96 protein-coding genes and 16 pseudogenes (2 of these 112 cut by a window edge) are annotated in these 113,646 nt (G+C 71.1%); 59 read left to right on the top strand and 53 right to left on the bottom strand.

What is annotated here, in order from left to right:
• The 11 genes from RV986_RS06225 to RV986_RS06175 all read right to left on the bottom strand — a co-directional run.
• Window positions 1-183 carry the start of a TRAFAC clade GTPase domain-containing protein gene (locus RV986_RS06225; protein WP_475916415.1) on the bottom strand. Its footprint begins 1,380 nt before the window's first position, so 183 of the gene's 1,563 nt are visible here — the first part of the coding sequence; it begins with the start codon at window positions 181-183; its stop codon lies beyond the left edge, outside the window.
• A gap of 4 nt (window positions 184-187) precedes the next feature.
• Window positions 188-2,635 carry a GTPase-associated protein 1-related protein gene (locus RV986_RS06220; protein WP_475916414.1) on the bottom strand — a complete coding sequence of 816 codons (2,448 nt, stop codon included), beginning with the start codon at window positions 2,633-2,635 and terminating at the stop codon, window positions 188-190.
• A gap of 1 nt (window position 2,636) precedes the next feature.
• A complete protein-coding gene (locus RV986_RS06215) occupies window positions 2,637-3,818 on the bottom strand; it encodes a TRAFAC clade GTPase domain-containing protein (protein WP_475916413.1) in 1,182 nt (393 codons plus the stop codon).
• Window positions 3,819-5,906 carry an Hsp70 family protein gene (locus RV986_RS06210; RefSeq protein WP_475916412.1) on the bottom strand — a complete coding sequence of 696 codons (2,088 nt, stop codon included), beginning with the start codon at window positions 5,904-5,906 and terminating at the stop codon, window positions 3,819-3,821.
• A gap of 2 nt (window positions 5,907-5,908) precedes the next feature.
• Window positions 5,909-8,080, bottom strand: coding sequence for an AAA family ATPase (locus RV986_RS06205; protein ID WP_475916411.1), 2,172 nt, complete (start codon window positions 8,078-8,080; stop codon window positions 5,909-5,911).
• Window positions 8,077-9,480, bottom strand: a complete 1,404-nt coding sequence (locus tag RV986_RS06200) for a hypothetical protein (RefSeq protein WP_475916410.1) — start codon at window positions 9,478-9,480, stop codon at window positions 8,077-8,079. Before RV986_RS06200 ends, RV986_RS06205 begins: the two co-directional genes overlap by 4 nt.
• The gene (locus RV986_RS06195; protein WP_475916409.1) at window positions 9,392-10,165 is read right to left on the bottom strand and encodes a 4Fe-4S single cluster domain-containing protein; all 774 of its coding nucleotides are present in this window, start codon (window positions 10,163-10,165) and stop codon (window positions 9,392-9,394) included. Before RV986_RS06195 ends, RV986_RS06200 begins: the two co-directional genes overlap by 89 nt.
• 154 nt (window positions 10,166-10,319) lie before the next feature.
• Window positions 10,320-11,375, bottom strand: a complete 1,056-nt coding sequence (locus tag RV986_RS06190) for a protein kinase domain-containing protein (RefSeq protein WP_475916408.1) — start codon at window positions 11,373-11,375, stop codon at window positions 10,320-10,322.
• A 2-nt stretch (window positions 11,376-11,377) separates the two neighbouring features.
• Window positions 11,378-12,259 carry a protein phosphatase 2C domain-containing protein gene (locus RV986_RS06185; RefSeq protein WP_475916407.1) on the bottom strand — a complete coding sequence of 294 codons (882 nt, stop codon included), beginning with the start codon at window positions 12,257-12,259 and terminating at the stop codon, window positions 11,378-11,380.
• Window positions 12,256-13,038 (bottom strand): vWA domain-containing protein, encoded by a 783-nt coding sequence (locus tag RV986_RS06180; RefSeq protein WP_475916406.1) that lies wholly within the window; start codon window positions 13,036-13,038, stop codon window positions 12,256-12,258. Before RV986_RS06180 ends, RV986_RS06185 begins: the two co-directional genes overlap by 4 nt.
• Window positions 13,035-13,244 (bottom strand): hypothetical protein, encoded by a 210-nt coding sequence (locus tag RV986_RS06175; protein ID WP_475916405.1) that lies wholly within the window; start codon window positions 13,242-13,244, stop codon window positions 13,035-13,037. Before RV986_RS06175 ends, RV986_RS06180 begins: the two co-directional genes overlap by 4 nt.
• A 146-nt stretch (window positions 13,245-13,390) precedes the next feature.
• Between RV986_RS06175 and RV986_RS06170 the strand changes: the two genes are divergently transcribed.
• Window positions 13,391-13,810, top strand: a complete 420-nt coding sequence (locus RV986_RS06170) for a GtrA family protein (RefSeq protein ID WP_475916404.1) — start codon at window positions 13,391-13,393, stop codon at window positions 13,808-13,810.
• Window positions 13,807-14,820, top strand: a complete 1,014-nt coding sequence (locus RV986_RS06165; RefSeq protein WP_475916403.1) for an NAD(P)H-dependent glycerol-3-phosphate dehydrogenase — start codon at window positions 13,807-13,809, stop codon at window positions 14,818-14,820. Before RV986_RS06170 ends, RV986_RS06165 begins: the two co-directional genes overlap by 4 nt.
• A gap of 96 nt (window positions 14,821-14,916) precedes the next feature.
• Here the strand turns inward: RV986_RS06165 and RV986_RS06160 are convergent, their stop codons facing one another.
• Window positions 14,917-16,179 (bottom strand): alpha-L-fucosidase, encoded by a 1,263-nt coding sequence (locus RV986_RS06160; protein WP_475916402.1) that lies wholly within the window; start codon window positions 16,177-16,179, stop codon window positions 14,917-14,919.
• A gap of 204 nt (window positions 16,180-16,383) precedes the next feature.
• Between RV986_RS06160 and RV986_RS06155 the strand changes: the two genes are divergently transcribed.
• On the top strand, window positions 16,384-16,815 hold the full coding sequence (locus RV986_RS06155) for an SseB family protein (protein WP_475916401.1): 432 nt from the start codon (window positions 16,384-16,386) through the stop codon (window positions 16,813-16,815).
• A gap of 75 nt (window positions 16,816-16,890) precedes the next feature.
• Here the strand turns inward: RV986_RS06155 and RV986_RS06150 are convergent, their stop codons facing one another.
• From RV986_RS06150 to RV986_RS06135, 4 genes and pseudogenes are all read right to left on the bottom strand, one after another.
• Entirely contained in the window at window positions 16,891-17,358 is a 468-nt protein-coding gene (locus RV986_RS06150) for an FAD-linked oxidase C-terminal domain-containing protein (RefSeq protein WP_475924189.1), read from the bottom strand.
• Window positions 17,359-17,722: 364 nt separating this feature from the next.
• Window positions 17,723-18,823, bottom strand: coding sequence for an LLM class flavin-dependent oxidoreductase (locus RV986_RS06145; RefSeq protein ID WP_475916400.1), 1,101 nt, complete (start codon window positions 18,821-18,823; stop codon window positions 17,723-17,725).
• Between the two features lie 23 nt (window positions 18,824-18,846).
• Window positions 18,847-19,815 (bottom strand): ABC transporter substrate-binding protein, encoded by a 969-nt coding sequence (locus RV986_RS06140; RefSeq protein ID WP_475916399.1) that lies wholly within the window; start codon window positions 19,813-19,815, stop codon window positions 18,847-18,849.
• A pseudogene (locus RV986_RS06135) lies at window positions 19,812-20,072 on the bottom strand (sulfonate ABC transporter ATP-binding protein); the annotation flags it as partial. The gene RV986_RS06140 and the pseudogene RV986_RS06135, both read right to left, overlap by 4 nt.
• Window positions 20,073-20,112: 40 nt before the next feature.
• On the opposite strand from RV986_RS06135, the gene RV986_RS06130 reads away from it, so the two are divergent.
• From RV986_RS06130 to pqqB, 3 genes are all read left to right on the top strand, one after another.
• Complete coding sequence (locus RV986_RS06130; RefSeq protein WP_475916398.1) at window positions 20,113-20,550, top strand: type 2 periplasmic-binding domain-containing protein; 438 nt, start codon at window positions 20,113-20,115, stop codon at window positions 20,548-20,550.
• 85 nt (window positions 20,551-20,635) lie between these two features.
• A complete protein-coding gene (locus RV986_RS06125) occupies window positions 20,636-21,748 on the top strand; it encodes a hypothetical protein (RefSeq protein ID WP_475916397.1) in 1,113 nt (370 codons plus the stop codon).
• 61 nt (window positions 21,749-21,809) lie between these two features.
• Complete coding sequence (gene pqqB / locus RV986_RS06120; RefSeq protein ID WP_475916396.1) at window positions 21,810-22,697, top strand: pyrroloquinoline quinone biosynthesis protein PqqB; 888 nt, start codon at window positions 21,810-21,812, stop codon at window positions 22,695-22,697.
• A 29-nt stretch (window positions 22,698-22,726) separates the two neighbouring features.
• On the opposite strand, the gene RV986_RS06115 is transcribed toward pqqB, so the two are convergent.
• The 6 genes from RV986_RS06115 to RV986_RS06090 form a co-directional block, all read right to left on the bottom strand.
• Window positions 22,727-23,122 carry a MarR family winged helix-turn-helix transcriptional regulator gene (locus tag RV986_RS06115; RefSeq protein ID WP_475916395.1) on the bottom strand — a complete coding sequence of 132 codons (396 nt, stop codon included), beginning with the start codon at window positions 23,120-23,122 and terminating at the stop codon, window positions 22,727-22,729.
• Window positions 23,123-23,193: 71 nt separating this feature from the next.
• A complete protein-coding gene (locus RV986_RS06110; protein ID WP_475916394.1) occupies window positions 23,194-23,547 on the bottom strand; it encodes a VOC family protein in 354 nt (117 codons plus the stop codon).
• Between the two features lie 121 nt (window positions 23,548-23,668).
• Window positions 23,669-24,700 carry a LacI family DNA-binding transcriptional regulator gene (locus RV986_RS06105; protein WP_475916393.1) on the bottom strand — a complete coding sequence of 344 codons (1,032 nt, stop codon included), beginning with the start codon at window positions 24,698-24,700 and terminating at the stop codon, window positions 23,669-23,671.
• Window positions 24,697-25,602 carry a carbohydrate ABC transporter permease gene (locus RV986_RS06100; RefSeq protein WP_475916392.1) on the bottom strand — a complete coding sequence of 302 codons (906 nt, stop codon included), beginning with the start codon at window positions 25,600-25,602 and terminating at the stop codon, window positions 24,697-24,699. The genes RV986_RS06105 and RV986_RS06100 overlap by 4 nt, the downstream gene beginning before the upstream one ends.
• Window positions 25,599-26,522, bottom strand: coding sequence for a carbohydrate ABC transporter permease (locus RV986_RS06095; protein WP_475916391.1), 924 nt, complete (start codon window positions 26,520-26,522; stop codon window positions 25,599-25,601). Before RV986_RS06095 ends, RV986_RS06100 begins: the two co-directional genes overlap by 4 nt.
• Window positions 26,519-27,838 carry an extracellular solute-binding protein gene (locus tag RV986_RS06090; RefSeq protein WP_475916390.1) on the bottom strand — a complete coding sequence of 440 codons (1,320 nt, stop codon included), beginning with the start codon at window positions 27,836-27,838 and terminating at the stop codon, window positions 26,519-26,521. The genes RV986_RS06095 and RV986_RS06090 overlap by 4 nt, the downstream gene beginning before the upstream one ends.
• 186 nt (window positions 27,839-28,024) lie before the next feature.
• Between RV986_RS06090 and RV986_RS06085 the strand changes: the two genes are divergently transcribed.
• From RV986_RS06085 to RV986_RS06030, 12 genes and pseudogenes are all read left to right on the top strand, one after another.
• Window positions 28,025-30,046 (top strand): beta-galactosidase, encoded by a 2,022-nt coding sequence (locus RV986_RS06085; protein ID WP_475916389.1) that lies wholly within the window; start codon window positions 28,025-28,027, stop codon window positions 30,044-30,046.
• Window positions 30,047-30,195: 149 nt separating this feature from the next.
• Window positions 30,196-31,755 carry a glycosyl hydrolase 53 family protein gene (locus RV986_RS06080; protein WP_475916388.1) on the top strand — a complete coding sequence of 520 codons (1,560 nt, stop codon included), beginning with the start codon at window positions 30,196-30,198 and terminating at the stop codon, window positions 31,753-31,755.
• Between the two features lie 304 nt (window positions 31,756-32,059).
• On the top strand, window positions 32,060-32,347 hold the full coding sequence (locus RV986_RS06075) for an ArsR/SmtB family transcription factor (RefSeq protein WP_475916387.1): 288 nt from the start codon (window positions 32,060-32,062) through the stop codon (window positions 32,345-32,347).
• Window positions 32,348-32,549: 202 nt separating this feature from the next.
• Window positions 32,550-33,011 carry a fluoride efflux transporter CrcB gene (crcB, locus tag RV986_RS06070; RefSeq protein ID WP_475916386.1) on the top strand — a complete coding sequence of 154 codons (462 nt, stop codon included), beginning with the start codon at window positions 32,550-32,552 and terminating at the stop codon, window positions 33,009-33,011.
• A gap of 2 nt (window positions 33,012-33,013) precedes the next feature.
• Window positions 33,014-33,388 carry a fluoride efflux transporter CrcB gene (crcB, locus tag RV986_RS06065; RefSeq protein ID WP_475916385.1) on the top strand — a complete coding sequence of 125 codons (375 nt, stop codon included), beginning with the start codon at window positions 33,014-33,016 and terminating at the stop codon, window positions 33,386-33,388.
• A 117-nt stretch (window positions 33,389-33,505) separates the two neighbouring features.
• Entirely contained in the window at window positions 33,506-34,342 is an 837-nt protein-coding gene (locus RV986_RS06060; RefSeq protein ID WP_475916384.1) for an undecaprenyl-diphosphate phosphatase, read from the top strand.
• Between the two features lie 170 nt (window positions 34,343-34,512).
• A complete protein-coding gene (locus RV986_RS06055) occupies window positions 34,513-35,190 on the top strand; it encodes a FadR/GntR family transcriptional regulator (RefSeq protein WP_475924188.1) in 678 nt (225 codons plus the stop codon).
• Window positions 35,187-36,422, top strand: a pseudogene (locus tag RV986_RS06050) (amino acid permease); the annotation flags it as partial. The gene RV986_RS06055 and the pseudogene RV986_RS06050, both read left to right, overlap by 4 nt.
• Window positions 36,420-37,802: an aspartate ammonia-lyase gene (aspA, locus tag RV986_RS06045; protein ID WP_475924187.1), complete on the top strand. Its 1,383-nt coding sequence runs from the start codon at window positions 36,420-36,422 to the stop codon at window positions 37,800-37,802. The pseudogene RV986_RS06050 and the gene aspA, both read left to right, overlap by 3 nt.
• Before the next feature lie 33 nt (window positions 37,803-37,835).
• Complete coding sequence (locus RV986_RS06040; RefSeq protein ID WP_475916383.1) at window positions 37,836-38,795, top strand: glutaminase; 960 nt, start codon at window positions 37,836-37,838, stop codon at window positions 38,793-38,795.
• Between the two features lie 156 nt (window positions 38,796-38,951).
• On the top strand, window positions 38,952-40,358 hold the full coding sequence (mptB, locus tag RV986_RS06035; RefSeq protein WP_475916382.1) for a polyprenol phosphomannose-dependent alpha 1,6 mannosyltransferase MptB: 1,407 nt from the start codon (window positions 38,952-38,954) through the stop codon (window positions 40,356-40,358).
• Window positions 40,355-41,752 carry a glycosyltransferase 87 family protein gene (locus RV986_RS06030; protein ID WP_475916381.1) on the top strand — a complete coding sequence of 466 codons (1,398 nt, stop codon included), beginning with the start codon at window positions 40,355-40,357 and terminating at the stop codon, window positions 41,750-41,752. The genes mptB and RV986_RS06030 overlap by 4 nt, the downstream gene beginning before the upstream one ends.
• 59 nt (window positions 41,753-41,811) lie before the next feature.
• Here the strand turns inward: RV986_RS06030 and RV986_RS06025 are convergent.
• The 3 genes and pseudogenes from RV986_RS06025 to RV986_RS06015 form a co-directional block, all read right to left on the bottom strand.
• Window positions 41,812-42,684 (bottom strand): annotated as a pseudogene (locus RV986_RS06025) (D-alanyl-D-alanine carboxypeptidase family protein); the annotation flags it as partial.
• 122 nt (window positions 42,685-42,806) lie between these two features.
• Entirely contained in the window at window positions 42,807-43,952 is a 1,146-nt protein-coding gene (rho, locus tag RV986_RS06020; protein ID WP_475916380.1) for a transcription termination factor Rho, read from the bottom strand.
• A gap of 286 nt (window positions 43,953-44,238) precedes the next feature.
• Window positions 44,239-45,069, bottom strand: a complete 831-nt coding sequence (locus tag RV986_RS06015) for a class I SAM-dependent methyltransferase (RefSeq protein WP_475916379.1) — start codon at window positions 45,067-45,069, stop codon at window positions 44,239-44,241.
• A 238-nt stretch (window positions 45,070-45,307) separates the two neighbouring features.
• Between RV986_RS06015 and RV986_RS06010 the strand changes: the two are divergent.
• From RV986_RS06010 to RV986_RS05970, 9 genes and pseudogenes are all read left to right on the top strand, one after another.
• Window positions 45,308-45,472, top strand: a pseudogene (locus RV986_RS06010) (cytochrome P450); the annotation flags it as partial.
• A gap of 170 nt (window positions 45,473-45,642) precedes the next feature.
• Complete coding sequence (locus RV986_RS06005; RefSeq protein ID WP_475916378.1) at window positions 45,643-46,422, top strand: SDR family NAD(P)-dependent oxidoreductase; 780 nt, start codon at window positions 45,643-45,645, stop codon at window positions 46,420-46,422.
• A 6-nt stretch (window positions 46,423-46,428) separates the two neighbouring features.
• Window positions 46,429-46,842, top strand: a complete 414-nt coding sequence (locus RV986_RS06000) for a VOC family protein (protein ID WP_475916377.1) — start codon at window positions 46,429-46,431, stop codon at window positions 46,840-46,842.
• Window positions 46,843-46,853: 11 nt separating this feature from the next.
• Window positions 46,854-48,398, top strand: a complete 1,545-nt coding sequence (locus RV986_RS05995) for an MFS transporter (protein WP_475916376.1) — start codon at window positions 46,854-46,856, stop codon at window positions 48,396-48,398.
• A 122-nt stretch (window positions 48,399-48,520) separates the two neighbouring features.
• Window positions 48,521-49,258, top strand: coding sequence for a YciI family protein (locus tag RV986_RS05990; RefSeq protein WP_475916375.1), 738 nt, complete (start codon window positions 48,521-48,523; stop codon window positions 49,256-49,258).
• Window positions 49,255-49,596 (top strand): YciI family protein, encoded by a 342-nt coding sequence (locus tag RV986_RS05985; protein ID WP_475916374.1) that lies wholly within the window; start codon window positions 49,255-49,257, stop codon window positions 49,594-49,596. The genes RV986_RS05990 and RV986_RS05985 overlap by 4 nt, the downstream gene beginning before the upstream one ends.
• Window positions 49,593-49,781, top strand: a pseudogene (locus tag RV986_RS05980) (hypothetical protein); the annotation flags it as partial. The gene RV986_RS05985 and the pseudogene RV986_RS05980, both read left to right, overlap by 4 nt.
• 113 nt (window positions 49,782-49,894) lie before the next feature.
• Window positions 49,895-50,665 carry an SDR family NAD(P)-dependent oxidoreductase gene (locus RV986_RS05975; RefSeq protein ID WP_475916373.1) on the top strand — a complete coding sequence of 257 codons (771 nt, stop codon included), beginning with the start codon at window positions 49,895-49,897 and terminating at the stop codon, window positions 50,663-50,665.
• Between the two features lie 297 nt (window positions 50,666-50,962).
• The gene (locus RV986_RS05970; protein ID WP_475916372.1) at window positions 50,963-52,876 is read left to right on the top strand and encodes a hypothetical protein; all 1,914 of its coding nucleotides are present in this window, start codon (window positions 50,963-50,965) and stop codon (window positions 52,874-52,876) included.
• Here the strand turns inward: RV986_RS05970 and RV986_RS05965 are convergent.
• The gene (locus RV986_RS05965) at window positions 52,863-54,515 is read right to left on the bottom strand and encodes an alpha-amylase family glycosyl hydrolase (RefSeq protein WP_475916371.1); all 1,653 of its coding nucleotides are present in this window, start codon (window positions 54,513-54,515) and stop codon (window positions 52,863-52,865) included. The two genes, RV986_RS05970 and RV986_RS05965, sit on opposite strands and share 14 nt — an antisense overlap.
• Before the next feature lie 51 nt (window positions 54,516-54,566).
• Between RV986_RS05965 and RV986_RS05960 the strand changes: the two genes are divergently transcribed.
• On the top strand, window positions 54,567-55,601 hold the full coding sequence (locus RV986_RS05960; RefSeq protein WP_475916370.1) for a class I SAM-dependent methyltransferase: 1,035 nt from the start codon (window positions 54,567-54,569) through the stop codon (window positions 55,599-55,601).
• Window positions 55,602-55,685: 84 nt separating this feature from the next.
• On the opposite strand, the gene RV986_RS05955 is transcribed toward RV986_RS05960, so the two are convergent.
• From RV986_RS05955 to RV986_RS05945, 3 genes are all read right to left on the bottom strand, one after another.
• A complete protein-coding gene (locus RV986_RS05955) occupies window positions 55,686-56,519 on the bottom strand; it encodes an alpha/beta hydrolase (protein WP_475916369.1) in 834 nt (277 codons plus the stop codon).
• A gap of 171 nt (window positions 56,520-56,690) precedes the next feature.
• Window positions 56,691-57,428, bottom strand: coding sequence for a GntR family transcriptional regulator (locus RV986_RS05950; RefSeq protein WP_475916368.1), 738 nt, complete (start codon window positions 57,426-57,428; stop codon window positions 56,691-56,693).
• Between the two features lie 154 nt (window positions 57,429-57,582).
• On the bottom strand, window positions 57,583-58,749 hold the full coding sequence (locus RV986_RS05945) for a serine hydrolase domain-containing protein (protein ID WP_475916367.1): 1,167 nt from the start codon (window positions 58,747-58,749) through the stop codon (window positions 57,583-57,585).
• A 264-nt stretch (window positions 58,750-59,013) separates the two neighbouring features.
• Between RV986_RS05945 and RV986_RS05940 the strand changes: the two genes are divergently transcribed.
• Entirely contained in the window at window positions 59,014-60,063 is a 1,050-nt protein-coding gene (locus RV986_RS05940) for a phosphatidylinositol-specific phospholipase C domain-containing protein (protein WP_475916366.1), read from the top strand.
• 84 nt (window positions 60,064-60,147) lie between these two features.
• Here RV986_RS05940 and RV986_RS05935 read toward each other — a convergent pair whose 3' ends face one another.
• Both RV986_RS05935 and RV986_RS05930 read right to left on the bottom strand, forming a co-directional pair.
• The gene (locus RV986_RS05935; protein ID WP_475916365.1) at window positions 60,148-61,113 is read right to left on the bottom strand and encodes an acetylxylan esterase; all 966 of its coding nucleotides are present in this window, start codon (window positions 61,111-61,113) and stop codon (window positions 60,148-60,150) included.
• Window positions 61,114-61,222: 109 nt separating this feature from the next.
• The gene (locus tag RV986_RS05930) at window positions 61,223-61,807 is read right to left on the bottom strand and encodes an Rv1733c family protein (RefSeq protein WP_475916364.1); all 585 of its coding nucleotides are present in this window, start codon (window positions 61,805-61,807) and stop codon (window positions 61,223-61,225) included.
• Between the two features lie 297 nt (window positions 61,808-62,104).
• Between RV986_RS05930 and RV986_RS05925 the strand changes: the two genes are divergently transcribed.
• A complete protein-coding gene (locus RV986_RS05925) occupies window positions 62,105-62,980 on the top strand; it encodes a universal stress protein (protein WP_475916363.1) in 876 nt (291 codons plus the stop codon).
• 28 nt (window positions 62,981-63,008) lie between these two features.
• On the opposite strand, the gene RV986_RS05920 is transcribed toward RV986_RS05925, so the two are convergent.
• Both RV986_RS05920 and RV986_RS05915 read right to left on the bottom strand, forming a co-directional pair.
• Window positions 63,009-63,764: a ferredoxin reductase gene (locus tag RV986_RS05920; RefSeq protein ID WP_475916362.1), complete on the bottom strand. Its 756-nt coding sequence runs from the start codon at window positions 63,762-63,764 to the stop codon at window positions 63,009-63,011.
• Window positions 63,765-63,816: 52 nt separating this feature from the next.
• On the bottom strand, window positions 63,817-64,422 hold the full coding sequence (locus RV986_RS05915; protein WP_475916361.1) for a sulfite oxidase-like oxidoreductase: 606 nt from the start codon (window positions 64,420-64,422) through the stop codon (window positions 63,817-63,819).
• 222 nt (window positions 64,423-64,644) lie between these two features.
• Here RV986_RS05915 and RV986_RS05910 point away from each other — a divergent pair, with 222 nt between their 5' ends.
• Window positions 64,645-65,565 (top strand): NADP-dependent oxidoreductase, encoded by a 921-nt coding sequence (locus RV986_RS05910; protein WP_475916360.1) that lies wholly within the window; start codon window positions 64,645-64,647, stop codon window positions 65,563-65,565.
• On the top strand, window positions 65,562-66,314 hold the full coding sequence (locus RV986_RS05905) for a GNAT family N-acetyltransferase (protein WP_475916359.1): 753 nt from the start codon (window positions 65,562-65,564) through the stop codon (window positions 66,312-66,314). Before RV986_RS05910 ends, RV986_RS05905 begins: the two co-directional genes overlap by 4 nt.
• 86 nt (window positions 66,315-66,400) lie before the next feature.
• Here RV986_RS05905 and RV986_RS05900 read toward each other — a convergent pair whose 3' ends face one another.
• Window positions 66,401-66,877 carry a MarR family winged helix-turn-helix transcriptional regulator gene (locus tag RV986_RS05900; RefSeq protein ID WP_475916358.1) on the bottom strand — a complete coding sequence of 159 codons (477 nt, stop codon included), beginning with the start codon at window positions 66,875-66,877 and terminating at the stop codon, window positions 66,401-66,403.
• A 244-nt stretch (window positions 66,878-67,121) separates the two neighbouring features.
• On the opposite strand from RV986_RS05900, the gene RV986_RS05895 reads away from it, so the two are divergent.
• The 3 genes and pseudogenes from RV986_RS05895 to RV986_RS05885 all read left to right on the top strand — a co-directional run.
• On the top strand, window positions 67,122-67,913 hold the full coding sequence (locus RV986_RS05895) for a putative protein N(5)-glutamine methyltransferase (RefSeq protein WP_475916357.1): 792 nt from the start codon (window positions 67,122-67,124) through the stop codon (window positions 67,911-67,913).
• 198 nt (window positions 67,914-68,111) lie between these two features.
• Window positions 68,112-70,127: an oxidoreductase gene (locus RV986_RS05890; protein WP_475916356.1), complete on the top strand. Its 2,016-nt coding sequence runs from the start codon at window positions 68,112-68,114 to the stop codon at window positions 70,125-70,127.
• Between the two features lie 67 nt (window positions 70,128-70,194).
• Window positions 70,195-70,722: pseudogene (locus tag RV986_RS05885) on the top strand (PadR family transcriptional regulator); the annotation flags it as partial.
• 221 nt (window positions 70,723-70,943) lie between these two features.
• On the opposite strand, the gene RV986_RS05880 reads toward RV986_RS05885, so the two are convergent.
• Window positions 70,944-71,561, bottom strand: a complete 618-nt coding sequence (locus tag RV986_RS05880) for a hypothetical protein (RefSeq protein ID WP_475916355.1) — start codon at window positions 71,559-71,561, stop codon at window positions 70,944-70,946.
• 187 nt (window positions 71,562-71,748) lie between these two features.
• Window positions 71,749-72,681: a LysR family transcriptional regulator gene (locus RV986_RS05875; RefSeq protein WP_475916354.1), complete on the bottom strand. Its 933-nt coding sequence runs from the start codon at window positions 72,679-72,681 to the stop codon at window positions 71,749-71,751.
• A 215-nt stretch (window positions 72,682-72,896) separates the two neighbouring features.
• Here RV986_RS05875 and RV986_RS05870 point away from each other — a divergent pair, with 215 nt between their 5' ends.
• Window positions 72,897-73,613, top strand: a complete 717-nt coding sequence (locus RV986_RS05870; RefSeq protein WP_475924186.1) for a glycoside hydrolase family 75 protein — start codon at window positions 72,897-72,899, stop codon at window positions 73,611-73,613.
• Window positions 73,614-73,714: 101 nt separating this feature from the next.
• Here RV986_RS05870 and RV986_RS05865 read toward each other — a convergent pair whose 3' ends face one another.
• Complete coding sequence (locus RV986_RS05865; RefSeq protein WP_475916353.1) at window positions 73,715-74,473, bottom strand: SDR family NAD(P)-dependent oxidoreductase; 759 nt, start codon at window positions 74,471-74,473, stop codon at window positions 73,715-73,717.
• Window positions 74,474-74,636: 163 nt separating this feature from the next.
• Here RV986_RS05865 and RV986_RS05860 point away from each other — a divergent pair, with 163 nt between their 5' ends.
• A complete protein-coding gene (locus RV986_RS05860) occupies window positions 74,637-75,302 on the top strand; it encodes a TetR/AcrR family transcriptional regulator (protein WP_475916352.1) in 666 nt (221 codons plus the stop codon).
• A 52-nt stretch (window positions 75,303-75,354) separates the two neighbouring features.
• On the opposite strand, the gene RV986_RS05855 is transcribed toward RV986_RS05860, so the two are convergent.
• The 4 genes from RV986_RS05855 to RV986_RS05840 form a co-directional block, all read right to left on the bottom strand.
• Window positions 75,355-75,780, bottom strand: a complete 426-nt coding sequence (locus RV986_RS05855; RefSeq protein ID WP_475916351.1) for a PTS-dependent dihydroxyacetone kinase phosphotransferase subunit DhaM — start codon at window positions 75,778-75,780, stop codon at window positions 75,355-75,357.
• Complete coding sequence (dhaL, locus tag RV986_RS05850) at window positions 75,773-76,372, bottom strand: dihydroxyacetone kinase subunit DhaL (RefSeq protein WP_475916350.1); 600 nt, start codon at window positions 76,370-76,372, stop codon at window positions 75,773-75,775. Before dhaL ends, RV986_RS05855 begins: the two co-directional genes overlap by 8 nt.
• 67 nt (window positions 76,373-76,439) lie before the next feature.
• Window positions 76,440-77,432 carry a dihydroxyacetone kinase subunit DhaK gene (gene dhaK / locus RV986_RS05845; protein WP_475916349.1) on the bottom strand — a complete coding sequence of 331 codons (993 nt, stop codon included), beginning with the start codon at window positions 77,430-77,432 and terminating at the stop codon, window positions 76,440-76,442.
• A 1,039-nt stretch (window positions 77,433-78,471) separates the two neighbouring features.
• Window positions 78,472-79,170, bottom strand: coding sequence for a transposase (locus RV986_RS05840; RefSeq protein WP_475916348.1), 699 nt, complete (start codon window positions 79,168-79,170; stop codon window positions 78,472-78,474).
• A 23-nt stretch (window positions 79,171-79,193) separates the two neighbouring features.
• Here RV986_RS05840 and RV986_RS05835 point away from each other — a divergent pair, with 23 nt between their 5' ends.
• The 9 genes and pseudogenes from RV986_RS05835 to RV986_RS05795 all read left to right on the top strand — a co-directional run.
• Window positions 79,194-79,724, top strand: coding sequence for a LysR substrate-binding domain-containing protein (locus tag RV986_RS05835; RefSeq protein WP_475916347.1), 531 nt, complete (start codon window positions 79,194-79,196; stop codon window positions 79,722-79,724).
• Window positions 79,725-80,253: 529 nt separating this feature from the next.
• Complete coding sequence (locus RV986_RS05830; RefSeq protein ID WP_475916346.1) at window positions 80,254-80,805, top strand: hypothetical protein; 552 nt, start codon at window positions 80,254-80,256, stop codon at window positions 80,803-80,805.
• Window positions 80,806-80,888: 83 nt separating this feature from the next.
• Window positions 80,889-81,364, top strand: a pseudogene (locus tag RV986_RS05825) (transposase); the annotation flags it as partial.
• Between the two features lie 109 nt (window positions 81,365-81,473).
• Complete coding sequence (locus RV986_RS05820; protein WP_475917080.1) at window positions 81,474-81,674, top strand: hypothetical protein; 201 nt, start codon at window positions 81,474-81,476, stop codon at window positions 81,672-81,674.
• Between the two features lie 11 nt (window positions 81,675-81,685).
• Entirely contained in the window at window positions 81,686-83,182 is a 1,497-nt protein-coding gene (locus tag RV986_RS05815; RefSeq protein ID WP_475917081.1) for a transposase, read from the top strand.
• Window positions 83,183-83,186: 4 nt separating this feature from the next.
• Window positions 83,187-83,669 (top strand): annotated as a pseudogene (locus RV986_RS05810) (IS3 family transposase); the annotation flags it as partial.
• A gap of 79 nt (window positions 83,670-83,748) precedes the next feature.
• The gene (locus RV986_RS05805) at window positions 83,749-85,098 is read left to right on the top strand and encodes an IS30 family transposase (protein WP_475916345.1); all 1,350 of its coding nucleotides are present in this window, start codon (window positions 83,749-83,751) and stop codon (window positions 85,096-85,098) included.
• A gap of 31 nt (window positions 85,099-85,129) precedes the next feature.
• Window positions 85,130-85,435, top strand: a pseudogene (locus tag RV986_RS05800) (integrase core domain-containing protein); the annotation flags it as partial.
• 24 nt (window positions 85,436-85,459) lie between these two features.
• A pseudogene (locus RV986_RS05795) lies at window positions 85,460-85,597 on the top strand (integrase core domain-containing protein); the annotation flags it as partial.
• Between the two features lie 34 nt (window positions 85,598-85,631).
• Here the strand turns inward: RV986_RS05795 and RV986_RS05790 are convergent.
• Both RV986_RS05790 and RV986_RS05785 read right to left on the bottom strand, forming a co-directional pair.
• Window positions 85,632-85,955, bottom strand: a pseudogene (locus RV986_RS05790) (helix-turn-helix domain-containing protein); the annotation flags it as partial.
• Between the two features lie 370 nt (window positions 85,956-86,325).
• Window positions 86,326-87,159 (bottom strand): PIG-L family deacetylase, encoded by an 834-nt coding sequence (locus RV986_RS05785; RefSeq protein WP_475916344.1) that lies wholly within the window; start codon window positions 87,157-87,159, stop codon window positions 86,326-86,328.
• A gap of 444 nt (window positions 87,160-87,603) precedes the next feature.
• On the opposite strand from RV986_RS05785, the gene RV986_RS05780 reads away from it, so the two are divergent.
• From RV986_RS05780 to RV986_RS05770, 3 genes are all read left to right on the top strand, one after another.
• The gene (locus tag RV986_RS05780; protein WP_475916343.1) at window positions 87,604-87,957 is read left to right on the top strand and encodes an SPDY domain-containing protein; all 354 of its coding nucleotides are present in this window, start codon (window positions 87,604-87,606) and stop codon (window positions 87,955-87,957) included.
• A gap of 158 nt (window positions 87,958-88,115) precedes the next feature.
• Window positions 88,116-88,994, top strand: coding sequence for a carboxylesterase family protein (locus RV986_RS05775; protein ID WP_475916342.1), 879 nt, complete (start codon window positions 88,116-88,118; stop codon window positions 88,992-88,994).
• Between the two features lie 68 nt (window positions 88,995-89,062).
• A complete protein-coding gene (locus RV986_RS05770; protein WP_475916341.1) occupies window positions 89,063-89,554 on the top strand; it encodes a carboxymuconolactone decarboxylase family protein in 492 nt (163 codons plus the stop codon).
• Between the two features lie 34 nt (window positions 89,555-89,588).
• Here the strand turns inward: RV986_RS05770 and RV986_RS05765 are convergent, their stop codons facing one another.
• A complete protein-coding gene (locus RV986_RS05765) occupies window positions 89,589-90,554 on the bottom strand; it encodes an alpha/beta fold hydrolase (RefSeq protein WP_475916340.1) in 966 nt (321 codons plus the stop codon).
• Window positions 90,555-90,734: 180 nt separating this feature from the next.
• Here RV986_RS05765 and RV986_RS05760 point away from each other — a divergent pair, with 180 nt between their 5' ends.
• Window positions 90,735-91,475, top strand: a complete 741-nt coding sequence (locus tag RV986_RS05760) for a GntR family transcriptional regulator (protein WP_475916339.1) — start codon at window positions 90,735-90,737, stop codon at window positions 91,473-91,475.
• A gap of 33 nt (window positions 91,476-91,508) precedes the next feature.
• On the opposite strand, the gene RV986_RS05755 is transcribed toward RV986_RS05760, so the two are convergent.
• Complete coding sequence (locus RV986_RS05755; protein WP_475916338.1) at window positions 91,509-91,706, bottom strand: SDR family oxidoreductase; 198 nt, start codon at window positions 91,704-91,706, stop codon at window positions 91,509-91,511.
• 455 nt (window positions 91,707-92,161) lie between these two features.
• Here RV986_RS05755 and RV986_RS05750 point away from each other — a divergent pair, with 455 nt between their 5' ends.
• Together RV986_RS05750 and RV986_RS05745 are read left to right on the top strand one after the other, a co-directional pair.
• Entirely contained in the window at window positions 92,162-92,305 is a 144-nt protein-coding gene (locus RV986_RS05750; protein ID WP_475916337.1) for an FG-GAP repeat domain-containing protein, read from the top strand.
• Window positions 92,306-92,772: 467 nt separating this feature from the next.
• Window positions 92,773-94,801: pseudogene (locus RV986_RS05745) on the top strand (lantibiotic dehydratase); the annotation flags it as partial.
• Between the two features lie 58 nt (window positions 94,802-94,859).
• Here the strand turns inward: RV986_RS05745 and RV986_RS05740 are convergent.
• Together RV986_RS05740 and RV986_RS05735 are read right to left on the bottom strand one after the other, a co-directional pair.
• Window positions 94,860-95,491: pseudogene (locus RV986_RS05740) on the bottom strand (ABC transporter substrate-binding protein); the annotation flags it as partial.
• Window positions 95,486-95,726 (bottom strand): annotated as a pseudogene (locus RV986_RS05735) (GNAT family N-acetyltransferase); the annotation flags it as partial. The pseudogenes RV986_RS05735 and RV986_RS05740, both read right to left, overlap by 6 nt.
• 244 nt (window positions 95,727-95,970) lie before the next feature.
• Here RV986_RS05735 and RV986_RS05730 point away from each other — a divergent pair.
• Together RV986_RS05730 and RV986_RS05725 are read left to right on the top strand one after the other, a co-directional pair.
• The gene (locus RV986_RS05730; RefSeq protein ID WP_475916336.1) at window positions 95,971-97,977 is read left to right on the top strand and encodes a flavin monoamine oxidase family protein; all 2,007 of its coding nucleotides are present in this window, start codon (window positions 95,971-95,973) and stop codon (window positions 97,975-97,977) included.
• A 248-nt stretch (window positions 97,978-98,225) separates the two neighbouring features.
• A complete protein-coding gene (locus tag RV986_RS05725; protein WP_475916335.1) occupies window positions 98,226-100,208 on the top strand; it encodes a CASTOR/POLLUX-related putative ion channel in 1,983 nt (660 codons plus the stop codon).
• Between the two features lie 181 nt (window positions 100,209-100,389).
• On the opposite strand, the pseudogene RV986_RS05720 reads toward RV986_RS05725, so the two are convergent.
• Window positions 100,390-100,569: pseudogene (locus tag RV986_RS05720) on the bottom strand (helix-turn-helix domain-containing protein); the annotation flags it as partial.
• 212 nt (window positions 100,570-100,781) lie between these two features.
• Here RV986_RS05720 and RV986_RS05715 point away from each other — a divergent pair.
• Entirely contained in the window at window positions 100,782-102,059 is a 1,278-nt protein-coding gene (locus RV986_RS05715) for a hypothetical protein (RefSeq protein ID WP_475916334.1), read from the top strand.
• Between the two features lie 99 nt (window positions 102,060-102,158).
• Here RV986_RS05715 and RV986_RS05710 read toward each other — a convergent pair whose 3' ends face one another.
• The 4 genes from RV986_RS05710 to RV986_RS05695 form a co-directional block, all read right to left on the bottom strand.
• Window positions 102,159-103,766 (bottom strand): Na+/H+ antiporter, encoded by a 1,608-nt coding sequence (locus RV986_RS05710; RefSeq protein ID WP_475916333.1) that lies wholly within the window; start codon window positions 103,764-103,766, stop codon window positions 102,159-102,161.
• 46 nt (window positions 103,767-103,812) lie between these two features.
• The gene (locus RV986_RS05705; protein WP_475916332.1) at window positions 103,813-104,679 is read right to left on the bottom strand and encodes an NAD-dependent epimerase/dehydratase family protein; all 867 of its coding nucleotides are present in this window, start codon (window positions 104,677-104,679) and stop codon (window positions 103,813-103,815) included.
• A gap of 118 nt (window positions 104,680-104,797) precedes the next feature.
• On the bottom strand, window positions 104,798-105,685 hold the full coding sequence (locus RV986_RS05700; protein WP_475916331.1) for a LysR family transcriptional regulator: 888 nt from the start codon (window positions 105,683-105,685) through the stop codon (window positions 104,798-104,800).
• A 90-nt stretch (window positions 105,686-105,775) separates the two neighbouring features.
• Entirely contained in the window at window positions 105,776-106,921 is a 1,146-nt protein-coding gene (locus RV986_RS05695; RefSeq protein ID WP_475916330.1) for a hypothetical protein, read from the bottom strand.
• Window positions 106,922-107,729: 808 nt separating this feature from the next.
• Between RV986_RS05695 and RV986_RS05690 the strand changes: the two genes are divergently transcribed.
• The 4 genes and pseudogenes from RV986_RS05690 (at window position 107,730) to RV986_RS05675 (ending at window position 113,093) form a co-directional block, all read left to right on the top strand.
• Window positions 107,730-108,425 carry a type 1 glutamine amidotransferase domain-containing protein gene (locus RV986_RS05690; RefSeq protein ID WP_475916329.1) on the top strand — a complete coding sequence of 232 codons (696 nt, stop codon included), beginning with the start codon at window positions 107,730-107,732 and terminating at the stop codon, window positions 108,423-108,425.
• Between the two features lie 199 nt (window positions 108,426-108,624).
• The gene (locus RV986_RS05685) at window positions 108,625-109,020 is read left to right on the top strand and encodes a hypothetical protein (RefSeq protein WP_475916328.1); all 396 of its coding nucleotides are present in this window, start codon (window positions 108,625-108,627) and stop codon (window positions 109,018-109,020) included.
• A pseudogene (locus tag RV986_RS05680) lies at window positions 108,939-109,686 on the top strand (NAD(P)-dependent alcohol dehydrogenase); the annotation flags it as partial. The gene RV986_RS05685 and the pseudogene RV986_RS05680, both read left to right, overlap by 82 nt.
• A 245-nt stretch (window positions 109,687-109,931) precedes the next feature.
• A complete protein-coding gene (locus RV986_RS05675) occupies window positions 109,932-113,093 on the top strand; it encodes an ATP-binding protein (protein ID WP_475916327.1) in 3,162 nt (1,053 codons plus the stop codon).
• Here the strand turns inward: RV986_RS05675 and RV986_RS05670 are convergent.
• Window positions 113,074-113,646 carry the 3' portion of an ABC transporter permease gene (locus RV986_RS05670; protein WP_475916326.1) on the bottom strand. 219 nt of this gene lie beyond the right edge of the window, so only the last 573 of its 792 coding nucleotides appear in the window; its start codon lies off the right edge, out of view; the stop codon is at window positions 113,074-113,076. The two genes, RV986_RS05675 and RV986_RS05670, sit on opposite strands and share 20 nt — an antisense overlap.

The following is a 113,646-nucleotide window of genomic DNA, read 5'->3' as shown; positions in this document are numbered from 1 at the left end:
GACCTCGTACGCGGACGTACGCCGGTACAGCACGCCGACCAGGATCTGGCCGTACAGCCACAGCAGTTCGCCGGTCAGCCCGAGGGCACGGCCGACCGCGACGACCGGGGCCAGTGCCACATAGAGGCCGAGCACGGTCACATAGAGGAGGACCAGCAGTGCGCCCACGATGAGTTCGGTCACCGCTTCACTCCTCGGCGCCGGGCGGCGGGTCCTGGGGGCTCTCGCCCTGTGGTGCGCCGGTCTTCGGTGCCCGCTTGCGTCCGCGCATGCGCTTGATCCAGCCGGCGCGTTTCTCCTCCGCCCGCCGGGCCATCCGCTCGGCGAGGGCCGCGTGCAGCGGCCGGGCCTCGCGGGCGAAGGCCTCCAGATCGCCGGGGGGCCACTTGTGCACGACCATCTCCAGCGCCTCGTTCAGGTACCGCGTCTGGGAGTCGGTCATGGACCGCTGGGCCGCGACCAGGGCCAGAATGTTCCGTGACGCCGTGGGGCTCGGTGTCGCCGCCTCCCGGCACACCAGTTGCAGATAGGCGAGTGCCGTCCGGTCGCCCATCGCGAGGAACACCTTCGCCAGTTCGTGAGGTGTTCCCTCGCAGCCCAGGAGGGCCCGGGGGAGCCGTTGACCGCGCAGGGTGAGCACCGGTTGCCACAGCGCGGGCCATCGCGTCTCGGCCAGCTGCAACAGCTCGCTCGGGCGGGGGCGCGACAGCAACTCCGCGATCCGTACGGCGTTCTCCACACACCCCCGGGTGTCCCGCGGCAGCCACGCGAGGCGCTCGGGCGATGTCATGAGGGTGCACAGCTCCAGGCAGAGCACCAGTTGGTCAGTGCTGTCGACGGGCCGCGCGAACACCGACTCCAGCCACTTGCCCGCGCTCTCGTCTACCTGGACGGACGACGGCAGCAGCGGTACGACGTCGAGGGCCTCCGCGTGCGTCCAGCGCCCCGACGGCCACAGCGACCTCAGCAACTCGGCGTCGAGCACGCGCGGCTGACGCTTCATCAGGATGTGCACCAGATTGCCCGCGGCGCGATCCGGGTCCCGTTCGGCACGGGCGATCAGATAGTGCTCACGCAGCTCGGGAAGGTGCTCCAGGTCCTTCTCCAGCAGCAGCTCACTGGGCAGCCCCCGCATCAGCTCGGGGAAGTGGTGCGGCCGCTCGTCCAGTTGTGCGCTCAGGGCCAGCACCATGCCCTCCCGGAACTCGGGCCACACGGCGGCCACCCGGGTCAGCCGGGCCCGGAAGCGTTCATCGACGCGCGAGGTCACCGTGCGGCTCAGCAGGGTCCGGGCGATCTCGGTGCTCTTGCGCACAAGGCCCTCGCGGGCCGGCTCCAGCCGGGCACCGGACGCCCACAGCAGCAGCCGTACGCCCTGCTGGTCGTTGCAGTCCTGGAGCAGTTCCCCGAAACGGGCCGTGGCCTGCCTTCTGAACACCGGGTCGCGGATCGGCACCGGTTCGGCGGCCTCGGGGTCGTCCGCCATGTGCCGCCGCATCTCGGTCTCCAGCAACTCGCCCTGGATCTGCTCGACGAGTTCCCGGTCGTCCGTGGTCCGGGCGATCCGGCTGAGCACGGTCAACCGGTCAGCGGACAGCATCCGTTGCCGGTAGAGGTCCCGGGCGACGGCGGCCCGCACGCCCGTCGGCAGGTGATCCGCGCCGTCGAGCCAGCCGACGAGCGCGGCCGCCTCCTCGTCGTCGAGCGCGGTCCCGCCGGACACGGTCGCCGCGACCGCCGGGGCATACCAGTCCTCGGGTCCGCGCTCGCGGCCGCTGACGTAGTCGTCCGTCCACGACCAGAACGTCTGGGCCGTCGGCACACCGACCCGCCCCAGCAGCCGGGCCAGCGGATGCTCCGGCAGCTCGGGCATCCGGCCGGAGGCCAGGTCGAAGACATGGAACGCGTCCTGGATGTCGGGGCCGAGGCCGACGGGGATCTCGGACACGGTGCCCACGAGGCGCAGCCTGCTGCGCTCGGGGCGGCTCAGATAGGTGGCGAAGGACAGCGTCCGGGCCACCGGCGGGGGCAGCAGGTAACAGACGGCCGCGAACCAGTGCGCCACGGCCTCCGAGGAGGCGTCGATCACCAGCACGGTGCGGTCCTCGGCGATCGCGGACAGCACCGCCGACACCAGCCGCGGCAACCGGTCGCCGTACGGATGCCCGCGCAGGAAGCGGTCCACGCCCGCCGCAGAGAGCGGTCCGGGGCGGGGCGGTCCCGGCAGCTCGGACAGCCGGGTGTCCTGCACCGGGCGCCGCGCCCACTGCGGGGAGCGCCACAGCTCGATGGGGAGCGGCGAGCCGTCCGGGCCGGTGAAGTCCTTGCGGCCCACGGCGTGCGCGAAGTAGTTGCCGAAGCGCTGGGAGGGGTCCCGGCCGACGTACTGGACACAGGCCGCCACGGAGATCTCTCCCGGGCCGCCCGGCACGAAGCACAGGTTCACCGGGCAGCGCTCCAGGTCCGCGGGGGCGTCCGAGTAGACGAGGGACTGCGGTGGCTCGTAGGCGACCAGCGCCTCCACCTCGCGCAGGGTCTCCGCGGACACCCCGTCGCTCACCGCGTTGAACTGGTAGCCCGCGTACCCGGTCAGGCCCCGCTCGCACGAGGTGTAGTACATCTGCTGGAAGCCCATCTCACCCCCTGCCCTGTTTCGGTACGGAGCCGAACTCGCTGAGCAGCCACAGCAACGGGTCGGTGACCCGGTACGGCTGGATGCCGGTCGACGCCACCTGGAGGTCCGGAGTGGGGGTACGGCCGAGCGCGGAGACACCGAAGTAGCGGTAGCGCGCGTAGTTGTTCTCCAGGGTCTGGTCCAGGGACACGCCGTCCCACTGCTTGAGCAGATGACGGACTTCCTCGTGCGCGTTCAGACTGTCCGCGACATCGAACCTGCCGTGCTGCGGCGGATGGGCCCGCAGCGGGCTTCCGCTGTCCAACTGGTGCCAGAAGGCGTCCATCTTGGAGAACACCACCGCGATCGGGACCTTGACCTTGACGGCCCTTCTTCCCGAGGCCCGCGCCAGCAGCATGCTGGTGATCCGGCTCAGCACCTGCTGGGGCGTGTTGCTGTCGGCGGACGGCATGACCGTGCCCTCCAGCGCCAACTCCTGGGCGCCCCGCATCTGCAGGGGGTCGAGGACGATGATGATCCCGTCCGCGCTGGAGAGGTAACGGGTGTTGAGCTCGACACTCTCACGCGAGTTGAAGTCCTCGCCCGCGGTGTCGAAGAAGGACAGCACGGTGGGCTTGGGGCGGGTGCCCATCAGCCCGTCCCGGTTCACTCCGAACCGGAACACCAGCGGGTCGACCCGGTTGTCCTGGCCCGCGGCCGACTGCGTACCGAGCAGCATCTGGCGGCGCTTGTACAGCTTGTCCTGGTACTCGCTGCCGAAGCGGGTCATCGTCGACTCGTCCGAACCCATCAGTGAGACCCGGAAGTTCTCGCCGACACGGTTCATCAACTCGTGGAGCAGCACCGTCATGAGGACGGTCTTGCCGGAGTTACGGGCTCCGACCATCGCTATGAGCCGGTTGTCCACCATGCCGAACTGCACCGGGAGCAGGCTGTGACACACGGGGCACATGCGGTAGGTCGTCTCACCGCCGCACTGCGGGCAGTCGGCCGTGGGTCTGCGGCCGTCCGCGGTGAAGGCGGGACCGGCCTCCCCGCGGTCGCCCAGCCGGTCGACCCGGACCTGGTCGCGCTCGGCCTTGCAGCGTCGGCCGCTGCGACTCAGCCGGGTGTTGCAGCGGAACTGGATCTCCCGCGCGGTGAAGGTCTCGTAACAGTAGGGACAGGCGAACATCCTGGCCATTCACATCACCTTCAGCCGGTGCAGCGCCGCGGGGCGCAGGTCGATGTCCTCGCCGGGCGGCTGCGCCGGGAAACACACCAGCCACGCGTCACCGCGCGTCCCCTGGCCGGACGGAAACGGGAACTCGACGACGAGGGGGCTGCGCGCCTCGATCTGCTGGGGCGGGACCACGTGGACCACCGTGCCGTCGGCCGGGTGCTCAGGCCGGTACCGGCCACGGCCCAGCACCACGTGCAGCGCAGGCAGCCGACAGGACGTCTCGCTGGTGAACGAGACGGAGGCGACCCTGCCGTACAGGCGGCGCCGGACCCTGGGCTCGTAGCGCACCACCGGAAGCCCGGAGGCCACCTTCAGCGAGGACGGGGGATCGAAGCCGCCCTCCGCGCCCGGGACCATGGCCTCCACCGTGAGGGTCACCCCACCGTGGCCCACCACCAGGTCGAGGCCGCCGTCGTGCTCGTAGACCCGCCGGGAACAACGGACGTCGCCCTCCCTGAGCCTGCCGTCGGCCGGCGCGGAATCCTCCAGCCGCCAGCGCACCCGTGCCATGAGGCTGCCGGGCGGCCACTCCCACAGCAGGAGGAGATGGTCGTCGCGCCGGACCGCCTGCAGCTCCGCCACCGGCACGCCCACCGGATCACCGCCCGGGGACGCGGTGCCGTGCTCCTCCCGGGCAGGGGCGGGACGGTCGTCGGCCTTGCGCGGGGGCGGCACCGAAGCCTCGTCGTCCGCAGGCGGGGCCACCGCGACAGGGTCCGCCGGGTCCTCGGGCCTGCCGGACCCGGCGGTGTGCGGCCGGCCCGTCGCCGCCCCGGCACCGGGCGGCCGGAGCATCCCGTCGGCGGGGCCGACCGGAGCCGGTGCGGCGGGCTCGGGGTCGTCCGCCCCGTGGCCCGCCCCGCTGGTGAACCGGCCGGTGGCGGGGGGTACGAAGCTGCTCCGGGGCTCGGGATCGTCGGCCCCGACGGGTTCCGGATCGGGGCGTGGAGCGGGCGGTTCCGCCTTGCGGCCGGCCGTCTGCTCCCGGGGGCCGGTGGGTCGCGGACCGGTGGGCCGGGCGCCGTGTGACGTCGGCCGGGTGGCGGGCCCGGACTCGATCCGCAGCAGACCGAAGTCCTGGATCATGGCCAGGCCGCGGACCACCGCCAACGCGGGCGTGGTGGACCGCACCGGGAGGTCGAGGCCCTCCGCGAGTGCCTCGGCCGTGCCCGGCGCACCCGAACAGACGCCACCGGCCAGCAGCAGACCCGACGGCCACCGGCCCGTGCGCTGCCGGGCCGCCTCCAGGACATCGGTCAGGGCCTCGCGGGCGCGCGCCCGCTCCGGAGCCAGCACGGCGTCGAGGCGCTCCCGGTCGAAGGTCACCGGGTGGTCGGTCCCGTCCAGCCGGACCGTCTCGGTCACCTCCTCGGCGTTCGCGAGACGCAGCCGGAGCCGCTCGGCGGTCCTCAGCAGGGGCGGGGTCACACGGTCGTACGGCAGCCGGCTCAGCAGTTCCCGGGCCACGGCCTCGTCCCGGGCGGCGCCGCCCAGCGGATGCTCGGCGTGCTCCACCAGCCGGACCGTGCGGTCACTGCCCACGGCCAGGACGGTCAGCCGCAGACCGGCGCCGCCCTGGTCCCAGACCACCACGGTGGAGTCGGTCCCCGCGCGCAGCGCGCCGTGGTGCAGCGCGACGGCCACCGGGTCGGGAACGACCTTGGCGACCCGGAGACCGACGGCCTCGGCGGCGCGCCGCAACGCCATCTCCTGGGCGTCCGACGCCCGGGCCGGCAGGGACAGCGCGACCTGGCGCTCCTCCGGCGCCCCCGCCTCTTCGGCGCGGCGCAACAACTCGGTGAACACCGCGCCCACCAACGCGGCCGCCGAGGTGGGGAAGGCGCCGGGCGGAGCGAGCGCCGGGTCCGCCCCCGCTTCGGTGGCGAACAGCCGCGACCGCAGCGAGAACACGGCCCCGTCGTCGTCGCCCGCGGGCCACGGCCCGGCCGCGGCCACCGCCGGGACCGCCCCGTCGGCCGTGACCGGCTGTCTTTGGCGGTCCAGCCAGGCGATCCGCGCGCAGCCGGCCCCCAGGTCGATGCCGTACACGGTCAGTGTGTCCTTTCCGGGGTGCCGTCGCCGGCCGGCAGCACTCGTCCGACGAGCGGTGCGCCGCGGCCGCCCGGGGCGCCGGCGGAGGCGCCATCGTCGTGGGCCGGTGACACCCGCACCTGTCCGGTCGCCTCGACGCCGACCTCGATCCGGGAACCGGCGGGTGGTGACTGGGACAGCAGATGGGCGACGATCGCGGTGCGCAGCGTTTCGAGCTCGTTGCGGATCTGGCGGCCTCCGTAGGCCCGTTGCTCGGGAAGAGCCATCCGTCCGGTGATCCAGGTGTGGACGCCGGCCCGGTCGAAGACCACCTCGACCTGGTTGCGTTCGTGCGCGGACGTCGCGAGCTGGTCGAGCAGCCGGTCGGTGATGCCGACCACGTGATGGGCCCGCAGCATGTCGAACACCACCACGCCCGGCTTCAGCCGTCCGAAGATCTCCGGACGGCCGATGGCGCGGAACTTGTCCTCCACGGCCTGGGAGAAGTGCTCCCGCAGCCCGCTGTACAGCAGCTCGTTGCCGTTCGCCGCGGCGAGCAGCCCGGACAGCGACTCCGTACCGGTGTTGGAGGTGAAGATGATCAGCGACTGCGAGAAGTAGGCGGTCTGTCCCCGGCCGTCGGTCAGTCGTCCGTCCTCCAGGATCTGCAGGAACTTGTCGAGCACCGCCGGGTGCGCCTTCTCGATCTCGTCGAACAGCAGCACGCTGAAGGGCCGTTCCTGGACCCGTCTGGTCAGCTCGCCGCCCTGGTCGTATCCCACGAATCCCGGTGGAGCCCCCGCCAGCCGCTCGGCCGCGTGCTCCTGCTGGTACTCGCTCATGTCGAAGCGGGCGTACGCGGTCGTGTCGCCGAAGATCAGCTTGGCCACGGCCTTCGCCAGCTCCGTCTTCCCGACGCCCGTCGGTCCGACGAAGAAGAACGATCCGCGCGGCCGGGCCGCCCCCGACTCCCCGAAGTCCAGCCCGACGAACGCGGCCTGGAGCGCCGCGGCCACCGCGTCGACCGCCGTGTCCTGCCCGATCACCGAGGCCTTGAGGGTGTCCGCGGCCCGCGCCATCACCGTACGGTCGAGCTGGGACCACGGATCGATGCTGACGTTCAGCCGGTGTGCCTGCATCAGCCGGTCCGGACGGCCGATCTCGACGCGGCGCAGCTGCGAGGTCCTCGCCAGCGCGTCCAGTTCCCAGCCGGCCATGCCGTCCGTCGCGCCGACGAGCGCCTCCATGTCGTGGCGGGTGGCGGCCTCGTGACCACGGAAGTCCTGCCGCAGCAGGGACAGCCACAGCCTGCGCTCGGCCTGGTTCGGGGGGCCGACCTGGAGACCGGCCACCCGTGGGTCCTCCTGCCAGAACCAGCCGGGCAGCCGGGACAGGTCGCCGACCGCGACCAGCACCGGGTTCCTGGCCCGGCGCCCGGGCGCGGCCGTGCCGGGCGCCACGGCGTCCGCCATCGCGGCGCGCAGCCGCAGATACCCCTGGGCCGACGCCGGGTCGGCCATGGGCAGGGCGTGGTCGACGTCCTCGAAGACGAAGGCGGTGGCGGCCCCGGAGTGGGCGGCCAGGCGCCGCGCCTGGGCCGTCGCGTCCTCCAGCGAGACCAGCCGGCGCGGAGCGCGCGGCTGCAACAGCCCCGCCGCCGCGGACCGGCGGGCGGCGGAGCGGCGGGTGCCGGCCCGGGGCGCGCCGTCGTCCCCGGGGTCCGCCGCCGTGCCGGTGCGGTCCACGTTCGCGGACACCGACGAGTCGCCGTTCGCCGCGGTTCCCGAGGCCGACCAGCCGCCGGACGGTTCCGACGCCCCGGTGCCGGGCGCGGGCGTGGGGGCCGGTGCGGCGGCGTCGGGCGTCGCGTCGGTGCCGGGCAGTCCGGCGACCAGCGCGTCGAACCGCTCCTGGTGGCCGGAGACCGGGAAGGTGAGCCCGTCCACCGGGTCCCACCAGCCCACGACCTCCGCACCACGTCCGACGAGTACGCCGACCATGAGCTCACGGAACGGCACGGGCCTGCCGTCGAACCACCAGCGGTCCCGGATCCGGCCGTTGACCACGACCTGGCGCCCGCGCTCCATCTCCCATCCGAGCGACACGGCCCACAACGGCATCAGCGCATGGGCCGGAGCCGGGCCCTCGGGGGTGGTGCCGTCCGTTCCCCCGTCGGCGCCCGTCACCGTCATCGCCGCCGCTCCGTCCGGGCGGACGGCAGACTTCGTCCCCGGCCACCCGGCGGCTTGCCCTCCCAGAGGAGTTCACCCGGTACGAAGCCTTCGTCGGCCATGACGTCGTGCACCCGTTCGAGCAGGTCCTCGGTGCTGTCGCAGACGGCCTCGGCGCCCTCCGGCACGGCGGACACATCGGCCTCGCCGTCGACGCGGTACGCCAGCACGGGCGCCCCGTCCGCCGCGCTGGCGATGGTGGTGGAGTACAGGGCGCCGTTGGACCGTGCGAAGCGCAGCAGCAGGCCGTCGTCCTGGTCGTCGCCGCCGGTGAAGGTGAATCCCGCGCCGGACATGGCGCTCTGCAGGACGCGGGCGAGTTCGGTGCGCCGTTCGTAGGCGAGCAGCAACTCGTCCAGCGCGCCCTCGGCGCGGGGCAGCAGCTCCTCCAGCGCGGCTACCGCGGCGAGCGCCTCGTCCACCCGCTCGGCGCCCAGGGCGCCGGTCACCGCCGCCAGCGCGGTGCTCAGCTCGTCCGCGAGGGCGGTCGCGGCGAAGTCGGACGCGTCCGCGATCGCTTCGCGCACGGCGGTGGCGATGGTGTCGAGCCGGTCCGCGGCCTCCTCCAGGGACTCGCGGCGGAGCCGTTCCTCCGCGGCGGCGAGCCGCTCCTCCTCCGCGCGCTCCGCTTCCCGCTTCGCCTGCTGGGCGGCCGCCCTCCGCCGGGCCCGTGCCCCGTCCTCGACGGCCGCGGTATGCCGGGCGAGCCGCTGCTCGGCGGTGCCCAACAGCGCCTCGAACCTGGCCGCGCGCCCTTCGTCGAGCGCCGCGCGCAGCTGATCGAGGAGGCCGCCGCAGTCGCGATGGCCCTCGGGGTCGTACTCCGCCGCCCGGGGGCTCAGGTCCGCCAGCCGGAGCCGGAGCGCTTCCAGCAGGTGGTGGGGATCGCCCAGGATGTTCGTGCCGGCCGACCCTGACAGCGCCAAGGCCCGCAGTTGCACCGCGGCGCCGCGCAGCCGCTCGATCTCCTCGTCCACGGCGTCGTCGGTGCCGTGCCGCAGCCGTGTGCGCAGCCGGTCCGTCTCCGATGCGAGCCGGTCCAGGCCGCCGCTCGGACCGCCGCTCGCGCGAATGCCCCGGATCAGCTCCTCCAGTTCCGTGAGCCGCCGCTCCGCCGCCCGTGCGTGTTCCACCCGCACTCCGGTGAGCCGCTTCTCGGTCTCGGCGTGGCGTGCCTCGGCCAGCTCCGCCATCCTGCGCCGGCGGGCCTCCGACCGGGCGGCTTCGCGGCGCTGCCGCTCCGCCGCCCGGGCCGCCTCGCGACGCCGGCGCTCAGCCTCCTGTTGGGCCCGGCGCCGTGCTTCCGCCGCCCGCCGGGCCGCACTGACCGCGACGGTGCTGTACTTCGGTGATCCGCTCATCCGTCCCCCGGAATTGCCCCTGCGTGTGCGCGACGGGTGCCGATTCCTGGACACCCACCCCGTATCCCGCTGCCGCCAGCCGGTCCTCGACGAATGCGCGAAAGTCGGGCACGGCTGGTACTCCGGCCCATGTGAACCGGCCGTCATCGCTCACGGACACTTCGATTCCCGCCCCCGTGTCTGTGAGTGAGGTCACATCATCGTAGCGCTCAGTGAGCACGTGAATACGCTGATTGGATGAACCGCGCCACAGCAGATCCCCGTGCAGGGCGGCGACGTACGGGCCGTCGACGAGGAGGTCGAGCCGGTCGAGCAGGGCCCGCTGGCCCGGTGTGCCGCGCCGCAGTGCCTCGTGGCGGAAGCCGGTGTACGCCATCGCGGAGAAGTCGGGGCGCCGTTCGCGGACCGCGTCGAGCAGGTCCGCGAGCGACTGGGCCTGGCTGAAAGGTTCGCCTCCGGAGAGGGTGACGCCCTCCACCTCGGCCAGACCGGTCAGCCAGTCGGCCAGTTCCGCGACGGTGCGGACCTCGCCGCCCGTGAACGGGAGCGTCTCCGGCGCGACGCAGCCACGGCAGCGCAGGGGGCAGCCCTGCACCCAGATCACCGCACGGAGGTTCGGTCCGAGTGTTCCGCAGCGGTCGAGGACGCGGTTGAGGGTCAGTTCGCCCGGGCGGGAGGCGTCCACCGGACGACGTGCCGCTCCGCGCGGGTGCGCTGTCGGCAGGCGTGGTGTGCCTGTACCTGTACCTGTACCTGTACCTGTACCTGTACCTGTACCTGTACCTGTACCTGTGTCTGATTCTGAGCCTGTTGTCGGGTCCGAGTCGGTCATGGTCGTCTCACCTCGCCGCGTCCAGGCCGGGAATCGGTCGTCCCCAGGCGGTGCCGCCCCGCTCCTGCTGGTCGCACCAGGGGCACCAGGGCCGCTCCACCGTGTGCACATGCCGGTCGTCGCGCCCGCAGACGGTCAGCCGGCCGGGGCGCAGCTCCGCGTGCAGTTCCCGTGCCCAGGCGGCGGCGTCCGGCCGGGAGGCCGGGGTGTCGCGACCGGTGGTGCCGAAGGCCCGGGCGAAGAGGTCGCCGAGCCCTCGGGGCAGCAGGTCCGCCGGTGGAGCGGTCCTCGGCAGGACCACGGAGTCGCGATCGATGAGCCGGCAGCGGCCGTTGCGCACGTTGTCGTCGAGCGAGAAGTACGGGCGGCCGTCGGCCGGACGGCCGTGGAACGGGTGCAGTCCGCCCATCAGCAACTGGTGGATCAGGACGCCGAGGACGAAGCAGTCCGAGGAGCGGTCCGGCAGGGCGTCGCAGTCGATGCACTCGGGGGCGGTGTACCCCGGCGAGCGCATACGGCAGGGGAAGGTCCGCAGGCCGTCGCCGAACTGCAGCGAGTCGATGTCCGCCAGACCTGCCCGGCCCTCGGCGTCGGCCCAGAGGTTGTCCGGCTTGAGATCGCCGACCACATACCCCTCGGCGTGCAGATCCGCGACCAGGTCCGCCAGCGAGGCCGCCGTCCGCAGGGTGGTGGCCCAGGTCGCCTCCGGCAGGGACTCCCGGCGCGCGGTCGGCAGCAGCAGCCGTTCGAAGGGCAGGAACGCCCGGCGCATGTCCCGCATGAGATATCCGGTGACGCCGGTCGAGGTGCTCAGGGTCTCCAGCGGCCAGGCCAGCCGACTCGGCGTGCCGCTCAGCAGCCGTACGGTCCGTGGCTCCCGGCGCTGCCGGACGAGGCTTTGCACGCGCAGCCGGTAGGCGTCGGGTTCGGCCGCCAGCGGCACGAGTTTCGCCACCAGCCCCGGATGGCCGTCGACGGCGTACACCACGCCTTCCGAGCCGCTGCCCACCACCTCGCCGAGCAGCCACTCGCGCCCCGAGGCTGATCTGGTGCGGATCGCCATCGTCACCCCTTCCCGGTCCGGGTGCCGCGGGCGGTGAGCGCGCACAGCACGGTCAGGTCGTCACCGCTGCGTCCGGCCCCGGGGCTGGACAGCAGGGCGCGCAGCGGTTCCGCGTCACCGCCGTTGTCCCGCAGGGCGGCCGCCAGTTCGACGAAGAACCGGGCGGAGGGCAACGGCCCGGCGGCGGGCGGCAGTCCCCGCACCTCCGGGTGGTCCAGCGTCAGCGGTACGCAGCCGTCGGTGGCCAGTACGACGCCGCTGAGGTCGGGATCCCACAGGGCGAACGACCGCACTCGCCGGCGCGCCCCGGGTGAGGAGAGGAAGACGGGGGAGTGCCGTTCGGCGGGTGGCGGGAGGACCAGATGGCAGCGTTCCCGCGGGTCGTCGCCGTCCATGGTCAGAACGGTGCCGAAGCAGTCGCCGACACAGAGGAACGCGGCCCAGGGAGGATTCACGACCGCCGCGGCCAGGGTCGCCGCGAACTCCTCCTCGGGGCACGGGAGATGAGCACCGCCACGGCACGGGTCGTCGTCCTCCGCCGTTCCACGGCGCGCCGCCACGGGCAGGGCGCGGGCGGTGCGCAGCCAGGTGTCCACGACCTCCTGCGCCCGGTCGCTGATCCACTCGGTCCACACGGCGCCGCCCATGTCGCCGCTCGGCGGCTCCCGGGCGAGGACCCGGCAGGCGATGTCGACGGCGAGATGGGCCCCCAGCGCACTGCGGTCGCGGCTGCCGGCACCGTCGGCGACGGCGAGGACGACGGCCTCGCCGTCCTCGCACCGGGCGGACTTCAGGGCGTCCTGGCAGCCGATTCCCGCGGCGAGGTGGTCGGTACCCTGCACCAGGGCCCCCGACACCAGCAGCCCCGGGCGGTCGTCCCTCACCGGTACTCCTCTTCCAGATCGCTCATGGCCTTGCGCAGCGCGGCCTGCCGGGCGACCTCGCGGTGCACCTCCTCGGCCGTGCCGATCGAACTGACCCGGTCGGAACTGCGCAGCAGGAACCGCAGGATCTCGGTGAAGTCGAGGCCTTGCAGCATGAACGTGGCGCCCGGCGCCAGTACTTCGAGGATCCGGCGGTCGGCCCCCTGGACGCCGATCGTGAGGAAGACACAGCCGTCGGCGGGCGGAGCCGCCTCCGCCGCGCGCAACCGCTCGGCGAGCGGGGCCAGTTCGGCCGCGTCCAGGGGCCGGCCCCACTCGTCGCTGGGCGCGCCGTCGGTCAGCAGCCAGATCAACGGCCGGAGCACGGACACCCGTCGGGCCTCCAGCGCCCTGCAGCGCTCCGCGACGATCCGCAGGGCGAATTCCAGCGCGGGGGCCAGACAGGTGTAGCCCTCCGCCGTGAGCGGGGGCGGGGACAGCCGGTCCACCGGCACGAAGACCCGGTCCGGGTCGGCCTGTTCGGGGGCGACGAGGGCGGAGGTGCCCGCGTCGTACACACGGACCTGGGTGCCGAAGGCGATCAGACAGGTCTCCACCCGCGCGCGCAGCCGGGCCTGGGAGCGGACGCTCTCGAACAGGGTGGTGAGCGCCGTGTTGACCTGGGCGATGCGGGGGCTCGCCTCGGGGCGGGCCATGGAGCCGGAGGTGTCGAGGAGGATGACGACCGGCTGCCGTTCGTCGAGCCCGGACGCGAACCCGATGTCGTAGTCCGTGGTCATACGGTCTCCGACCGCTCGGCGTCCCGCATGACCAGGCGTCCGCGCTCGGGGTCGAAGGCCAGTCGCACCCGCAGTCCGGGCACCGCCTCGACGTCGGCCGGAAGGGCGCGCAACAGGACGCCCTCGACCAGGACATAGGCGTCGGGTGCGGGCCATGTGACCACGCGTCCCACCGAACCGTGGGCGGCCGACCATAACTCCGTCACGTGCTGATCAACCTCTCCCCGCACACAGACCGACCGGATCGCCACCGAGTGTAGTTGCGTGAAAGCACATTGTCGCAGAAATCCTTTGGTGTGGGGGCGCGTCCGGTGCGCGCGCGCCCGCCGCGCTCTGCTTCAATGAGGGGGACATGATCGGACAGTTTCTGAGGTTTGCCGTCGTCGGGGTCGTCAACACCGCGGTGTACTACGGCTTTTACCTCTCACTCCTGGTGGCCCTTCCCTATCTGGCCGCCCATCTCCTGGCGTTCGGCGCGGCCACGGTCGTTTCGTTCTTCCTCAACGCGCGCTTCACGTACCGGACCCGACCCACCTGGCGGAAATTTGTGCGCTTCCCGTTGGCGACCGCCACCAACTTGGTGGTCTCCACGGTCGCCCTCAACGTTCTGGTGGAGATGTGCCACAGCGGGTCCCGGACCGCGGCGCTGCTCGCCTCCGCGGTGGCGGTACCGTTCACCTACCTCGCCAGCCGAGCGATCTTGCTCCCGTCCGTGACGCCGGACCCGACCCGCACAGGCACCCGAGTCGAAGAAGAGGAAGGGGCACGATGAACCGGGTGGCGGTGCTCTCGGCCGGATCGTGGGGCACGGCGTTCGCGGTGGTGCTCGCCGACGCCGGCAACGAGGTCGTCCTGCACGGCCGCAGGCGCGAGCTCGTCGACGTGATCAACGCTCGCCGCGAGAACCCCGCCTATCTGCCCGGCGTCGCCCTGCCCCCGTCCCTGCACGCCACCACCGACCCCGCCGAGGCTCTCGTCGGCGCCGACCTGGTGTTCCTGTCGATCCCCGCCCAGACACTCCGCGACAGTCTCGCGACCTGGTCCCCGCTCATCGAACCCCACGCCCTGGCGGTCAGCCTCATGAAGGGCGTCGAGACCCGTTCCGGCCTGCGTATGAGCCAGGTGATCACTCAGGTCGCCGGTATCCCCGCAGAGCGCGTCGCGGTCGTCTCCGGCCCGAACCTCGCCCGGGAGGTCGCCGAGCGCCGGCCCGCGGCCTCCGTGATCGCCTGCTGTGACGAGACCGCCGCCGAGAAGATCCAGACCGCCTGCCACACCGGTTACTTCCGGCCCTACACGGCCACCGACGTCGTCGGCTGCGAACTGGGCGGCGCCGTCAAGAACGTGATCGCTCTGGCCGTGGGACTCGCGGCAGGCATGGGGTTCGGCGACAACGCGAAGGCACTGCTCATCACTCGGGGACTCGCCGAGACCGCCCGACTCGGCACTCTCCTCGGCGCCGACCCGCTCACGTTCTCCGGACTCGCGGGCGCGGGCGACCTCATGGCCACGTGCTCCTCACCGCTCTCGCGCAACAGAACCTTCGGCGAGCATCTCGGCCGCGGTCTGACGATCGCCGAGGCGACCACGGCCACCGGCCAGACCGCGGAGGGCGTGGAATCCTGCCGGGCGATCCTCGACCTGGCCCGCGACCACGGTGCGGAAATGCCCATCACCGAGGTCGTCGCATCCGTCATCGACGGGAAGACCACCGTCAAGGAGGCGGTCGGCACGCTGATGGCGCGCACGCCCAAGCCCGAGCGGTACGGCATCCGACCATGACGGTCGCCCCGCCGCCGTGCGGGGCAACTCGTCGTACGCGCCCCGTGTGACCACCCCGCGCCGGCGGGAACGCCGCCGCGCGGACCGGTTCCTGTGTCAGTCGCGCCCGGTGCCCCGGTAGAGGTCCAGCTCACCTTCCAGCTCGACGGCGAGGACGGTGGCGTACTCGTCGAGGTCTGCCGCGGCCGGGGCGTCGATCCAGGTCACTCCCGGGACGGCGTCGAGGCCGCCGGTGACGTGGTGGCCGAGTTCGGTGCCGGTGCCCAGGACCGTGACGCGCTTGACCTCGTTGCGCAGGCCGCGCAGCGAGACATTGTCACGAGGGGCGTCGAAGCAGACCAGATACAGCGTGCGCCGGTCGGCGGACAGGGTGCTGGGACCGTAGTGGTGCCCGGCGGGCAGCCCGGCGACCGTCCCGTACACCGCGTCCGTGTGCCGCCCGATCCACGCGCCGAGCCCCTCCAGGCGTTCGATCTGCTCCTCGGGGATGGTCCCGTCCTCGCGGGGTCCGGCGCCGAGCAGCAGATTGCCGCCCATGCCGATCGTCTCGGTGAAGTAGCGCACCAGCTGGCGCACCGACTTGAAGTCGCGGTCCTGCGGCCGGTAGCTCCACGAGTCGTTGATCGTCAGGCACAGCTCCCACGGGCCGTCCGGGGCCTGCAGCGGGGTGCCCTGCTCGGGGGTGGCGTAGTCGCCGTGGCTGAGCATCCGGGCGTTCAGGACGGCTTCGGGGTTGCCCGCGAGGATCAGGTCGGCGAGCTCGTCCATCCGCCACTGCTCCTCGGTGCGCTCCCACTCGCCGTCGAACCAGAGCAGATCGGGGCGGAAGCGGTCCATGAGTTCGCCGACCTGGCCGTCGCGGTAGGCGAGATAGCGCTCCCAGGCCGCCGGGTCCTCCTTGCCGGGCTCGGCGTGCGAGTAGGGGCTCGGCGGTTCGCCCGGCCGGACGTGCCGGATGCTGGGGTAGTCGGGGTGGTTCCAGTCGGAGTGCGAGTAGTAGAGGCCGACCTTCAGGCCCCGCTCGCGCAGCGCGTCGACGAAGCCGGTGACCAGGTCGCGGCCGGCCGGGGTGTCCCGGACGACGTCGAGATTGCGGTGGTCGGTGTCCCAGAGGGCGACGCCGTCGTGGTGCTTGGTGGTGAGGACCGCGTACCGGGCGCCGATGCGGGCGAACAGCTCGGCCCAGGCGTCCGGATCGTACTTCGACGCGGTGAAGCCTGTGAGCTGATTCATGTATTGCTCGTGGGTCATCTCGCCCGTGTAGAACGACCAGGACTCGGCCGCTCCGCCCACGGCGTAGACACCGTAGTGAATGAAGACGCCCAGCTTGGCGTCGGGAAACCAGGGTTGCATCGGCATGGGCCCACGCTAGGCGGCGGGGTCCGCCGGGCGCGTGGGCGCCGGTCACCATTACTGGTCCGTTTTCACCATGCTCTCCGCAGGCCGGGCGTTCGCCCGGCGGGTTCGAGGAATGTCCCGGCGCGGGGTGGGTACGCGCGACAGGACCCACCCCCGGGGCGCTCCCGCCCCGGGCGACCCGTCCGCCACAACCTGGGATCTGCCATGGACACACCCTTGAACAACCACCACCCCCTGCCCCCCTCCGCCACACCGGCCCAGCAGGCGCTCACCACCCTCGCCGAGAACACCGAGAACGGCGCGAAGGCGACGGCCCTCGACACGCTGGCCGACAGCGAGGTGCTGATCCCCGTGCCGGACGACGCGAACGAGGAGGACCTGCGCGACCCCACCGCCGTGGCGCTGCCCGTCCTGGACCAGCCGGACGGCGAGCAGGTCGTGCCGGTGTTCACCTCGGAGCGGGAGATGACCGGGCTGCTGCCGTTCGTCTCCCGCTACCGTCTCGTTCCGCTGGGCGCGCTCGCCTCCCAGTGGCCCTCGGGCGAGCTGTCCCTCACCATCGACGCGAGTTCGCCGCATTGCCTGACGCTCACCTCCGAGGGCGTACGCACCCTGCTGGCCCGGCCGCAGGCGTGATCCCCACGTGGGCCGCCCGGGCCGGATCGGCCGCATCGGCCGGTGCGGTACCGCGGCCGCGGCCGTGGCCGTGGCCTACAGGCTCTTGCCCGGATTGAGGATCCCCCGCGGGTCGAACGCCTCCTTCAGCCGGCGCTGCAACGCGTGCGCCGCGGGCCCCAGCTCGTCCGCCACCCACTGCCGCTTCAGGATCCCCACCCCGTGCTCGCCCGTCAGCGTGCCGCCCAGCCGCAGGGCCAGCGCGAAGATCTCGCCCGCCGCCTCCCAGGCCGCGTCGGGAAGTCCGGGCAGGGACGGATCCACGACGATGATCGGGTGGAGGTTCCCGTCCGCCGCGTGCGCGACGGTGAAGACGGGCACGTCATGGCGTACGGAGAGGGCGCGGATCTCCCGGACCGCCTCCGCCAGCCGGGAGCGGGGCACCGCGATGTCCTCGATCAGCGGACGGCCGAGGCGCTCCAGCGCGGGCAGCGCGAGGCGGCGGGCGGTGAGCAGGGCCGCCGCCTCCGCCGGATCCTCCGTCGTCTCGACCGAGGTGGCCAGGGGCGCGAGCAGCCGGGCGACGGCCCGCGCCTCGATCGCCGCCCGCCGTCGCCCCGCCGGACAGACCGGTGCCGGCGCCGCGCGGGACCACCGGCACCCGCAGCGCGTGCGCGTGCCGCAGGGTGACCGTCACGTCCTCGGTCCGCCGGGCGTGCACCACCGCCAGGGGAAGGCCGTCGGGCCGGGTTCCGGAGCGGTCGGTGGCGTACCCGGCGAGCGCGACCGGGTCCGTGGTCAGCCGGTCGGGCGGCAGATCACGGGCGAGCAGCCCCAGGAGCCGGGCGGACGCGGTGGTGGACGGCGCGGCGGCCGACGCGCGCAGGGTGGGACGGGACACGGAATCTCCAGGGGACGCGAGCGGGGATCAGGCGGCCCGGGTGGTCGCGGCGCGGTGGGCGAGCTCCTGCCGGACCAGCGGGAGGATGTGACGGGCGTAGTCGATCGCGTCGTTGAGCGGGTCGTAGCCGCGGATCGACAGCAGGTCGCAGCCGATGTCGACGTAGTCGAGCAGCGCCTGGGCGACGGTCTCCGGGGTGCCGACCAGCGCGGTCGAGGCGCCCGCGGCGTTGGTGGCGGCGGCGGGGGCGGTCCACAGGCAGCGGTCGTGGACCTCGCCGCGCTCGGCGATGTCGAGCAGCCGCTGCGAGCCGACGTTCGCCGGGCGGCCCGTGGTGCGGTAGTGGCGCAGCAACTCGGTGTTCTTCGCCTGGTCCTTGAGGACGCCGAGGGTGCGGTGGGCCTTCTCCCAGGCCAGTTCCTCGGTGGGCGCGATGATCGGGCGGAACGACACCCAGATACGGGGATGAGGGCGCCCGGCGGCCTCCGCGACCGAGTTGACGGCGGCGATCTGCTCCGCCGTCTCCTTCAACGGCTCGCCCCACAGCCCGAAGATGTCGCCCTGCTGCCCGCCGACCCGATAGGCGTCCTGCGAGGAGCCGCCCACGGACACCGGGACCAGCCCGTGCACCGGCTTCACATCGGAGTGGTAGCCCTCGAACCTGTAGTACTTGCCCTCGTGCGAGACGGGCCCCTCGGCCTGCCACACCTTCCGCAGAATCTGGATGTACTCGTCCGAACGCTCGTACCTCTCCGCCTTGTTGAGGTAGTCGCCCTCCCGGCGCTGCTCCTCGTCGCTGCCGCCGGAGATGATGTGCAGCGACAGCCGGCCGTCGCTGATCCGGTCCAGGGTGGCCAGGGCCCGGGCCGCGTGCGTCGGGAAGATCACGCCGGGCCGGTGGGCGAGGATCGGGCGGATGCGTTCGGTGTGGGTGGCGACGAACTGCGCGACCTGGAAGGCGTCGGGCGAGGCCGAGTGATAGGCGACCAGGGTGTGGTCGAAGCCGCCGTCGTCGAGAGCCCGGGCGTACGTGCGCAGATGGTCGACGTCGAGGCCGGTACGGCTCGCGGCGGCGGGTCCGGAGGCGCCGGAGTCGGTGTGGACGGCGCTGATGAACTCGACAGGCATGAGCAACTCCTAAGGAGTGAGGGTCACTTGAGCAGGGAGGTGTCGGTGGCCTTGGCCACGTCCACGTTCGGGTCGAGAACCCCGATGCTGTTCATGAGGTCGGCCACGCCCTGGACGGTCGTGTTGACGTCCGACGTGATCGGCAGCACCTGGCTGTACGCGGCCGAGGCGAGCGTCTTCGCCACCGTGGCGTCGGCGCCGTTGCGCTCCTCGATGGCCTTCGCGTACGCGTCCTGATGGGTGCTGGTCCACTTCAACGCCGTGCTCAGCCGCTGCAGGAAGTCGCTCAGGGCGGTCTTCTTCGCGGAGTCCGCGAGGGCCTTGTCGGAGGCGTTGACGAAACCGATGCCGCTGACCCGGCCGTCCCCGCCGTCGACGAGAAGCTTGCCGCCCTGCTCCAGGCCGACGGCCTGGTAGACACCGAAGGTCGCCCAGATCTTGATCTTCCCGGAGGAGAAGGCGGCCTGCGCGTCGGTCGGCAGCAGGTACTGCACCTTGACGTCCTTGTAGCTGAGCCCGTTCTGCTTGAGGACGTTGGCCAGCAGATACTCCGCGACGCTGCCCTTCGCCGAGGACACCACGACCTTCTGACCCTTGAGGTCCTTCACGCTGTCGATGCCGGAGTCCTTGCCGACGACGATCCCGACGTGCGTGCCGTCGTTCTTCAGAGCGGCGACGTTCTTGATCTTGACACCACCGCTGAGCGCCTGGAGCGCGGGCAGGTCGGCGGAGAACCCGGTGTCGGCGGCGTCCGCCTGTACGGCCTGGTAGAGCGGGGCCGCGCCCTGGAACTCGGCCCATTTCACCTTGTACTTGGCACCCTTGAGCGCGTCCGATGCGGCGATGATCGTCTGGAGCGTCTTGGCCTGGTCGCCGATGGTGAGGGTGACCTGCTTACCGGCGGAGGTGTCCGCCGAGGAGTCGGCGCCGCAGGCGCTCAACGCCAGCAGGGCGGTCATGCTCAGGGTGGCGGCGGCGATTCTGCGGATCACGAGGGGGTTCCTTCCAGGGTGCGGGTCACGCCGAGCCAGGTCAGGAGGCGGGCGCGCAGGGTCACGAACTCCGGGGCGGTCAGGTCACGAGGGCGGGGCAGGTCGACGGTCAACTCGTGGGCGATGCGGCCCTCGTCCATCACCAGCACCTGGTCGGCGAGCAGCAGCGCCTCCTCCACGTCATGGGTGACCAGGAGGATCGCGCAGCCGTGCCGCTGCCACAGCTCGGCGACCAGCTGCTGCACCCGCTGCCGGGTCCGCTTCCGCATCGACCGCTCGGCCCGCCTCGTCGAGGCCGTGGAACGCGGCAGCGTCGACGTCGCGGTGTACGTCACCGAGGCAGCCGCCACCGAGGGCACCCCCGTCGGCGGACTGCCGCTCACCTGGCACGCCACGCCCGGCTGGGCGCCGCCCGCCGCACCCGCCCCGGTCCCGCTGGTGGCCATCGAGGACCCGTGCGCGATCCGCCGCCGGGCCATCGCCACCCTCGCCGCGCACGGCGTCGCGGCCACCGTGGTCGGCGACGCCGGCTACCTCGCGGGCGTCCTCGACATCGCCCGCACCGGCCAGGGAGTGGCCCTGCTCGCCGCCGTCGGACCCGCCCCGGACGGCCTCAGCCCCTACGACGGGCTGCCCCCGGTCACCCCGATCCCCATGAGCGCGCTGTCCCGTCCCGGCGCGGACCCGGCGACCGTCACGGCCGCCTTCGACGCCGTACGGGACCTACTGCGCTGAACCGCCGTACGGGATCCACCGTGCCGAGCCGCCGTACGGAAGGTGCCGCGCGGACGAGGCCGGGGCCGGGCGTGACAATGACCGCATGAATTGGATCTCGGGCGTGGCCGGCGGCCTGCTCCTGCTGCTGGTGTTCGCCAGCATCCTGCGCACCCTCGTGGTACCCCGCGGGCTGTACTCCTCGATGGTGATCCGCTGGTGGCGCGCGCTCCGGCTGCTGCTGCGCCTGGCCGCCCCCGACGGCAGCTACCGCGCCATCGACCGCGCACAGACCTGGCTGGCCCCGCTCATGCTGATCGGCATGCTCGTGAGCTGGCTCGGCGGCGCCCTGATCGGCTTCGGACTGCTGCTGCACGCCATCTCCTCGCTGAGCTGGACCCAATCGGTCCGGGAGGCGGGTTCCAGCCTGTTCACCCTCGGCTTCGCCAGCGGCGACCGACTGCACCTGTCCGTGGTGGACTTCATCGCGGCCGTCACCGGACCGGTGGTGATCGCGCTCCAGATCTCCTACCTGCCCACCCTGTACGCCGCCTACAACCGCCGCGAGCTGGAGGTGACCCTGCTCCAGTCGCGCGCGGGCGAGCCCGCCTGGGGACCGGAGATCCTGGCCCGGCAGTGGCTGGTCGACACCGAGACCGCGCTGCCGGAGCTGTACCGGTCCTGGGAGCGGCTCGCCTCGGACATCGGCGAGAGCCACTCCACGTATCCGATCCTGCTGGCCTTCCGCTCACCGCGGCCCTACCGCAGCTGGATCGTCGGCCTGGTCGCCGTCATGGACGCGGCCGCCATGCAGCTCTCCCTCACCCCGAGCAGCGCCCCGCCCGAGGCCCGGCTGATGCTGCGCGCGGGCTTCACCGCACTGCGCGACATCGCCCGCTCCCTCCGTTTCGCGTACGACACCGACCCCGCCCCCGACATCCCGATCCAGCTGTCCTTCGTGGAGTTCGAAGCGGCCGTCGCGATGGTGGAGGCGGCCGGCTTCCCCGCCGAGCGGACGGCCGAGCAGGCGTGGCCGCACTTCCACGGCTGGCGGGTCAACTACGAGACGATCGCCTTCGAGTTGTGCCGACGCGGCGACGCCGTCCCCGCGCTGTGGACCGGGCCGCGGGACTTCTCCACGGCACCGATCCCGCCGGCCCGGCCCGCGGACCGGCGCCCGGGCGAAGGCGGTCCGGAACTACCCCCGGCCGCGGCGTAGTCCGGGCCGTGGTGAGGGAAAGATGCTCCGGGAAGGTCGGACGCGGAGGGTGGGGGTTGACGTGAAAGTCGTCCTGCTGGGTACGGCCGCCGGTGGCGGCTTCCCGCAGTGGAACTGCGCGTGCGCGCTCTGCGGGGCGGCCCGCGACGGAAAACTGCCCGCGCGCACGCAGGAGTCCGTCGCCGTCAGCGGCAACTCCCGCGACTGGTGGCTGCTCAACGCCTCACCCGACATCCGTACGCAACTGACCACCACTCCCGCGCTCGCGCCCGGGCCGGGACCACGGGACACACCGGTACGGGGCGTGCTGCTGACCGACGCCGAGGCCGACCACGTCACGGGGCTGGCCGTGCTGCGCGGCGGCGCGGGACTCAAGGTCTACGCCGCGCCGACCGTCCTCGCCACGCTGGCCCCGCTGCGGCCCATGCTCGACCGTTATGCCCCCTGGGAGTGGGCGGACAGCCTGACCGAGGGCGGATTCGTCCTGTCCGGCGGCCTGGTCGTCACCGCGCACCCCGTCGGCCGCAAGGCCCCGAAGTACGTCGCCGGTCCCGCCCGGGACGACCGCTGGGTGACCGCGTACCGGATCGAGGACCTGGCCGGCGGCGGAACGCTCCTGTACGCGCCGTGTCTGGGCGCCTGGACCCCGGCGCTGGACGAACTGCTCGCCACGGCGGACTGCGCGCTGCTCGACGGCACGTTCTACGAGGCCGACGAGATGGGTACGGCCGTGCGCTCGCGGGGTGGGCGGCAGGCCGCGATGGGGCATCTTCCGGTGGCGGGCGCGGGCGGCAGCCTGGCCGCCCTCGCCCGACATCCCCGGCCGCGGCGGATCTACACCCACCTCAACAACACCAACCCGTTGCTCGACCCGGCCTCGGACGCCCGGGCACGGGTGAGCGGGGCCGGGGTGGAAGTACTCCCGGACGGGGCGGAGTTCGTGGTGTAGAGACGGTCTTCCGTGCGAAGCGGGTGGTGCTAGGCGGCCAACATACGGGCGAGGACGGCGCGTTGCAGGGGGCGCACCTCGGTATGCAGGTCGCGTCCCTTCTGGGTGAGCACGACCCACACACCGCGCCGGTCCTCCAGACAGACCGTCCGTTCCAGCAGGCCGTCCTTCTCCAGCCGGCTGATCAGGCGGGACAGGGCACTCTGGCTCAGATGGACGCGGTCGGCGATGTTCTGCACCCGGCAGTGCTCGCCCGTCCGCGCGAGCTCGCCCGAGGCGAGGACGTCCAGCACCTCGAAGTCGCTGGCGCCGAGGCCGTGCGGATGCAGCGCGCGGTCGATCTCGCACATCGTGCGCGCGTGCACCGACAGGATGTCCCGCCACTGGTCCTCAAGCCGGGTCTCACCCGCCGTGTTCACTGCCATATCTGCACGGTAACAGAGGTGGAGCGGTTTGTTGAGCGTGCAACTAGTGCATTTGCATCGACTTGCCGGGGCTACTCGCCCCGGGGGTCCTGGAGAAGCCCGACGAGGTTCCCGTCCGCGTCCTTGACCGAGGCGATCAGCCTGCCGCCGCCCACGTCCTGGACGTCCTGCAGCGGCTCGGCCCCGGCTTCCAGCAGGGCCGCCAGCGTCGCCCGGATGTCGTCGACGTGCCAGTACGGGACCGGTCCGGTCATCCCCTTGGCGTGGCCGTTGGGGTCGAGACCGACGTCCTGACCGGCGTCCTTGAATCCGACGTAGTACGCGGCGTCCGCGTACGGCTCCGTCCCGAGCAACGCGCTGAACAGGGCCTTCGCCCGCGCGAGGTCCTTGACGGGGTAGACGATGGTCTTCAGCCCTGCGGTCATGGTGACTCCTCCGTGGTGGTTTCCGGTGCTCACCACGCTAGGGCGGAGGAGTGCCGGGAGGCTTCTCGAATCCTGACCGGTTGGGGGCCAGTCCCCCCGACGGGACACGGCGGGGCGTGGCTCAGGTCGAGTCGCGCCGCACCAGTTCCGTCGGCAGGATCACCGCCGCCGGGTCCTCGCCCCCGATCTGCGCGAGCAGGACGCGGACCATCTCGCTGCTGATGCGGTCGTACGGCTGCCGGATGGTGGTGAGGGCGGGGGTTGCCGAGATCGCGGCGGTGGAGTCGTCGAAGCCGCCGACCGCGACGTCCTCCGGGACCCGGCGGCCCGCCTTGTGCAGAGCGGTGAGTGCGCCCTGTGCCATGAGGTCGGAGGCGACGAAGACGGCGTCCATGTCCGGGACACGCTCCAGGAGCAGCTCCGCGCCCGCCTCACCGCTGGCCCGGCTGTAGTCGCCGGAGGCGACGAGCCGGTCGTCGGCCTCCATGCCCGCCTCGGCGAGCACTTCGCGATAGCCCGCGAGCCGCTCGACACCGCCCGGGGTGTCGAGCGGGCCGGTGACCATGCCGATGCGGCGGCGGCCCAGGGAGACCAGGTGCTTGACCATGTCCCGGGCGCCGTCGCGGTCGTCCGCGGCGACGTAACTCACCTTGGAGCCGAGCCCGATGGGCTTGCCGCAGGCGACCAGCGGGACGCCCGCCTCGCGCAGCTGCTCGGCGACCGGATCGCCGGAGTGGCTGGAGACCAGCAGTACTCCGTCGACATGGCCCGCGGTGATGTACCGCGTGATGCGCCGCCGCTCGTCCTCGGTGCCGGCGAGCATCAGCAGGAGGGGAATGTCGTGCGCGGCGAGTGCTTGTGTGCAGCCGCGCAGCAGGACGTTGAAGTTCGGGTCCTCGAAGAACCGCTCCTGCGGTTCGGTGAGCAGGAAGCCGATCGAGTCGGAGCGGCCGGTGATCAGCGAGCGGGCGTGCCGGTTCACGACGTAGCCCGTTCTGCGGATGGCGGCGTTGACCGCCTCCTGCGCCGCCGGGCTCACGTAGTGCCCGCCATTGAGTACCCGCGACACCGTGCCCCGGGACACGCCCGCCTCCCGCGCGACGTCATGGATCGTCGGCGGTCTGCGCCGGCCCCCCGCGTTGGTCATGGTCACGACTTTACGGCTCCCGAGAGCAGATCGAGGCTCCAGAACCGCTGGATGACCAGGAAGAGAGCGATGAGCGGAACGATCGCGAGCAGCGCGCCGGTGATCACCAGCGTGTACAGCGCCGGGGTGTTGGAGCCCTGTTCGAGCAGTGTGAACAGACCCAGCGTGATCGGGAACTTCTCGTCGTCGCTGAGCATGATGTACGGCAGCAGGAAGTTGTTCCACACGGCGACGAACTGGAAGAGGAACACCGTCACCAGCCCGGGCACCATCATCGGCAGCGCGATCCGGGTGAAGATCCGCCACTCGCTCGCCCCGTCCATCCGGCCGGCCTCGACCACGTCACCGGGCACGGCCGCGGCGGCGTAGATCCGGGCGAGATAGACCCCGTACGGGGACAGGACGAGGGGCAGCAGCACGGACGCGTAGGAGTCCGTGAGGTCCGCCTTGGCCAGCAGCAGGTACTGCGGGATCGCCAGGATCACCGGCGGCATCAGCACACCCGCCATCAGGACGCTGAAGACGGTCTCGCGGCCCCGGAAGCGGTAGATCGCGAGCGCGTACCCACTGAGCGCGGAGACGGCCGTCGACAGGAGGGCGCCGAGGCCCGCGTAGAGGGCGGAGTTGCCCATCCACTTCCAGTAGATCCCGTCGCGGTAGGCGTTGAGGTCCTTGACGTTCTGCGTGAAGCCGGAGCCCGGCAGGAAGGTGAAGGTCGAGAACAGCTCGCGGCCCGACTTGGTGGCCGCGATCACCACCCACGCGACCGGCAGCAGACAGTAGAGCGCGCCGAGCAGCAGCGTCAGGGTGGGCACGAAGGCGATACGGCGGCGCAGCGGCGGGCCCTGGGCGGTGCCGGGGGTGGTACCCGCGGCCGGTGCGGCCTTGCGTACGGCAAGAGAACTCATCGTGCTTCCTCCTGCTTGTTACGGGAGTTCGCGGCCCGCAGGAAGCCGAAGGACAGGACGAGGGTGACGACGGCGATGATCGCCGCCTCCGCGGCGGCCGAGTAGATGTCGCCCTTGCGGAAGGCGTCCTGGTACACCTTCATCAGCGGACTCCAGGTCGTGGAGACGGAGTTGGTGAGGGGTTTGAGGGTGGTCGGCTCGCTGAACACCTGGAGTGTCGCGATGATCGAGAAGAAGAAGGTGAGGACCAGTGAGGGCGCCACCATCGGGATCTTGATCTTCAGCGCGATCTGCAGGGGCGTGGCGCCGTCCAGCTTCGCCGCCTCGTACACCTCGGCCGGGATGGCCTGCAGCGAGGTGTAGATGACGATCATGTTGAAGCCGGTGCCGCCCCAGACCGCGATGTTGGACAGCGCGAGATACAGCGGGCCGCCGTCCAGCAGGTTCGGCTGCGGCATCCCCAGCTTGTCGAGGACGAAGTAGAAGGGGCTGACGTCGGGGAGGTACAGGAAGCCCCACAGCAGCGCGGCGACGACGCCGGGGATGGCGTACGGCAGGAAGATCGCGAGCCGGGTGAAGGGGGTCAGGCGCACCTTGTCCGTGTCCAGCATCAGCGCGAACAGCAGCGCGAGGCCCAGCATCACCGGGATCACGATGGCGCCGTAGCCCACCACGCGCACCGCGCCGCTCAGCAGCTCGGAGTCGGAGAGGGCGTCCTTGTAGTTCTCCAGCCCCGCCCAGACCTCCTTGCGGGCGCCCGAGCCCAGGCCCAGGCCCTTGACCTGCACCTTGTGCAGGCTCAGCCAGAGCGCGTAGCCGATGGGCAGCGCGAAGAAGAGGGCGAAGAGGATGGTCGCGGGGAGGAGGAAGGCGTACGGGGCCCCCTTGACCCCGTACGACCTCCGACGTGCCGTCGTCACGGAGCGACCCCGAAGCCCTGCTTCTTGAGGTCGGCGACGGTGTCGTCCTGCATCTTCTTCAGGGCGACGGTGAAGTCCGACTTGTCCTTGGCGGCGGCGCCGAAGGCGTCGTTGAAGGTCGTGTAGGCGACGTTCACGTTCGGGCCCCAGGCGGAGGGCGCCGTGGTCTTGGCGATCTCCGCGGCCTTCGGGTAGAAGTCCGCCTGGTTGGAGAAGAACGCCGGCGGCTGGGAGAAGGCGTCACTGGTCTGCGCGGTGGTGGCGGCCGGGTAGATACCGCCCTCCTTCGCCAGCGCGGCCACCGCCTGCGGGTCCGTGTTCAGCCAGGTGGCGAACTTCGCGGCGGCCGCCTTGTGCTGCGAGTCCGTGGTGACGGCGGTCGAGGAGCCGCCCCAGCTGCCGGTGACGCCCGGGTTGTCCGACCACTGCGGCAGCGGGGCCATCGCCCACTTGCCCTTGGTGTCGGGGGCCGCGGTGGTGAGGGTGCCGGGCGCCCAGACCGCGCTGACCCAGGCGATCTGCTTGCCGGTGTTCAGCGCCTTGTTCCAGGACGGTGTGTACATCGGCTGGTTGTCGATCGCGCCCTCCTTGACGAGGCCGCCCCAGAACGTGGCGACCTTCTCCGTCGCCGCGTCGTCGATGCCGACCTTCCACTTGTCGCCCGAGGCCGTCCACCACTTGGCGCCGGCCTGCTGGGCGAGACCCGCGAAGAGCCCGGAGTCGTTGGCGGAGAAGGTGGTCAGGTCCTTGTCCGGGGCCTTCTTCTTGAGCGCGCGGGCGGTCTCGGCGAACTGCTCCCAGGTCGTGGGAACGGTCAGGCCGTACTTCTTGAAGAGGTCCTCGCGGTAGTAGAACATCATCGGCCCGATGTCCTGCGGGATCGCGTACACCGAGTCCGAGCCCAGCGTCGTCTGCTGCCAGACACCGTCGGCGAACTTGCTCTTCGCGTCCTTCGACTCGCCCGCTATGTCGGCGAGCGCGTCATTGCTGACCAGGGTCGGCAGCGCCTGGTACTCGGCCTGGACCAGGTCCGGGGCCTTCTTCGCCTTGTGCGCGGTGAGGATCTTGGTGACCAGCGTGTCGCCCGACGCCTGCTTCTTCACCGTGACCGTGATCTTCTGCTGCTTGCCCGGCCCCTTGTTCCAGAGGTCGGCCACCTTGTCCATGCCCGGAGTCCAGGTCCAGTACGTCAGGGACGCCGGACCCGACTCGGACGAGCTCTTGTCGTCCGACGAGCCGCAGGCGGCGAGTGCGGTGCCGCCGAGCGTGACGGCGATGGAGGTGGCCACGAGGCGACGCAGCTTCGTGTTTGGCATGGATCTTTCTCCCCTGACCTGGGTCCCCGCCTGCTGCGGCGACCGTGCCATGCTTCTGTGAGCGTTCACAGTAGAGAAACATCCCGGACACTTGTCAATGGTTGTTGCTGTGCGGTTATGTTGGGCTCGCGCCGCTGATCGAGTGTGTGCACGTTCCCAAATGATCGATTAAACGGGAGAAGATCCATGCCGGAGACCACACCCAAGGGCCTCACCCGGCTCGCCTTCGGTGGGGACTACAACCCTGAGCAGTGGCCGGAAAGCGTCTGGCACGAGGACGTCCGGCTGATGCGCGAGGCGGGTGTCACGATGGTGAGCGTCGGGATCTTCTCCTGGGCGCTGCTCGAACCCGCCCGGGGGACTCACGACTTCGGCTGGCTGGACCGACTGCTCGACCTGCTGCACGAGCACGGCATCCGCGCCGACCTCGGCACCCCGACCGTCGCGCCGCCCGCCTGGTTCTACCGCGAGCACCCCGAGGCGCTGCCGGTGGCCGCCGACGGCACCCGCTACGAGTTCGGCTCGCGCGGCGCCATCTGCCACAGCAACAGCGACTACCGCGCCGCCGCGGCGAGCATCACCACCGAGCTCGCCACCCGGTACGCCGACCACCCCGCGCTCGCCCTGTGGCACGTCCACAACGAGTACGGCGTCCCCGTCTCGGCCTGCTACTGCGAGTCCTGCGCCGCCCACTTCCGCCGCTGGCTGGCCCGCACCCATGGGACCGTCGAGGCGGTCAACGAGGCCTGGGGCACCGCCTTCTGGGGCCAGCGCTACACGGGCTTCGACCAGATCAACCCGCCGCGCGTGACCCCCACCGTCGGCAACCCGGCCCAGGCCCTGGACTACAAGCGCTTCGCCGACGAGACCATGCGCGAGAACTTCGTCGCCGAACGGGACATCCTGCACCGCCTCGCCCCGGGCATCCCGGTCACCACGAACTTCATGACCGCCCTCAGCCAGTGCGACTCCGTCGACTACTGGGCCTGGGGCCGCGAGGTCGACCTCGTCACCAACGACCACTACCTGATCACCGACGGCCGGCGCACCCACGTCAACCTCGCGATGGCCGCCGACCTCACCCGCTCCGTCGCGGGCGGCGCCCCCTGGCTGCTGCTCGAACACTCCACCTCGGGCGTCAACTGGCAGCCCCGCAACCCCGCGAAGGCCCCGGGCCAGATGGCCCGCAACTCCCTCGCGCACGTGGCGCGCGGCTCCGAGGGCGCCCTGTTCTTCCAGTGGCGGCAGTCCCGGCGCGGCGCCGAGAAGTTCCACTCGGCGATGCTGCCGCACGCCGGCACCGACTCCCGGGTCTGGCGCGAGGTCGTCGAGCTCGGCGCGTCCATCGACTCGCTGACCTCGGTCAAGGGCAGCCGCACCGTCGCCGACGCCGCCGTGCTGTGGGACTGGCACTCCTGGTGGGCGCAGAACCTCGACTGGCGCCCCAGCGAGGACCACGACCCGCGCGAGCGTGCCGACGCGTTCTACGAGGCGCTCTTCGACCGCCACCTCACGGTCGACTTCGCCCACCCGGAGGCCGACCTGTCGGCCTATCCCCTTGTCGTCGTCCCCGCCCTCTATCTGATGACCGAGGCCGCCGGGAACAACCTCAGGGAGTACGTCGGACACGGCGGCACCCTCGTCGTCTCGTACTTCTCCGGCATCGTCGACGAGCACGACGCCGTGCACGAGGGCGCCTACCCCGGCGCGCTGCGGGACGTGCTCGGCCTGACCGTCGAGGAGTTCTCCCCGCTCCTCAAGGACGACCGGGTCCGGATCACCGGCCCCGACGGCTCCGAACTCACCGGCGACGTCTGGACCGAGTTCGTGGTGCCGCGCGGCGCCGAGACCGTGTGGACGTACGCCGACGGACTCACCGCGGGCCACCCGGCGGTCACCCGTCACCGTCTCGGGGAGGGCTCCGCCTGGTACGTCTCCACCCGCCTCGGCGCCCAGGGGCTCGACGCCCTGATCGGCTGGGCGTCCGACGACGCGCGGATCGCGCCGCGCGCCGATCTGCCCCGCGATGTCGAAGTGGTCCGTCGCCGCGGTGCGTCGGGCACCTTCCTGTTCGCGATCAACCACACCTCGTCGGACGCCAAGGTGGCGCTGGACGCGACCGGCACCGAACTGCTCACGGGCGAGCGCGCCGCAGGCCGCCTCGCGCTGCCCGCGGGCGCCGTCCGGGTCGTACGACTCGACGGCTGACCCGACCGCCGTCCGGGTCGAAGGGCCCGGCGGCCCAGCCGACTCCCCTCCGCCCGTGAGTGCCACGAGAGCCGCGGGCGGAGGGGCCGCCCCCAGAGCCACTCCAGGGGCACCCCATCCTCATCACGTCGAAGGGACGACGGACGACGATGTTCCATCCCAGACGCACACTCAGGGCCCTGCTGCTGCCGCTCGCGGCCGGGCTGGCCCTCACCGCCCTGCCCGCACAGACGGCACAGGCGGCGAGCACCCTCACCAACGCCGGGTTCGAGGCCGACGGCTCCGGCGCCGCCACCCCCGGCGGGTGGTCGGAGTACGGCGACACCGGTGCCTCGTACGTGGAGTCCGGTGGCCACAGCGGGAGCTACCGCCTCACCCAGTACTCCTCCGCCGCGTACAAGGTGGAGACGTACCAGTACCTTTCCGGGCTGACCAACGGGAACTACAAGCTCACCGCCTGGGTGCGCTCGGGCGGCGGCCAGAACTCCGCCTACCTCGCGCTGAAGAACTGCGGTGGCACCGAGCAGCGCACCGACCTGCCGGTCTCCACCAGCGCATGGATACACCTCGTCGTCCCGGTCTCGGTGACGAACAACCAGTGCACGATCAGCGTCTACTCCGACGCCAAGGCGGGCAACTGGATCAACGTCGACGACCTGACGTTCACCTCCGGCACCACCGGACTGTCCGTCAAGGGCTCCGACATCTCCTCCCTCGTCAAGAGCGAGGCGTTCGGCGGCGTCTACAGGACCAGTTCCGGCACCACCGGCGACGCGCTCGCCATCCTCAGGTCCGCCGGCATGAACTACGCGCGCCTGAAGGTCTGGGTGAACCCCGCCGACGGCTACAACAACAAGACGCGCGTCCTGGCGATGGCCAAGCGCGTCAAGGCGCAGGGCATGAAGCTCCTGGTCGACTTCCACTACTCGGACACCTGGGCCGACCCCGGCAAGCAGACCAAGCCGGCCGCCTGGGCGAGCCACTCCTACAGCCAGCTCAAGACGGACGTCTACAACCACACGTACGACGTCCTCAACGCGCTGAAGGCCCAGGGCACCACCGCCGACATGGTGCAGGTCGGCAACGAGATCAACGGCGGCATGCTGTGGTCCGAGGGCTCCACCGACAACTGGTCGCAGCTCGCCGGGCTGATCAACTCCGGCTACAGCGCCGCGAAGGCGGTCTCCGCCGGCACCCAGGTCGCGCTGCACCTGGCCAACGCCGGGGACGACGGCACTGTCCGCTGGTGGTTCGACAACGCGGCCTCCTACGGGATCAACTACGACCTGATCGGCCTGTCGTACTACGGCTACTGGCACGGTTCGCTCGCCGCTGCCCAGGCCACCCTCGACGATGTCGCCGCCCGCTACGGCAAGCCGGTCTTCATCGCCGAGACGGCCTACCCCTTCCGTCTCGACAGCGACGACTCGCTCGTCAACCAGATCGACACCACCGGTGAACTGGTCTCCGGCTACCCGGCGACCACGGCCGGGCAGACGGCGTGGATGAACGCCGTGGCGAACATCGTGGAGGCCGTCCCGAACGGTCGCGGCCTCGGTGTCTTCTACTGGGAGGCCACCTGGACCGCCGTCACCGGCAACGGCTGGGACCCGGCCGACGCCGCCTCCGGCAACGGCTGGGAGAACCAGGCGCTGTTCGGCTACGACGACAAGGCACTGCCGGCCATGTCGTGGTTCAGCCACCGTTGACCGGCCACCGCCGATGACATGAGGGCCCGGTCGCTGAGGCGATGCTGTTGGCCAACCCGGTCGGCCACGTCGGCTCCGCGGCATGTGTGCCGGAAGCCGTGAGCACTAGATCGATCTAGTGCTCACGGCTTCCAAGGAGAGTGTTCCCCGCGGCGGATTTGCCAACAGCATCGCTGAGGCGGCCGGGCCCTTGTGGTGCTCCAGGGGTCCCGGGCCTTCGCGAAGGTTCTCAAGGGCCGTGCGCACCGCCCCGGGCTGCGGGACAGTGGTCACAGAGCGCCACCATCACGGAGGGGGACGAGGGATGCTGAGGGTTCCCGTCGGCGGGCGACGCCTGGACATCCTGGAGTGGCTGCGCGACCCCGCCGCGCACTTCCCGCCGCAGCGGTACGGCGATCCCGCCGAGGACGGTGTGGACGCGGCCGCCCTCGCCGCCAAGCTCGGCGTGAGCCGCACCGCGGCCCGCACGCATCTCGACCTCCTCACGGCGATCGGCCTGCTGCGCGCGAGAAAGGTCGGGCGGCGGACGTTCTACCGCCGCGACGAGTACCGCATCGCCGAGGTCCGGCATCTGTTCGAGAAGGGCTGGTAGGAGCGGGCTCCGCCCGGCTCCGCTCGGGTGTGCGGGGCCGGTGGTCCCGGCGTTACCCTGTTCCCCGGCCGCGACCATGTGTCGCGGCGCGGCGGTGGGGCCCGCCGTACCCGAACCGCGGCACCGGTACCGCCAACGGCCCCTACTTGCGATGACGCGTGCCTGGCGGGTCCGGGCCCCGGCGAGTAGGAGAAGTGCGTCCATGACGATCACGCACCCCGCGTCCCCGTGGCGCGGCCAGGGCCCGGTCGTGGCGATGGTCTCGGTCGGCGGTGCCATCGGTGCAACCGCCCGTTACGGTGCCGCGCGGCTGTGGCCCACGGAGACGGGCGGGTTCCCCTGGACCACGTTCTGGGTCAATGTCATCGGCTGCGCGGTGATCGGTGTCTTCATGGTCGTCGTCACCGAGGTGTGGACGGCCCACCGGCTGGTGCGGCCCTTCTTCGGCACCGGTGTGCTCGGCGGGTTCACCACCTTCTCGACGTACGCCGTCGACATCGAGCGACTGGTCGACTCCGGACACCCCGGAACCGGCCTCGCCTATCTCGTCGCGACCCTGTGCGCGGCGCTCGCGGCGGTGTGGCTCGCGGTGACCGCGACCCGCCGCGCCCTGGTGGTACGAGACCCTGAGACCGGCAAAACGGGCAAGGAAGGTAAGAAGTAGTTGTGAACTGGCTGCTGGTGATCGCCGGTGGAATGCTCGGTGCGCCCCTGCGCTACCTGACCGACCGCGTGCTGCAGGCCAGGCACGACACGGCCTTCCCCTGGGGCACCCTCGCGGTCAACGTCGTCGGCTGTCTGATCCTCGGCCTGCTGACCGGCGCGGTCTCCGCCGGCGCCGCGGGCTCGCACCTTCAGCTCTTCCTCGGCACCGGCCTGTGCGGGGCGCTGACCACGTACTCGACGTTCTCGTACGAGACACTACGGCTGACCGAGACCGGCGCGGGGTTCTACGCCGCCGCCAATGTGCTCGTGAGTGTGACGGCCGGGCTCGGCGCGGCGTTCGCCGGGGTCTCGATCGCACAGGTTTTGTGGGCCTAGGTACTCGGGCCTCACTCGCGCATAGTAAGACTGTCTACAGCACTGTCGACCAACTCTTCCATCATCTCCGTCTCCTCCACCTCCTCCACCTCCTCCATCTCTTCAGAACTGGATTCCATGAGCGTCATCAACGTCGGTCAGGCCGTCGTCCTCGGAGTCGTCGAGGGAGTGACCGAGTTCCTCCCCGTGTCCTCCACCGGCCACCTCAAGATCACCGAGGGGCTGATGAGCATCCCGGTCGACGACAAGGCCGTCGTCGGGTTCTCAGCGGTCATCCAGGTCGGCGCGATCGCCGCCGTACTGGTGTACTTCTTCAAGGACATCGTGCGGATCGTCTCCGCGTGGGGCCGGGGGCTGCGCAACCGCGAGGAGCGACAGCACCACGACTACAAGTTCGCCTGGTGGGTCATCTACGCGACCATCCCGATCGTGATCGTCGGACTTGCCGCGAAGCCGCTCATCGACGGGGCGCTCGGCTCGCTGTGGGTGGTCGCGGGCTCGCTGATCGTCGGCAGTGGTGTGATGTGGGCGGCCGACCAGATGGGCCGGCACAAGCGCGGTGAGGACGACACGTCCTTCAAGGACGCGATGCTGGTGGGCTGTTCGCAGATCCTCGCACTGCTCTTCCCGGGCTTCTCCCGCTCCGGTGCCACCATGTCGACCGCGCTCATTCTCGACCTGGACCGGGTCGCCGCGACCCGGCTCTCGTTCTTCCTCGGCATCCCGGCACTCACCGGCGCCGGCCTGTACGAGCTGAAGGACGCCCTGGGTACGGGGGTGGGCGCCGCGCCGCTCGCCGTCGGCACGATCGTCTCCTTCGTGGTCGCCTACGGGTCGATCGCCTGGCTGCTGAAGTTCGTCGCCAAGCACTCCTTCAACGCCTTCGTGATCTACCGGATCGTGATCGGTGTGGTGCTGTTCGGGCTGCTGGCCAACGGAACCCTCAGCAGCTGACTGCGGAAACAGCAGGTCACAGGGGGTGCTAAGCCGGTTTGCAGGCTTCGCACCCCCTGAATTTTTTCTTTCACTCCCCTTGGCAGCCCCCTCGCGTCACCCGCAGGATCACCTCCGTGAACCTGTCAGACAGCCAGACAGGTGGTTCGGTACCGCGGCGCGTCAGCGCCATGGAGGCGGTGCTCACCCACCTTCGCGGCGCCATCGAGCGCGGCGAATACGCCATCGGCGACAAACTCCCCTCCGAGGCCGAGCTGTGCCGCCGCCTGGAGGTCAGCCGGCCGGTGCTCCGCGAGGCACTGCGGGCCCTGCAGGTGATGGGCCTGACCGTGTCCCGTACCGGCAAGGGGACCTTCGTTCTCGCCAACACGGTCGAGGACCCCACCTTCGGCGACTACGCGGCGAGCGATCTGCTCGAAGTGCGCCGGCACGTCGAGATCCCGGTCGCCGGATACGCGGCGGTGCGCCGCACCTCGGAGAACCTCGACCACCTGGCCCATCTGCTGGAGCGGATGGAGCGGGAGACCGACACCACGGCGTGGGTCGCGATGGACACGGTCTTCCACATCGCAGTCGCCGAGGCGTCCCAGAATCCGGTTTTCCGCAGGGTCATCGAAGAGATCCGGGACGCGCTGGCCCGCCAGTCCGCCTTCCTCAACGAACTCGGCGGCCGGCGCGAGCAGTCCAACCGCGAGCACCGGGCGATCGTCGAGGCGCTGGCCGACGGCAGTGAACACGACGCGGTCGAGGCGATGTCCCACCACCTCGACCGCGTGGAGACCACCCTCACCGACATCGTGCGCCCCGGGCGCATCGACATCCCCACGGAAGGCGGACCCGAGGCGTGAGCGAGCAGCACCTCGAAGACGAGGCCCTGTCGGCCGGAAAGCCGGCCGCGCACGTCGACGCCGGTGACGCGGGCTACGCAAGTCCCTGAAGTCCCGGCACGTCAACATGATCGCCATCGGCGGTGCCATCGGCACCGGCCTGTTCCTCGGCGCGGGCGGCCGACTCACCGACGCAGGCCCCTCCCTCTTCGTCGCGTACGCGGTGTGCGACGTCTTCGCCTTCCTCGTCGTGCGCGCGCTCGGCGAACTCGTCCTGTACCGGCCGTCCTCCAGCGCCTTCGTGTCGTACGCCCGGGAGTTCCTCGGCGAGAAGGGCGCGTATGTCGCGGGCTGGATGTACTTCCTGAACTGGGCCACCACCGGTATCGCCGACATCACCGCCGTGGCCGTCTACACCCACTACTGGGGCATGTTCTCCGACATCCCGCAGTGGGTGATCGCGCTCGTCGCGCTCGCCGTGGTCCTCACGGTGAATCTGACATCCGTACGCATGTTCGGCGAACTGGAGTTCGTTCGCGATCATCAAGGTGAGCGCCCTCGCCGTCTTCCTGCTCATCGGCATCTTCCTGCTGGTCACCCAGCACCCGGTCGACGGCCACACCCCCGGTCCGTCCCTGATCACCGACAACGGCGGCATCTTCCCCAACGGCCTGCTGCCGATGCTGCTGATCATCCAGGGCGTCGTCTTCGCCTACGCCTCCGTCGAACTGGTCGGCGTCGCGGCGGGCGAGACCGAGAACCCCGAGAAGATCATGCCGAAGGCCATCAACTCGATCATGTGGCGCGTCGGCCTCTTCTACGTCGGCTCGGTCGTCCTGCTGTCGATGCTGCTGCCCTGGACCAAGTACAGCGCGGGCCAGAGCCCCTTCGTCACCGTCCTGTCGAACATCGGCATCCCGGCCGCGGGCGGCGTCATGAACCTGGTCGTGCTCACCGCCGCCATGCCCTCGCTCAACTCCGGCCTGTACTCCACCGGCCGCATCCTGCGCTCGATGGCGATGTCCGGCTCGGCACCCAAGTTCACCGGCGTGATGAGCCGCAGCCAGGTCCCGTACGGCGGCATCCTGCTCACCAGCGGCATCTGCGTCCTCGGGGTCGGCCTGAACTTCGTGGTCCCCGCCGACGCCTTCGAGATCGTCCTGAACTTCGCCGCGATCGGCATCCTCTCCACCTGGGGCATGATCATGCTCTGTCATGTGCTGTTCTGGCGGAAGACCCGGAACGGCGAGCTGCTCGGAGACCGTGACGTTCCGGCCGAGGCGTACTGGGGCATCCACTCCCTGCGCGCCACGGAGAACTTCCCCATCACGGGAACGTCGATCTCCGCCTACCCGCATCTGATCGAGGCACTGGCCGCCGTCAAGGAGGCCGCCGCCCGCGCCAACGAGGAACTCGGCCTGCTCGCCCCGGAGAAGGCGATGGCCATCGTCGCGGCCTGCCGGGAGATCCGGGAGGGCAAACTGCACGACCGGTTCGTCGTCGACGTCATCCAGGGCGGCGCCGGCACCTCGACGAACATGAACGCCAACGAGGTCGTCGCCAACCGGGCGTTGGAGTTCCTCGGCCACGCCAAGGGCGAGTACCACTACCTGCACCCCAATGAGGACGTCAACCTCGGCCAGTCGACCAACGACGTCTACCCGACCGCCGTCAAGGTCGCCACCGTCTTCGCCGTACGCGAGCTGCTCAAGGCGATGGCCGTGCTCCAGGACGCGTTCGCCGCGAAGGCCTTCGAGTTCCGTGACGTGCTGAAGATGGGGCGCACCCAGCTCCAGGACGCGGTGCCCATGACCCTGGGCCAGGAGTTCTCGGCGTACGCGGTGATGCTGGACGAGGACCGCAGCCGGCTCGCCGAGGCCGTCCAGCTGATCCACGAGATCAACCTCGGCGCCACCGCGATCGGCACCGGCCTCAACGCCCCCGCCGGATACGCCGAATCGGCGCGCCGCCACCTCGCCGACATCACCGGGCTGCCGCTCGTCACCGCCGCCGACCTGGTCGAGGCGACCCAGGACTGCGGCGCCTTCGTCCAGATGTCCGGCGTGCTCAAGCGGATCGCGGTCAAGCTCTCCAAGAGCTGCAACGACCTTCGGCTGCTGTCCTCCGGACCGCGTGCGGGCCTGGGCGAGATCAACCTGCCGCCGGTGCAGGCCGGTTCGAGCATCATGCCCGGCAAGGTCAACCCGGTGATCCCCGAGGTCGTCAACCAGGTCGCCTTCGAGGTGATCGGCAACGACGTGACCATCACCATGGCCGCGGAAGCCGGTCAGCTCCAGCTCAACGCCTTCGAACCGATCATCCTGCACTCCCTCTCCGAGAGCATCACCCACCTGCGCACCGCCTGTCTGACCCTCGCCGAGCGCTGTGTCACCGGGATCACCGCCAACACGGAGGTGCTGCGCGCGGCGGTCGAGAACTCCATCGGCCTGGTGACCGCCCTGAACCCGCACATCGGGTACACGGCCGCCACCGACATCGCCAAGGAAGCCCTCGCCACCAATCGCGGCGTGGCCGAACTCGTCCTGGAGAAAGGCCTGTTGCCCGCCGAACGACTCGCGGCGCTGCTGCGGCCCGAGGTGGTCGCGGGCAGTGGCACCCCACAGACGGTCTGACCCGATGCGCATCCGGACCGGCCGCGCGGCACAATGGCGATCATGGCCGCGCATTCGTCGCCTTCGTCGTATCCGTCGTCGCTGACCTTCCAACCAATCCTGGAACGCATCGCCACCGAGATCGAGCAGATACCCGGCCGCGGGCGGCCCGCCGACTACATCCCGGCGCTGGCCGCCTGCGACCCGCGGCGCTTCGGCATGGCCGTGGCCGAGCTCGACGGCACGGTGTACGGCGTGGGGGACTGGCGGCAGCCGTTCTCCACGCAGTCCATCACCAAGGTCTTCACCCTCGCCCTCGACCTGGCCCGCGAGGGCGACGAGCTGTGGGAACACGTCGGCCGCGAGCCCTCCGGCAACCCCTTCAACTCGCTGGTGCAGCTGGAGTACGAGAACGGCATCCCGCGGAACCCCTTCATCAACGCGGGCGCCCTGGTCGTCACCGACCGGCTGCACACCCGTACCGGCGACGCGGCCGGCACCCTGCTCGGCTTCCTGCGCGCGGAGAGCGGCAACCCGGCGCTGACCTTCGACAAGGAGGTGGCGGCCTCCGAGACCGCGCACGGCGACCGCAACGCGGCCCTCGCCCACTTCATGGCCGCGTACGGCAACATCGGCAACCAGGTGCCGGCGCTCCTCGACCAGTACTTCCGCCAGTGCTCGATCGAGGCGTCCTGCGCCGACCTCGCCCTCGCCACGGGATTCCTGGCCCGGCACGGCATCCGCGCCGACGGCTCCCGGCTCCTCACCCGCAGCCAGGCCAAACAGGTCAACGCGGTCATGCTGACCTGCGGCACCTATGACGCGGCGGGCGAATTCGCCTATCGGGTCGGCCTCCCCGGCAAGAGCGGTGTGGGCGGCGGCATCATCGCGGTGGTCCCCGGCCGCTGCACCCTGTGCGTCTGGAGCCCCGGCCTGGACGAGCGGGGCAACTCGGTGTCGGGGGTGGCGGCCCTGGAGCGCTTCACCACACTGACGGGCCTGTCGGTCTTCTGAGGCACGGAGCTCTGACATGTGCGGCTCCGCCGCGCGGGCGCGACCAGCCACAACGAGCCCGCACCCGAACTTCCATCACACGGAGGTAACACGACAGACGCCGCCCGGAGGGCACCCCGTCGCTTTCCGGCCACCCGCCCTTGACACGCTGACCAAGTGTTGGCCAAGGCTCCCGTCGATCTCCATCGCTGTCAGGCCCTCGGCCTGATCGGCACCGCCTTTCTCGCGCTCGGTGGTGAGACGGCCGGCGCCCTGCCCACCCATGACCTTCTCGCCCCCGGGGCCGCGCGAGCCGTGCTCGGCCTCGTCGGCGTCTACTTCGGCGTCGTCCTGCTGATCGCCGCGTGGGTGCTTCTCGGCACCGTCGTACGGGGTCCCGAACCGCCGACACCGCGCTCACTGCTGCTGGTGCTGGCCGCGTGGGCGGCTCCCCTGCTGCTCGCGCCACCGCTGTTCAGCCGGGACGTCTACAGCTATCTCGCGCAGGGCGCCATGGTGGACGCGCACATGGACGTGTACGCGCACGGGCCCGCCCAACTCGGCGGACCGCTCGCCGACGAGGTGGCGCCGGTGTGGCAGCAGACCGCGACGCCGTACGGCCCGGTCTTCCTCGCCGTCGCCTCCGCGCTGTCGGGACTGACCCGCGGGGAGATACCGGCCGGGCTGCTCGGCATGCGGCTGGTCGCCCTGGTCGGCGTCGCGCTGATGGCGGCGGCGCTGCCCCGCCTCGCCCGGCACAGCGGCGCCGATCCGGCCGCCGCGCTGTGGCTCGGCGCGCTCAACCCGCTCGTTCTGCTGCACCTGGTGGCCGGCGCGCACAACGACGCCATCATGCTCGGGCTGCTCGGCGTCGGCCTGGTCGCCGCGCGCGGCCGATGGCATGTCCTGGGCGTCGTCCTGGTCACCCTCGCGGCCCTGGTCAAGGCGCCCGCCGCGCTCGGCCTGCTGGCGGTCGTCGCACTGCGCGGGCGCCGCGGAATGGCGAGGTCCGCTCTGATCACCGCCGCGGTCGCCGGGGCCACGACGGTCGTGGCCACCGCCGTGGCCGGCACCGGGTACGGCTGGATAGCGGCCCTGAAGACGCCGGTCTCCCCGCACAACTGGTCGCCCACCAGCCTGCTCGGGCGGGCCACCGGCGCCCTCCTCAAGGATCTCGGCAGCGGCCTGGCCCCGCTCGCCCTGCCTGTCTGGCACGCGGCCGGGCTGGTGGTGACCGTACTCGTGGTCCTGTTCATATGGCTGCGCCTGCGCCCCGGCCCCATCTACGCGCTGGGCCTGAGCCTGGGCGCGGTCGCGGTGTTCGGGCCCGCGATCCGGCCCTGGTACGCCCTGTGGGGTCTGTTCCTCATCGCGGCGGCGGCCCCCAACGGTTCGGTGCGCCACCGGGTCGCGGCGGCCAGCGGGATCCTCGCGCTCGGAGTGCTGCCGAGCGGCGGCCCGCCGGACATGGACCAGGTGGTGCTGGCCGTCTCCGGCGGAGCGCTCGCCCTCGTCGTGCTCTGGCAGGCCCGTCAGGCCGCCCGGGTCCGGGCCCAGACACCGGTGCTGGGGCGGACGGCATGAACGTGCTGAAGGGACTGGACACCGATCGCCGACGGCTGCTCGGCCTGCTCGTACTCGCCGCGGCCGTGTGCGTGTTCACCGCCACCGTGCCGCTGCTCCGCGACTGGTTCGACCTGCGCGTCTACTACGGGACCGTCGACGCCTGGGTGCATCACGGCGGCCGGATCTACGACTACTGGCTGCCGGGGACGACGTACGGCTTCACCTATCCGCCGTTCGCGGCCCTCGTCATGCTGCCGATGACGCTGGTCGGGCTGCGCACGGCGATCGCCGTCGCGCTGCTGCTCAACCTGGCGGCGCTGGCCGCCGTGGTGTGGATCCTGGTCGGGCCGGCGCTGCGCCGCCACGGCTGGTTCGGCTGCGCCCTCGTGGCGTGTCTGCTGGCCCTGCTGGAACCGGTGCGCGACACCTTCAGCTTCGGGCAGGTCAACCTCCTGCTGCTGGCCCTGGTGCTGAGCGACGCGTGGCTGCTGTCCACCGGCCGCGGCCGCCGGGCGGGCATCGGCATCGGACTGGCCGCGGCGATCAAGCTGACCCCCGCGCTCTTCATCGGCCTGCTGCTGCTCGGCCGCCGCTGGCGGGCCGCCGGGGTCGCGACCGCCGTCGCCGCCGCGGCCACCGCGCTGGCGGCCTGGGCGGCGCCCGACGCGTCACGTTTCTACTGGTCCGACGCGCTGTGGGACACGAACCGCATCGGACATCTCGCCTATGTCTCCAACCAGTCGCTGCAGGGCGTCCTGGCCCGGCTCGCCGCACCGGGCGAACCGAGCCGGGCCGCCTGGGCGGCGGCCGTCCTGGTGGTCCTGTGCGTGTGGGCACGGCGGAGCGCGCGTGCCCTGGCCGACGAGGACTGGACGGCCGCGTTCGCCCTCACCGGACTCACCGCCTGCCTGGTCAGCCCGATCACCTGGGTGCACCATCTGGTCTGGCTGCTGCCGTCCTTCGCCGTACTGCTGCTCCGGCACCGACCGCGGGTCGCGGCCGGCCTGTACGCGGTGCTGTGCAGCAGCGTGGTGTGGTTGTGGTTCGACGACTCCTCCGGCCTCGACGGGTTCCTCGGCAGCAACACCTACACATGGATCACGCTGGGGCTGCTGCTGTGGCTGCCGGTGGGTCAGCCGCGCGGGACCCGGCCGCCCTTGAGCCGCAGCGCGAGAGCGACCCCGCCCGCGCCCAGAACGGCCGCGCCCGTGATGCCGGCCGCGTCCGGCCAGCCGGAACCGTCGCCCTCCGCGAGCGCCGGCCCCGCGGTCGCCCGTGCGGCGGGACCTCCCACCGCCACCCCCCGCGCGTCGAGGATCGACCCCACGGGATCGACGTGCCCGGCGGCCGCGAAGCCCCAGTCGAGCAGCGAGCGCGCCTCCTCGTACACCGTGGTGCCGCCGCCCGCCTGAGGGTTCATCACGGTGACGACGAGAGTGCGCCCGCCCCGGCGCGCGGCGGCGATGAGCGTGTTGCCCGCGTTGCTGGTGTAGCCGTTCTTGACGCCGATCAGGCCCGGGTAGGCCTCCACCCCGTCGGCGCCGGTCAGCAGCCGGTTGGTGTTCTGGATCTCGTACGGGTAGCCGTCGCCGGGGAAGGTGGCCTCGGCGGTGGAGCAGTAGCGCGCGAACTCCGGGAGGCGCAGCCCGGCCCGTCCGAAGACCGCGAGGTCGTACGCCGACGAGACCTGGCCGGGTGCGTCGTAGCCGTCGGGTGACTGGACATGGGTGTCGAGGGCGCCCAGCGAGCGGGCCTTGGTCTGCATCCGGGCGGCCGTCTTCTCCCAGCCGCCGTTCATCGCGGCGAGCACGTGCACGGCGTCGTTGCCCGAGTTGAGGAAGACACCGCGCCACAGGTCGGCCACGCGGTAGGTGTGGCCCTCGGTGACGCCCACCAGGCTGCTGCCGTCGCCGATGCCGTCCAGCTCCTCCTCCTTGACGGTGTGCTGGATGCCGCTGGGCAGCGCGGGGAGCACGGTGAGCGCGAACAGGGTCTTCAGGGTGCTGGCGGGCGGCAGTCTGAGATGCGCGTCGTGCGCGGCGAGCACCGCGCCGCTGCCGGCGTCGGCCACCAGCCACGACAGCGCGGAGACGTCCGGCACCTCGGGCGCCCCGGCCCGTGGCCGTACCTGCGTCCCGGACCGGTGGAGCGTGGGCGGCTCGGAGGCCACCGGCCGCGGGCGGCCCGGGTCCGTGCCGACGCGGGCGACGGCCGTATCCGGAGCGAGGGCCAGCGCGCCGACCACGCAGAGCACGGAGCAGGAGACGGCGGCGCGGGACACGGCGGCCCGGCGGGGGGTGGCGGTCCGGGGGGTGGCGGCCCGGGCTGGGAATCCGATTGTCATACCGCAAACGTAGGAACGGAGTCGCCCTGTGCCGGGGTGCCAGGCCCGGGCGAGGGGATCCAGTACCCGGATGCCACACGGGAGAGGGGCCGCGGAGAGAGTTCGATGTGCCCGGGGGCGGTTCAGCCGGTGGGCAGGGTCGGCTGTACCTGGCGCAGGAAGGTCGCGTTGTCCGCGGTGGCGCGCAGCCGCTCCAGGAGGGTTTCCAGACCGGCCTGGCCGTCCCGTGTCTGCAGGGCGCGTCGCAGCCCTCGTACGGCCGTCAACTCGGCGGCGGGCAGCAGGAGTTCCTCGCGGCGGGTGCCGGACGGGGTGATGTCGACGGCCGGGAACACGCGCCGTGAGGCGAGGGTCCGGTCGAGGCGCAGCTCCATGTTGCCGGTGCTCTTGAGCTCCTCGAAGAAGTAGTCGTCGGCCCGGGAGCCGGTCTCCACCAGGGCGGTGGCGAGGATGGTGAGCGAGCCGCCCTCCTCGGCGAGGCGCGCGGCGCCGAAGAACTTCTTCGGGCCGTACACCGCGGCCGCGTCGACGCCGCCGCTCAGGGTGCGGCCACCGGAGGCGGCCGCGTTGTTGTGCGCCCGGCACAGCCGGGTGAGGGAGTCCATCAGGATGACGACGTCCTCGCCCTGCTCGACGAGCCGCTTGGCGCGCTCGACGACGAGTTCGGCGAGGGCGATGTGCTGCTTCGGCGTCTTGTCGAAGGTCGAGGCGTAGACCTCGCCGTGGACGGAGCGCCGCATGTCGGTGACTTCCTCGGGCCGTTCGTCGAGGAGCAGCACGATCAGACGGCATTCGGGATGGTTGCCCGCGACGGCGGCGGCGAGCTGCTGGAGCAGCACCGTCTTGCCGGTCTTGGGCGGGGCGACGATCAGGCCGCGCTGTCCCTTGCCGACGGGCGAGACCAGGTCGACGACGCGCCCGGCCAGGCCGCTCGCCGGGTGCTCCAGACGGAGCCGGTCGCGGGGGTGCAGCGGGGTGAGGTCGCGGAAGTGCGGGCGGCGGCGGAGTTCTTCGGGCGTCCGGCCGTTGATCCGCTCGACCTCGGTGAGGGCGCGGGATCCGCCGCGTACGCCTTCGACGGTGTCGCCCTTGCGCAGGCCGTGGCGGCGGATCAGTGCGGGGGAGACCTGCAGGTCGGTGGCCGAGGGCAGGCAGCTCTCGGCGGCGCGCAGATACCCCTGCCCGTTGTGCGCGATGTCGAGGACACCGGTGGCGACCTGGGCCTGGGGCTGCTGCTTCACCGGGGGGTGTTCGAGTGTGGTGGTCATGAGAGGTGGTCCTTTCGAGGACGGATGTCATGAGGTCATGAAGAGGGGAGGGGATGTGCCGGGGAGGCGGCGTGCTCACGCCTCAGTACGGCGGGGGAGATCACCTGGAGGAGCGACGAGTGATCGTGCTCGAGAGGTGATGCGAAGAAGCCGGTCGGCCGACAGAGAAACGGTGGCCGCGTCAGCTGGGAGAAAGGAGAACCGGCACCGGCGCCCGAGACGGGGCGTACACAAGTGCTGACCGCAGACTACCACGGCGTGCGCCGGTTCGGCTGTGATGTGCCTCTCAGCCGCTTGCCAGGAGGCCGTACAGCAGGGGGATGCGCGGCTCACTCTCCGGCAGGCGCCACCAGCCGGAGGGGGTGCGGACCATCCGGGGCCATCGGGGCCAGGGCAGCTCGTCGCTCTCCCGGAGCCGCCGGATGACGAGTCCCGCATCGGTCAACGCGTTCACGACCTCGTCCATTCCGTGCATCCACTCGTAACTGTCGGTCGCGCCCTCGACGGCCGGGCCGTCGGTGTACGTGTGGGTCGCGTCCCGGTGTACGGCGTCCCGGCCGCCCAAGTAGTCGTGCCGCAGCAGCAGTTCGTCGCCCTCGCCCGCGGCGGGCTTGGGGCCGAGCGAGTTGAGCAGGGGATGGAACTCGACGATGTACAACCGGCCGCCCGGACGCAGCAGCCGGGCCACGACGGCGGCCCAGCGCTCCAGGTCGGGCAGGTAGCACAGCGCGCCCTTGCCCGTGTAGACCACGTCGAACCGCCGCCCTTCCAGGGCCTCGACGGCGTCGTACACATTGGCCTGTACGTACGTCACGTCGGCGCCCGCCCGGGCCGCGATGCCGGCGGCGGCCGCCACGGACGCCCCGGAGATGTCGAGCCCGACGGCCCGTGCGCCGCGCTCGGCGAAGGCGATCGTCTCGATGCCGAGGTGGCACTGGAGGTGGAGCACGTCGCGGCCGGTCAGCTCACCGAGGTCCTCCCACTCGAAGGCGGCGAACCAGCGGGCCGGGTCGAGCTTCTCGTGCAGCCCGTAGAACCGGCTGGCGAGGTGGACGGGGGTCCGGGCGTCCCAGTTGGCCTGGTTGGCCCGCATCATCCGCTCGTGCGTGTCGCTCATGGCACCATCCAACCGCGCCGGCCCGCGGATCGGGAGGAACAACTCCGGAACGGCGCGATTCGGTGCCGACCCGGTGGGTGTACGCACACCGGATTCCCGGTACCGGCCACCGGGACCCCGCCGGCGGCTGCCCGCACGCCGACAACGCGCGGCTCCTGCGGCGGGGCGCCGTCGCGACGGGTCGGGTAACTGTGGCCCCGAATCGGGGAGTTGACGGGGTGGCTGCTCGACGGCCCGCGAACTGCTCGGAGTGGACGCCGAGTACCGCGACCGGCTGCACCACCTCTCCGACCGTGCGGTCGCCCATGGGCTCGGCCAGGAGGAGCTCATCGCCACCCTGGTGCTGTTGAGTATCGCCGGGCACGAGACCACGCTCAACCTCCTCACCGACGCCGTACGGGCGGCTGACCGCGCACCAGCCGTACGTCACCGCGCCGCATTGAGCCTCACGACACCGCGCCGCATACCAGCCATACGGCACCGCGATGGCCCTGAGCCGACCCTTTTCTTGTTCTGGCCATAGGCCCTCCCTACGCTTCCAGCACCGCACACCGGCGGTATGGGACAAGGGGCATGGCAATCATGGGTCGACTGGCCGGGAAAACAGCCTTCATCAGCGGAACGGGGGCCGGAATAGGGCGGGCCGCGGCCCAGGTATTCGCCGCGGAAGGCGCCACCGTATTCGGCTGCGACCTTGATTCCGACGCCGCCGCGGAAACCGTGGAACTCGTCGAGAAGGCCGGTGGCGTCATGCGTTCCCTCGCCCCGGTGGACCTCTCCACCGAGGCGGGCGCCCATGAGTGGATCGACGCGGGGATCGCCGCCCTCGGCGGCATCGACATCCTCTACAACAACGCCTCCGCGCTGCGGAACGGGCCGTTCGCGACCATGCCGGCCGAGGACTGGTACTTCACCATCAGGAACGAGCTCGACATCCCGTACTTCTGCACCAGGGCGGCCTGGCCGCACCTGATCGCCCGCGGCGGCGGAGCCGTCCTCAACGTCGCCTCGGTGGCCGCCGTGCGGGGCGCCCCCTTCATGCCGATGGTCCCGCACGGCGCCGCCAAGGGCGGGGTGCTGGCGATGAGCAAGCACCTGTGCGCGGCCGGCGCCCCGCACCGCATCCGCGTCAACACCATCTCCCCCGGCATGACCCGTCCGTCCGCGACCGCGCCCTTCCTCGACGACCCCGACGGGCCGAAGGCACAGCTGGAGGCGCGGATCCCGGTGGGCCGGGTGGGCGAGCCCGAGGACATCGCACGCGCCGCGGCCTTCCTCTGCTCCGACGAGGCCGCGTTCGTCAACGGCGCCAACCTCATGGTCGACGGCGGCGACAGCGCGATGGCGGGCTGAGCGCCGGTGACCGTCCGACTCGACCACGTGGGCGTCAACGTACGCGATCTGCCCGCCCAGACCGCCTGGTACCGGACGGCGTTCGGGCTGCGGGCCGTCTTCGAGTTCACCCTCGAAGGGCCCGGTCTGAGCGCCGTCGTCCTGGAGCATCCGCGGGGCTGGCGCGTCGAACTCCTCGCCAGGCCCGGATCCACGCCGGGGCTGCGGGCCCCGGACCCGCTGACCGCCGCCCTCACCGAGGGATACGGGCACTTCGCGGTCACCACCCCCGAACTCGACCCCGTCTACGCGGCCCTGGTGGCCCACGGAGCGGGCGAGGCCATGAGACCGGGGCCGTCCCCCGAACCCGGAATTCGCATGGCCTGGGTCACCGACCCCGAGGGAAATCTCATCGAACTCATAGAGAAAAACGCAGAGTGAGGGCACGCACGATGACGGATTCGATCTCCAAGAGCTCTTTGAAGAAACTGGACCTCGGAACACTCATAGCCTGCTGTCTCGCGGTCGCCGCCGCGCAACTGTGCATTACCGTTCCGTCCCCCATCAATGGCGAGATCCAGGCCGCCTTCGGGGCCTCGGGTTCCCAGGTCGCCTGGGTCACCTCCGCCTTCATTCTTCCCACCGCCATTCTTGAACTGAATTTCGGTGTGGTCGGAGACCTCTTCGGCCGTAAACGCCTCCTGGTGCTCGGCGGGCTGGTCCTGGCGCTCGGCGAACTCCTCAACGCCACCTCCCAGAACATCACCATGATGTGGACCGGCCAGGCCCTGGCCGGCATCGGCGCCGCCGCGCTCTTCCCCAGCTCCCTCGCCGTCATCGCGGCCGCCACCCCCGACGAGAAGGACCGCGCCAAGGCGGTCTCCACCTGGGCGCTCAGCATCTCCCTCGCCTCCGCGCTGGGACCGCTGTCCTCCGGAGTGCTCGCCACCGTCGCCGACTTCCGCTGGGCGTTCGTGCCGCCGGTCGTCCTCGGCCTGGTGGTCGCCGTCGCGAGCTGGAAACTGGTCACCGACTCCAGGGCCCCCGAGGGCCGCGCCCTGGACTGGCCGGGCCAGATCACCATCGCCGTCGGCCTCACCGCCCTGCTCTGGGGCATCATCGAGGGCGGCGACCGCGGCTGGGGCAGCGCGGCGATCGTCGGCTCGCTGGCCCTCGCGGCGGTGGCCCTCGTCGGCTTCGTCGTCGCCGAGACCCGCGCCGCCTCGCCCATGTTCAACCTGGACCTGCTGAGGATCCCGTCCTTCGCCGCGGCGGCCGTCGTCGCGCTGGCCGGCATGTTCGGCTTCATCGGCACCGCGTACTGCGTCTCGATCCGCCTCGGCGCCGTGATGCACCTCAGCGCACTGCGGGCCGGTATGCCGTTCGTGATCCTGCAGCTCATCCCGCTGCTGCTGGCCCCGGTGCTCAGCCGGATGCTCACCCGCATCGACGCCCGCCGGCTGCTGATGGGCGGACTGCTGCCGATGGCCGCGGGACAGTTCTGGATCGCCGCGCTCCCCATCACCACCACCTCCCTCGCCGCCTTCATCGGCCCGGTGCTGCTGCTCGGCATCGGCTTCATCTGCGTGGTGTCCTCGCTGACCTCGGCCGCGGTGAACGCCGTACCGATCCGCATGACCGGCATGGCCAGCGGCGCCACCAGCCTGGTCCGCGAGTTCGGCCAGGGCCTCGGCCCGGCCGTCATCAGCACCATCGCGATGAGCGCCGCGTCCTCGGCACTGGTCGGCAAGCTCAGCGGGGCCGACGCGGGCATGGAGAAGGCGGCCGGACCCCTCGCGGTCGTCAACGCGGGCAGCGCCCAGGCCAAGGCCGCCGCGCAGACCGCGCTCGGCCACGGCATGGCGCTCGGCGTGGTGATCTGCGGCTGCGCCTCCCTGCTCGGCGCGCTGGTCACCCTGCTGCTGGTGCGCAAGAACACCGCCCGCGCGGCGGTCGGCGCCACGGGTGAGCCGTCGGTGCGGACGGCGACCGCGTAGCGCGGATCCTCACCAAGAGGCCGGGGCCCGGGCCCCGGCCTCTTCGTGCGCCCAGGGTGTCGATTCGGCGCGGTCCCGTTCGTCGGTGGGGTGTAGGAAGTTCATGAGCACCGGGAGGAACCATGAAATACATGCTGCTGGTCTGCGGCGACGACACCGCCGACGCGTCGGGCATGGCGCCCGTGGAACCGTGGGTCGAGGAGCTCGGCGCCGAACGGGGCGTGCGGCTGCACGGCCACCGCCTCAGCGATCCCGCCGACGCCGTCACTGTGCGGGTCCGCGGCGGCGAGGTGCTGCGCACCGACGGGCCGTTCGCGGAGACGAAGGAGTACGTCGCCGGATACGACATCCTCGAGTGCGACAGCATGGAAGAGGCCGTCGAGGCGGCCGCCAAGCACCCCGTGGCATCCGTCGGGGCCATGGAGGTGCGCGCGTTCTGGGAGGACGAGGACGCCGAAGGGGAGATCCGCCGGCTCGACGACGAGCTGACGGCGGCCTTCCGTGAGCGGGACATCGACCGGAGGCTGGCCTGCCACACGCCGGACACGGAGGTGTTCCACCCCATGAGCGGCCTGGAGGAAGGCGGAATCGACGCCCTCCGCAAGGCCCAGGAGTGGTTCTACTCCACCGTGACCGGACCCGTGCGCCGCGAGGTGCTCGCCTTCCGTCTCCGCGTCGATGAGAGCGTCGCCTTCAGCCACGGACTCGTCCGGATCCGGGGCACGTTCACCACGGGCGAGCCGCTGGACAGCACGGCGCGCGTGACGACCGGCTACCGTGCGGTGGGAGACCGTTGGCTGATCGCCCACGAGCACGCGTCGGTCGCGTTCGACGCGGGCATCGAGGAGGGCCGGTCATGAAGTACGTCCTGTTCATCTGCACTCCCGTCGGCGGCGAGGAACTGAGCCCCGCCGAGACCGCCGACAACCCCCGGTTCACCTCGTACATCGACGAGGTCCGCAGCCGCGACATCGTGAAGGGCGGCGCGCGGCTGCGGCCGTCCACCGACGCCACCACCGTCCGCGTCCGGGGCGACGAAGTCCTGCTCAGCGACGGGCCGTTCGTGGAGTCCAAGGAGTACGTCGCGGGCATCGACATCATCGAGGTCGCCGATCTCGACGAGGCCATCGCCCTCGCCTCCCGGCATCCGGCGGCACTGGGCGGCGGCTCGGTCGAGGTGCGACCGGTCTGGGAATGAACGGCACCGAAGCCACCGAAGCCACCGAAGCCACCGAAGCCACCGAAGCCACCGAAGACGTGGAGGCGGCGGTCACCGCCGCCTTCCGCGAGGAATGGGGCCAGGTCGTCGCCACCCTGATCCGGGTGACCGGCGACTGGGACCTCGCCGAGGAATGCGCGCAGGACGCCTACGCGCAGGCCCTGCTCGGCCGGCTGTGCGGTCGCGCCGCGCGCGTCGAGCTGTTCGAGGGACACGCCCGCTCCGGTGACGTACGGGCCGCGAGGGCCGCGGGCGACGAGCTGCCGTGGAACGAGGGATGACCCCGGACGGGCGTACGGCGCTGATCACGGGCGGCGGCGGACCACTGGGGCGGGCCTTCGCGCTCGCCCTGTCGGGAGCCGGGGCCCGGGTGGTCCTCGTCGGCCGGAACGAGCGGGCCCTCGCGGACGCCGCGGCGCGGGTGGCCAAGGAGGGCGGCCGGGCCCGTACGGCGGTGTGCGACGTCTCCGACCCGGAGGCTGTCCGCGCTCTGACCGTCGAACTCGCCGACGAGGATGTGTCGTTGCTCGTCAACAACGCCGGAGTCGCGGGACCGGTACGGCCGCTCACGGACATCGAGCCCGAGGAGTGGGACGAGGTGTTCGCCGCCAACGTCCGCGGGGTCTATCTGATGTGCCGGGCGTTCCTGCCGCCGATGATCGCGGCCGGACGCGGTGACATCGTCAACATCGCCTCCGTCAGCGGGAAGCGGCCGCTGCTGAACCGCACCCCGTACACCGCCTCCAAAATGGCGCTCCTCGGTCTGACCCGGACGTTGGCGGGCGAGGTCGGACCGTACGGCGTCGCGGTCAACTCCCTTTCCCCCGGGCCGGTCCGGGGCCCGCGCATGGACCGCAACTTCCGGCTGACGGCCGAGCTGACCGGTACGAGCGTCGAGGCCGCCGAGCGGGACTTCGCCTCGCGCGCCGCGCTGGGCCGGCTCGTGGAGGAGGACGAGGTCGCCCGGGCGCTGGTGGCGATGCTCGCGATGCCCGGGCTGTGCGGGGCGGACATCGATCTGTCGGCGGGGATGGTCGCGCCGGCGTAGTCCCGGGCGCGGGTGAGCACGGTGCGGCGGTCGGCTCCAGGTCGTCCGCCGCACCGGCGTGCGTTCCCCGCCGCTCCGTCTGTGAACACGCTGTGTGACGGCCATGGAGCGGGCCGAATGATCCGAGACATCGCTCTCCGGTATGCGCCCACAAGGTGGCTACTCCCTTGTGAGCAGGGCTGATTGACTTTCCCATGCGCACCTTTGGTGCCTCCGCCCGCGTCGTCGCCCCCATGAATCCGACGGCCGGCCGGTCACGCTGCGCGACGGCGCACTCGATCTCTGGGAAGGCATGCAATGACGCTGATCACCCGACGTTCATTCCTGATCGCCGGCACCGCCACGGCCGGAGCCCTGCTCGTTCCGGCGGCCCCCGCCCTGGCCGCGGGGTCCACGGCGAAGACGACCAGGGCGGGCAAGATCTCCGTGGGAGCCGGCGAGACGTACCAGCTCTCCGCGACCACGAGCGTGAGCGAGCTGTCCATGGCCGAAGGCGGAAAGATCACCGCGCCCGACGGGTACAGCGTCACCCTCACCGTCGACGGGGCGGAGACCGGGCAGCTCCTCACCGAGACGGGCGGAACCGAGACGCTGATCTCGGCCGGCACCTACCAGGGCGACGTCGTGCTCACCGTGGCGCAGGCCAACGCGGTGACCTACCAGACCGTCACCTTCCCCTTCCGACAGGCCCTCGACGTGGGCGCCGACGGCGTGGACCGGGCCAAGTCCGTCCTCTCCGGCGTCGTCGGCGGCACACTCACCGACACCGTCGCCCGCAACGTCGCGATCACCTCCACCGGCGAGTGCTTCGACGGTGTCTACGTGAAGAACGGCGCCTACACGCTCAAGAGTCCCGCCATCTCCCTCACGGGCAACGGACGTTGTGACTTCGCGGGATACGGCGCCGCGGTCGTCGGCACCGGTTCGGCGACGACACTCGTCGTGGACGGCGCCAGGATCACCAACAAGGGCGTGGTGCGCACGACGGTCGTCGCGGACGACGGCGCCAACGTCATCGTGAAGAACTCCCGTCTGCGGGCCCGCAACGGCACGCTCCCCGCCGACTACCGGGCGACCGTGGAGACCCCGTACATGGAGTCCGTGCCGTGGATGCTCGGCCTGGACGGCAATGTGCGCGCCACCAACCTCATCGGCGCCGACACCAGGGCGACCTACATCAACTCGACCGTGCAGTCGAAGACTTGGGGTGCACTGTCGGTGGAGGGCGGCAGTGGGCTCCAGCTGACGGCGATCAACAGCAGCGTCGGCAACACGGGAACGTACGGCTACGGCACCTACGCCATCGGGGACGCCACCGTCCGTGTGCTCGGCTCGCAGTTCGACGTAGGCAGCTACGCCACCATCTGCGCGGGCCCGGCGGCCTCGATCCACTACGGCGACAGCACCCGCGAAGCCGTCGCGGCACTCAACTCCTCCCTCGGACTGGGCCTGACCAAGGCCGAACTGGACGCCATCCCGGCCCGGATCACGGTCGTCGACTCGGGCCACTTCGGCTTCATGTTCTTCGGCCCCGGCACGCTGAGGCTGGACGGCGGCACGGTCATCACCTCCGCGCAGGCCACCTTCCTCAACAAGGGCCAGCAGACCTCCATCACGGTGGACGGCGCGGACGGCGCACAGCTCGATCCGGGCAACGGGGTCATCCTGCAGATGATCGAGAGCGACGACCCGGGTCCGGTGAACGTCGACGGCAAGATGATGAACGTCGGCGTCTACACCGAGCCCTCGGGCGACCCGGCCAAGGACGCCTCCTTCGACCCGACCTCGGTCCACCCGGCCGACGGCGCCGCCACCTTCACCTCCATCGCGCTGACGGGCGACTTCTACAACGGCATGCGCGCGGGCAAGAACATGGTCCTCACCTTCGAGGGCTCGACCGTGCAGGGCGTCATCTCGGCCACGAAGGCCGAGCACCGCGTCAGCACGATCGACTCCTCGAACTTCTACGAGCTGGGCCAGGTCACCAACACCGTCCAGGCCGCCGTCAACAACGGCGTGATCGTCCAGCTGAACAGCGGCTCGACCTGGACGGTGACCGGTACCTCGTACCTGACCAGGCTGACCGTCGCCACCGACGCGGCGGTGCTGGCGGCGAGCGGCAAGTCCCTGACCATGACGGTCGACGGCACACAGACGGCCGTCGAGGCGGGCGGCACCTACTCCGGCGCGATCGTCCTCACGGCCGGCTGAGCCGCTCGGAGGAACCCGCCCCGTGCCGGGAAGGCGGCCGGCCGCCCAGGTCGAAGACGCCGTACCCGAATCCCTCGGCCCTGATCGTGGAACCGTCCACGACGACCCCCGCGGCCTCCAGCGTCCGCACGGGGCGGGCGCCGTCGTACGCCCGACTCGCCCCGTCGCGCCGGGGGTTGACGACCACCAGATACCGCCCGCCCCGTACGTACACGAACGGATGGCCGGAGTGCAGCACCTCCACCGAGCCGCGGGAGCCGAGTTCCGGGGTGCGGGTGCGCAGGGCGACGAGGCGGTGTACGAGATGGAGGAGTGAGGTCTCGTCGGTGCGCTGGGCGGCGACGGTGGGGCGGCCGGGGGAGGGGTCGAGGGGGAGGTAGAGACGGTCCGCCGGGGCGGTGGAGAAACCGGCGTTCGGGCCCTCGTCCCACTGCATCGGGGTGCGGGAGCCCGCGCGGTTGTAGCGGGGGCCGAGAACACTGCCCTCCTTGTCGGGCAGACCGGGGAGGTAGCGCATGCCGATCTCGTCGCCGTAGTAGATCGCGGGGAGCGTCGGCCAGGTGAGCTGGAAGGCGAAGGCGACGGGGAGCTGTTCGGGCGTGCGCGGACCGCAGTTGAGGCGGGAGAAGTCGTGGTTGGCGGTGGGCAGGGAGATGAAGCCGCGGTCGCCGAGCGCGGTGGACGCTCGACGCCAGGCTTCGAGGAACGGGCCGGCCGAACCCCGGCCGTCGCTGTCGAAGAAGCAGTCGAGCGGGTCCCAGGTCTCGTTTACCGTCCCCTCGCCGTTGCTCCACAGCGACCGCAGGGCCAGCCCGTCGGTGGGGCCGCCGAACTGGAGGAAGAAGTCCGCGTGGAAGCCCGCCGGGACGGACACCTCCGGCTCGCCCCACTCCGAGAGCAGCGCCGCGTCCGGATGCGCGTCGTCCAGCCAGTGGCGCAGCTCGCCCCAGATCCTGGCGGTCTCCGTCCTGTCCGGGTCGTCCTTGACGAGCGACGCGGCCATGTCGACCCGGAAGCCGGACAGGCCCAGGCCCAGCCAGTGGTCCATGATCGCGCGCAGGGCCGCCCGGTTGGCGCGCGGACCCTCGGCGTCGACCGGCCGGCGCCAGGGCTCGGCCGGATTGCCCCGCGCGTAACCGAAGTTGAGGGCGGGCTGGAAGGCGAAGAAGTTCGGCAGGTACGCGCCGGGGCGGCTGCCGGGGGAGGGGACGAAGCCGTCGGGACGGTCCTCGGGACGGCTTTCGGGCGCCCAGATGTACCGGTCGTCGGCGGGATCGTTCGCGGCGGCCCTGAACCACGGATGCTCGTCGGAGGTGTGACCGGCCACGAGGTCCAGCAGGACGCGGATCCCGCGCCGGCCCGCCTCGTCGACCAGCTTGGCGAGGTCGTCCGGGGAGCCGTAGCGGGGCGCGACGGTCAGATAGTCGCTGACGTCGTACCCGGCGTCGCGGAACGGGGAGACGAAACAGGGGTTCAGCCACACGGTGTTCACGCCCAGCCACGCGAGGTGGTCCAGGCGCTCGGCGATTCCGTTGAAGTCGCCGATGCCGTCGCCGTTCGAGTCGGCGAACGACTGCGGGTAGATCTGGTAGAAGACGGCGTCGGCCAGCCAGGCGGGGGCGGGACGGAACGAAGTCATGAACGCGACCATAGGTCAGCGCACCGGGCGGGCGCTGCCCCTAAGCTGGGCATGATGTTCACCCCGCAAGGTCCCACACTCCGCGAGCTGGGCGTGCAGGCCCTGTCCTCCGTCGAGCATGGCTACGACCTGCTCGCGCCCAAGTTCGACCACACACCGTTCCGGACACCGGACTCGATCCTCGACGACGTGGCCCGGGCACTGGCCCCGATCGGCCCGTTCGACCGCGGGCTCGACCTGTGCTGCGGCACCGGGGCGGGCATGGAGGTGCTGCGCGAGCTCTGCCGGGTCGGTGTCACCGGGGTCGACATCAGCGCGGGGATGCTGGCGGTGGGGCGGGAGCCGACGGGTGCCGGGCAGCCGAATCGTACGGATGCGGACGCGCCGGGGGTCGCACGCCCGGGCGGTCGGACCCGCCCACGGCCCGGCGCGCACGAGGGCGCGAGCTCCGGCGCGAACGGCAGCCGCCGTGACGGCGGGCGCGACGCCGGACTCGACGCCGGACTCGACGGTCGGCACGAGGGCGGGCACGACGGCTGGTACGACGCCGGGCACGACCGCCGGCGCGACGCCGGACGGGACAGGGTGGGCTGTCCGTCGGGCGAGAGCGCGGGTTCTCGTGGACCGGAGCGTGCGGGACGCCACGGAGCGCCGGACGTCACATGGGTGCGCGGCGACGCCCGCGCCCTGCCGTTCGGTCCCGTCTTCGATCTCGTGGTCAGCTTCGGCGCGTTCGGGCACTTCCTGCCGCGCGAGCTGCCGGGTCTGTTCGCCCAGGTCCACTCCGTACTGCGACCCGGCGGTCGGTTCGCGTTCCCGATCACGGCCCCGCCGCGCACCGGCTCGCCCTGGTACTGGGCCCTGCTGGGCTTCGACACGGCGATGCGGGTGCGCAACGCCGTCCGGCGCCCGCCGTTCGTCATGTACTACCGGACGTTCCGGCTCGGCGACGTACGGCGGGAGCTGACCCGGGCCGGGTTCGAGGTGGAGCTGTACGCGCTGCCGGAGTTCGGACGGCGCCAGGACGGGAGCCCGCGCTGCCGGATGGTCGTGGCCACCCGCGGCGGCCCCCGCCCCGCCGGCTGACCGGTGGTCTCCGGGGCGGACGTCGGGCCGAGGACCCCGGGCGCCATGGCAGTCGTACGGATCGAGCGGCGGGTGCGCAGCGGGTCAGGAGAAGCGACGGACGAACTCCAGGGCGGTGTCCGCGACTTCCTGCCAGCCGTGGTCGATGGTCAGCGCGTGGCCGCGGTTCGGGATCTCGGTGATCTCCGTGATGCCGGGGTTGCGCTGCTGCTTCTTGTAGGAGGCGTTGGCGATCGCCCAGGGCACGGTGTGGTCCTTCTCGCCCGAGATGATCAGCAGCGGGCCGCGGTCCGGGCTCTCGGTGTCGACCTTCGCCTCGGTCCACGGGTTGAAGTTCGCCGTGGCGGCCTGGAACAGCGGGGCGCCCGGCGCGGGTACGGCGAAGGTGTCGTACAGCTCCTTGGCCTCCTCCTCGCTCACCGCGTTGGCGAAACCGTAGCGGAACTGGTCGAAGGTGAGCGGGACGGCCCGGTGCCGGTTGGCCGGGTTGCCCAGGACCGGCGCGGAGGAGCGCAGCGAGGAGATCGGCAGCGGCAGCACGCCCCGGAACGGCGCGGGGTCGATCGCCACCGAGGCGGTGGCCAGGGCGCGTCCGGCGAGGATCTGGGCGAGCAGTCCGCCGAAGGAATGGCCGATGACCACCGGCTTCTTCTCCAGGCCGCCGATCAGTGCCTCCAGGTGGTCGGCGACCTGCCCGACCGTCTTGCCGGCGAAGACCTCCGGGTGGGCGTTGGCCTCCTCGACCGTGTCGGGGTCGTCGGGCCAGGACAGCGAGACCGGCGCGTAGCCGGCCTGCTCGAAGTGCGCGGCCCACCGGTCCCAGCTGCTCGGCAGCAGCCACAGACCATGGATGAAGGCGACCGGGACGCGGCCGGTGGCGTTGGCCCGCTCTATCTGCTGTGCGTCGTTGGTGGTCATGTGCCGACACTAGTCGCGCACGACGCTCCTGGGGTCTGTCAGGTGGCTGCATCCCGCCCCCGGACACCCCAGGGGGCGACTCCGACCGCTGCGCGGCGCCCCCGCAGGACCGGCGCACAGCACTGCCGGCCAACTGAACTTCACGGCCGTGCCACCGCGGCCCCGGGGATGTCACCCGGCCGCCGGCAGCGTGAACTCATAGACCAGCGCGTCCTGTTGGGCCTCCACCACCAGTTCGGTGATCTCCAGCGGCCGGTCGTACTGGTCGTGCACACGCCGGGTGACCCGCACGGACTGCGGGAGCCGCGTGATCGCGTCCCGGTGGTGCAGGGTCAGCCCGGCCTTGCGCATCCAGTCGTACGCCCGCCGTAGTTGGGCCGACGCGGAGCCGTCCGCGCGGTCGCGATAGCGCGCGAGCTCCTCGACCTCGGTCACCGCGACGGCGGAGAACGAGGTGACGGCGGTGCGCAGTCCACTGCCGTCCGCCGCGGCCGACTCGTAGCGGTGGACGAGCGTGGGCCGCCGCGGCGCGAGCCCGAGGGCCTCGGCGTGCCCCGGCGGGGGAGGCTCCCAGGCCACCGTCGTACGCGGGACACCGCACGGCTCGACGGTGTGCGCGCCGACGGGGAAGTCGAGCGACGGGACGTGCTCGGCGACGGTACCCGGGAGTGTGGCGTGGCTGCCGCGCCGGTCGGTGGAGACCAGGCCGCCGCGCCGCAGCAGGTGCAGTGCCTGCCGTACGGTCTCGCGACTGACATCGAAGCGGGTGGCCAACTCCCTTTCTCCCGGGAGTCGTTCACCGGGCGGAATGGCGCCCTCGCGCAGTTCGCCGAGCAACTGGGCGGCGATCCGCGCATAGCGGGGCTCGTGGACGGATGGACTGACGGACGGACTGGTGGAGCGGGCCATGTCCGCGCCTCCTGTGGAGTGACCGTGGTGACAAGACGTAGCCGTGCGGGCCTTCTGCGCGACCAGATCTAGCATTGGTCTAAACCATGAGGGAAGGGTGGCCGGACGGTTCGGCCGGATCCGGCCCGCGCCGGAGGTGTGGCGCGGCGGGTGTTCAGAGTGCGCCGTAGAGGGCGTCCACGAGCGCCATCTTCCTTGGGTCGTCGGCGATGTGCGGGCCCATACGGTTCATGACGTACCCCAGCGAGAGGCCCGCCTCGGGGTCGGCGAGACCGCAGGAGCCGCCGAAGCCGTCATGTCCGAAAGCCCTCGGGTTGGGACCGTACGATCCGTTGGGGCCGCTCAGCCACAACCCGAGACCGACCTCCGTCTCGTGCTCGAACCCGGCGCCCAGTACCAGGTCCCGGCAGCTGCCCTGCCCCTCGCGCACCCGCTCGGCGGCCTCCGGCGAGAGCACCTGCCGGGAGCCGTACGAGCCCCGGCCGGCGAAGATCCCGTACAGCGCGGCGACCGCTCGCGCCGTGCCATGGCCGCCCGCGGCCGGGATCTCCGCCGCCCGCCACCGCGGGGTGTTGGCCTCGGTGGCCCCGACGAGCGGATTGGCCAGGGCGGCCACAGCCACGGGCGCCAACTGGGCGAAGACCGCCGCCTGTTCACTGCTCGACGCGGCCGGCGGTTGCACCAGCTCGGCCAGCCGGCCGGTCTCCTTCTCCGGCAGGCCGATGGTGAAATCGATCCCGAGCGGCCCCGTCACCTCCCGCTCCAGGAACGCCCCCGGCAGCAGCCCCGAGACACGCCGCACCACCTCACCGACCAGATGGCCGAACGTGAGCGCGTGATAGCCGGACCGCGACCCCGGCTCCCACCAGGGCTCCTGCGCCGCGAGCCGCTCGACGGTCAGCTCCCAGTCGCAGAGCTGGTCCAGGCTGTGCGGCTCGCGCAGCCCGGCCAGTCCGGCGCGGTGCGACAGCAGATGCCGTACGAGGACGGACTCCTTGCCCGCCGCCGCGAACTCCGGCCAGTAGGCGGCCACCGGGGCGTCGAAGTCGAGCAGCCCGCGATCGGCCAGGATGTGCGCGCACAGTGAGGTCGGACCCTTGGACGTCGACCACACATTGACCAGCGTCTCGCGCTCCCAGGGCCGGGTGCGCGCCGCGTCGGCCCAGCCGCCCCACAGGTCCACCACCGTCTCGCCGTCGAGCACGACGGTCACCGCCGCGCCCAGCTCGCCCCGGTCCCGGAGGTTCTCCTCGAACGCGGCGCGCACCGCCGGGAAACGCGCGTCGCAGTGGCCGTGAACAGGGGGCGCGGGCTGGGACATGGGAACTCCGTCATCCGTAGGCACACCGGACCCGAACATACCGACTGGTCGGACTGGGGGGAAGCCGTCGGAAGGCACCCGTCTCCGGCGCGCCCGGCGACACGGTTCCCCGCGACACGGTTCTCCGCGAAACGGTTTTCCGTGCAGCGGTTCCCCCGCGACGGCGATCGCCCGTCCTCCCTTCACCCCGGGATCTTCCGGATGTCACCCAACACCCCTACGCTGCACGTCGGTTGACCACCGCGACGCAGGAGGCAGGGGAGCATGCGCAGACATGTGAGGGTGTTGACACGTACCGGGATCGCGGTGGCGACGGCGGGAGCGCTCGCCCTGACCACGGCGCCGGGCGCCACGGCCGCGGACCTGTCGTATTCCTCCAGCACCTGGGTCGGCGTCCACAATTCCTATGACAAGGCGAAGTACGCCTACTTCGCCGACGCGCTGGACTCGGGCGCCGGCCTGCTCGAACTCGACGTGTGGACCAATGTGTTCGGCGCCTCCTGGCGTGTCTCGCACAGCAACCCGATCGGCAACGACAACAACTGCGAGAACGCGGCGAACGCCTCGGAGCTGCGCACCAAGTCCACCAACCGCGACCTGGCGGGCTGCCTCTCCGACATCAAGGCCTGGCACGACGCGCACCCGGGCCACCGTCCGATCCAGCTGAAGATCGAGATGAAGGACGGCTTCGCGGCCAACGTCGGCCGTGGCCCTGCCCAGTTGGACGCCCTGCTCACCGCGAAACTCGGCGACGCCCTGCTGCGCCCCGCCGATGTGGTCGGTTCCCATGCCGACCTCGACTCGGCCGTGCGCGCCGACGGCTGGCCCGCCCGCTCGGCCCTCGCGGGCAAGTTCATGGTCGAACTGATCCCCGGCACCGTCGAGGAGGGCAACCCCTTCGACTCGCTCTGGACCGACCGTGAGTACGCCACCTACCTCCGCGACCTCGCCGCGGCCGGCCGCCTGCGCGAGGCGGCCGCCTTCCCCGCCGTGCACAACGTGGCGGCGGGCGATCCGCGCACCCGCTACACGGACGCGACCATCCGCCCCTGGTTCGTGATCTTCGACGGCGACGCCGCCACGTATGTGGGCGGCACCATCGACACCGCCTGGTACGACGACCGCCACTACCTGGTCGTGATGACCGACGGCCAGAACGTGCCCCCGGCCATCGACGCCACCAACCCCACCCAGGCACAGGCCCTGGACCGCGTCACCCTCCTCGCCCAGCAGCACGCCAGCGTGGTCTCGGCGGACTGGTACCCCCTGCCCGCCGTCCTGTCGACGGTCGTACCGCGCGGGACGACGGGCTGAGCGCGGGCGGCGGCACCCCTACGACTGCGACGGGCGGCACCCCTACGGCGAGCGGCGTCGCACCGCTCGCCACGGTCATCCGTCTCAGAGGCGCGAGGGCAGCCAGTTCAGCTGGGCCGCCTCCTGGTAGGTGCCGCCGCCCTCGTGGTCGTTGAAGTCGTAGACCTCGATCGTCTTGTCCTGGTGGTCCCACGCGTTGAAGGCCGCGAAGATCGTGGACGGCGGGCAGGTCTGGTCCTCCAGCGCCACCGAGAAGAGGGCCGGCGCGCTGCCACGCGCCGCGAAGTGCACCCCGTCGAAGTAGGACAGCGTACGCAGGACGTCCTCGGTGCGGCCGCGATGGGTCTTGAGGTAGTTGCCGATCTCCCGGTACGGGTGCCGGTCCGTCAGCGTCGTCGCGCGCGGGAAGTCGCACAGGAACGGCACGTCGGGCGCGATCGCGACCAGATCGGGGACCAGACCGCCCACCGCGATGGTGATGCCGCCGCCCTGGCTGCCGCCGACGGCCGCGGTGCGCGCCGGGTCCACCAGCGGATGCGAGCGGGCCGCCTCCACGGCCCGCACACCGTCCGTGAACACCCGGCGGTAGTAGTAGTTCTCGGGGGCGTCGATGCCCCGGGTCATGTAACCGGGGTAGGCGGGCGCGCTGCCCACCGGGTCCGGGGTCTCGCCGCCGCCCCAGCCGCTGCCCTGGCCGCGGGTGTCCATCACGAAGTGCGCGAAACCCGCCGAGGCCCACAGCAGATGCGTGTGCGCGAGGCCGCGCCCGCCGCCGTACCCGACGAACTCGACGACCGCGGGCAGCGGTGTGTTCGCCCAGGCGGGCAGGGTGAGCCAGCCCCGGACCGGGTGCCCGCCGAACCCGGCGAACGTCACGTCGTACACCTTGACGGTCTTGAGCGCGGTCTCGACAGGCTCGAAGCGGGCGTCGAGGTCGTGCTCCCGGGCCTCCTGGAGGGTCTTGGCCCAGAAGGTGTCGAAGTCCGCCGGCTCGGTGGACGCACTGCGGTACGCGCGGAGCTCGTCGAGAGGGAGGTCGAACTGGGCCATGAAGGACCACCTTTGGCGTCACGGGTGCGGATGATCACACCGTACGTGCGCCACCGGAGGCCCGCCAGGCCCCACTTCGGTCGGCCGCCGGGCCCGCGGGCGCCCGCCGTCAGGCCGTGTGCCGCCTCCACTCCGGCCCCGTACGCGCCCACCCCCGCTCCCACTCGGCGAGCCGGCGACGCGCGGCGACCCGCCGTACGACGAAGTGGCCGCCGAACACGAGAGCCACCACGCCCCCGGCGGTGAGCACACCCGTCGTCAGCGTGTGCTGCCAGATCGCGCTGTCACTCACCGGCGGACCGACGCTCCTGTCGTACGAGTCCAGCCAGATCTCGGTGCGGTCGCCGCGTCGACTGCCGGCCGGGACCTGGATCTCACCGGTTCGCGACCCCCTGGCCGGTTCGCTCCAGCGCACCTTCACCGGATACGTGGGCTGCCGTCCGACCTGCGGCGAGGCCACCGCCGCGGGCGCGGTCCCGACGAGCACGGCGCTCACCCGATGCCGCTCCGCCCGCTGCGCCGCCGCCCGCGTCTGCGCGCCGTCGTACACCCACCACCCCACGGCCGCACCGGCCAGCGGCGCACCGATGAACAACAGAACGGCGACGGCCAGTACCGTCCACGCCTCGACGACGTCCGAGCGGCGGCGCAGCGGATTGTGACGCCAGCGCCAGCCGCGCACCCGGGTACGCATCCTCAACCTCCTCGCCCACCGCACTCCCGCCCGCGGAGGACCCAATGGACCCCGTACGGGGCCGCTTTGCCGCTCCCGGCCCACCGCCCCGGGCGTCCCACCGAGAACGCCCGAGCCGATTTTCCCGCCGTACGACTGATCCGCGCCCCCCGTGGAACCCGCGAACCACTCCGTGCGGCGAACAGGAGCCATCATGATCTGTGCCCATCCAGCGGCGGTCGACGCGTACTCGTGCGCAACCGACTCCGGTCCCAGGGGCGGCTGTCCGCCGCCGCCCGCCCGCGAAAGGCGGGAGCCATGAACGCGGACATCCGTACGATCACCGTGGGCATCGACGGCTCGCGGCCCAGCCTGGACGCGGCCGACTGGGCCGCTCGTGAGGCCCAGCGCCGCCGCCTGCCCCTGCGGCTGCTGCACGCGGGATGCGAACCGGTAGTCCCGGTTCCGGTCCCGGACGCCGGGGTGCCCGCCGGTCGTACCCGTACCGCACTCGACCGGGCCGCCATCCAACTCTCTTACGTCCACCCGGCGTTGGACATCATCGCCCGCCGCTGCGAGACGCCCGCGGTGCCGGCGCTGCTGGCGGTGGCCGCGGAGACGGAGACCCTGGTCCTCGGCTCGCGCGGTCGCACCGGGATCGCCGGATTCCCGGTCGGTTCGGTCGCCCTGGCCGTCTCGGCCCGCGCGGACCGCCCGGTCGTGCTGGTGCGCACGGGCGAACGGCCCGAGGACGAACGCATGCCCGTCGTCGACGGTTCACCCCCGGGTGCGGCCCCCTACCTGCCGGTGGTCCTCGGGCTCGACCCGGACCACCCGGCCGACGAGCTGATCGGCTACGCCTTCGACGCGGCCGTCGTCCGCTCGGCACCGCTGCACGTGGTGCGCGCGGCGCACCCCGGGACCGTGCCCGCGCCGGGCGATACCACCGCCGAGCGGGAGGACCGCGAACGGCGCGTGCTGACCGGCACGCTGCGGCCCTGGCGCCACAGGTTCCCGGCGACGGAGGTCCGCGCGCACATCGTCCACGGCCGTCCCGGACCCCAGCTCCTGGAGGCGTCCACGGGGGCGGGGCTGCTGGTCGTCGGGCGCCGGACGGGCAGGGGTCCGGGACGCGCCGCGCAGTCGCTGATCCAGCACGCCGACTGCCCGGTGGCCGTGGTTCCGCACGACTGACAGCGGCTCGTGCCGCGGGGCGGAGACCTCAGCCGAAGCGCTCGATACGAATCCGGTCCACGGGCTGTCCGGCAGCCACCAGCAGCCGTGCGGCGTGCTCCGCGAACCCGTTGGAGCCGCACACATAGGCCTCCCATCCACCGGGAGGCCGCTCGGCCAGCAACGGCGCCACCTGGGCCGCCGTCAGCCGCCCCACGGCTACCCCTCGTGGGGCGCTGCGCGTGAAGACGGGCGTGGTCTCCTCGCCGTACTCCCGTGCGTAGATGAGCTCTTCGGGGCTGCGCGCGGAGACCAGCAGCCGCAGCGGCACGTCCAGTGCGCGGGCACGGTGGTGGCGCAGCATCGACATCAGCGGTACGACGCCGGAGCCGGCGCCGATGAGCAGCGCGGGCCGGTCACCGGGCCAGGCGAAGAACCCGCTGAGCGGACCCCGCACCTGGACCGAGTCGCCGGGCCGCGCCACCGTGTGGAACCAGCCGGACACCTCGCCGCCCTCGACACGGTCGAGGGTCAGCTCGATGTGCCCGGCGTCGTCGGGCGGTGACGCGAGGGAGTAGTGGCGCTGGGCCACATACCCGTCCTCGGCGGTCAGCCGCAGCATCAGATGCTGCCCGGGCAGATGCCCCGTCCATTCGGGCACCGCGAACCGGAACGTGGCGGCGTGCGGTGTCTCCCGGCGGATCCCGGTGAGCGTGGCGGTCTGCCAGGTGGCGGCGGTCCGGTCGCTCACGGCGATCCGCCCGGGCACGGCGAAACGCGTGGGCGGTACGAAGGTCTCGGTCATCGGGGGCACAGGGCTCGTCGGGGATGCGGGGGCGGTCGGGGACGCGGTCGTGTCAGTCACCGGAGTAGCGCTGCTCCTCCCAGGGGTTGCCGCGCGCGTGGTAGCCGTTCTGCTCCCAGAACCCGGGCTCGTCGTGGTCGAGGAGCCGCAGGCCCGCGATCCACTTGGCGCTCTTCCAGAAGTAGAGGTGCGGCACGACCAGCCGGGCGGGGCCGCCGTGCTCGGCGGGCAGCGGCTTGCCGTCGTACTCCCAGACGATCCAGGCGCGGCCGCCGGTGAGATCGGCGAGCGGGAGGTTCGTGGTGTACCCGGTGTGCGCGTAGGCGACCGCGTGGGTGGCGCTCGCGTCCGGGTGCACGGCGTCCAGGAACGCGTCCAGGGACACACCCCCGAAGCGCACCCCGAACTTCGACCAGCTCGTCACACAGTGGATGTCGCCCTCGTACGCCGAGGCGGGCAGCGCGTGCGCCTGTTCCCAGCTCCAGTCGCGCGCCTCGGCCACCAGCCCGTCGATCCGGAAGGTCCAGTCGCCGGGCGCCAGGTCGGGGGTGACCTCGGCGGACAGGACGGGCCAGTCGTCGCCCGCGTCGTACTGGCCGGGTGGCAGTCCGGCGTTGCTGGAGCGGGGGCGTCCGGTGAAGGCGCGGGTGACGTTCATGACGGTGGTGCCTCCAGACCGTCCGGTGCGACGGCCCGCGGATCGAGCGTATGGGACGAGTGCGCATCCAACCGTACGCGGCCGTGGGCCGTGCTCCTGGCCGGTCGGGAACCCGATCATTGCGGACGCATGAACTCTCCCGGGGCCGGGGAATAGCCGTGCCGTGATCTTCCTTGCCGCTAGTGCCACCTCCCGTGGCGGCGAAGGAGAGTGAGGGAGCAGATGCCCAAGGCGTACGTCTTCACGCGGTTCGGCGGCCCCGAGGCCGAGGCGCTGGTGGAGCGGGACCGGCCGAGCCCGGGCCCCGGCCAGGTACTCGTCGCCGTTCGCGCGGCGGGCGTGAACCCCGTCGACTGGAAGCTGCGCGCGGGCTACCGCCGCCCCGGCTCCGTGGAGCCGGAACTGCCGGCCGTCTTCGGCAGCGAGGTCGCGGGAGTGGTCGCGGAGGTCGGTCCCCACGTGACCGGGTTCACCGTGGGGGACGAGGTCTTCGGCAACCCGGTGGGCGGCGGATACGCCGAGTACGCGCTGCTGCCCACGACGGTGACCGCCCACAAGCCCGCCGGACTCTCCTTCACGGACGCCGCGACCCTGCCCGTCGCGGCGGCGACCGCGTACGACGGCATCCGCCAGCTCGACCTGCCCTCCGGCTCGACCGTGCTGATCACCGGTGCGGGCGGCGGTGTGGGCGTCTCGGCCACCCAGATCGCGCGCTCCTTCGGGCTGCGCGTCGTCGGGGTCGCGAGCGACGGCAAGAAGGACTTCGTCGAGGCGCTCGGGGCTGTCCATGTCCCGTCGGGGCCCGACCTCGCCGAGCGGGTGCGGGCGGCGGCGCCGGACGGGGTGGACGCCGTCTTCGACCTCGTCGGGGGCGAGGTGCTGGAAGCAGCGGCGACGCTGGTGGCCGACCGCACGAAGCTGATCACCGGTGCCGACCGGGCGACGGTCGCCCGGCTCGGGGGAGCACCCGTCGAGCGCGCCCGCACGGCCGCCGTCCTCGACGAGGTGGCGCGACTCGTGGTCGACGGCGCGCTCCGGCCCTTCGTGACCCGGACCTTCCCCCTCGACCGGGCCGCCGAGGCGCTGCGCACGGTCGAGGACGGGCATGTGCGCGGCAAGATCGTGATCGAGGTCGCCCGATGAGCGACCGTCGCACCACGCACACGCATCCACTCGGCACCGGCCCGCATCCGCTGGACAACCCCGCTCTCGGCTCGCTGACCGGCCCGCACGCCCACTTTGCCGAACGCCGCGGCCGCGTCCTGCGCTACCCCGTCGACGTATCGCCGTGGCTGGCCCTGCCCGACGACCCGGACGCCGACGACTGGGCGGACCTCGCCGCGCTCGTGGGCCCCGGCGGCGAGGCCCCGCTGGCCGGCTTCAACGGCCGGACCCCGGAGGGCTGGGAGCTGACCTTCGACCTGGCCGGCGTGCAGCTCGTCGACGCCTCCCTCGCCGCGGCGCCGGACGCCGAGGCGGTGCGGCTCGGCCCCGCCGACGTACCGGAGATGCTGGACCTGGTGGAACGCACCCGGCCGGGCCCCTTCCTGCCGCGCACCGTGGAGCTCGGCACCTACCTCGGGATCCGCCGTGGCGGTGCCCTGATCGCGATGGCGGGGGAGCGGCTGCGTCCGCCCGGCTGGACCGAGATCAGCGCGGTCTGCACCGATCCGGACTTCCGCGGCGAGGGCCTCGCCTCCCGGCTGATCCTGGCCGTCGCGCACGGCATCCGCGAGCGCGGCGAGACGCCGTTCCTGCACACGGCGGCCGAGAACACCAGCGCCGTCCGGCTCTACGAGTCCCTGGGTTTCACCCTGCGCCGCACCACCCGCTTCCTGGCGGCGCGGGTGCCGGAGCACCTGGCGGACGGTCAGGCAGTGGGGGCGCGGTGACGGTCATGGCGGGGACCGACGGGAGCGGCTCGCCCAGGCCGTGACCGGCGCAGGCCACGGCTCACGGAGGCTCGGCCCGCGGAGGGTCAGCCCGTGGAGGACTTCTCGGCGGGCGGTGCCCCGGCGGCCGCCGAGTTGTAGCGCACCAGATACGTCGCGAACCGTTCCAGGTCCGCCGCCGGCCAGTCGGCGAGCCGCTGCCGGAACGCGATCCGGCGGCTCTCGGTGACCTGGGCGAGGATGCGGGTGCCCGCCTCCGTCAGCCGCAGCACCTGCACCCGGTGGTCCTCGGGGTCGCCCCGGCGTTCGACGAGCCCGGCCCGCTCCAGCGCCGCCACCTGGCGGCTCACCGTGGACTTGTCCAGCGCGTAGTGGGCGGCGAGGTCGGTGGCGCGGCAGCCGCCGCTCTCCTCCAGATGCCCCAGCAGGGTGTAGGAGACCAGCGACAGCTCCGGGTGCATCCGCCCCGCCGAGGCGCGTGCGCGGCGGGCGAAGGCCGTCATCTCGAGCTGGATGGTCTCGACGGCGGTGCCGGTCTCGACGGCCACGTCGGCTGCTGTCATGGGAGCTCCTTCCACCTAGTTGTAGGGTACAACTTGGTGGCCGGTGAAATGCCGCGTCGCCGTCCGGCCGTTCCTGTAAGGTGGCCGTCCTGGCTGCGGACCGCCCCGGCCGAGGAGTTGGCGAGGAGGTGAGACCCATCAACGCTGTGTCAGGTCGGGTGCTCTCGCCTCGGAGTCATGCGGATCGTCGCCTGTAGGTGACCGCGAGAGCGCCCTTCGGCTCACCGAAAGGCTCTCGGCTTCCATGCTCCCTGTGCCCCCTGTTTCCGATTTCGTTGTCGCCGCGCTCCGTTCCGCAGGCTGTGTCTTCGCCGAGGACGAGGCGGAGCTCATCCTCTCCACCGCCCGCACCCCGGACGAGATCACCGCCATGGTGGACCGGCGCGTCTCGGGACTGCCCCTCGAACACGTTCTCGGCTGGGCCGGGTTCCACGGTCTGCGTATCGCCGTCGAGCCGGGTGTCTTCGTGCCCCGCCGCCGCACCGAGTTCCTCGTCGACCAGGCGCTGGCCCACGCACCGGACGCGTCCCTCGTCGTGGATCTGTGCTGCGGCTCCGGCGCGGTGGGCGCCGCGCTCGCCGCCTCCCTCGGCGGGCCCGAACTGCACGCCGCCGACATCGACCCGGCCGCCGTGGACTGCGCCCGCCGCAATGTCGCCCCCTTCGGCGGACTGGTCCACGAGGGCGACCTGTTCGCGGCCCTGCCCGGCACCCTGCGCGGCCGTGTCGACGTCCTCGCCGCCAATGTGCCGTACGTCCCCACGGACGAGGTCGGCCTGTTGCCCCCGGAAGCCCGCGACCACGAACCGCTGGTCGCCCTCGACGGCGGCGCGGACGGCCTCGACATCCTGCGCCGCGTCACCGCCGAGGCGCCCCGTTGGCTGGCCCCGGGCGGCTGCCTCCTGGTCGAGACGAGCGAACGCCAGGCGCCCCTGGCCGTCGAGGCCTTCACCCGCAGCGGCCTGATCGCCAGGCTGGAGGTCTCCGACGAGCTGTACGCCAACGTCGTGATCGGCATCAGGCCCCCGGCGGCCTGATCCCAGGGGCGGTCCCGCCGGGCGCTCGAACCGACCCGCCGGCCCGAACCCGTTGTCCGAACCTGTGGCCCGAACCCCTTGTCCGACTCGTGTCCCACGGCGCCCTCGGCCGAGTGACCCAAGCCATTGTGCAACTAGTTGCATAAAGCGCGGCCGGTCCTTTACAACAGACACACGACACCGCGCACGGAGGGCCCGATGAGCCGTTACCCGCATCTGCTGAACCCGCTCGACCTGGGCTTCACCACGCTGCCCAACCGCGTACTCATGGGTTCCATGCACGTGGGCCTGGAGGAGGCCGACCACGGCTTCGAGCGGATGGCGGAGTTCTACGCCACCCGCGCCCGCGGCGGCGTCGGCCTCATCGTCACCGGTGGCATCGCACCGAACGAGGCGGGACGGCCCTACGAGGGCGGCGCCAAGCTGACCACCGGGGCGGAGGCCGAGCAGCACAAGGAGATCACCGCCGCGGTGCACCGCGAGGGCGGCAGGATCGCGATGCAGATCCTGCACTTCGGGCGGTACGCCTACCACCAGGACCTGGTCGCCCCGAGCGCCCTGCAGGCACCGATCAGCCCCTTCCCGCCGCACGCGCTCACCGACGCCGAGGTCGAGTGGACCATCGACGACTACGTGCGCGCCGCCCGGCTGGCGCGGCGGGCCGGATACGACGGCGTCGAGATCATGGGCTCCGAGGGCTATCTGATCAACGAGTTCATCGCCGCCGGGACCAACCGGCGCGAGGACCGCTGGGGCGGCTCGTACGAGAACCGTATGCGCTTCCCGGTCGAGATCGTCCGGCGTGTGCGCGAGGCCGTCGGCGAGGACTTCATCATCGTCTACCGGCTCTCCATGCTGGACCTGGTGCCCGGCGGCTCCTCCCTCGACGAGGTGATCACCCTCGCCAGGGCGGTCGAGGCGGCCGGAGCGACGATCATCAACACCGGCATCGGCTGGCACGAGGCACGCATCCCCACCATCGCCACCTCCGTGCCGCGCGGCGCGTACACCTGGGTGACCAAGAAGGTCATGGGAGCCGTCTCGATCCCCCTGGTGACCACCAACCGCATCAACACCCCGGAACTCGCCGAGCAGTTGCTCGCCGACGGCCACGCCGACATGGTCTCGCTGGCCCGCCCGATGCTCGCCGACCCCGACTTCGTCGCCAAGGCGGCGGCCGGACAGCCCGAGGCCATCAACACCTGCATCGGCTGCAACCAGGCCTGCCTCGACCACACCTTCAGCGGCAGGATCACCTCCTGCCTGGTCAACCCGCGCGCCTGCCACGAGACGGAGCTCGTCCTCGCACCGACCCGGCTGCGCAAACGCGTCGCCGTGGTCGGCGCCGGCCCGGCCGGCCTGGCCTGCGCGGTCTCCGCGGCCGAGCGCGGCCACGAGGTCACCCTCTACGACGCCGCGGGCGAGATCGGCGGCCAGCTCAACGTGGCCCGCAAGGTGCCGGGCAAGCAGGAGTTCGACGAGACGATCCGTTACTTCCGTACCCAGCTCGAACTGCGCGGTGTGGACGTGCGGTTGAACACCCTGGTCACCGCGGACGGACTGAACGGCTATGACGAGGTCGTCGTCGCCACCGGCGTGCGCCCCCGAACTCCCGAGATCCCCGGCATCGACCACCCGAGCGTCGTCGGCTACCTCGACGTCCTGCGCGACGGCGCCCCCGTCGGCGACCGGGTCGCGATCCTCGGCGCCGGCGGCATCGGCTTCGACGTCGCCGAGTACCTGACCGACGGCGGCGACAAGGCGAGCGAGGACCCGGCGACGTACTTCCGGCACTGGGGCGTCGACATGGAGTACCAGGAACCCGGCGGCCTCGCCGCGCCCGAGCGGCCCGCCCCGCCGCGCACCGTCCACCTCCTCCAGCGCAAGGCCTCCAAGGTCGGCGCCGGACTCGGCAGGACCACCGGCTGGATCCATCGCACCGAGCTCAGGCACCGGGGCGTCAGCATGGTCCCGGGCGTCCGGTACGACCGGATCGACGACGCCGGACTGCACGTCACCGTCGAGGGACACAGCCAGGTCCTGGAGGTCGACACGATCGTGCTGTGCACGGGACAGGAGCCGCGCCGTGACCTGTACGAGGAGCTGACCGCCGAGGGGCGCAGCGTGCACCTCATCGGCGGTGCCGACGTGGCCGCCGAACTGGACGCCAAGCGCGCCATCAAGCAGGGAACGGAGCTGGCCGCGGCGCTCTAGCCGCACCAGGCGGGAGGGCCCCGCGACGGACGGACCTGCCCGGAACGGCCCTCCCTAGGATGAGCCCATGTCACTCCCGCACGCGATCCTCACCGCCCTGCTAGAGAAGCCCTCCTCGGGCCTCGAACTGACCCGGCGGTTCGACAAGTCGATCGGGTACTTCTGGTCGGCGACGCATCAGCAGATCTATCGCGAGCTGGGAAAACTGGAGACCGAGGGGTACATCCGCGCGCTGCCGTCCGAGCAGCCGGCCCGGGGGCAGAAGAAGAGCTACGAGGTGCTGTCCGCGGGCCGCGAGGAACTGGCCCGCTGGACCGCCGCCTCGCAGGACCCGAAACCGCTGCGGGACACGATGCTGCTGCGGCTGCGCGCCTCGGCCGTCGTCGGCACCGCGGGCATCGAGACGGACCTGCGCCGCCATCTCGATCTGCATCAGCGGCAGTTGGCCGACTACGAGGAGATCCAGAAGCGCGATTTCCCGCCCGACAAGCATGCCCCCCAGGACCGGCTGCGGCACCTGGTGCTGCGCGCCGGAATCGACCTTGAGACCTTCTGGACGCAGTGGCTGACGCATGCGCTGGCGGAGTTCGAGGACTTCGAGGACTTCGAGGACGTCAGGAACGTCGAGGACTTCGAGGACTTCGGGGGTTCCGGGGGCTCCGGAGACGCCGGGGACTTCGGGGATTTGGGGGATCAGCCGTCCGTCCCCGGAGAACCGTCCGACTAGGCCGTCCCTGGAGGCCGTCCTTCCGGCCGGAGCCGGACGGACGGCCGCCGGACGTGTCGGCCGGCGCGGTCGGTGTGCGGGTCTGCGGATCAGAGCCGGTGGGGCCTGGCGCGGCGGCGCAGGAACCAGGCCGTCGCCACGACGCCGGTGACGACCAGCGTGCCGCCGCCCACCAGGGTGACGGTGCGGTAGTCCCGGGAGGCCCCGCCCAGACCGCCCAGCACTCCGCGCGCCGGCGCGGACGGCGCCGTGATCAAGGGGACCGCGGGGTCTTTGGGGACCGCGGGGATTTTGGGGACCGCGGGGACCGCGGGGACCGCGGGGACTTTGGGGGCCGCGGGGCCTGAGGAGGGCCGGACCACGACGGCCTGGGTGCCCGCCGTCGTCCCGTTCGCGCAGACCACGACGACGGTGTAGGTACCGGCGCCGACGTTCGACCAGAGCGCCGACTGAAGGCTGCTCGACCCGGTCAACGACGTCTGGCGCCCCTGGGAGAAGTTCACCTGTCCACTGGACAGCAGTGAGGCGTTGCCGAAGCTCCCGCCATTGCTCGTACATGTGCTGGTGGTGACCGAAACCGTGGTCCCGCTGGTGCTCACGGAGATCCCCGAGCCGCCCGCGACGGCCGCCGGGGCGGCCAGGGTGAGGGGAAACGCAGCGGCGGCCACGGCCAGGCCCGAGCGAAGAAATATCTGAGTAGTACGCATAGGACTGTCCTCCAGCGGCACGGTTGGCGGGACATCCCATGCGCCGCCGAGGATTGGAAAGGCCCGTGCTGCCTCAGGGAGAGCCAATGTGCCCTTGGCCCGGCCCGCATGCGGACGTGGACCGGGCAGGTGACGAATTCCTTCGTCCGGCGGACGCCACCACGGTTTCGACCGGAAGGACGGTCTGTCACCAGGTGCGACCCGCCTGGAGCAGCCGCTCCCGGACGAGAGCGAAGTGCGGGTTGTCCGACGCGCCGGGCCGCTGGGCGAGATATCCGGTGTTGATCGGCGGGTCCTCGGGGGACAGCAGGGGCACCAGCGCACCGGACGCGAGTTCCCCGAGGCACAGATAGCGGGGGAGCACGGTGATCCCGGCGCCGGCGACCACCGCGGCCAGCACACCCCGCAGATCGGGCACCGTGATCGCGGCCCGGCCGGTCAGGCGGACCCCGAACACATGCCGCCAGTAGCGGCGGGCGATGGGCAGATCCTCGGCGTACGTCACCAGGGGCGCCTCGCGCAGCGCGGCGGGCCCCTCGGCGGCCACCCGGTCGGGTCCGATGCGCTCGGCCCACTGCGGGGCCGCGACCAGCACGAACTCCTCGTCCATCAGGGGCACGGCGGACAGGGTGCGGCCGCGCGGCCGGGCCGTGGCGATCACGAGGTCGAAGCGGCCGCCACGCAGCCCGTCCAGGAGGTCGTCGGTGAGACCGGTACTGACGCGCAGACGTACGCCCTGTGCCGTCAGCGGTGCCAGCGCGGGCAGCACGCGTGTGCACAGCAGCTCGGCCGGCCCCGCGAGGTGCACCGGGTCCGGTGGCTGGTCGGCACCGGACCCGCGCCGGTCCGCGATCTCCGCGAGCGCGTCCAGGGGCGCCGCGACCTGTGCCGCCAGCTCGTCCGCCACCGACGTGGGCACCACACCCCGCGGCTGCCGCTCGAACAGCTCCCGCCCCACCTGCTCCTCCAGTGACCTCATCTGCGTGGTCACGGTCGGCTGGGACAGTCCGAGCAGCCGCGCGGCCGCCGTGAACGACCCCGCCCGGTGCACGGCGAGAAAGGTGCGCAGCAGGGAGATGTCCAGAGGAAGCGCGGAGGTATTGGGTTCGCTATGGGGCATACGGCTGAGCCTATGTTCTGCCTATCGCCAGGACACTGCCCCCTCGGCCGCCACCTGCCCGTCGATCCCGAACGCGCCCGGTGTGCTCCGTCCGGGTCCTTCCCGCTGGACGCGCCGTCGGCCACGCACCAGATTTAGGTGAATGACCGTCAATATCCCCCAGGAGAGGGCCCTTTATCGTGCGCGTTTTGCGTTTCCCGCGAGTCCGGTCACTGATGCTGGCCGCGGCCGGCGCCGCCCTGCTCGCCCCCACGGGACATCCCGCCGCCGGCCCGGGACATCCCGCCGCCGGCCCGGGACATCCCGCCGCCGGCCCGGGGCGCCCCGGGCCGCCGGCCCGGGAGGGAGACGTACGCGCCGCTGACCTGCTGGCGAAGGTCCGTGACTGCGTGCCCGTCTCGAAAGGGGGCTATCGCACCGACGTGGGCGCCGCCGCCGGGGTTCCCGTCTGCGGAACGCGGGGCGCGGTGTTCTGGAAGGCCGACATGGACATCGACTGCGACGGCCGCCCCGGCCGCCTGTGCAACCGCAGGACCGACCCGCTGTTCTTGGGCACCACGGCCTTCCAGCAGTCCGACGGGCGGTACCTGAGCGCCGAGACCCTGCCGTACGTCGTCGTGCCCACCCCCAGCGGCATCTGGAACTACCGTGACCACGGCGTCCGGGGCGGGTCGGTGGTCGCGGTGATCTACCAGGACCGGGTCCAGTACGCCGTCGTCGGTGACGCCGGACCGCACGAGGTCATCGGCGAGGCCTCGTACGCCACGGCCGAGGCGCTCGGCGTCCGCCCCGGCCCGCGGGGCGGCGGGACGGACTCCGGGGTCACGTACATCGTCTTCAAGGACTCCCAGGTGTCACCCATCGAGAACCACGCGGCCGCCGTGACGGCGGGGGAGCGACTGGCCCGGCAGTTCGTGCTCGGCGAAGGCTGAGCGCCCGCGGGGCTGAAGTCCGCGGGACCGGGACTCCGCGGATCTGGAGTCCGCAGATCTGGGAGTTCGCAGGTCTGGAGGCCGAATGACCTGAAGGGTCGTCAGACCGCCGCCCAGCCGTTGTCGACGGGCAGGATCGCGCCGTTGATGTTGCTTGCCGCGTCCGAGGCGAGGAACACGATCGCGGCGGCCTGCTCCTCGGCCTCGGCCGGGTGGCCGACATTGCCCAGGTACGAGGCGAGGACCGCGGGGCCGAGGGCGTCGGGGGCGGCGTCCACGGTGATGGCGGTCCTCGTGCCGCCCGGGGCGATGGCGTTGGCCCGGATGCCCTTGTTCCGGTAGGTCACGGCGAGGGACTTGGTGAGACCGGCGATGCCGTGCTTGGAGGCGGTGTACGCGGCGCCCGCGGCACTGCCGCGCAGGCTCGCCTCCGAGGCGGTGTTCACTATGGCGCCCTTGCCGGCCGCCAGCATGTGCGGCAGCACCGCCCGGGTGAGCATGAAGGGGGCGGTGAGGTTGACCCGGATGACCCGCTCCCACTCCGCGTCGCCGACCTCTCCCACCGCCGACATGCGGTCCATGATCCCGGCGTTGTTCACCAGGACGTCCACCCCGCCGAACCGCTCCACGGTGGTCGCGGTCACCAGGTCGACCACGGCCTGCTCGCTCAGGTCGCCCGTCACGGCCAGGGCGGTGCCGCCGGCCGCCTCGATCTCCTTGACCACGTTCTCGGCGCCCTCGGCGTTGAGGTCGGCGACGACGACCCGGGCGCCCTCCGCCGCGAAGGCCAGGGCGGTGGCGCGCCCGATGCCCGAGCCCGCGCCGGTGACGCTGCGGCCGGCGAGTCCAGTGGTGCTCATGACGTGCTCCCAGAAGTGCGTATGTGAGGCAACGAAGTCGCTGCGCGCCACACGGTACGACTTAATGTCTCTGAATGACATAAAGTCTGGGCGCTTTTTGTGATCGTTAGAATCGCCGCAGTCCCGGGCAGCGGCAGCGGCCCGCCGAAGCGAGGAGTCACCAGTGCCGGACGGCGCGAGCACCGAACCCCGGGGCGGGGCGCGCGGCCGTACGGGGCGGCCGCCGCTGACCGAGCAGCGCAAGGCCGAGATCAGGCTGGAGATCGCCCGCGCCGCGGTGGAGCTGTTCGTCGAGCAGGGAGTGGCCGAGACCACCGGAGAGCAGATCGGACAGGCGGTCGGCGTCTCCGCGCGGACCGTGTGGCGCTACTTCCCGAGCAAGGAGGGCTGTGTCGGCCCCCTGTTCGCGGCCGGGATCGACGCGATCGCCGCCGCGCTGCGGGAATGGCGCCCCGGGCAGCCCCTTGAGGACGCTCTGGAACGGGCGGCCACCACCGGCGAGCCGTCGATGTCCCGACCGCATCTGCCCAAGATTCGGGCGCTGATGAGGCTGACCCGTACCGAGCCGGGGCTGCGCGCGGTCTGGCTCCAGGCCCACGACGAGGCCGAGCCGGTGTTCGCCCGCGCCCTCGCCGACCGCGCCGGACTCGACGCCGTCGACCTGCGCTCGGAGATCCGGGCCGCCATGCTCAACGCGGCCCTGCGCACGGCCGTCGAGCACTATGCGTGGCGTACCCCCGAGGGGGAGCCCGACGCCGCGACGGCCGAGGCCGAGCTGGTGGCGACCGTACGCTCGGCCCTCGCCGTCGCGGCGGAGGGACTTTCCTGACCGGGCCCGGCACCACCGGTGGGGCCCGTGCCGGGATCTCCGATCGGGGCGCTCACACCTTCCGGTAGGCGTACGCCTCCGTGGCCGCCGCCTCGACCGCCGCGAGGTCGGCTCCCGTCGAGGCCGTGACGACCGCGGCCACCGCACCCTCGACGAAGGGCGCGTCCACCAGGCGGGTGTGGTCGGGAAGCTCGTCGCCCTCGGCGAGCAGGGCCTTCACCGTGAGGACCGCGCTGCCCAGGTCGGTGAGGACGGCGACCCCGGCGCCGCGGTCCACGGCGGCGGCCGCCGCGGCGATCAGCTCGGCGCTGGTGCCGAGACCGCCGTCCACCGTGCCGCCGGCCGGGGCGACGGGAGCCGTGGTGCCGCCGGCCGCGAGCCCCTGCGCCAACTCGGCGACCGAGGCGGCGACGGCGGCGCTGTGCGAGACGAGCACGATGCCGACCAGCTTGTCCGACGCGTCCGGGGAGTCACTCATCGGAGGCCTCCACGAGTGCGGCGATCAGCAGGGACGAGGAGGTGGCGCCGGGATCCTGGTGCCCGATGCTGCGCTCGCCCAGGTAGCTGGCCCTGCCCTTGCGGGCCTGCAGCGGAGTCGTGGCGACGGCGCCCTCCTCGGCGGCCGCCTTCGCCGCGCCGAAGGAGTCGGCGAGCGCGTCGACCGCGGGCACCAGCGCGTCGATCATGGTCTTGTCGCCGGGCGCGGCTCCGCCCAGCGCCATCACCGCGTCCACGCCCGCGCGCAGCGCGTCCGCGAGCTGCTCCTCGGTGACCTCGGCGGCGTCCCCGAGCGCCTTGCCCGTACGACGCAACAAGGTGCCGTACAAGGGTCCCGACGCGCCGCCGACCGTGGAGATCAGCCGGCCTCCGGCGAGTGTGAGGACGGCACCGGGGGTGTCCGGCGCCTCCTTCTCCAGCGAGGCCACCACGGCGGTGAACCCGCGCTGCAGATTGCTGCCGTGGTCGGCGTCGCCGATCGGCGAGTCCAGAGCGGTGAGCCGCTCCGCCTCGCGATCCACGGACGCGGCGGTCGCCGTCATCCAACGGCGGAAGAAGTCGGCGTCGAGCACAGAATCTCCTTGCGTGGTAAGAACGTTGGCCGGACGGCATGCGACATGATGCCGATGCCGCCGGGGTTCACGCACCCCAGCGCAACCCGGGCGTCTTCACCGGCGCGTCCCACAGCCGCAGCAGTTCCTCGTCCACCTGGCACAGCGTCACCGAGGCACCCGCCATGTCCAGCGAGGTGACGTAGTTCCCGACCAGGGTGCGCGCCACGGGCACTCCGCGCTCGCCGAGCAGCCGATGCACCTCCGCGTTGAAGCCGTACAGCTCCAGGAGCGGTGTCGCGCCCATGCCGTTGACCAGGAGCAGTACGGGATTGCGCGGGTTGAAGTCCTCCAGGATCGCGTGCACCGAGAAGTCGGCGATCTCCCGCGAGGTCATCATCGCGCGTCGTTCGCGGCCCGGCTCGCCGTGGATGCCGACGCCGAGCTCCAGCTCCCCGGGCGGCAGGTCGAAGGTGGGGCTGCCCTTGGCCGGAGTGGTGCAGGCGCTGAGCGCGACACCGAAACTGCGGGAACTCTCGTTGACCTGCCGGGCCAGTGCCTCCACCCGCTCCAGCGGAGCGCCCTCCTCGGCCGCGGCGCCCGCGATCTTCTCCACGAACAGGGTCGCGCCGGTACCGCGCCGCCCGGCGGTGTACAGGCTGTCGGTGACCGCGACATCGTCATTGACGAGGACCTTCGCCACCTGGATGCCCTCGTCCTCGGCGAGTTCGGCCGCCATGTCGAAGTTGAGCACGTCACCCGTGTAGTTCTTCACGATGAACAGCACACCCGCGCCGCTGTTCACGGCCGCGGCTGCCCGCAGCATCTGATCCGGCACCGGAGACGTAAAGACCTCGCCCGGACAGGCCGCGGACAGCATCCCGGGCCCCACGAAACCGCCGTGCAGCGGCTCGTGCCCCGACCCGCCACCGGAGATGAGTCCCACTCTTCCGGCCACCGGGGCGTCCCGCCGTACGATCAGCCGGTTCTCCACGTCCACCGTCAGCTCGGGATACGCGGACGCCATACCCCGCAACGCGTCCGCGACCACCGTCTCCGCCACGTTGATGAGCATCTTCATGGATACCTCCTGATGAGACTAGCAGATGAGCCTCTGACCTCTATTTTTGCAGGTCAGGCCATGTTGGACTAGCGAATGATCTTGGCGGTTCATGTCGGTCGGAAGCGGGTTCCGGCGGTACTGACGCTGACCTGTTGCTGACTTTGGTGACAGGTTGTCAGATGCGCCTTGCATGCATACGGATCGGCCCGAGAAGCCTGCTCCGGGAAGTGCCGACGCCGGGGATGTGGTGACCATCTGTGCGGATGCGAACGGGAACGTCTGTGGCTGTCCGGCTGTCGGGCGAAGTATGGCCTCAGGGCGGACTGCAGAGACACTGCCTGACCGAGTGTTCGTCGGAGGCGCGGAGGGCTCCGGCGCGAGCGTAGTAAGCACTTCGTGTCTCGATCCCAAACTCGGGCGTGTTCCTCATTCCATGCAGGCCTGGTGGTGGAGAAGTCTGTTGCGGCCCGCTGAACCGAGCATCCCCGAAATTCTGGCTGGCTGCCAGATGTCGTGAAGGGGGTCAGTGGGTACGACATCGAAGAGGGTCGGAAGGGCTGGATGGAGGGGACTCGCTTCGGCGAAGTGCACAGTCAGGGCGGCGCTCGGTTGCACGCTCCCGAACTCCCGCCGGTGCCATCGAAGGAGGGGTTAGGTGTGTTGACCTGCGGTTACGTCCCTGGATCGGGTATCCGCGAGGCGTGGTGAGTGCCTCCCCTGGGCAGGAACGGAGCAAGGGGAGGCGCGCGTCTCGTGGCGATCGACTCGGGCGGAGGGCGACGTGCATGTGATGGCATTTGTGACCGGGTCTGATCAGACATTTATAGCCCCTGACCTGTCTTTACTGGCGAGTAGTCAGGTGACCGGATGACGTCCGCGCGCACGCCGGCTCCGACCCTGCTCAGTTGCCCTCGCGTGTGCGAGGACCGCTTCTCCGACCACCCGCCATCACGCCCGACCCGAGACGACAGTCGGATCCCCTCGCCTGCGCGAGGGCCACGCAATCAGCAGATGGCCGGGCCGGGCAGCGGGTCATGGATGGGGCGGTCCCGGTAGGTCAAAGAGCGATGGTGAGGCGTCGTGCCCTGGTGAGGGCGACGTACAGGCAACGATGCTCCTCGTTTTCGGGGACGAGGCCGTTGTACAGCGCTGCGGCGTCGTTCTCCTCCAGCCTGACCCCGACGGTGCCCCACTCCTTGCCCTTGGCCTGGTGACACGTCAGGCCGGGGACCAGCTGGTCGCCCGCCACCTGTGATCTCGCCCGCAGGTTCTTCAAGCCGGTTAGCGGGGCTCGCGCATGCATGTCCGAAGATTTGATGGACAGTTCGGTGATCAGTATGTCCACGAAGTCATCCCAGATGCTCCGAACTCCATTTACGCCGGTCAGTAGTTCCACGGTGGACTGGAGGCGCGGACGCAGCCGCGCCAGAGCGTCGGGGTCCGTGATGTCCAAGGTGATCAGGGCGTCGTTGAGGAAGACGGCCTGCATGCCGAACGAACTCTCGGTGATTTCATTGAGGAGCAGTGTGCAGGCGGCCTCCTGGAACTGTCCTGTCAGCGGCTTGATGGCGAGGGGCAGGACGTGGGCGGCGGAGTGGTCACCGGTGTCCGCGGCGGTGACCATCACTCCCAGCAGCAGGCCGAGCGTGTCGAACACGACGTGCCGCTTGCGGCCGTTGACCGGCTTGCCGCTGTCGAAGCCACCGCTGTCCGCGCCGACGACCGCGTCCGCCTCGACGGACTGCGAGTCGATCACGCAGGCTGGCCGACTTCGCCCGCATGCATCCGCAAGCGACGCTGGAGCTGGTCAGCGGGCACGGGCCGGCGGTGAGAAGGGACTTCGCGAGCAACTGCATCCACCTGGCGCTGTGCGACCCGTCCCATCTCTCCGAACCTCCACGCTGGACCGTGCGGCTGCCACTGGTGTGGGCTGCCGGTCCCGAGGTGGATCTCAGCCTGGACCCGCTGCCGCTCGTGCTGTTCTCGCAACCGTGCCGCTGGCGCATGCTGGTGCTCGACGCTCTCAAGGACAGCAGACACGCCTGGCGTGTCGCCTTCGAGAGCACCAGCCTGGCCGGTGTTCAAAGTGCAGTCCGTGCTGGGCCGGGCATGGCGGCTGTACTTCCCGCTCAGGTCGAACTCGGGATGGCGGTGCGTGGCCTGCCAGAACTGCCCGACGTAGAGCTCGGATCGGTCCGGCGCCCGGGCCACCGAGGGCGATCCCCTGGTCGACGCGGTCGAAGAACTCCTGAAAAGCCTGATCTGACGCACCGCGCAGGAGGCTGGGCAACCGATGTGGTTGCTGGCTGACCAGCCGCACCTTGGAAATGACCTCTCTCATCCGGCCGACGAGGGACCCGCGCCGTAGTAGCCGAATGCGAAGACGGCCGGGAGCACGGCGGAGGCGATCAGGACAGCCGTGAACTGACCCCGCTGGGAGTGAACCGGCTGCCCGTGGTCGGCCTGCCCCTGTCGAGCAGGACGTGCGGACGGCCGTCCTGTCGCGGTGTTGATCCGTCGCGCAGCGCGTCCCCGTATCGGTAGGAATAGCCAGAATGAGCACTACTTACTCAATCGCCACGGTGGTGCGTGGCCGTCTCCTGGAGTGGTCAGAACCCGCTCCCTTTTGGCCGTGATCACCATGAGTCTCACCATGCACGCTGTAGCCGACGCTCCAACCGGAGTTCCATGCGCCATGGTGGAGCCCAGACTGTCCACGGCAGCTCAGAAGCTGTTGTCGTTCCGGACTTGAGGACTGCGTTTCCGCTGGTCGGGCATAGGGTCGGCGATCCCGTGGGAGTTGTGGCCTGTCGTGCTGTCGCTGCCCGGGAGGTCGTGGATGCCGTCGGTGGTTGGGCTGTTGGAACAGCGTGAGCTGGGTGCTCGCCGTCGTGTGGACGAGCTGCGGGAGGACGCCGACCGTGTCCAGGCCGAGTTGGCCGTGGCCGAGCGGGAATGGAAGGAGTGGGCCATCGCCTGCTCGCGGGTCGGCGAGGTGCTGGCCCCCGTGGACGAGAGCGGGCAGGACCCCGCCTGGGCCGAGGGGACCGCGCCGGCCGCCGAGGAGCAGACCGGAAAGACGCCGAAGGTGCCGGAGGCAGCGAAGACGAAGTCGCAGGTTCCGATGTGGCGTGAAGGGCTGGCCTGGTCGGTGCTGTCGGTGGACTACCAGCGCATCCTTAGGGCGCTCGCGGACCGGGCCCGGCTCCATCAAGGGCCACTGACCTGCCAGGAGATGGCCGCGGCGTTCGGCATGGACATGATGCCGGCGCGGGTGGAAGCACTGCGGTCGAAGGCGAAGCGCCTGGTCGCGCGCGGCTGGCCGGCCGAGCAGCAGCCAGGCCGGTTCACCCTCGCCCAGGGTGTGGCCGGGCCAGGCGGCGGGTCATGAGCAGGATCATCGACCAGTAGACCATCGCTTCGGTGAACCGCCCCGGCTCGAATGGAGACTCGATTTCGTGAAAGGATCGAGTCATGGCACGACCTTCCCGTTACCCGCTTGAGCTCCGCCGTCGTGCGGTGCGCATGGTCGCCGAGGTGTGCGACGACTATCCGACCGAGACGGCCGCCTTGCAGGCGGTGGCCGAGAAGCTCGACATCGGCTCGCGCGAGACGCTGCGGAACTGGGTGAAGCAGCACGCGATCGACGCGGGCCAGAGTCCGGGGACGACGACGGAGGAGTCAGCCCAGCTCAAGGCGTTGAAGAAGGAGAACGCCGAACTCAAGCGGGCCAACGAGATCCTGAAGGCCGCGGCGAGTTTCTTCGCGGCCGAGCTCGACCGGCCACACACACGCTCGTAGCGTTCATCGAAGAGCACCGGGACCGCTTCGGCGGCGTCGAGCCGATCTGCAGGACGCTCACCGAGCACGACTGCAAGATCGCCCCTTCCACGTATTACGCCCACAAGAAACGCCTTGAAACTCCCTCCGCCCGTTCCGTGCGCGATGAGGACCCTGTTGCCTATTGGCAGTTGAAGGCTGACAGCGGCTTGGTGGTGCTGGCAGGGTTGGTGGTGCGGTCGGTTCTTTCCTGGTCCCCGGTCGTGGGGTGGGATGGGCGTGTCGATGGAGCCGCGGTCGTGGCCGGAGCCGGATCCCGTGGTGGCGCGGGCGGTACGGGCGAAGAACTACGGGCGGCAGGTGCCGTTGCCGGTGGCGGTGCGCGACCGGCTGGGGGAACTGTTCCCGGACGAGGAGTTCGCGGAGGCTTTTGGCGCGACAGGGCGGCGGGCTGGTCCCCGGGTCGGCTCGCGTTGGTGACGGTGTTCCAGATGGCGGAGAACTTGACGGACCGCCAAGCCGCTGAGGCGGTGCGTGACCGGCTTTCGTGGGCCTACGCGCTCGGGTTGGAGCTGACCGACACCGGCTTCGACTTCACCGTGCTGTCCCAGTTCCGTACCCGGGTGGTCGAGCACCATCTGGAGGAGAAGGTCCTGGACCTGCTGCTGGCCAGGCTGACGGAGCAGGGTCTGGCCGGTGCCGGGGGCAAGCAGCGCACCGACTCCACCCATATCGTCTCCGCGGTGCGGGACCTGAACCGCCTGGAGCTGGCAGGGGAGAGCGTGCGGGCGGCGGTGGAGGCGTTGACGGTGGCCGCGCCGCACTGGGTCGCCGGCGTGCTGGACGTGCCCGGCTGGTCGCGCCGCTACGACACCCGGATCGACACCTGGCGCATGCCTTCCTCCGCCACCAAGCGCGACCAGCTCGCGCTGACCTACGCCCGCGACGGCTTCGCCCTGCTCAGCGCCGTCTACGATCCACGCTCCGAACCCTGGCTGCGAGAGCTGCCCGCGGTGCAGACCCTGCGCACCGTGCTGCTGCAGAACTACACCCGCACCACCGCACGGGGCGGGCGCGAGGTCGTGGCCCGGCGCACCAGGACCGAGGAGGGTGGTGACGGGCTTCCGCCCGGCCATCTGCGCATCGCTTCCCCCTACGACCTCGACACCCGCTGGTCCGCCAAGCGCGACACGTTCTGGAACGGGTTCAAGCTGCACGTGAGCGAGAGCTGCACGGGCGCGCCTGAAAAGGAGCGCACCGCCCCGAACCTGATCACGAACGTGGCCACCACCGCCTCCACCGTCCCCGACACCAAGGCCCTGGACGGCATCCACCAGCAATTGCAGCGCCGCGGCCTGCTCCCGGGCGAGCACTACCTCGACTCCGGCTACCCCAGCGCCGACCTGATCGTGAAGTCCCGCCAGACCTACGGCATCGCACTGATCACCCCGGTTCTGCTCGACCAGTCCCGCCAGGCCCGCGAGAACGCCGGCTTCCAGGCCGACGCATTCACCATCGACTGGAAGTACCAGCAGGTCACCTGCCCCCAGGGGCAGACCAGCTCTTCCTGGAGCCCGTGCACCCAGCACGGCTATCCGATGATCGTGGTCGCTTTCACCAAACCGGCCTGCGGCCCCTGCCCGGTCCGCGAGTTGTGCACCACCAGCCGCCGGGGCTTCCGCCAGCTCACCTTGAACCCGCGCCCGCTGACCGAAGCCCTGCGTACCGCCCGCGCCGAGCAGGCCGACCGGCACTGGCAGGACGCATACGCCCTACGCTCCGGCGTCGAGGGCACCATCCGACAGGCCCTCGCCGTCACCGACAGCCGCCGGGCCCGCTACCGCGGCCTGGCCAAGACCCACCTCGAACACGTCCACAGCGCCGTCGCCCTCAACCTCATCCGCCTGAACGCCTGGTGGAACGGCAAACCACTCGACCGCCGCCACACCAGCCACCTCGCCCGACTCGAACTCAGCCTCGCCGCGTAGCCGAATGGGCAACAGGGTCGATGAGGAACTCAAAGAACGGATCCAGGAGGTCTACACGTCCAACTACCGTGTCTACGGGGCCCGGAAGATCTGGCGCGAGCTGAACCGGCAGGGACATACGGTGGCCCGCTGCACCATCGAGCGTCTCATGCGCGAACTCGGCATCACCGGCGCCGTCCGCGGCAAGAAGGTGATCACGACGATCACCGATCCGGCCGCCGGGCGGGCCCCGGACCTTCTCGACCGCGACTTCGTCGCCCGTGCCCCGAACCGCTGCTGGGTTGCCGACTTCACGCATGTCGCCGCCTGGAGCGGTGTCGTCTACGTCGCCTTCGTCGTGGACACCTTCTCCCGGCGCATCGTCGGCTGGTCCGCCTCCACCTCCAAGAAGACCCAACTCGTCCTGGATGCACTGGAGATGGCCCTGTGGCAGCGCGACCGCGAGGACCGCCGGCACACTCCGGGGCAGCTGATCCACCACTCCGATGCCGGGGCTCAAGGCGGATTCAACCGGTCGTTGCAACACCTCGTCCTCGGAGGTGTTGATGGGCAGGCCAGCAGGGTGGATGGCAGCGTTGACCGGGCGTTCGCCGATGAAGTCACCAGGTGCACCGGCGCTACGGCGGGAAGCGGAACGTCAGTTCTGGCGGGGGATCGCGAAGGGACTGCTCCCGGAGGAGTCGGCAGCTTCGGTCGGCGTATCCCAAGCGGCGGGGGGAAGGTGGTTCCGCCACGGTGGCGGCATGCCACCAATGGATCTTGCTCCGCAGTCCGGCCGGTACCTGTCCTTTCACGAGCGTGAAGAGATCGCGATCCTGAAAGCGCGGGGCATCAGCGTCCGGGAGACCGCGCGACGTCTCGGCCGTGATCCTTCGACGGTGTCCCGGGAACTGCGGCGCAACGCCGCGACTCGTGGCGGCCGACTGGACTACAGGGCTTCGGTCGCCCAGTGGAAGGCCGATCTGGTGGCCCGGCGCCCGAAGACCGCGAAACTGGCGGCCAACGACCGGTTGCGCGACTACGTACAGGAAAGGCTTTCCGGCCAGGTCAGCCGCCCCGACGGGATGATGCTGGGGCCGGAGGGGCCGCGGTGGAAGGGCAGGAACAAGCCGCACCGCGGCGACCGCCGGTGGGTCATGGCGTGGAGTCCGGAGCAGATCGCGAACCGGCTGAAGGTCGACTTCCCCGATGATGAGTCCATGCGGATCAGCCACGAGGCGATCTACCAGGCCCTGTTCATCGAAGGCCGGGGAACGCTCAAGCGCGAGCTCGTCGCCTGCCTGCGCACCGGCAGGGCCCTGCGGGTGCCCCGAGCCCGGTCCAAGCGGACGTCGTGGGCCCACGTCACGCCCGAGGTGTTGATCAGTGAACGGTCGGCCGAAGCCGACGACCGGGCCGTTCCGGGACACTGGGAGGGCGATCTTCTGATCGGACTGGAGCGGTCGGCGATCGGCACGCTGGTCGAGCGCACCACCCGGTTCACGGTGCTCGTCCATCTTCCCCGCGAGGACGGCTACGGCACGGTTCCCCGGACCAAGAATGGGCCGCCGCTGGCCGGCTACGGAGCGGTGACGATGAAGAACGCGCTGGCAGCAACGGTCGGCACCCTGCCCGGGCAACTATGGCGGTCGCTGACCTGGGACCGCGGCAAGGAGCTGTCGGCACACGCCCAGTTCACGATCGAGACCGGCATCCCGGTCTACTTCGCCGACCCGCACAGCCCCTGGCAGCGCGGCACCAACGAGAACACGAACGGCCTGTTGCGCCAATACTTCCCGAAGGGAACTGACCTTTCTCGATGGGCGGCTGAGGATATCGAGGCGGTCGCTGCCACGCTCAACAGCCGGCCCCGGAAGAGCCTCGGTTGGAAGACGCCCGCCGAGGCCCTCAACGACCATCTACTATCGATGAAATAAGCCGGTGTTGCATCCACTGGTTGAACCTGGCCAATACACGTCGTTCCGCCTCGCCGAACACCTCGACGCGGCCGGCATCGCGGCGAGTATTGGATCAGTCGGGGACGCATACGACAACGCCCTGATGGAGTCCACGATCGGTCTGTACAAAACCGAGTTGATCAAACCCCAACGTCCCTGGAAGTCGCTCTCCCAGGTCGAGTTGGCCACCGCCGAGTGGGTCGACTGGTACAACCACCGGCGCCTCCACGGTGAGATAGGCCACGTTCCACCCGTCGAGTACGAGGCCAATCACTACATGGAATCCACGAAACCCCAGGTCACAACCACAATCTGAGATCTCTACCGAACCCGGGGCGGTTCACAGACTCGGCTGGAGCTGTTCCGCTGGCTGTCGTACTACAACCGGCGCCGTCGGCATTCCGCGCTCGGCTACCTCACACCAGCCGAGTTCGAACAGCAACTGACCACATCACGTACGCTGTCACTCGTCGCATGAAACCCGGTGTCCACTCCCCGGGATCAACCTCAGTCACGGTCTTGATCCTCGACAGCGTCCAGCGCTGGTCGGACCAACCGTGCGCGACCGGCGCCTTGGCCGGCTCGGCTTCGAGTACGGCGAACTGTGCGTCGCTCAAACTGGGCGGCGGGGCCGAGCCGGCCGAGCGCAGGGCCCGCGGTCCGCCACTCGACCACGTCCGCCGCCATCGCTGGGCCGAGCGCACGCTGACCCGTAACTCCCTGGCGAGCGCCGAGCTCGACTCTCCGAGGGCAAACCGCTCGGCGGCCCTCAGCCGGATGTCCTCGCGGAACTGCCTGCGCTCATCGCTCAGGCCACCGCCCTGCGCGTACCTCATGAAGACGGCGTACCGCGAGGATCAAGCACTGTCATCGCCTACGACAACCCGAGTTCAACCTCAGTAACCGAATACGACCAGGAAACCGGTCGCCCAGCCGGCGCGATTCCCTGGGCGGTTCGGGCCCCTCGGTTCCTGATCGACGCGAGCGCGTTCGAAACCCACATCGGACACTTGGTCCTGACGCCCCACGCCGACGCAGTGGCCCAGACCATCGTCGGACACCGGCGCGAGGCCGACAACCAGCGCACCACGACCACCCAGCGGCGTGCCGGTTGAGGCAAGGCTTCGACAACTGCCGTCGCGTGACTGCCAAAAGGTGTCACCTCCTCCTCGGGCGGCCGGATAGGACCTGGCCGGGCGGAGTGGATCAGCGCAGTCCGGCGAAGAGATCGTTCTCGGGTACGGCCGCGCCGGTGGCGTCCTGGACACGTACGAAGGTCTCCATGCCCATCAACTCGCCGAACCTCTCCTTGCCCATCTTGAGGAAGAAGATGTTCTCGCCCTGACTGGCGTGCGCGGCCAATGCGTCGAACTTCTGGCCGCTGAACGCGGTGGTGTCCACCCAGGTGGTGATCTCATCGTCGGGGAGGCCGATCTTGGCCATCGCGGCGGCCTCGGCGGGATCCGGCTCCGGCATGTCCGGATGAAACTCGCGCATGATCTCGCCGAACCGCTGCATCATCGAGCGGGGCATCGTGGTCCAGTACACCTTCGGTGTCAGCGCGGTCATCTCCAGCGCCGCCATCGTGATGCGGTGGGCCTGGATGTGGTCGGGGTGGCCGTAGAAGCCGTTCTCGTCGTAGGTGACCACCACATCAGGCCGGTAGTGCCGCATGAGTTCCGCGAGTCGGGCCGCGCCTTCCTGCACGGGGGTCTGCCAGAAGGATCCGGGGGCGTCGTTGCTCGGCCAGCCCGTCATCCCGGAGTCGGCATAGTCCAGCATCTCCAGATCGCTGACCTTCAGGACGTCACAGCTCGCCTCAAGTTCTTGACGGCGCATCAAGGCGACCGCCGCCGGATCGTGCCCGGGATCACCCGGTTTGACACTCCCCGGTCCGTCACCGCAACTGCCGTCGGTACACGTCACGAGAACCGTGCGGATGCCTTCCGCCGCGTACCGCGCGAGGACTCCTCCGGTTCCGGTGGCCTCGTCGTCGGGGTGGGCGTGTACTGCCATGAGCGTCAAAGGCCGGTCAGTCATGAAACAGTCCTCCTGTAGAAATATGTCTTGGTCCCAGTGCGCGGCGGGTGTACCGCGATCCTGGGGCCCGGATCCTGGTGGGGCGGACGACCTTGTGGTCTCCGTGTTCCCCGCCCGTGCGGCGCCGGTCCCTCGGTCGATGCAACCGCGCCGGCCGGACCGGCTGTTCCCGGCGAGGCCGCCTGGCCTTCCAGGCGTCGGCGTTTCAACGCGAACGAGGTACAGGCGCGACCTGCATGTCTCGGCCGGCGCCACGTCGGATCCGACTTCGATCCGGCACGAGCCGTGAGATTCCGACACGAAATTTGAGATCTTACATTGTCAAAGGACAACAGTTCGCCGGGGGCAGACAGGAAAGATCGCGGAAAGACTGGCCAATGCCTGCGGAAACATGTCAACGTAGACGACCTTGCAAGAAACCCCAGGTCAGAGAGGTGATTGCCGGTGACCGTAGCGTCTGTTGGCCCCGGTTTCTCCACCACCGTCGAAGCCCTGCGGCTGCGCGAGTGGCAGCTCGGTCCTGGCCGGCCCACGCTCGTCATGGACCAGTTCTCCGCGGAGGACTTCCATCTCATCGTGGACGACCGCGCGGACGTGTACGTCGGCTCGAAGGATGGCCGGTTCTACCTCGGCTGGTTCCCGCTCGGTCGTCCCGGTACCGATGGCGAGGGATGGAAGATCGCCGTCACCGGCACGGCAAAGATACGCGGCTACCACCTGTCGTTCGACACCGAGACGCCGGCCGACATCGTCGCCGCCGCCGTGGCGCGCGTGCTGGAGACCTCACATCGCCCATGACAGCGCAGGCGCCCACAGGTAGTTCTCGCCCCGAGGGCGGCCGACTGACTGCCGGCCGTCGGCTGGTTTCACCGCTCACCGTTTTCCTCACCCGAGAAGGCTGTTCGTGACGTCCCCGGAGATGACCGTCGGCGATCTCATCGACCTGCTGTCCGGCTGTGACCGGAGCGCTCCGGACCCACATCTGCCACCTCATGGCGTCCACGGCGGCCCGGCCTCTCTTCCGCGCGGCCCTCGGGCAGAGCGCGTCGGGCGTCGGACGGGCCGAAGGGCCGCTCGTCGAGCAGGCCGCCGCACAGAAGCAAGGGCTGCGCTGGGCGGAGAAGTTCGGCGACCGCGACATCACCGGGCTGCGGCGGATCAGCGGTGTGGAGCTGGTGCTGAAGGGCCACTTCGGACCGGTCGTGGACGGCTGCCGCCTCACCGAACCCAGCGACGCGGTCTTCGACGCGGGCCGGCAGCACGCCGTACCGCTGCTGGTGGGCAGCAACCTCGACGAGGGGTCCGTGTACGCGTCCCTGGACACTCTGCGGACCCTGCCGGTGGAGCCCGGCACCGACGACGTCTACCCCGTGCGGGACGCCGACCAGGCCCGGCGCACCGCACGACGGTTCGTCGGGGAGAGCCGCTTCACCTACCCCGTGTGGCACTGGGCCATGGCCCAGCACGGGAGGGCGCCGACGTGGATGTACCGCTTCGAGCGAGTGCCTCCGCTGCCGGCGGATCTGGACCTGGCGCCCCCGCGCGACGGACTGCCGACCTACGGCGTCCACCACACCGCCGAACTCCCCTATGCCCTCGACAACCTGGACCGGCGGGCCTGGCCCTGGACCGAGGCGGACCGCGGGCCGGCGCGCACCATGGCCGACGCCTGGGCGCGCTTCGTCGCGACGGGCGACCCGAACGGGGGAGCGCTGCCGCGGTGGCTCGCCTTCACCGGTACGGAGTTGATGGCCTTCGGCGACACCGTGGAGCCGGGCACCGTCGAGCGGCCCGAAGCGCTGGCGTTGCTCGCCCGCCACTCCCGGCCCCTGTGACCCCGATACGCTCCCGGCCCCTGTGACCCAGGACCGTGAGAATGCCCCGCGTCACGAAAGGACCCTGCGTGGCCAGACTCCCCGAGACGGAGGGCGCGGGTGACATCGCCCGGCGCATCCGCGAACGCCGGGGCGGAGCCCTGCGCCCCCTCGACCGCATGCTGCTGCACAGCCCGCAGCTCGCCGACGGTTGGAACAGCCTGCTCGGCGCCCTCCGCAGCCGCATGGAACTCCCCGCGGACATCCGGGAGTTGGTAATCCTGCGGATCGCGGTTCTCAACCGTGCCGGGTACGAGTGGACGGCGCACGAACCCGAGGCGCGACGGGCCGGACTCGGTGACGCCGAGCTGGGCGAGCTGCGCCGCACGTCACCGGAGCTCGACGAGCGCCGACGGCGGGTCATCGAGTACACCGACGCGATGACCCGCGACATCCATGTCCCGAAGGCGCTGTTCGACGCACTGCGCGCCGACTTCACCGACGTGGAGCTCGTCGAGCTGACGGCGACCGTGGCGGCGTACAACATGGTCTCCCGCTTCCTGGTCGCCCTCGACGTCTGAAAGACGTAGGAAACCGCTCAGGATCTGGGGCTGTTCAGGGCTTGCGGCCCCTGTGCCGCCTGAGAAAGGCGATCAGCAGACGGTTCCACGCGGCGGGCTGCTCCCAGTGCGGGTTGTGGCCCGCCTCGCGGACGACATGGGTCTCCGCATTCCGGAGATGTTCGGCGTTGAGTCGCATCACCGATGGCGGACTGTACAAGTCGGCGTCCCCGGTGATGAGCTGGACGGGCACGGTCAGCGTCTCCAGCGCCGCCCAGGTGATGTCCTGCGCGAGGGACTGTGCGAAGGCGTCGGACGTCCTGGCGCGGGAGTTGATCACCAGCCAGGCCGCCACCCCGTCCCGGTCGCCGCCCCGGTACGAGAGCCCCAACTCCTGGAAGTCGACGGGCAGATCATGGAACGCGTCGGGCTGCAGTGCCGCGGTGAGCTCCAGGTACTCCGGGTCCCGGACGCCCATGACGCTGCCGGAGACGGTGAGGGTGCGCAGCCGGTCCCCGTGGGAGAGGGCGTAGTCGATGGCGACCGGGCCGCCCGCCGCCGAGCCGGACAGATGGAAGCGGTCCAACCCCAGGTGGTCGGCCAGGGTGTCGAGGTCCCCGGAAGCGGTGTCGGCCTCCGCCTTGGTGCCCGCCACCGAGCCGTACGCCCCGCGCCGCGAATAACCGACGACGCGGAAGCCCCCGTCTGCCAGCACCGGCTGCTGGTACGGCCAGCTCTCGCCGCTGCCGGACCCCGGGTGCAACAGGACGACGGTCTCTCCGTCGCCGCCGGTGTCCCAGCACCACAGGCTTCCGCCTCCGGAGACGGGTACCTGGTACTCGGTGACCGGCACCTGCTGGGGTACGGGCGCGGGCTCCCACCACACCTCGCCGTGGGACGTGGCCTCGGCTGTGCCCCGAGCGGGGCCGGCGACTGCGAGCGCGGCGAAGGCGGCGCCGCCCACCAGCGTTCGTCTGCTGAGGGCGGCAGTTGTCGGGGACGTGCGGTCTCGGTGCATCATTCCTCCTGGGATTTTCTGGCTTCTTTTCGGTTCCGCCCGGCCCACCGACCGACCCCCCACCCTGTCGACAGCCCGCGCCGAATTCCCCGCAGGATCCCCGCAGGAACCCATCAGCGGATGAGATAGTGTCGACACCATGGAATCGGCTGTGAGCCTGGAGCAGGCAGGGAGAATCGCCGCATGACCGATCAGGACACGCACTTCGTGTTGGAGCGCCTCCTGCGGCTGCGGGACCGGCGTGAACCGTTGGTCGCGCAGGTCGCCGAATGGGTCGGTGCCGGCATCATCGAGGGGCGGCTGGAGCCCGGGCAGGACCTCAACAGCGTGGAGCTGTCACGCCGGTTCGACACCAGCCGTACGCCCGTCCGCGAGGCGCTGATGCTCCTCGAACAGGAGGGCCTGGTCGAGATGAAGGCGCGCCGCCGGCCCCGGGTCGCCGCGCCCTCCCTGCAGGACATCCGGGACATCTACCAGGTGCACAAGAACCTCCTGGCGATGCTCGCGGGCCTGCTGGTCGAGCGCGCCACCGACGAGGAGCTGGCCGAACTGCGCACCAGGGTCGGGCGGATGCGGAAGCTGGCCGACGACGGTGACGTGGACGCGTACTTCTGGAGCCATGTGCTGCTCCAGGAGCGCATGACCGAGATCGTCGGCAACGCCACGCTGAAGCAGATCCTCGCCTCGCTCGCCCTGCGCACGCTGATGCTGCGCCACCTGAGCCTGACCCGCGTCGGCCGCCTCGCCTACAGCGTCGACGACCAGGAACGGCTGTTGCAGGCCTGTGAGGAGCGTGACGGGGAGCTGGCGTCGGCGCTGATCGCGGGGGCGACGGTGCGCGCGTTGCGGGCGGTGGAGGAACAGCTGGAGCAGGACGCGGCCCGCAGCCGCAAGCCTGTGCGCAGGCGGCGCGCGGCGTCCTGACCCGCTCGGTCCGCGCCATGCTCATCGGCGTGGTCACTTGGCGAGCACTCCGCCGTCGACCGGGAAGTTGCCGCCCGTCACCCACGCCGACTCGTCCGACGCCAGATAGACCGCGCACCAGGCGATGTCCTCAGGCGTCCCCACCCGCCCGAGGGGAATCCGGGCGAGCAGCGCCTCGCGGGCCGCACCCTCGTGGGCCCCGGCCGACTCGGTGGCGGGCGTACGGACCATGCTCGCTTGGTGCCGGCACAGCCTCGCTCTGACCCTGCAGATCGTCAACGCACCGACGACATGGATGGTCCGTGGTCCTCCCGAGACGCTGGGTGGCAGAGCGCACGTTCGCCTGCTTGAAGAACTCCCGCCGTCTGGCCGTGAGTACGAGACTCTGACCGCTTCCAGCGAGGCGATGATGCGGTGGTCGATGGTCACGCGGACGGGCCGGCGTCTGGCGCGGCCACGGGCCCCGGCCGGCGCTGAACATTCCCGACGTCTCCTGCAGGAGCCACCCGCGCTCCGGACGGATACGCCGACCTCGCCGTCGCTGACAAGACCGAGAAGGTGGGCAAGCGGGTCGCGCGCAGGGCGCCGTGACCATCGTGTGGGGATCCAAGTCCGGCCTTTCGTCCAGCGCGACCCGGCTGCCCCTCAAGTCGCCGCGCGCCGAAATGAAGTTCGGCTGATCCCTCGTGGCCGGTGACTTCAACGGCGACGGCAAGCCGGACCTGGCGGTCACCAACCTCGACACCGTGTACGTCTACCGGGGCGGCTTCGCCAAGTCCGGCGCCACGCCACCGGCAAGGTCACCGGACACCGGCCGAGCCGGAGTGTGACCGAGGTGTTCCAGCCGACCGGACCCGTCGCCGGGAAGGTCACCAAGGACAAGACCACTGACCTGTATGTCCTTGGTCAAGGCGAGAAGAACGGCCGTATGACGCAGACCGCGTAGTTCCTGCGCGGCGGCGCCACGATGAAGGCGGGCACGTTCACGACGTATGACAAGTCCTCCGCGAATTGGGAACCGTCGGGCGTCATCGCGGACTTCGACGTAATGGGCCGGGTAGGTGCCCTGCGGGGAACTTTCCTGCGGGTCGCTGACCTGGTCTTTTGGCGATTGGTGGCGATTGGTGGCGATTGGTGGCGATGGGGTGCGACGGTCTTGAGCGGGTGTCTTGCGGACTGTGTGCGGACTGCCGGTCAGTGACTCCGGCAGTCCTGTCACCCTTCCTAGGGCCTGGGCTCTTTGGGGATCACTATGCCTCAGGGCTCCCGAGTCCGAGGAGCACTTCAGGCAGCTCCCTTAAGCCGCCACCCTGTCGCACTCGACCTGCGCTTGGACATGCAGCTCGTACTACCGGACGCGGTAGCCCGCGAGATCGAGCGCGCGGCCCTGATCCTGACCCGAGTCAGCGCCCGCCCGTACGGCACCGCGGCGTGGGGCGCGTACCACCAGCGGTTCTACGAGCGGTACGGCATCGGCACGATGGTGCCACTCCAGGAAGTCGTCGCGGACAGCGGCGTCGGCTACCCCGACGGCTACCCGGGCACTCCACCCGGCGCCCGTCGGCCGCGCGTCTCCGCTCGGGATGACACCCTCGTACGGCTGGCGCAGGCCGCCGCGCTCGACGGCCGCGACGAGGCGGTCCTCACCGACGAGTTGATCGACGCCCTGGACGTAGGGCCCGACGAACCCCGCGTGCCACCGCACCTGGAGGTCGGGGTACGGGTCCACGCGACCAGCGTGCGCGAGTTGCAGCGCGGGCGCTTCCGGCTGGAGGTCGTGAGCGTGTCTCGCGGCGCCGGAGTCTCCACAGGCCGGTTCCTGAGCGTCCTGGCCCCCGCCGACCGGGAGGTCCTGGCCGCCGAGTTGGCTGACCCTCCGACCGCCGACAGCAACACCGTGCCCGCGCAGCTCTCCTTCCCGCCGCTCCTGTCCGAGAGCACCCACGTCACGCGCGCCCCGCAAGTCCTGCCCACCCTGATCAGCCTCCAGGAACACCGAGCCCACGACGACGACGTCCTGACACCTGACGACCTGGCGGTGGGCTGCGACGACCGCCGCATGTACCTCGCCGCCCCCGAGCGCGGCCAGCGCATCGAGGCCGTCGGGATGCACGCGCTGAACCTCCACACGCACACTCCGCCGCTGGTGCGATTCCTCACCGAGTTGTCCCGCGCTCAATGCGCGCAGGTCACCGCGTTCGACTGGGGCGCCGCAGCGGCGATGCCGTTCCTGCCGCGCCTGCGCTGCGGGCGCACGGTGCTCGCCCCGGCCCGCTGGCGGCTGGAGGCGCCCGAGCTGCCTGGCCGCGCATGCCCTCGGGCCGAATGGGACGCCGCCCTCGCCGACTGGCGGGACCGGCGGCGGCTATCTCGGCGGGTCTACCTCGTGGAGGACGACCGGCGCCTCCTCCTCGACCTCGACCAGGCCGGCCACCGCACGCTGCTGCGCCACCACTTCGACCGAGTGGGCCTGGCCGTGCTCGTCGAGGCCGCGGAACCGGAGGCGTTCGGCTGGTGCGACGGTCGCGCCCACGAGGTAGTAGTGCCGCTCAAGGCGAGCCGGCCGCCGGCGTGGCCGACGCTGCCCGCCCCCACCCCGGCCCGAGCCCTCTCCACGGCCCAGATGCAGACCCCGGCCGCCTCGTGTGTGCTACTGGCCACCCTGTACGGAGACGCTCGCCGCCAGGACACCCTGCTCTCCCGCCACCTGCCCGATCTCCTCGAACGGCTCGGTGACCCGCCCTGGTGGTTCATCCGCTTCCGCGACCCTGAGCACCACCTGCGCCTGCGCATCGCCCTCCCCACCCCGGAGGCATTCGCCGAGACCCCCCGAACAGTGAGCGCGTGGGCCGACGAGCTGCGCGGCGCCAGCCTGCTGGCGGACCTGCGTTATCCCACCTCCTACCGGGAGATGGGCCGCTGGGGCTCAGGCGCCGCATGGGACGCGGCCGAGGAAGTGTTCCGGGCGGACTCGCACGCCATCCTGGCCCAGCTCTTCCAGCCGCGACGCCCACAGGAACGCACGCTGGTGGCCGCCCACACCGTCTCTATCGCCTCCGCGTTCCTCGGCAGCACCCATGCCGGAATGCGCTGGCTCATCGACCACATCCCGCCCACAGCCCCCGCGCCTGTACCGCGCCCGCAGTTCACCGACGCCGTACGCCTCGCTGACCCAGGCAACGACTGGGCGGCATTGCGCGGCGCCCCAGGAGGAGCGGCCATCGTGTCGGCGTGGGCCGATCGCGACGCGGCGCTCGCCGCCTACCGGCGGCACCTGCCAGGGCCCCACACAGGGCATCGCCCTCGACAACGTTCGGACTCGGTTGCCCGCCTGTCCTGGGGGAGCCACGGGGTGACAAAGCGGTGCATGCGGGGCACGACGTCCTGAGAGACCGGAACCGTCTCGGCGATATCCACGTCGCCGGTGCGCAGCGCGTTCGTACGGGCAGTGCCGTCGGATATGAACTTTGCGTCGATATCAGAGACTTGGGCCCTGCCGCTCCAGTGATCATCGAAGCGGTCGAGGGTCGCCGTGGTGGTGCCGGTGGGCCTGGTGAATTCGAGGGGGCCCGTGGCGGCGCCGACCGGACTGACGGTGTCCTTCTTCTCGTACGCCTTGGCGGACAGTACCGCGAGGCCGGAACTCGACAGCCGCAGCGGCATCGCGGGATCGGGGTCGGCGGTGCTGACCCTCACCTGCTGGCCTCCCACCGCTTTCGCCGTGATCGTGACGCCCGAGAGCGCGGCCGGCACGGGCTTCGCCCCCGAGGCATGGGTCAGGGCGGCGGCAACGGCGGAGGGGGTGACGTCGGTGCCGTCCTGGAAGGTCGCCTCGCGCAGCGTGAACAGCCAACTCCTGTCGCTCTCCCGCTTCCAGGACTCGGCGAGCGCGGGTGCCGCACTGCCGTTGGCGTCCAGCCCGGTCAGCTCCTCCGTCACGCCGAGCCGGCTCCGCAGGGTGGCGTGGGCACCGTGCGGGGGAAGTTCTCGGTGGGAGGGAATGGGGAGCGAACCCGTCGCAACTGCGCCGTCTCGCCCGACGGGTAGCGCTCGGCGAGGCGGCGCAGATTCGGGGGGCCGGACCCCGGGAGTCCAGCGCCGCCGTCGCGACGGCAGCGCCGTCCCGCTCGCCGACCGCGACCAGGGTGTGCCGCGCGCGTACGAGATAGGCGGCGCGCAGGTCGATGATGTCGCGGTGCCGGCGCGGGACGTACCCGTATCGAAGTCGCGGTGGAGGGTGGCGAGCAACATGGCACGTGCGCCGTCCAGATCATCGGGGCGGCGGATTCGATGCAGTATTTTTGCACCTGCGCAATAGCTGCATCAAGGGTGGCGGTCTGCGGCACGCAGACACAGGTCGGGAACTCCACCAGAAGCATCTACTCGGCCACGTTCGAAGCGCGCGCCGTCACCGCGTTGACGATTCTTATCTCTAACGGGCGAAAACTGCACGCAATGTCCCCGGCCCGCCTGTGCCCCCTCTAAACAGGAGCACATGAACGAGAAGCACGAGGTGGCCGAGCCTGCCTCCGCCCTGTCCCGACGCCGCTTCACCCGGGCCGCCGGAACCGTCACCGCCGCGACCGGACTGCTCGCCACGGCGGCGCTTCCGCAGACGGCCGCCGCGCGGCCATCCGCCGGACAGACCGCCGGACAGACCGCCGGCTGGGACACCTGCCTCGCAGTCGCCCGCGCACTCATGGTCGTGGACGCCGCCGACCGTCCACTGGTACCCCGCTACGCCGACATCCTCCACGGAGGGGGCCTCCCCAGAGCCCGCACCGCCGGCGCCAAGAGCGTCCTGGTGCTGGGAGCCGGCCCCGCCGGCCTGGTCACCGCCTGGCTGCTGAAGAAGGCCGGACACCACGTGACCGTCCTGGAGGCCAACGGCAACCGCGCAGGCGGCCGGATCAAGACCTTCCGCACCGGCGGCCACGAGAAGGCGGCCCAGCCCTTCGCCGATCCCCAGCTGTACGCCGAAGCCGGAGCCATGCGCATCCCCGGCAGTCACCCCCTCGTCATCGGACTCATCGACAAACTCGGCCTGAAGCGGCGCCTGTTCCACTACGTGGACGTGGATCGGGACGGCCATCCGGCCAACCGCACCTGGATCCACGTCAACGGTTTACGGATGCGCAAGGCCGACTACGCCAAAAACCCGCGCAGGATGAACCGGTCGTTCGGCGTGCCGCGCACTCACTGGGACACACCCGCCGCGACGATCCTGCGCCGGGCGCTGGACCCGGTCCGCGACGAGTTCAGCACGGTCGGCCCTGACGGGAAACGGGTCAACAAGCCGCTGCCGGAGTGCGTGCGGGGCTGGGCACGCGTCATCCAGCGGTTCGGCGACTGGTCGATGTACCGCTTCCTGACCGAGCACGCGAAGTTCGACGAACGCACCGTCGACCTCATCGGCACTCTCGAAAACCTCACCTCCCGTCAGCCGCTGTCCTTCCTCCACAGCTTCATGGGTTCGTCCCTGATCAGCCCCGACACCGCTTTCTGGGAACTCGAAGGGGGAACGGCCGTCCTTGCGGACGCCCTGCTCGACAAGGTGCGCGACCAGGTCCGCTTCGACCGCCGGGTGACCCACATCGAGTACTGGGACCCCGACCGCCCCGGTCAGACGCGGCACGTACGCGGTGAAGGCCCCCACGTCTGGGTCGACACCGTCTCCGAAGGGCGCGACGGCAAGGTGGTGCGCGAGCAGTTCACCGCCGACTTCGCCGTCGTCACGGTGCCGTTCTCCGGGCTGCGGCACGTTCAGGTCAACCCGATGATGTCGTACACCAAGCGCCGCGCCGTCACCGAACTCCACTACGACAGTGCCACCAAGGTCCTGCTCGAGTTCAGCCGCCGCTGGTGGGAGTTCGGCGAGGACGACTGGAAACGAGAACTGAACGCGGTACGCACTGGGCTCTACGACGACTATCGCCGTGGCACTGCGGCGGCGGACGGCAGCCTGCTCGGCGCGCATCCGTCCGTTCCCGCCGGCCACATCTCCGACGCCCAGCGGGTCCACTTCGCCGCTCATCGCTGGACGTCACGCGAGCAGCCGGAGGCGGCCGCCGTCATCGGCGGCGGGTCCGTCTCCGACAATCCCAACCGCTTCATGTTCAATCCCTCGCACCCCGTCCCCGGCAGCGACGGTGGCGTCGTGCTGGCCTCGTACAGCTGGGCGGACGACGCCCAGCGCTGGGACTCCCTGGACGACGACGCGCGCTACCCGTACGCCCTCGGGGGCCTGCAACAGGTCTACGGGCAGCGCATCGAGGTCTTCTACACAGGGGTCGGCCGTACCCAGAGCTGGCTGCGCGACCCGTATGCCTACGGGGAGGCGTCGGTGCTCCTGCCCGGCCAGCACACCGAGTTGGTGCAGACGATCCGCCACGTCGAGGGCCCCCTTCATTTCGCCGGCGACCACACATCCATCAAACCCGCGTGGATCGAGGGCGCGCTGGAGTCCGCGGTCCGCGCCGCCCTGGAAGTGCAGCGGGCCTGACGCCACCGCCGCGCGGGGGCATGCAGTAGCAGGTGTGGTCGAACCGTCATGCGTAGAGGTGAGGCGCGGCTGCCCACCGCGTCGGCACGACGGCGGACGGGTAATCGATCTCGTGCCGGTGGCGTCTCCCGCCCCGGCTCGGTCAACAGCGGGCGCACCAACAGTGAATTCCCGGCCCTCGCCCCTCCGCGGGCAACGGCCGGGGTTCCTGTCGACCGTCCCCGCGTTCGTCATTCTGGGAGATGGGTGTGGCGAAGCACATGGTGGCTGTTAGGGGGCGTGTGCGGTACTGGTTCGACAGCGTCGTCGCACGTGGCACACCGGCGCTCATCGGCTGGCTGGCTCTGGTGTGCCTCGTCGTCGTGATTCCGGCGAGTGCGGGGCTGGTGTGGGCGGACCGGCACTCCCCCACCACCGCCTCCGGCCGGCTCACCGCGGTGTGGAAGACCGTCGGCCAAACACTCAAGATCGGCGGCGAGGTGGGCTCTCCCGCCTACGTCCTGCTCTCTGTGCTGCTCGCCCTGGTGGCCCTGCTGTTCGTGTCGGCTCTCGTCGGTCTGATCACAACCGGGATGAGTGAGCGGATCATGGCGTTGCGGCTCGGCCGCTCGATGGTCCTCGAGGAGCGGCACACCGTGCTGCTGGGCTGGTCGGACCAGGTTTTCCCGATCATCTCGGAACTGGTGGCCGCCAATGCCAACCGGCGCGGGGCTGTCGTGGCCGTCCTCTCCGATATGGACAAACCGGAGATGGAGGACCAGATCAACACCCAGGTCGGCAGGAGGGACACCACCCGGATCATCTGCCGCAACGGGTCTGTCACCGACCCGGCCGAGCTCGCCCGGGTCAGTCCGCACACCGCGCGGGCCGTACTGATCCTCTCGCCCGGCGGCGAGGGCGGGGACGCCCTGGTGATCAAGACGCTGCTGGCCCTCGATGCGGCGGTGCCCGACCGGGGCTCGACCACGGTGGTGGCCGCGGTCCGCGACACCCGTCACCACGCAGCCGCCTCACTGGCCGCCGGACGCGGCGGCCGAGTCCTCAACATCGACGACATCACGGCCCGGCTCATCGTGCAGACCTCACGCCAGCCCGGCCTGTCTTTGGTGTACCAGGAGTTGCTCGACTTCGCCGGCAACGAGTTCTACACCGTGGCCGAACCTGCCCTCGTCGACCGCCCCTTCGGCGAGGCGCTGCTCGCGTACGCCACGAGTTCGGTCGTCGGGCTCCTGCACCCTGACGACACCGTCGAGCTCAACCCTCCGATGGAGACGCCGATCGCAGCCGACGACCGGCTCGTCCTGATCACCGAGGACGACGACACCGCGTTCCGCGCCGACGGCCCCCTGCCCGTCGACGAGAACGTCATCGCCACCGCGCTCGCCCGGCAGCCGTCCACCGCCCGGCTGCTCATGCTGGGATGGAACCGGCGGGCCTCCATGATTGTCACCCAGCTCGACGCCTACGTGTCAAAAGGCTCCCGCCTCGACATCGTGTCCCCGGAGTCCGAGTCGACCGCGCAGACGGTGCAGGACTGCGGTGCGCGGACGCGCCACCTCGACATCAGCCTCCACAACGGCGACACCACTGAGCCGCGGATCCTCCACGACCTTGACATCCCCTCGTATGATGCGGTGATCATCCTCGGCTACGACGGTCCCGGCCCCACGGAAGCCGTCGGCCCGGACGACCGGACGCTGGTCACGCTCCTGCATCTGCGCGCCTTGGAACAGGCCACAGGAGGTGAACTGCCCCTCGTCACCGAGATGCAGGACGACCGGAACCGTCTGCTCGCCCCGGTGCGAGACGGCGCCGACTTCATCGTCAGCGGCCGCCTGATCAGCCTTCTCATGACCCAGATCGCCGAAAACCGGCACCTGGCCACGCTGTTCGATGACCTCTTCACCGCCCACGGCAACGGGATCCACCTCAAACCCGCAACCGACTACGTCCGTTCAGGGCACGAGGTCACCTTCGCCACGGTCGTCGAATCGGCCCGCCGTCGCCGCCACTGCGCCATTGGTTACCGCCTGGCCTCCGGGGCGGCGACGGGCCCGGCGTACGGCGTCCACATCAACCCGGACAAGCGCGAACGGATCCAGCTCGGCGACGGCGACTGCGTGATCGTGGTCGCGGAAAACCAACCCCCGCTCCCGACGGCGGAGCTTGCCCCCAACTCGGCCACCGAGGCCGGCCGCCTGGCGGGCCCGCGTATTCCCCCGGCGCCGTAGATCGACGTCCGTACCGCCTTCGAGTCGTATCGTCATCTGGCAAGGGCCCTGGCGGACGCCTTCCGTCCCTCGCGACCGGCAAGTCCGCCCGGGCCCGCCAAGGGTCTGTATCGCGGTCAGACTGCCCGGCGAACCCGAGAGTGTCGTTAGCGGTGCATCCTCGGTTGGCTTGGCGATGCGTCTACTCGGGAGTCCAGTAAGCCTTGTGCCGGTAGGCACGGGGCGGTACGCCGTGGGTGGTGCGGAAGGCACGAGTGAAGTCGGCGGCGCGAGCGAAGCCCCAGCGCGTGGCGATGGCGTGAATAGGCATGGTGCGCATGGCGGGCTCTGTGAGGTCACGGCAGGCACGTTCCAGACGCTGGCGGGGCGGTTCAGCCCGCTACACGCGCTGATCGACCACCGCACCAAGATGATCTCCGGCTACGAAAATCTTGCCAGAGCCCAGATCCCACCTACAAAGCCAGGGAAGTGATGACACACCCATCATGACAGGTCAGAAAGTATTTGCGTAGGACGAACGGCACAGGTCACCAGGCTTGTTGGGCCCTCTCTGAGACACCCAGAATCTCCGTTATGAATCATTCGGGGAAAGTCGATGAGGACGACATTGTGCGGGCGCGGAATGTACTGCTCGCGTCGGGACGCCGCACTCCACGTGAGGAAGTCGGCGCCTACCGGGTGCTCGCCCAGGTCAGCCCCGCCTCCTACCTGCCCCGCCTGGTCGAAGCCCTGCAACGCCTGAGTTACGACTCCGGCTCCGGCGAACGGCATGCAGCCTGTCTCGCGCTGCGCGAGGAGGCGGTGGCCGCGGCGCGGGCCATCGATCCGGCCGAACCTGCCCGTGCGGATCTTCTGTACGGGGCACTCGACACGTGCCAGAGAGCGCTGTACGCCCTGGGCCGACGCGCCGAAGGGCTCGCCATGCGCGCCGAGATGCTCGCCATCGGCCGTGCGCAGGCCGAACTATCCGGAGACCCCGCGGTCAGGGGTCTGCGTGACTGGGCTGCCGGTCTCTCCGAGGAAGGCCGCTATGCCGAGGCTGCCGATGCCCTGACCGAGTGGGTCGCGGCGATCCTGCCCAACGGGCCCGGCGAGGGGGCGCTCGCCTGGTCACTCCTGGAGTGGATCGCCACTCTCCATGACGCCGGCCGGTCCAGCGAAGCACTCGCCGCGTTCGAGACACTCGTCAGCATGGAAGCGGTCGAGGCCGCGAACGACCGCGGCCCGATGGCCTGCCATCTCTACTCGCTGATCGGGTACGCACAGATGCTCGACACCTGCGGCCGAGGCGAGCAGGCGGCCGTACGGCAAGAGGCACTCGCCTTGCTGACGGAGTTGGCCGCCACCGGCGAGCGCAAGACCTGGAGTGGCTATCAGGCATCCTATTGGGCGGTTCTGCTGTCCTTCTCCGGCGCCGACAGCGAGCGGCTGACGTCCAGTGGACCGCGTCCGCCTTCGGGGACGACGCCCATGCAGTGGTCCCCCGATGCCCAGCGGCGCTACTTCGACAGCCGTATCACTCTGCGCGAAGAGGTGGACACGCTTGCTTCGCGAGCCGCTGAAGATCCGGACCAACACCTGGCCGAACTGGTCCGGCTGCACCGGGTCCTCACCGTCCGCTCCGCTGTCTATTGGGAACACCACACCCAGTTCGCGGAGCGAGTGCGCTCCCTGTTCGATGACGGAGTGGGCCTGGCCCGCCAGCTGTCCCAGCACCACCCAGCAGACGGAATCCCAACACTGGCCCAGGTCCTGATAGACCGATCGACCTTCCACACCGCCGCTGGCGAGTTCGGGTCCGCCCTTGATGACTTCTGCCAAGCCCTGAGATACCTGGGGGAGGCCAACTAACGCGAGTCAGCCGACGTCCGCATCAGACTCGTGCGCACGAGCAGCTTGCGCCAGGCTGAGGAAGACCGGCCCCTATTCCGCAACATCCAATAGCCGGGGTTACCTACCAGTAGTGGGGCCTTGACCCGGCGGCCGGCCGGTGAAGGCACGCAGGGCCAGCTCGATCCTGATTTCCTCGCTGTCCAGGACCGACTGCAGTCGGCGCAGGACGATGTCGTCGATGACGCGCTGGTCGCGCAGCCGGATCAGGGCGCTGCGTTTGACGCCGATCAGGGTGCGGCGCAGTTCGAGCCCGGTCCGCACGGCGGGCCCGGTGTCGGGCGGTCCCGCGTCCTCGGCGGCGTACTGGCGCAGTTCGCTGCGGATGGCGTCGGTGGTCTCCGGCGGCGTATCCAGGCGGTCGGCGTAGTCGGGAAGGGCTTCCAGCGCGGCTGTGACGATCTGGTGATGGGCGCGGCGTTCCTCGGTGGTCTCGTCGGGATCGCCGCGCGGTCCGGCCCAGCGGATCACCGCGGGCATGGTCGTGCCCTGGACGACCAGCGTGACCAGGATGACGGCCACGGCGGTGAAGACCAGCAGGCCATGTCCCTCAAGCGGCCGGCCCGCGGCCGTGGTGGTCGGGACACCGAGGGCGGCCGCCAGCGACACGGCCCCGCGCACCCCGCTCCAGGCGACGGGGAATCTTTCCCGGGCCCCGGAGCGCAGCGTGCGCTGGACCGGGCGGCGGTCGACGGCGCGGAGCAGGTAGGGCACCGAGTACAGCCACAGCAGGCGCGTGGCGATCACCACGCCGCCTACCAGCGACGCGGTGACCACGGCGTGTCCCAGGGAGACGGAGCCGATGGCGCTCACGATGGCGGGTGTCTGGATGCCGACCAGGACGAACAGGGCACTGTTGAGGATGAAGGTGCCCACTTCCCAGAAGCCGGTGATCTGCACTCTGGCGCCCGCGCTGATCACCTTGGGGCCTGCCTGGCTGAGGACGAGACCGCAGGTGACCACCGCGAGGACGCCGGAGACGCCCAGCACTTGCGCGGGCAGGTAGGTGGCGAACGGCGTGAGCACGGCCAGGGCGCTTTCCAGCACACGGTCACGCAACCGCCTGTGCAGTGCCACCACGACGCCGGCGCAGGCGGCGCCGATCGCGACACCGCCCGCGTAGGCCGACAGAAAGCGTGCGGCGGTGCCCGACCAGGTGACGGCCTGTCCCTGAACGGCGACCCCGACGACCACCGCGTAGAGGGCAAGTGCGGTGCCGTCGTTGATCAGGCTCTCCGCCCGGAGGACGGTCTGGATCCGGCGGGGCAGGAGCCGGGCGACCGCCTGCACGGCGATGGCGTCGGTGGGTGCGACGACGGCGCCCAGGACGAAGGCGAGCGGCCAGGAGAGGCCCAGCGCGTGCCCCACCCCGGCCACGGCGGCGGCGGTGGCCAGCACCAGGCCGGTTGAGAGCAGCACGATTCCGCGCAGATTCGTCCGGATCTCGCGGAGCGAGGTGGTCAGCGACTCCCAGTGGAGCAGGGGTGGCAGGAAGAGCAGCAGAACGACCGGGGGCGGCAGGACCAGCGTGCGGAACTCGGGGGTGAGACCGATCAGGCAGCCACCCGCCACCAGCAGGACCGGCTCGTTCCAGCGCAGGCGGCGGGCCAGCCACGTCATGGCCAGCACGGCCGCGAGAATGACCGCGATGACTTCCAGGCCCCGCATGCGGGCTCTCCTTCCCGATGGGGCAGGCCCCCCTTTCCCCGGTGGTTCAGCCCTGGGCGAGTTCGGTCAGGGCGTCGAGACGGGTGGGCGTCCAGCCGAGCTCGCGGCGCGCCCGGGCGCCGCTGAACTGCTGGTCGAGGGCGAACGCCTCGGCGATCGGGCCCATCCGCCGTACGGCCTCCTCGACGGTCAGCGACTCGATCCGGTCCGGGCATCCGGCGGCGTGGCTGAGGGCCCGGGTGACGTCCGCCAGCGGAAGGTTCTGGCCGCCGACCCCGGCGTAGACGGAACCGGCCGGGGCGTTCAGGGCCAGGACGTACAGCTCGGCGATGTCGTCGACGTGGACCAGTGCCCAGTGGTTGGAGCCGTCCCCGATGCAGGGCACGGCACCCGCGGTGCGCCCCGGCTCGACGAAGAACGACTGCGCCAGTCCGCCGGAGCGGCCGTAGACCAGCCCTGGCATCACCACCACCGGGTGCTCTCCGGTGGCGGCCCGGGCGAGCACCCGCTTCTCGTTCTCCAGCCGCCACTCGGTGATGCGCGGCGGGCTCAGCGGGGCGTCCTCGTCGACGACCCCGTCGGTGTCGCCGTACACCCACACCCCGCCCGTGTGCACATAGGGGCCGCTTCCCGCGCCGTCCTGCAGCGCGTCCGCCGCCGCGCGGTCGACGTCCGCGGTGCCCTCGGCGTAGTCCACCCCCAGGTGGATCACTCCGTCGGCCTGGCGGGCCGCCTCACGGAGGACATCGGTGTCGGTGAGCGCCCCCGCGACCGGGGTGGCACCGAGGTCCGACACGGTGCGCGCCGCGTGCTCGCTGCGCGCCAGCGCCGTCACGCCGATGCCGTGCGCGGTCAGTGCCCGGATGGTGGAGCGGCCGATGTAGCCGGAGCCGCCTGTGATGAAGATCTGCATCGCTCTCACGGTCCTTGTCGGTGGAGGAGCGGCGGGAATCTCGCCGCTCCTCCACCCTGGCCGCGTGCCGCGGTCGGCGTCCAAGACCTCTTCCGTCAGCGCTGATGCCCCCAGGGCATCAGTGCTGGGCAGCGGCGATGTCGGCGAACTCCGGGAGCAGAGGGGAGCGGCGGCCGGCACTCCAGGCAAGGCAGACCTCGCCCGGGCCGATGTCGTCGATGGGCACATGCACGACATCGGTATGGGTGTAATAGGCCGCGGTGGACAGCGGAAGGACGAGGAAGCCCCCGGACGTCGCGACGTGTTCCAGCTTCTCCTCGACGGTGGCGAACGAGGGCCGCGGCCCGGCCTCCTCGCCACCGGTCCGCTCGGGGAGGTCACGCCACTCGGGGACGGCGTCGGGGTCCTGCAGCAGCCGCTCGGGCGCCAGATCCGCGATGACGATGGACTCCTTGCCCGCCAGCCGGTGGTCCGCCGGCAGTACGGCGACGCGGGGCTCCCGGAAGAGCGGGCGCAGCTCCAGGCCGCGATGGTCGACGGGCAGCCGTACGAAGCTCACGTCGAGCAGGCCCTCGTGCACCCCTTGGACCTGGTCGCCCCAGGAAGTGCGCACCACCTGCACGCTCAGCTCGGGATGCCTGGTGGAGAAGGCGCGCACCGCGCCGGTCACGGTGATCCCGGGCATGAAGCCGACCGTGAACGCCGAAGATCCGTGGGCGGCCTGCTGGACCCGGCGGCACAGGGCCTGCGCGGTGGCCAGCAGGGGGCGCGCGTCCTCCAGCAGCTGACGGCCGGCCGCCGTCAGCTCGGTGGTCTGCTTGTTCCTGTTGAACAACTGCGCGCGCAGCTCCTGCTCCAGCGCGCGGATCTGCCGGGACAGCACCGGTTGCGTGATGTGCAGCCGCTCGGCGGCCCGGCCGAAGTGCAACTCCTCGGCCACCACCACGAAGTAGCGCATCTTGCGCAGATCGACATCCACGACCATCTCCCACCGTGCAGACGCCATGCTCCAGCCTAGTTCCTCCGGGCCGTGTCGTCGGGAAGATCAATCGAGCAGGTTCGGCCCGCCCCTGAGCACCAGGTATCTGTCGCGCCGCTAGCTCCGCGGTGGGCGACGCGGAGCATCGAGCAGCGGAGCGGCGACCTCAACCATGCGATGCATGACGGGGACGGGGATGCGGGGGTTGCGGGCGGTGATCTCCGCGCTGCGCAGGTCGAGCAGGAGTGTCACCAACTCCTCCGGCGGCATGACCGGGTTGGCTCCAGCGCGCCAGCGCACCCCGCTGTCGGGGTCGGCGGCCAATCGGACCGCGGCGTCGGGCGCGAGCCGAGGGTCCTCGGCGGCGGCCCTGCGGACGATCTCGTGGGGATCGTGGCCGGCCTGCTCGACGAGGGCGGCGGTGGAGGCCGGGTCGTCGAGCGCGAGAGCCCGTAGGCGCGGGTTCGGGTCCGCCGCGAAGCGCAGCAGTCCCTGGCGGGGGAAGTTGGGATGGCTGCGCGGTCGGCCGGGGAACGAATAGCTCTGGTCCCACCATCCTGCTACCTCAAGGAGCATCTCGGGCGGGGCGTCGTCGCAGGACTCGGCCAGGAAGAGACGCACTACGCGGTCCTCGTCGCGGGCGAGGAGTGCCACCACGTCCGCGGGCAGCCGCGGTGCCCTCGCGACACTGCGGCGGACCAGCAGCTTGGGGGAACTCGCGAGTTGACGCATGGCCTCGGCGTTCGCGTGCAGCGCGCCGATCCACCACAGTGCCGTCGTCGAGCTGTGCGGGTCGATGTCGGGGACCTCGGAGGCCATCGCGGCGATCTCGCCCGGCGTCGTGGGCGGCGCAGCGTCGGGGTGGGGTGCACGCCCGACGCCCCGGCCACCGCGCGAGAGCCGCCGGGCCGCCGACTGCTCCTCGGCGCGCAGCCTCAGCTCCTTACGTAGATCCGGCTCGGGCGAGGCGGCAATGATCCGTTCCCATTGGGCCGGGGAGAGATCACCGATTTCCGCGGTACGGCTGCGCACGCTCCGTGTTCGATGGCCGGTCGCGGCGTCCATGACGGCATCCGGCAGGTCTCTGCGGTACAGGAAATCGGCCTCACCGACGTCCAGAAGCTGGAAGAGCAGCTCAACGGGTGCCGCACGGTTGAAGCCGATCCCGGAAAGCCACGAGAGACCCACTCGCCGGTCGACTCCGGTGGTCGGAGTCAGTCTGGCCCAGGCGGGGCTGTGCATGGTGGGCTGCTTCTCGGTCATCGGCCGAAGACTAGGGCCAGTACGAGACCCTTCGCGACCCTTGCCCGCCGACACGTGGAGTCGACGCTGCGCGTGCCGGAACCTGCTGCCGGACCGGTGTGGTCGCACCGGTGCGACCTGATGGATCTCGCTCCGTCGTACGCGTCGGAGGCGGGCCTGGGCGCTGGGCGAGCGGCGCCATCCGGGCGAGGGGCCCTGGACCTCCAAGCCCAGGTTCTTGAGCGTGCCGGTCGCGTCGACGAGGCGACCCGGAGCCCGGAGTTCCGGAGTCCCGGGGCGGATGCGGCCGCGCGCCGGTACTTCGTCCAGGACGCCGTCGAGTTCTACGCAGCACTGCTCGCGCGCGCCGCCCTGGAGCACCGCACGAAGGCGCTGGAGGACCCTGGGCCGGGGACAGGAGGCCGAGGCCGTCCTGCGCGAGATCATCGGAGCCACCGACCAATCCCAACCAGAGGGGATCGCAACTGAGTCGACATGCGCCTGCGCTTCTTCACGACCCAGGAGGGCGGCCCGAGCCCGCTGGGGAAGCAGAGCTCAAGATCCTCCGCGGCAGTCGCCGTACGACCTCTGGGGGGCCTGCGGCGTTGACGCTGCCTGCGGGGTTCGCATCCGCCGCGATCTCCGCCGCTGACAACGCGCGGGCACACAGGAAGGGCGGACATGGATTGCGTCCTGCACTGCCGGACGAAGGCGTTGCGGATGGGGTGTTGGAGAAGCCGCTCGTATGCGTCTGGTCATGTGTGTGCCTACGCTGGAAATCGGCCGAATGTCGTAAACGAGTCAGGCGGGGACGAGGAGGCGGAGTGCGATGGCGAAAGTGCTCTTCATCGTGAGCGGGGCCACGTACTGGGTGCTCAAGGACGGCACCAGGCACGCGACGGGCTACTGGGCCGAAGAGTTCGCGATGCCGTACAAGAAGATCACGGAGGCCGGCCACGATGTCGTGGTCGCGACACCCGGCGGCGTGACCCCGAGCGTCGACATGATGAGCCTGCGCCCCTCGATGGCGGGCGGCGAAGAGGGTGCCCTCGAACTGGAGGCCATCATCCGGTCCGCCGAGGTCATGCGGCGGCCCCTCAAGCTGTCGGACGTCCGCCTGGAGGACTACGACGCGGTGTACCTGCCCGGCGGTCACGGTCCGATGCAGGACTTGGCTTTCGACGCCGACGTGGGCCGGCTGCTGACGGCGCAGCTCGCCTCGGGCAAGCCACTTGCGATCGTGTGCCACGCTCCCTCCGCGATGCTGGCCACCAGGATCCACGGCGAGTCGCCCTTCAAGGGCTACCGGGTCACTTGCTTCACCGATGAAGAAGAGGAGGCCGTCGGAATCGCCCCCAGGGCACCATGGCTCCTGGAGACCGATCTGAAGGAGAAGGTCGGCGTCGACTTCAGCCGCGGCCCGATCTGGGAGCCGTACATGGTGGAGGACCGCAACCTCATCACCGGGCAGAACCCACACTCGGCCGGGGTCCTGGCGGACCGGCTGCTGGAGATCCTCAAGTAGGCGTGCCTGGAGTGATCCCGCCGGAGCCTTCCACGTACGGCGGTCACCCGGCTCTCGACACGAAGCACGGACGGACCTCTCTCGCGCCGTCGCTCGCCGCCCGGGCCGCCCCCGGGCTGAAACGGCTGGTGGAACGGGGCCGGGCGGGGGAGTCGGTGAACTCGCGGAGCGACAAAGGCGCTTCTCTCTGATTTCGGAGGTGCCGATCAAACCGAAGTCGTACGCGGAAGAGCCGACGGAACCCAACGACACCTTCGACACCCTCGATGCCCTCGACGCCATCGATCCGTTCGCTGCCGCGACAAGGGCCTTCGACTGCCTGAAAGGTGGCCACTCCCGCTTGCCGGCCCGGGTGTTCGGCACGGTCACCGTGACGCGGACCGCAGGGCGGGGCAAGGACCAGACCGGCGTGCACCCGGCCGACACGGAACTCCCGCTGTCGGCCGGCTCGCACTCCCACGGCCTGCGTCGGCTCACCGTCCCCGAAGCCGTTCGCGGCTCCTACGACCAGGCGGAAGACCACCGGTCCGGGTCCACGCGGTCAGCGTCAACGGGGGAGAGCTGCACGGCCGAGCCGGGCGGGTGTGCCTGGTGACCGGCCGTCGGTTTCCGCAACGTACGGGCCTGGATTTCGCCGGAGAGGTCGCCGCGGTCGGTGCCGCGGTGACCGGTCTGCGGGAAGGCGACCGGGTGTGGGGCATACTTCCGCGCGGCCGGTTCGCCAGCGCGGCCGAGTACGTTGCCGTCCGCCCGCGGCAGATCTCTCCCGCCCCCGCCGGCCTTCCCCTGGTGCAGGCCGCCGCCCTCCCCGCGACCGGTACGACCGCGATCACCGCCCTGCGCGGCAAGGCCCGCCTGAGGCCCGCCTGAGGCCGGGCGAACGCCTTCTCGTACGCGGCGCGAGCGGAGGCGCCCGCAGCGTCGCCGTCCAGCTCGGCAAGGCACTCGGAGCCCACGTCACCGCGCTCGCGGGCCCGAAGAACCTCGGCTCCGTCCGAGACCCGGGCGCCGACGAGGCGCTGAGCTACACACCTCCGCCCCGCACGGCCCGCGCCGGGTGCGCTTCTTCAGCGGAAACCCCCGGCACGAACTCCTCGCCGAACTCACCCGATAACTCACCCGACAACTCATCCGATACGTGGAGACCGGCGCCATCCGCCCGGCCGTGGACACCGTCCACCCCCTGGCCGACATCGCCGCTGCCCACCGCGCCCTGGAAGCAGGCGGCGTACGCGGAAAGCACGTCATCCAGATCACGTGACGGGCCATACCCATCGTCAGCCCACCACGCAGCTGGTGGTGACCGGCAGTCGGTCGCGGGAGAAGGCGTATCCGGCGGCGATCGAGACGGCCGTGGCCCAGCGCCCGAAACTTGGTCCGTTGTCGGGTGCCGTACGGGCCGCCGCGGCCCGGGCGGCGGGCGCGCGTTGGGCAGGGCCGCCCGCGCGGCGGGAGTTCGGCGCTCGGCGGGAGTTCCGGCGGCCGGGCCTTGGTTAACCTGTACGGGTGACCACCGATCTGACCCTGCTGCCGCGTGTCGCCTATCGCGGACAGGAGGTCACCGCACCCCGGCTCCGCGGTCTCCTCGCGCTGCTGGCGGGCGACTTGCGCGCGGGCTGCAGCACCGAGCGGCTGGTGGCGGGGCTGTGGCCGGACGAGTTGCCGGAGCGGCCGGGAAAAGCGGTGCAGGTCCTCGTGTCCAGGGCGCGGGCGCAGCTGGACGCCGACGTCCTCGTCAGCACGCCGAGCGGATACCGGCTCGCACTCGCCGAGGACCAGGTCGACAGCTCCGCCCTGCTGCTGCACGCCGCCGCCGGCGCGGACCGGGCCAGGGCCGGGGACCACGCGGGATCGCTGGCCGCGGCCGAGGCCGGGCTCGCGCTGTGGGAGGGCACTCCTGACGGGGCCGGCAGCGCCGACGACCCCGTAGCCGCCTTGCGCACCGAGCGTGCCCCCGTCCGCGGCACGCTCGTCCGCGCGCGGGCGCTCGCGCTCGCCCGCCTCGGACGACACGCGGAGGCGGCCGGGCCGCTGGCCGCGGCCGCCTCGGAGCATCCGCGCGACGAGGAAGTGCTCGCCGAACTGCTGCGCGGCGAGGCGGCGACGGCGGGCCCGTCCGCCGCGCTGATGCGCTACGAGGCGTACCGCCGTGAGCTGCGCGACGAGCTCGGTACGGATCCGGGCGCCGGGCTCAAGGCCGTACATCGGGAGCTGCTGCGCGGCGAGTCGCCGGTGGTCAGGCACGGTGTGCCGCACGAGCCGAACCCGCTGCTCGGACGGGACGAGGACATGGCGGCGGTGGAGCGGTTGCTGCGCGCCTCCCGTGCCGTCACCGTCGTCGGTCCCGGCGGCCTCGGCAAGACCCGGCTCGCGCACGCCGTCAGCCGCCGGGCCGAGCAGCCCGTGGTGTATTTCGTGCCGCTCGCCGGCGTCACAGCGGACGAGGACGTGGCCGCGGAGGTGGCCTCCGCGCTCGGCGCGGGCGAGGGGCGGCCCGGTGCCGTGAGCGGCCACGCCTCGGCCGACCCGGTGTCCGGCATCCTCGGCGTGCTCGGCTCCGGATCCGGGTCCGGAGCCGCTCTGTTGGTCCTGGACAACTGCGAGCAGGTCGTCCGGGGCGCCGCCGACCTCGTACAGGCCCTGGTCTCGTCCTCGAAGGACCTGCGGGTACTCGCCACCAGCCGGGCCCCGCTGGGCCTCACGTCGGAGGCGGTGTACGCGCTGCCGGAGCTCGGTCTCGACACCTCCGTCGAGCTGTTCACCCAGCGGGCCCGGGCCGCCCGGCCCGGCGTGCAGCTGCCGTCGGACGCGGTGGCGGAGCTGTGCCGTCACCTCGACGGGCTGCCGCTCGCCGTGGAGCTGGCCGCGGCGCGGGTGCGGGTGCTGTCGGTGCCGGAGATCGCCCGCCGCCTCGGCGACCGGTTCGCGCTGCTGCGCGGCGGGGTGCGGGACGTGCCGGAGCGTCACCGCACCCTGCACGCGGTCGTGGAGTGGAGCTGGAACCTGCTCGCCGATGACGCCCAGGCGGCGCTGCGTACGCTGTCCGTCTTTCCCGGCGGCTTCTCCGGCGAGGCGGCGGAGCAGGTCCTCGGCACGGATGCGCTGTTCCTGCTGGAGCAGTTGGCCGATCAGTCGCTGCTCACCGTCGCCGACACCCCGGCCGGCGTACGGTTCCGGATGCTGGAGACCGTACGGGAGTTCAGCGCGGCCCGGCGTGCGGAGGCGGGCGAGGACGATGAGGCCGTCGGCCGGTTCCTCGACTGGGCGCGGGACTTCGGGGTCGCGTACCACGACGCGCTCTTCGGCTCGGATTCGCAGGCCGCCTGGGAGCGGATCAAGGCCGAGCAGGACAACCTCGTCCTGGCCCTGCGACACGCCCTGGCCCGTACGGACAATCCCGCCACCGCCGCCCTCGCCGCCGTCCTCGGCAGTCTGTGGTCCACCGGTACCAGCTTTCCCCGCCTCATCGCCCTCGCCGCGGACACCGGCCCGCCGCTGTCGCACTACCACCCCGAGCCCGCATACGTCGAAGTCGCCCGCACCGCCGCGGTGTTGGGCACGGCGACCGTGTTCATGGGCCCCGGCCCGCGCGCCGTACGCCAGCTCGTCACCCTGCGGCGGCTGCCTCCGGCCCCGCCGGACACATTGATGCGCGCCACCGCGGTCGTGCTGAGCGCGGTCCCCGAGATACGGCCTCCCGACTACGACGTGCTGCGCAAGCTCTGCGGAGGTGAGGGCGACAGCGAGCAGCCGCTGCTCTCCGGCATCGCCGAGTGCGTCGCCTGCTACGTCTGGGAGTTCGAGCACGACATCGACCGCGCGCTCGCCTCGGCCCGCCGGATGGTCGTCGGACTGGCGCCGGTCGACAATCCGTCCGTTCAACTCATGGTGCATTCCCGGCTGAGCGAGCTGTGCCTGCGGACGGGGCGGGGCGAGGAGGCGTACGAACATCTCAAGGCGTCGCTCGCGGTGCTGCCGCGGCTCGGCGACGGGCACGACTACATCAGCATCCGCCCGCTCCTCGTCTTCGCCTGCCTGCAGCGCGGCGACCCCGACGAGGCCGAGGACTGGCTGCGGCAGGCGGAGAGCGACAACACCCCGCAGCAGGACGACTTCTACCGGCCCGACCTCTGCGGGCGCGCCGAGATCGCGCTCGCCCGCGGACTGACGGAGGTCGGGCTCGGCCTGTGGCGCGGCGTCGTGGAGCGCATGCTCGCGGCCGGCTCGATACGCGGCGGCGACGCCCGGCTCGACCCGTGGGTGTTCCTGATCCAGTCGGTGGCGGTCACGGCGCACGCGCACGCCGACCGACTCGGGCTGGTCGCGGAGGTGGCCGACCGGCTGCGGCAGCGGCTGCGGACGCTGCTCTCCGATCCGGTCGGCTCGCCCTCCGAACTCCCCTTGTTCGGGACGATGCTGCATGCCCTCGGCATGGTGGGGCTCGCGTCCGGCGACACCAGTGCCGTACGGATGATCGCGCTGGCCGAACGGCTGCTGGTGCTGCGCGAGTTCCAGCCGACGATGTCGGCGGACCGCGCCCGCAAGGCGGCCGAGGATGCCGACAGGGCGGCGTACGCCGACGCGGTGTCGGAGTACACCGCCCTGGAGCGGGACGAGTTGCGGGAGGCAGCCCGCGCTGTCATGGCGGTTACTTCGGGTCGCGGTTGAACGACGCCATCGACCAGCGGTAGCCGAGCGCGGCCAGGCCGACGCACCAGGCGATCGCGATCCACCAGTTGTTGCCGATCTCGGTACCGAGCAGCAGGCCGCGCAGGGTCTCGATGGCCGGCGTGAACGGCTGGTACTCGGCGATCGGCTGGAACCAGCCCGGCATCGTGTCGGCCGGGATGAAGGCGCTCGAGATGAGCGGCAGAAGGATCAGCGGCTGTGCACTGTTGGCGGCCGCCTCGGCGTTCGGGCTGGCCAGGCCCATCCCGACCGCGATCCAGGTGAGCGCCAGGGCGAACAGCGCGAGCAGCCCGAACGCCGCCAGCCACTCCAGGACCGTGGCGTCCGTGGACCGGAAGCCGATGGCCACGCCGACGGCGCCGACGAGGACCACGCTGGCGATGCACTGCAGCACGCTGCCGACGACGTGCCCGATGAGCACGGACCCGCGGTGGATCGCCATCGTACGGAAGCGGGCGATGAGGCCCTCGTTCATGTCCGTGGAGACGTACACCGCGGCCCCGATCACGGTGCCGCCGATGGTCATCATCAG

The organism is Streptomyces sp. RLA012 (genome assembly GCF_056270325.1).
The sequence above is the reverse complement of the archived record's forward strand: the minus strand, read 5'-3'. Positions and strand labels throughout refer to the sequence as shown.

What these genes read in the sequence shown, in the direction of transcription:
- RV986_RS06220 (WP_475916414.1), bottom strand. Translation starts at nt 2,635, where the DNA reads ATGGGCTTCCAGCAGATGTACTACACCTCGTGCGAGCGGGGCCTGACC.
- RV986_RS06215 (WP_475916413.1), bottom strand. Translation starts at nt 3,818, where the DNA reads ATGGCCAGGATGTTCGCCTGTCCCTACTGTTACGAGACCTTCACCGCG.
- RV986_RS06205 (WP_475916411.1), bottom strand. Translation starts at nt 8,080, where the DNA reads ATGACGGTGACGGGCGCCGACGGGGGAACGGACGGCACCACCCCCGAG.
- RV986_RS06200 (WP_475916410.1), bottom strand. Translation starts at nt 9,480, where the DNA reads ATGAGCGGATCACCGAAGTACAGCACCGTCGCGGTCAGTGCGGCCCGG.
- RV986_RS06190 (WP_475916408.1), bottom strand. Translation starts at nt 11,375, where the DNA reads ATGGCGATCCGCACCAGATCAGCCTCGGGGCGCGAGTGGCTGCTCGGC.
- RV986_RS06180 (WP_475916406.1), bottom strand. Translation starts at nt 13,038, where the DNA reads ATGACCACGGACTACGACATCGGGTTCGCGTCCGGGCTCGACGAACGG.
- RV986_RS06170 (WP_475916404.1), top strand. Translation starts at nt 13,391, where the DNA reads ATGATCGGACAGTTTCTGAGGTTTGCCGTCGTCGGGGTCGTCAACACC.
- RV986_RS06165 (WP_475916403.1), top strand. Translation starts at nt 13,807, where the DNA reads ATGAACCGGGTGGCGGTGCTCTCGGCCGGATCGTGGGGCACGGCGTTC.
- RV986_RS06160 (WP_475916402.1), bottom strand. Translation starts at nt 16,179, where the DNA reads ATGCCGATGCAACCCTGGTTTCCCGACGCCAAGCTGGGCGTCTTCATT.
- RV986_RS06155 (WP_475916401.1), top strand. Translation starts at nt 16,384, where the DNA reads ATGGACACACCCTTGAACAACCACCACCCCCTGCCCCCCTCCGCCACA.
- RV986_RS06145 (WP_475916400.1), bottom strand. Translation starts at nt 18,823, where the DNA reads ATGCCTGTCGAGTTCATCAGCGCCGTCCACACCGACTCCGGCGCCTCC.
- RV986_RS06125 (WP_475916397.1), top strand. Translation starts at nt 20,636, where the DNA reads ATGAATTGGATCTCGGGCGTGGCCGGCGGCCTGCTCCTGCTGCTGGTG.
- RV986_RS06115 (WP_475916395.1), bottom strand. Translation starts at nt 23,122, where the DNA reads ATGGCAGTGAACACGGCGGGTGAGACCCGGCTTGAGGACCAGTGGCGG.
- RV986_RS06110 (WP_475916394.1), bottom strand. Translation starts at nt 23,547, where the DNA reads ATGACCGCAGGGCTGAAGACCATCGTCTACCCCGTCAAGGACCTCGCG.
- RV986_RS06100 (WP_475916392.1), bottom strand. Translation starts at nt 25,602, where the DNA reads ATGAGTTCTCTTGCCGTACGCAAGGCCGCACCGGCCGCGGGTACCACC.
- RV986_RS06090 (WP_475916390.1), bottom strand. Translation starts at nt 27,838, where the DNA reads ATGCCAAACACGAAGCTGCGTCGCCTCGTGGCCACCTCCATCGCCGTC.
- RV986_RS06085 (WP_475916389.1), top strand. Translation starts at nt 28,025, where the DNA reads ATGCCGGAGACCACACCCAAGGGCCTCACCCGGCTCGCCTTCGGTGGG.
- RV986_RS06080 (WP_475916388.1), top strand. Translation starts at nt 30,196, where the DNA reads ATGTTCCATCCCAGACGCACACTCAGGGCCCTGCTGCTGCCGCTCGCG.
- RV986_RS06075 (WP_475916387.1), top strand. Translation starts at nt 32,060, where the DNA reads ATGCTGAGGGTTCCCGTCGGCGGGCGACGCCTGGACATCCTGGAGTGG.
- crcB (WP_475916386.1), top strand. Translation starts at nt 32,550, where the DNA reads ATGACGATCACGCACCCCGCGTCCCCGTGGCGCGGCCAGGGCCCGGTC.
- RV986_RS06060 (WP_475916384.1), top strand. Translation starts at nt 33,506, where the DNA reads ATGAGCGTCATCAACGTCGGTCAGGCCGTCGTCCTCGGAGTCGTCGAG.
- RV986_RS06055 (WP_475924188.1), top strand. Translation starts at nt 34,513, where the DNA reads ATGGAGGCGGTGCTCACCCACCTTCGCGGCGCCATCGAGCGCGGCGAA.
- RV986_RS06040 (WP_475916383.1), top strand. Translation starts at nt 37,836, where the DNA reads ATGGCGATCATGGCCGCGCATTCGTCGCCTTCGTCGTATCCGTCGTCG.
- RV986_RS06030 (WP_475916381.1), top strand. Translation starts at nt 40,355, where the DNA reads ATGAACGTGCTGAAGGGACTGGACACCGATCGCCGACGGCTGCTCGGC.
- rho (WP_475916380.1), bottom strand. Translation starts at nt 43,952, where the DNA reads ATGACCACCACACTCGAACACCCCCCGGTGAAGCAGCAGCCCCAGGCC.
- RV986_RS06015 (WP_475916379.1), bottom strand. Translation starts at nt 45,069, where the DNA reads ATGAGCGACACGCACGAGCGGATGATGCGGGCCAACCAGGCCAACTGG.
- RV986_RS06005 (WP_475916378.1), top strand. Translation starts at nt 45,643, where the DNA reads ATGGCAATCATGGGTCGACTGGCCGGGAAAACAGCCTTCATCAGCGGA.
- RV986_RS05995 (WP_475916376.1), top strand. Translation starts at nt 46,854, where the DNA reads ATGACGGATTCGATCTCCAAGAGCTCTTTGAAGAAACTGGACCTCGGA.
- RV986_RS05990 (WP_475916375.1), top strand. Translation starts at nt 48,521, where the DNA reads ATGAAATACATGCTGCTGGTCTGCGGCGACGACACCGCCGACGCGTCG.
- RV986_RS05985 (WP_475916374.1), top strand. Translation starts at nt 49,255, where the DNA reads ATGAAGTACGTCCTGTTCATCTGCACTCCCGTCGGCGGCGAGGAACTG.
- RV986_RS05975 (WP_475916373.1), top strand. Translation starts at nt 49,895, where the DNA reads ATGACCCCGGACGGGCGTACGGCGCTGATCACGGGCGGCGGCGGACCA.
- RV986_RS05970 (WP_475916372.1), top strand. Translation starts at nt 50,963, where the DNA reads ATGACGCTGATCACCCGACGTTCATTCCTGATCGCCGGCACCGCCACG.
- RV986_RS05965 (WP_475916371.1), bottom strand. Translation starts at nt 54,515, where the DNA reads ATGACTTCGTTCCGTCCCGCCCCCGCCTGGCTGGCCGACGCCGTCTTC.
- RV986_RS05960 (WP_475916370.1), top strand. Translation starts at nt 54,567, where the DNA reads ATGATGTTCACCCCGCAAGGTCCCACACTCCGCGAGCTGGGCGTGCAG.
- RV986_RS05955 (WP_475916369.1), bottom strand. Translation starts at nt 56,519, where the DNA reads ATGACCACCAACGACGCACAGCAGATAGAGCGGGCCAACGCCACCGGC.
- RV986_RS05950 (WP_475916368.1), bottom strand. Translation starts at nt 57,428, where the DNA reads ATGGCCCGCTCCACCAGTCCGTCCGTCAGTCCATCCGTCCACGAGCCC.
- RV986_RS05945 (WP_475916367.1), bottom strand. Translation starts at nt 58,749, where the DNA reads ATGTCCCAGCCCGCGCCCCCTGTTCACGGCCACTGCGACGCGCGTTTC.
- RV986_RS05940 (WP_475916366.1), top strand. Translation starts at nt 59,014, where the DNA reads ATGCGCAGACATGTGAGGGTGTTGACACGTACCGGGATCGCGGTGGCG.
- RV986_RS05935 (WP_475916365.1), bottom strand. Translation starts at nt 61,113, where the DNA reads ATGGCCCAGTTCGACCTCCCTCTCGACGAGCTCCGCGCGTACCGCAGT.
- RV986_RS05930 (WP_475916364.1), bottom strand. Translation starts at nt 61,807, where the DNA reads ATGCGTACCCGGGTGCGCGGCTGGCGCTGGCGTCACAATCCGCTGCGC.
- RV986_RS05925 (WP_475916363.1), top strand. Translation starts at nt 62,105, where the DNA reads ATGAACGCGGACATCCGTACGATCACCGTGGGCATCGACGGCTCGCGG.
- RV986_RS05920 (WP_475916362.1), bottom strand. Translation starts at nt 63,764, where the DNA reads ATGACCGAGACCTTCGTACCGCCCACGCGTTTCGCCGTGCCCGGGCGG.
- RV986_RS05915 (WP_475916361.1), bottom strand. Translation starts at nt 64,422, where the DNA reads ATGAACGTCACCCGCGCCTTCACCGGACGCCCCCGCTCCAGCAACGCC.
- RV986_RS05910 (WP_475916360.1), top strand. Translation starts at nt 64,645, where the DNA reads ATGCCCAAGGCGTACGTCTTCACGCGGTTCGGCGGCCCCGAGGCCGAG.
- RV986_RS05905 (WP_475916359.1), top strand. Translation starts at nt 65,562, where the DNA reads ATGAGCGACCGTCGCACCACGCACACGCATCCACTCGGCACCGGCCCG.
- RV986_RS05900 (WP_475916358.1), bottom strand. Translation starts at nt 66,877, where the DNA reads ATGACAGCAGCCGACGTGGCCGTCGAGACCGGCACCGCCGTCGAGACC.
- RV986_RS05895 (WP_475916357.1), top strand. Translation starts at nt 67,122, where the DNA reads ATGCTCCCTGTGCCCCCTGTTTCCGATTTCGTTGTCGCCGCGCTCCGT.
- RV986_RS05890 (WP_475916356.1), top strand. Translation starts at nt 68,112, where the DNA reads ATGAGCCGTTACCCGCATCTGCTGAACCCGCTCGACCTGGGCTTCACC.
- RV986_RS05880 (WP_475916355.1), bottom strand. Translation starts at nt 71,561, where the DNA reads ATGCGTACTACTCAGATATTTCTTCGCTCGGGCCTGGCCGTGGCCGCC.
- RV986_RS05875 (WP_475916354.1), bottom strand. Translation starts at nt 72,681, where the DNA reads ATGCCCCATAGCGAACCCAATACCTCCGCGCTTCCTCTGGACATCTCC.
- RV986_RS05870 (WP_475924186.1), top strand. Translation starts at nt 72,897, where the DNA reads ATGCTGGCCGCGGCCGGCGCCGCCCTGCTCGCCCCCACGGGACATCCC.
- RV986_RS05865 (WP_475916353.1), bottom strand. Translation starts at nt 74,473, where the DNA reads ATGAGCACCACTGGACTCGCCGGCCGCAGCGTCACCGGCGCGGGCTCG.
- RV986_RS05855 (WP_475916351.1), bottom strand. Translation starts at nt 75,780, where the DNA reads ATGAGTGACTCCCCGGACGCGTCGGACAAGCTGGTCGGCATCGTGCTC.
- dhaK (WP_475916349.1), bottom strand. Translation starts at nt 77,432, where the DNA reads ATGAAGATGCTCATCAACGTGGCGGAGACGGTGGTCGCGGACGCGTTG.
- RV986_RS05835 (WP_475916347.1), top strand. Translation starts at nt 79,194, where the DNA reads ATGCATCCGCAAGCGACGCTGGAGCTGGTCAGCGGGCACGGGCCGGCG.
- RV986_RS05830 (WP_475916346.1), top strand. Translation starts at nt 80,254, where the DNA reads ATGCCGTCGGTGGTTGGGCTGTTGGAACAGCGTGAGCTGGGTGCTCGC.
- RV986_RS05815 (WP_475917081.1), top strand. Translation starts at nt 81,686, where the DNA reads ATGGCGGAGAACTTGACGGACCGCCAAGCCGCTGAGGCGGTGCGTGAC.
- RV986_RS05805 (WP_475916345.1), top strand. Translation starts at nt 83,749, where the DNA reads ATGGCAGCGTTGACCGGGCGTTCGCCGATGAAGTCACCAGGTGCACCG.
- RV986_RS05785 (WP_475916344.1), bottom strand. Translation starts at nt 87,159, where the DNA reads ATGACTGACCGGCCTTTGACGCTCATGGCAGTACACGCCCACCCCGAC.
- RV986_RS05765 (WP_475916340.1), bottom strand. Translation starts at nt 90,554, where the DNA reads ATGATGCACCGAGACCGCACGTCCCCGACAACTGCCGCCCTCAGCAGA.
- RV986_RS05760 (WP_475916339.1), top strand. Translation starts at nt 90,735, where the DNA reads ATGACCGATCAGGACACGCACTTCGTGTTGGAGCGCCTCCTGCGGCTG.
- RV986_RS05755 (WP_475916338.1), bottom strand. Translation starts at nt 91,706, where the DNA reads ATGGTCCGTACGCCCGCCACCGAGTCGGCCGGGGCCCACGAGGGTGCG.
- RV986_RS05730 (WP_475916336.1), top strand. Translation starts at nt 95,971, where the DNA reads ATGAACGAGAAGCACGAGGTGGCCGAGCCTGCCTCCGCCCTGTCCCGA.
- RV986_RS05715 (WP_475916334.1), top strand. Translation starts at nt 100,782, where the DNA reads ATGAATCATTCGGGGAAAGTCGATGAGGACGACATTGTGCGGGCGCGG.
- RV986_RS05710 (WP_475916333.1), bottom strand. Translation starts at nt 103,766, where the DNA reads ATGCGGGGCCTGGAAGTCATCGCGGTCATTCTCGCGGCCGTGCTGGCC.
- RV986_RS05705 (WP_475916332.1), bottom strand. Translation starts at nt 104,679, where the DNA reads ATGCAGATCTTCATCACAGGCGGCTCCGGCTACATCGGCCGCTCCACC.
- RV986_RS05700 (WP_475916331.1), bottom strand. Translation starts at nt 105,685, where the DNA reads ATGGCGTCTGCACGGTGGGAGATGGTCGTGGATGTCGATCTGCGCAAG.
- RV986_RS05695 (WP_475916330.1), bottom strand. Translation starts at nt 106,921, where the DNA reads ATGACCGAGAAGCAGCCCACCATGCACAGCCCCGCCTGGGCCAGACTG.
- RV986_RS05690 (WP_475916329.1), top strand. Translation starts at nt 107,730, where the DNA reads ATGGCGAAAGTGCTCTTCATCGTGAGCGGGGCCACGTACTGGGTGCTC.